This is a genomic window from Amycolatopsis sp. 505, from assembly GCF_031625235.1.
In the GTDB taxonomy this organism is placed as follows: domain Bacteria; phylum Actinomycetota; class Actinomycetes; order Mycobacteriales; family Pseudonocardiaceae; genus Amycolatopsis.
The window spans coordinates 109,963-222,740 of the sequence record NZ_JACKQP010000001.1 but is presented as its reverse complement, the minus strand read 5'-3'; the positions used below and the strand labels follow the sequence as shown (position 1 = coordinate 222,740).

General features: G+C 72.1%; 106 protein-coding genes, 1 tRNA gene and 2 pseudogenes (2 of these 109 only partly in view). 52 read left to right on the top strand and 57 right to left on the bottom strand.

Translation table 11 applies throughout. The features are described from left to right. On the bottom strand, window positions 1-712 hold the 5' portion of the coding sequence (locus H5965_RS01165; RefSeq protein ID WP_310967248.1) for a helix-turn-helix domain-containing protein. The gene continues 485 nt to the left of window position 1, outside the view; the window shows 712 of its 1,197 coding nt (coding positions 1-712); its start codon is at window positions 710-712; the stop codon falls past the left edge of the window. A 179-nt stretch (window positions 713-891) separates the two neighbouring features. Between H5965_RS01165 and H5965_RS01160 the strand changes: the two genes are divergently transcribed. The 4 genes from H5965_RS01160 (at window position 892) to H5965_RS01145 (ending at window position 6,241) form a co-directional block, all read left to right on the top strand. Then, window positions 892-2,094 (top strand): PucR family transcriptional regulator, encoded by a 1,203-nt coding sequence (locus tag H5965_RS01160; RefSeq protein ID WP_396136849.1) that lies wholly within the window; start codon window positions 892-894, stop codon window positions 2,092-2,094. A 441-nt stretch (window positions 2,095-2,535) separates the two neighbouring features. Next, window positions 2,536-3,447, top strand: coding sequence for an alpha/beta fold hydrolase (locus H5965_RS01155; protein ID WP_310967245.1), 912 nt, complete (start codon window positions 2,536-2,538; stop codon window positions 3,445-3,447). Window positions 3,448-3,663: 216 nt separating this feature from the next. Continuing rightward, entirely contained in the window at window positions 3,664-5,019 is a 1,356-nt protein-coding gene (locus tag H5965_RS01150) for a helix-turn-helix domain-containing protein (RefSeq protein WP_310967244.1), read from the top strand. A gap of 25 nt (window positions 5,020-5,044) precedes the next feature. After that, window positions 5,045-6,241 carry a helix-turn-helix domain-containing protein gene (locus tag H5965_RS01145; protein ID WP_310967242.1) on the top strand — a complete coding sequence of 399 codons (1,197 nt, stop codon included), beginning with the start codon at window positions 5,045-5,047 and terminating at the stop codon, window positions 6,239-6,241. A 158-nt stretch (window positions 6,242-6,399) separates the two neighbouring features. Here the strand turns inward: H5965_RS01145 and H5965_RS01140 are convergent, their stop codons facing one another. Genes H5965_RS01140 through H5965_RS01075 form a run of 14 tightly spaced genes read right to left on the bottom strand, consistent with a single transcriptional unit; the run spans window position 6,400 to window position 19,944 of the window. Then, window positions 6,400-7,527: a KR domain-containing protein gene (locus tag H5965_RS01140; protein ID WP_310967241.1), complete on the bottom strand. Its 1,128-nt coding sequence runs from the start codon at window positions 7,525-7,527 to the stop codon at window positions 6,400-6,402. Continuing rightward, window positions 7,521-8,693, bottom strand: a complete 1,173-nt coding sequence (locus H5965_RS01135) for an AMP-binding protein (protein ID WP_310967240.1) — start codon at window positions 8,691-8,693, stop codon at window positions 7,521-7,523. Before H5965_RS01135 ends, H5965_RS01140 begins: the two co-directional genes overlap by 7 nt. 17 nt (window positions 8,694-8,710) lie before the next feature. Continuing rightward, window positions 8,711-9,295 (bottom strand): hypothetical protein, encoded by a 585-nt coding sequence (locus H5965_RS01130; protein ID WP_310967239.1) that lies wholly within the window; start codon window positions 9,293-9,295, stop codon window positions 8,711-8,713. Next, window positions 9,292-9,789 (bottom strand): hypothetical protein, encoded by a 498-nt coding sequence (locus H5965_RS01125; protein ID WP_310967238.1) that lies wholly within the window; start codon window positions 9,787-9,789, stop codon window positions 9,292-9,294. Before H5965_RS01125 ends, H5965_RS01130 begins: the two co-directional genes overlap by 4 nt. Continuing rightward, the gene (locus tag H5965_RS01120; protein WP_310967237.1) at window positions 9,786-10,892 is read right to left on the bottom strand and encodes an MlaD family protein; all 1,107 of its coding nucleotides are present in this window, start codon (window positions 10,890-10,892) and stop codon (window positions 9,786-9,788) included. The genes H5965_RS01125 and H5965_RS01120 overlap by 4 nt, the downstream gene beginning before the upstream one ends. Further along, on the bottom strand, window positions 10,892-11,863 hold the full coding sequence (locus H5965_RS01115; protein ID WP_310967235.1) for an MCE family protein: 972 nt from the start codon (window positions 11,861-11,863) through the stop codon (window positions 10,892-10,894). Before H5965_RS01115 ends, H5965_RS01120 begins: the two co-directional genes overlap by 1 nt. Beyond that, window positions 11,860-12,858, bottom strand: a complete 999-nt coding sequence (locus tag H5965_RS01110; RefSeq protein WP_310967234.1) for an MCE family protein — start codon at window positions 12,856-12,858, stop codon at window positions 11,860-11,862. The genes H5965_RS01115 and H5965_RS01110 overlap by 4 nt, the downstream gene beginning before the upstream one ends. Continuing rightward, window positions 12,858-13,853, bottom strand: coding sequence for an MCE family protein (locus tag H5965_RS01105; RefSeq protein ID WP_310967232.1), 996 nt, complete (start codon window positions 13,851-13,853; stop codon window positions 12,858-12,860). Before H5965_RS01105 ends, H5965_RS01110 begins: the two co-directional genes overlap by 1 nt. After that, a complete protein-coding gene (locus H5965_RS01100) occupies window positions 13,850-14,866 on the bottom strand; it encodes an MCE family protein (RefSeq protein ID WP_310967231.1) in 1,017 nt (338 codons plus the stop codon). The genes H5965_RS01105 and H5965_RS01100 overlap by 4 nt, the downstream gene beginning before the upstream one ends. Further along, window positions 14,863-16,059, bottom strand: a complete 1,197-nt coding sequence (locus H5965_RS01095) for an MCE family protein (protein WP_310967230.1) — start codon at window positions 16,057-16,059, stop codon at window positions 14,863-14,865. Before H5965_RS01095 ends, H5965_RS01100 begins: the two co-directional genes overlap by 4 nt. Next, window positions 16,056-16,871 (bottom strand): ABC transporter permease, encoded by an 816-nt coding sequence (locus tag H5965_RS01090; protein WP_310967228.1) that lies wholly within the window; start codon window positions 16,869-16,871, stop codon window positions 16,056-16,058. Before H5965_RS01090 ends, H5965_RS01095 begins: the two co-directional genes overlap by 4 nt. Beyond that, a complete protein-coding gene (locus H5965_RS01085) occupies window positions 16,872-17,657 on the bottom strand; it encodes an ABC transporter permease (RefSeq protein ID WP_310967226.1) in 786 nt (261 codons plus the stop codon). After that, entirely contained in the window at window positions 17,654-18,376 is a 723-nt protein-coding gene (locus H5965_RS01080) for a hypothetical protein (protein ID WP_310967223.1), read from the bottom strand. Before H5965_RS01080 ends, H5965_RS01085 begins: the two co-directional genes overlap by 4 nt. Window positions 18,377-18,381: 5 nt before the next feature. Beyond that, on the bottom strand, window positions 18,382-19,944 hold the full coding sequence (locus H5965_RS01075; RefSeq protein ID WP_310967222.1) for a DUF6801 domain-containing protein: 1,563 nt from the start codon (window positions 19,942-19,944) through the stop codon (window positions 18,382-18,384). Window positions 19,945-20,195: 251 nt separating this feature from the next. Between H5965_RS01075 and H5965_RS01070 the strand changes: the two genes are divergently transcribed. Next, entirely contained in the window at window positions 20,196-21,125 is a 930-nt protein-coding gene (locus tag H5965_RS01070; RefSeq protein ID WP_310967220.1) for an ATP-binding cassette domain-containing protein, read from the top strand. Continuing rightward, on the top strand, window positions 21,122-21,955 hold the full coding sequence (locus H5965_RS01065) for an ABC transporter permease (protein ID WP_310967219.1): 834 nt from the start codon (window positions 21,122-21,124) through the stop codon (window positions 21,953-21,955). The genes H5965_RS01070 and H5965_RS01065 overlap by 4 nt, the downstream gene beginning before the upstream one ends. Here H5965_RS01065 and H5965_RS01060 read toward each other — a convergent pair. The 5 genes from H5965_RS01060 to H5965_RS01040 are packed head-to-tail and all read right to left on the bottom strand — an operon-like array spanning window position 21,952 to window position 33,656. Continuing rightward, window positions 21,952-23,058, bottom strand: a complete 1,107-nt coding sequence (locus H5965_RS01060) for a glycosyltransferase (protein WP_310967218.1) — start codon at window positions 23,056-23,058, stop codon at window positions 21,952-21,954. The genes H5965_RS01065 and H5965_RS01060 overlap by 4 nt on opposite strands. Beyond that, entirely contained in the window at window positions 23,055-23,831 is a 777-nt protein-coding gene (locus H5965_RS01055) for an alpha/beta hydrolase (protein ID WP_310967216.1), read from the bottom strand. The genes H5965_RS01060 and H5965_RS01055 overlap by 4 nt, the downstream gene beginning before the upstream one ends. Beyond that, window positions 23,819-24,103, bottom strand: a complete 285-nt coding sequence (locus H5965_RS01050) for a phosphopantetheine-binding protein (protein ID WP_310967214.1) — start codon at window positions 24,101-24,103, stop codon at window positions 23,819-23,821. The genes H5965_RS01055 and H5965_RS01050 overlap by 13 nt, the downstream gene beginning before the upstream one ends. Then, window positions 24,100-27,891 carry a beta-ketoacyl synthase N-terminal-like domain-containing protein gene (locus H5965_RS01045; protein WP_396136870.1) on the bottom strand — a complete coding sequence of 1,264 codons (3,792 nt, stop codon included), beginning with the start codon at window positions 27,889-27,891 and terminating at the stop codon, window positions 24,100-24,102. Before H5965_RS01045 ends, H5965_RS01050 begins: the two co-directional genes overlap by 4 nt. A gap of 20 nt (window positions 27,892-27,911) precedes the next feature. Further along, a complete protein-coding gene (locus H5965_RS01040) occupies window positions 27,912-33,656 on the bottom strand; it encodes an SDR family NAD(P)-dependent oxidoreductase (RefSeq protein WP_310967211.1) in 5,745 nt (1,914 codons plus the stop codon). Between the two features lie 205 nt (window positions 33,657-33,861). On the opposite strand from H5965_RS01040, the gene H5965_RS01035 reads away from it, so the two are divergent. Both H5965_RS01035 and H5965_RS01030 read left to right on the top strand, forming a co-directional pair. Continuing rightward, entirely contained in the window at window positions 33,862-34,647 is a 786-nt protein-coding gene (locus tag H5965_RS01035; protein WP_310967210.1) for an SDR family oxidoreductase, read from the top strand. A gap of 1 nt (window position 34,648) precedes the next feature. Beyond that, window positions 34,649-35,617 (top strand): aldo/keto reductase, encoded by a 969-nt coding sequence (locus H5965_RS01030; protein WP_310967209.1) that lies wholly within the window; start codon window positions 34,649-34,651, stop codon window positions 35,615-35,617. 4 nt (window positions 35,618-35,621) lie between these two features. On the opposite strand, the gene H5965_RS01025 is transcribed toward H5965_RS01030, so the two are convergent. From H5965_RS01025 to H5965_RS01015, 3 genes are all read right to left on the bottom strand, one after another. After that, entirely contained in the window at window positions 35,622-38,231 is a 2,610-nt protein-coding gene (locus tag H5965_RS01025; protein WP_310967207.1) for a CHAT domain-containing tetratricopeptide repeat protein, read from the bottom strand. A gap of 92 nt (window positions 38,232-38,323) precedes the next feature. Then, on the bottom strand, window positions 38,324-38,506 hold the full coding sequence (locus H5965_RS01020) for a hypothetical protein (RefSeq protein ID WP_310967206.1): 183 nt from the start codon (window positions 38,504-38,506) through the stop codon (window positions 38,324-38,326). A 311-nt stretch (window positions 38,507-38,817) separates the two neighbouring features. Further along, the gene (locus H5965_RS01015; protein WP_310967204.1) at window positions 38,818-39,957 is read right to left on the bottom strand and encodes a serine hydrolase domain-containing protein; all 1,140 of its coding nucleotides are present in this window, start codon (window positions 39,955-39,957) and stop codon (window positions 38,818-38,820) included. A 123-nt stretch (window positions 39,958-40,080) separates the two neighbouring features. Here H5965_RS01015 and H5965_RS01010 point away from each other — a divergent pair, with 123 nt between their 5' ends. The 3 genes from H5965_RS01010 to H5965_RS01000 all read left to right on the top strand — a co-directional run bounded on the left by H5965_RS01010 (window position 40,081) and on the right by H5965_RS01000 (window position 43,572). Next, entirely contained in the window at window positions 40,081-40,446 is a 366-nt protein-coding gene (locus H5965_RS01010; RefSeq protein ID WP_310967203.1) for a VOC family protein, read from the top strand. A 1,038-nt stretch (window positions 40,447-41,484) separates the two neighbouring features. Next, on the top strand, window positions 41,485-43,155 hold the full coding sequence (locus H5965_RS01005; protein WP_310967200.1) for a hypothetical protein: 1,671 nt from the start codon (window positions 41,485-41,487) through the stop codon (window positions 43,153-43,155). A gap of 15 nt (window positions 43,156-43,170) precedes the next feature. Next, the gene (locus tag H5965_RS01000; protein ID WP_310967197.1) at window positions 43,171-43,572 is read left to right on the top strand and encodes an NUDIX hydrolase; all 402 of its coding nucleotides are present in this window, start codon (window positions 43,171-43,173) and stop codon (window positions 43,570-43,572) included. A 167-nt stretch (window positions 43,573-43,739) separates the two neighbouring features. On the opposite strand, the gene H5965_RS00995 is transcribed toward H5965_RS01000, so the two are convergent. From H5965_RS00995 to H5965_RS00985, 3 genes are all read right to left on the bottom strand, one after another. Continuing rightward, on the bottom strand, window positions 43,740-44,477 hold the full coding sequence (locus tag H5965_RS00995) for a dihydrofolate reductase family protein (protein WP_310968459.1): 738 nt from the start codon (window positions 44,475-44,477) through the stop codon (window positions 43,740-43,742). Next, window positions 44,474-45,043 (bottom strand): dihydropteroate synthase, encoded by a 570-nt coding sequence (locus H5965_RS00990; RefSeq protein WP_310967196.1) that lies wholly within the window; start codon window positions 45,041-45,043, stop codon window positions 44,474-44,476. The genes H5965_RS00995 and H5965_RS00990 overlap by 4 nt, the downstream gene beginning before the upstream one ends. A gap of 111 nt (window positions 45,044-45,154) precedes the next feature. Continuing rightward, the gene (locus H5965_RS00985) at window positions 45,155-45,454 is read right to left on the bottom strand and encodes a hypothetical protein (protein ID WP_310967195.1); all 300 of its coding nucleotides are present in this window, start codon (window positions 45,452-45,454) and stop codon (window positions 45,155-45,157) included. Between the two features lie 211 nt (window positions 45,455-45,665). Between H5965_RS00985 and H5965_RS00980 the strand changes: the two genes are divergently transcribed. From H5965_RS00980 to H5965_RS00960, 5 genes are read left to right on the top strand one after another with little or no spacing between them, the layout of a single operon-like run. Further along, complete coding sequence (locus H5965_RS00980) at window positions 45,666-46,574, top strand: hypothetical protein (protein ID WP_310967193.1); 909 nt, start codon at window positions 45,666-45,668, stop codon at window positions 46,572-46,574. A 33-nt stretch (window positions 46,575-46,607) separates the two neighbouring features. Then, the gene (locus H5965_RS00975; RefSeq protein WP_310967191.1) at window positions 46,608-47,789 is read left to right on the top strand and encodes a histidinol-phosphate transaminase; all 1,182 of its coding nucleotides are present in this window, start codon (window positions 46,608-46,610) and stop codon (window positions 47,787-47,789) included. An 11-nt stretch (window positions 47,790-47,800) separates the two neighbouring features. Beyond that, window positions 47,801-48,727, top strand: coding sequence for a phosphotransferase (locus tag H5965_RS00970; protein WP_310967189.1), 927 nt, complete (start codon window positions 47,801-47,803; stop codon window positions 48,725-48,727). 30 nt (window positions 48,728-48,757) lie between these two features. After that, complete coding sequence (locus tag H5965_RS00965; RefSeq protein ID WP_310967188.1) at window positions 48,758-49,447, top strand: TetR/AcrR family transcriptional regulator; 690 nt, start codon at window positions 48,758-48,760, stop codon at window positions 49,445-49,447. 26 nt (window positions 49,448-49,473) lie between these two features. After that, window positions 49,474-50,322 carry an LLM class F420-dependent oxidoreductase gene (locus H5965_RS00960; protein WP_310967186.1) on the top strand — a complete coding sequence of 283 codons (849 nt, stop codon included), beginning with the start codon at window positions 49,474-49,476 and terminating at the stop codon, window positions 50,320-50,322. Here H5965_RS00960 and H5965_RS00955 read toward each other — a convergent pair whose 3' ends face one another. Both H5965_RS00955 and H5965_RS00950 read right to left on the bottom strand, forming a co-directional pair. After that, window positions 50,323-51,060 (bottom strand): nitroreductase/quinone reductase family protein, encoded by a 738-nt coding sequence (locus H5965_RS00955; RefSeq protein ID WP_310967185.1) that lies wholly within the window; start codon window positions 51,058-51,060, stop codon window positions 50,323-50,325. A gap of 63 nt (window positions 51,061-51,123) precedes the next feature. After that, window positions 51,124-51,951, bottom strand: coding sequence for a hypothetical protein (locus tag H5965_RS00950; protein WP_310967184.1), 828 nt, complete (start codon window positions 51,949-51,951; stop codon window positions 51,124-51,126). Window positions 51,952-52,012: 61 nt separating this feature from the next. Here H5965_RS00950 and H5965_RS00945 point away from each other — a divergent pair, with 61 nt between their 5' ends. From H5965_RS00945 to H5965_RS00935, 3 genes are all read left to right on the top strand, one after another. Then, complete coding sequence (locus tag H5965_RS00945; RefSeq protein ID WP_310967181.1) at window positions 52,013-53,536, top strand: AMP-binding protein; 1,524 nt, start codon at window positions 52,013-52,015, stop codon at window positions 53,534-53,536. Window position 53,537: 1 nt separating this feature from the next. Beyond that, entirely contained in the window at window positions 53,538-53,867 is a 330-nt protein-coding gene (locus H5965_RS00940; protein WP_310967179.1) for a hypothetical protein, read from the top strand. 92 nt (window positions 53,868-53,959) lie between these two features. Then, complete coding sequence (locus tag H5965_RS00935) at window positions 53,960-54,529, top strand: hypothetical protein (RefSeq protein ID WP_310967178.1); 570 nt, start codon at window positions 53,960-53,962, stop codon at window positions 54,527-54,529. Here H5965_RS00935 and H5965_RS00930 read toward each other — a convergent pair. From H5965_RS00930 to H5965_RS00895, 9 genes and pseudogenes are all read right to left on the bottom strand, one after another. Further along, window positions 54,526-55,632: an epoxide hydrolase gene (locus H5965_RS00930; RefSeq protein ID WP_310967177.1), complete on the bottom strand. Its 1,107-nt coding sequence runs from the start codon at window positions 55,630-55,632 to the stop codon at window positions 54,526-54,528. The genes H5965_RS00935 and H5965_RS00930 overlap by 4 nt on opposite strands. Next, on the bottom strand, window positions 55,629-56,174 hold the full coding sequence (locus H5965_RS00925; protein WP_310967175.1) for a dihydrofolate reductase family protein: 546 nt from the start codon (window positions 56,172-56,174) through the stop codon (window positions 55,629-55,631). Before H5965_RS00925 ends, H5965_RS00930 begins: the two co-directional genes overlap by 4 nt. Before the next feature lie 7 nt (window positions 56,175-56,181). After that, window positions 56,182-56,625: pseudogene (locus tag H5965_RS46090) on the bottom strand (molybdopterin dinucleotide binding domain-containing protein); the annotation flags it as partial. Between the two features lie 236 nt (window positions 56,626-56,861). Further along, a complete protein-coding gene (locus H5965_RS46085) occupies window positions 56,862-57,224 on the bottom strand; it encodes a molybdopterin-dependent oxidoreductase (RefSeq protein WP_396136869.1) in 363 nt (120 codons plus the stop codon). 352 nt (window positions 57,225-57,576) lie between these two features. Beyond that, a pseudogene (locus H5965_RS00915) lies at window positions 57,577-58,263 on the bottom strand (molybdopterin-dependent oxidoreductase); the annotation flags it as partial. Then, the gene (locus H5965_RS00910) at window positions 58,260-59,285 is read right to left on the bottom strand and encodes an LLM class flavin-dependent oxidoreductase (RefSeq protein WP_310967173.1); all 1,026 of its coding nucleotides are present in this window, start codon (window positions 59,283-59,285) and stop codon (window positions 58,260-58,262) included. The pseudogene H5965_RS00915 and the gene H5965_RS00910, both read right to left, overlap by 4 nt. Then, window positions 59,282-59,773 carry an SRPBCC family protein gene (locus H5965_RS00905; RefSeq protein ID WP_310967172.1) on the bottom strand — a complete coding sequence of 164 codons (492 nt, stop codon included), beginning with the start codon at window positions 59,771-59,773 and terminating at the stop codon, window positions 59,282-59,284. Before H5965_RS00905 ends, H5965_RS00910 begins: the two co-directional genes overlap by 4 nt. Before the next feature lie 61 nt (window positions 59,774-59,834). Further along, window positions 59,835-60,338 (bottom strand): helix-turn-helix domain-containing protein, encoded by a 504-nt coding sequence (locus H5965_RS00900; protein ID WP_310967171.1) that lies wholly within the window; start codon window positions 60,336-60,338, stop codon window positions 59,835-59,837. A 40-nt stretch (window positions 60,339-60,378) separates the two neighbouring features. Next, the gene (locus H5965_RS00895) at window positions 60,379-60,768 is read right to left on the bottom strand and encodes a cupin domain-containing protein (RefSeq protein ID WP_310967170.1); all 390 of its coding nucleotides are present in this window, start codon (window positions 60,766-60,768) and stop codon (window positions 60,379-60,381) included. Window positions 60,769-60,811: 43 nt separating this feature from the next. Between H5965_RS00895 and H5965_RS00890 the strand changes: the two genes are divergently transcribed. After that, a complete protein-coding gene (locus tag H5965_RS00890) occupies window positions 60,812-61,777 on the top strand; it encodes a helix-turn-helix domain-containing protein (RefSeq protein ID WP_310967169.1) in 966 nt (321 codons plus the stop codon). Here H5965_RS00890 and H5965_RS00885 read toward each other — a convergent pair. Then, on the bottom strand, window positions 61,734-62,351 hold the full coding sequence (locus H5965_RS00885; RefSeq protein WP_310967168.1) for a TetR/AcrR family transcriptional regulator: 618 nt from the start codon (window positions 62,349-62,351) through the stop codon (window positions 61,734-61,736). The genes H5965_RS00890 and H5965_RS00885 overlap by 44 nt on opposite strands. 90 nt (window positions 62,352-62,441) lie before the next feature. Between H5965_RS00885 and H5965_RS00880 the strand changes: the two genes are divergently transcribed. The 3 genes from H5965_RS00880 (at window position 62,442) to H5965_RS00870 (ending at window position 64,424) form a co-directional block, all read left to right on the top strand. Beyond that, window positions 62,442-62,876 (top strand): GNAT family N-acetyltransferase, encoded by a 435-nt coding sequence (locus tag H5965_RS00880; RefSeq protein ID WP_310967166.1) that lies wholly within the window; start codon window positions 62,442-62,444, stop codon window positions 62,874-62,876. Window positions 62,877-62,977: 101 nt separating this feature from the next. After that, complete coding sequence (locus tag H5965_RS00875; RefSeq protein ID WP_310967164.1) at window positions 62,978-63,865, top strand: hypothetical protein; 888 nt, start codon at window positions 62,978-62,980, stop codon at window positions 63,863-63,865. Between the two features lie 229 nt (window positions 63,866-64,094). Beyond that, the gene (locus H5965_RS00870) at window positions 64,095-64,424 is read left to right on the top strand and encodes a hypothetical protein (RefSeq protein WP_310967162.1); all 330 of its coding nucleotides are present in this window, start codon (window positions 64,095-64,097) and stop codon (window positions 64,422-64,424) included. On the opposite strand, the gene H5965_RS00865 is transcribed toward H5965_RS00870, so the two are convergent. Together H5965_RS00865 and H5965_RS00860 are read right to left on the bottom strand one after the other, a co-directional pair. Beyond that, window positions 64,413-65,249, bottom strand: coding sequence for an EamA family transporter (locus tag H5965_RS00865; protein ID WP_310967160.1), 837 nt, complete (start codon window positions 65,247-65,249; stop codon window positions 64,413-64,415). The genes H5965_RS00870 and H5965_RS00865 overlap by 12 nt on opposite strands. Next, the gene (locus H5965_RS00860) at window positions 65,249-65,767 is read right to left on the bottom strand and encodes a MarR family winged helix-turn-helix transcriptional regulator (RefSeq protein WP_310967158.1); all 519 of its coding nucleotides are present in this window, start codon (window positions 65,765-65,767) and stop codon (window positions 65,249-65,251) included. Before H5965_RS00860 ends, H5965_RS00865 begins: the two co-directional genes overlap by 1 nt. A gap of 75 nt (window positions 65,768-65,842) precedes the next feature. Here H5965_RS00860 and H5965_RS00855 point away from each other — a divergent pair, with 75 nt between their 5' ends. Together H5965_RS00855 and H5965_RS00850 are read left to right on the top strand one after the other, a co-directional pair. Next, complete coding sequence (locus H5965_RS00855) at window positions 65,843-67,237, top strand: DHA2 family efflux MFS transporter permease subunit (protein ID WP_310967156.1); 1,395 nt, start codon at window positions 65,843-65,845, stop codon at window positions 67,235-67,237. Window positions 67,238-67,318: 81 nt separating this feature from the next. Beyond that, entirely contained in the window at window positions 67,319-68,809 is a 1,491-nt protein-coding gene (locus tag H5965_RS00850) for an alpha/beta hydrolase (protein WP_310967155.1), read from the top strand. An 8-nt stretch (window positions 68,810-68,817) separates the two neighbouring features. On the opposite strand, the gene H5965_RS00845 is transcribed toward H5965_RS00850, so the two are convergent. Next, window positions 68,818-69,000 (bottom strand): hypothetical protein, encoded by a 183-nt coding sequence (locus H5965_RS00845; RefSeq protein ID WP_310967153.1) that lies wholly within the window; start codon window positions 68,998-69,000, stop codon window positions 68,818-68,820. A gap of 160 nt (window positions 69,001-69,160) precedes the next feature. Between H5965_RS00845 and H5965_RS00840 the strand changes: the two genes are divergently transcribed. Further along, complete coding sequence (locus tag H5965_RS00840) at window positions 69,161-69,598, top strand: GNAT family N-acetyltransferase (RefSeq protein ID WP_310967152.1); 438 nt, start codon at window positions 69,161-69,163, stop codon at window positions 69,596-69,598. 3 nt (window positions 69,599-69,601) lie between these two features. On the opposite strand, the gene H5965_RS00835 is transcribed toward H5965_RS00840, so the two are convergent. Further along, window positions 69,602-70,279 (bottom strand): hypothetical protein, encoded by a 678-nt coding sequence (locus tag H5965_RS00835; protein ID WP_310967150.1) that lies wholly within the window; start codon window positions 70,277-70,279, stop codon window positions 69,602-69,604. 88 nt (window positions 70,280-70,367) lie between these two features. Continuing rightward, complete coding sequence (locus H5965_RS00830) at window positions 70,368-71,063, bottom strand: SDR family oxidoreductase (protein WP_310967148.1); 696 nt, start codon at window positions 71,061-71,063, stop codon at window positions 70,368-70,370. A gap of 103 nt (window positions 71,064-71,166) precedes the next feature. Between H5965_RS00830 and H5965_RS00825 the strand changes: the two genes are divergently transcribed. The 3 genes from H5965_RS00825 to H5965_RS00815 all read left to right on the top strand — a co-directional run bounded on the left by H5965_RS00825 (window position 71,167) and on the right by H5965_RS00815 (window position 73,697). Further along, the gene (locus H5965_RS00825) at window positions 71,167-72,081 is read left to right on the top strand and encodes a LysR family transcriptional regulator (RefSeq protein ID WP_310967147.1); all 915 of its coding nucleotides are present in this window, start codon (window positions 71,167-71,169) and stop codon (window positions 72,079-72,081) included. 195 nt (window positions 72,082-72,276) lie between these two features. After that, window positions 72,277-73,434, top strand: a complete 1,158-nt coding sequence (locus H5965_RS00820; RefSeq protein ID WP_310967145.1) for a lytic murein transglycosylase — start codon at window positions 72,277-72,279, stop codon at window positions 73,432-73,434. Between the two features lie 5 nt (window positions 73,435-73,439). Next, a complete protein-coding gene (locus H5965_RS00815; protein ID WP_310967144.1) occupies window positions 73,440-73,697 on the top strand; it encodes a hypothetical protein in 258 nt (85 codons plus the stop codon). 151 nt (window positions 73,698-73,848) lie between these two features. Here H5965_RS00815 and H5965_RS00810 read toward each other — a convergent pair whose 3' ends face one another. After that, window positions 73,849-74,619: a TetR/AcrR family transcriptional regulator gene (locus H5965_RS00810; protein ID WP_310967143.1), complete on the bottom strand. Its 771-nt coding sequence runs from the start codon at window positions 74,617-74,619 to the stop codon at window positions 73,849-73,851. A 61-nt stretch (window positions 74,620-74,680) separates the two neighbouring features. Between H5965_RS00810 and H5965_RS00805 the strand changes: the two genes are divergently transcribed. From H5965_RS00805 to H5965_RS00780, 6 genes are all read left to right on the top strand, one after another. Then, on the top strand, window positions 74,681-75,094 hold the full coding sequence (locus H5965_RS00805; protein ID WP_310967141.1) for a DUF1992 domain-containing protein: 414 nt from the start codon (window positions 74,681-74,683) through the stop codon (window positions 75,092-75,094). 294 nt (window positions 75,095-75,388) lie between these two features. Next, window positions 75,389-76,510, top strand: a complete 1,122-nt coding sequence (locus H5965_RS00800) for a metallophosphoesterase (protein WP_310967140.1) — start codon at window positions 75,389-75,391, stop codon at window positions 76,508-76,510. A gap of 84 nt (window positions 76,511-76,594) precedes the next feature. Next, complete coding sequence (locus H5965_RS00795; RefSeq protein WP_310967138.1) at window positions 76,595-77,386, top strand: alpha/beta hydrolase; 792 nt, start codon at window positions 76,595-76,597, stop codon at window positions 77,384-77,386. Between the two features lie 45 nt (window positions 77,387-77,431). Continuing rightward, on the top strand, window positions 77,432-79,897 hold the full coding sequence (locus H5965_RS00790) for a hypothetical protein (RefSeq protein ID WP_310967137.1): 2,466 nt from the start codon (window positions 77,432-77,434) through the stop codon (window positions 79,895-79,897). Window positions 79,898-79,989: 92 nt separating this feature from the next. Continuing rightward, the gene (locus H5965_RS00785; RefSeq protein ID WP_310967136.1) at window positions 79,990-80,508 is read left to right on the top strand and encodes an O-acetyl-ADP-ribose deacetylase; all 519 of its coding nucleotides are present in this window, start codon (window positions 79,990-79,992) and stop codon (window positions 80,506-80,508) included. Window positions 80,509-80,536: 28 nt separating this feature from the next. Next, window positions 80,537-81,184, top strand: a complete 648-nt coding sequence (locus tag H5965_RS00780) for an HAD family hydrolase (RefSeq protein ID WP_310967134.1) — start codon at window positions 80,537-80,539, stop codon at window positions 81,182-81,184. Here H5965_RS00780 and H5965_RS00775 read toward each other — a convergent pair. Further along, window positions 81,174-81,641 (bottom strand): NUDIX domain-containing protein, encoded by a 468-nt coding sequence (locus H5965_RS00775; RefSeq protein ID WP_310967132.1) that lies wholly within the window; start codon window positions 81,639-81,641, stop codon window positions 81,174-81,176. The genes H5965_RS00780 and H5965_RS00775 overlap by 11 nt on opposite strands. 99 nt (window positions 81,642-81,740) lie before the next feature. Here H5965_RS00775 and H5965_RS00770 point away from each other — a divergent pair, with 99 nt between their 5' ends. Further along, the gene (locus tag H5965_RS00770) at window positions 81,741-82,172 is read left to right on the top strand and encodes a DoxX family protein (protein ID WP_310967131.1); all 432 of its coding nucleotides are present in this window, start codon (window positions 81,741-81,743) and stop codon (window positions 82,170-82,172) included. 19 nt (window positions 82,173-82,191) lie between these two features. Here the strand turns inward: H5965_RS00770 and H5965_RS00765 are convergent, their stop codons facing one another. The 5 genes from H5965_RS00765 to H5965_RS00745 all read right to left on the bottom strand — a co-directional run bounded on the left by H5965_RS00765 (window position 82,192) and on the right by H5965_RS00745 (window position 87,378). Further along, complete coding sequence (locus H5965_RS00765) at window positions 82,192-82,794, bottom strand: ATP/GTP-binding protein (RefSeq protein WP_004561734.1); 603 nt, start codon at window positions 82,792-82,794, stop codon at window positions 82,192-82,194. Then, the gene (locus tag H5965_RS00760; RefSeq protein ID WP_310967127.1) at window positions 82,775-83,146 is read right to left on the bottom strand and encodes a DUF742 domain-containing protein; all 372 of its coding nucleotides are present in this window, start codon (window positions 83,144-83,146) and stop codon (window positions 82,775-82,777) included. Before H5965_RS00760 ends, H5965_RS00765 begins: the two co-directional genes overlap by 20 nt. Further along, complete coding sequence (locus H5965_RS00755; RefSeq protein ID WP_043776694.1) at window positions 83,143-83,559, bottom strand: roadblock/LC7 domain-containing protein; 417 nt, start codon at window positions 83,557-83,559, stop codon at window positions 83,143-83,145. Before H5965_RS00755 ends, H5965_RS00760 begins: the two co-directional genes overlap by 4 nt. Beyond that, window positions 83,559-86,120 carry a nitrate- and nitrite sensing domain-containing protein gene (locus H5965_RS00750; RefSeq protein WP_310967125.1) on the bottom strand — a complete coding sequence of 854 codons (2,562 nt, stop codon included), beginning with the start codon at window positions 86,118-86,120 and terminating at the stop codon, window positions 83,559-83,561. The genes H5965_RS00755 and H5965_RS00750 overlap by 1 nt, the downstream gene beginning before the upstream one ends. Before the next feature lie 601 nt (window positions 86,121-86,721). Next, complete coding sequence (locus tag H5965_RS00745; protein WP_310967123.1) at window positions 86,722-87,378, bottom strand: transcriptional regulator; 657 nt, start codon at window positions 87,376-87,378, stop codon at window positions 86,722-86,724. A 196-nt stretch (window positions 87,379-87,574) separates the two neighbouring features. On the opposite strand from H5965_RS00745, the gene H5965_RS00740 reads away from it, so the two are divergent. Beyond that, entirely contained in the window at window positions 87,575-89,431 is a 1,857-nt protein-coding gene (locus H5965_RS00740) for an AMP-dependent synthetase/ligase (protein WP_310967121.1), read from the top strand. Between the two features lie 131 nt (window positions 89,432-89,562). Here H5965_RS00740 and H5965_RS00735 read toward each other — a convergent pair whose 3' ends face one another. Continuing rightward, entirely contained in the window at window positions 89,563-90,462 is a 900-nt protein-coding gene (locus H5965_RS00735; RefSeq protein WP_310967119.1) for an SDR family oxidoreductase, read from the bottom strand. Window positions 90,463-90,765: 303 nt separating this feature from the next. On the opposite strand from H5965_RS00735, the gene H5965_RS00730 reads away from it, so the two are divergent. Together H5965_RS00730 and H5965_RS00725 are read left to right on the top strand one after the other, a co-directional pair. Further along, complete coding sequence (locus tag H5965_RS00730; RefSeq protein ID WP_310967117.1) at window positions 90,766-92,013, top strand: MFS transporter; 1,248 nt, start codon at window positions 90,766-90,768, stop codon at window positions 92,011-92,013. A 285-nt stretch (window positions 92,014-92,298) separates the two neighbouring features. Then, window positions 92,299-93,714 carry a GGDEF domain-containing protein gene (locus H5965_RS00725; RefSeq protein WP_310967115.1) on the top strand — a complete coding sequence of 472 codons (1,416 nt, stop codon included), beginning with the start codon at window positions 92,299-92,301 and terminating at the stop codon, window positions 93,712-93,714. Here the strand turns inward: H5965_RS00725 and H5965_RS00720 are convergent. Further along, complete coding sequence (locus H5965_RS00720) at window positions 93,692-94,924, bottom strand: hypothetical protein (protein WP_310967114.1); 1,233 nt, start codon at window positions 94,922-94,924, stop codon at window positions 93,692-93,694. The genes H5965_RS00725 and H5965_RS00720 overlap by 23 nt on opposite strands. Window positions 94,925-95,088: 164 nt before the next feature. On the opposite strand from H5965_RS00720, the gene H5965_RS00715 reads away from it, so the two are divergent. The 3 genes from H5965_RS00715 (at window position 95,089) to H5965_RS00705 (ending at window position 99,732) form a co-directional block, all read left to right on the top strand. Beyond that, window positions 95,089-97,242 (top strand): phospholipase A2, encoded by a 2,154-nt coding sequence (locus H5965_RS00715; RefSeq protein ID WP_310967113.1) that lies wholly within the window; start codon window positions 95,089-95,091, stop codon window positions 97,240-97,242. 145 nt (window positions 97,243-97,387) lie between these two features. Then, the gene (locus H5965_RS00710; RefSeq protein WP_310967112.1) at window positions 97,388-99,082 is read left to right on the top strand and encodes an LCP family protein; all 1,695 of its coding nucleotides are present in this window, start codon (window positions 97,388-97,390) and stop codon (window positions 99,080-99,082) included. A 179-nt stretch (window positions 99,083-99,261) separates the two neighbouring features. After that, complete coding sequence (locus H5965_RS00705) at window positions 99,262-99,732, top strand: helix-turn-helix domain-containing protein (protein WP_310967111.1); 471 nt, start codon at window positions 99,262-99,264, stop codon at window positions 99,730-99,732. Window positions 99,733-99,782: 50 nt separating this feature from the next. Here the strand turns inward: H5965_RS00705 and H5965_RS00700 are convergent, their stop codons facing one another. Beyond that, window positions 99,783-101,240, bottom strand: a complete 1,458-nt coding sequence (locus H5965_RS00700; RefSeq protein ID WP_310967110.1) for an NAD(P)/FAD-dependent oxidoreductase — start codon at window positions 101,238-101,240, stop codon at window positions 99,783-99,785. A 113-nt stretch (window positions 101,241-101,353) separates the two neighbouring features. Between H5965_RS00700 and H5965_RS00695 the strand changes: the two genes are divergently transcribed. After that, window positions 101,354-101,911, top strand: a complete 558-nt coding sequence (locus H5965_RS00695) for a TetR/AcrR family transcriptional regulator (RefSeq protein WP_310968457.1) — start codon at window positions 101,354-101,356, stop codon at window positions 101,909-101,911. 204 nt (window positions 101,912-102,115) lie between these two features. Continuing rightward, window positions 102,116-102,535, top strand: coding sequence for a hypothetical protein (locus H5965_RS00690; protein ID WP_191316409.1), 420 nt, complete (start codon window positions 102,116-102,118; stop codon window positions 102,533-102,535). Window positions 102,536-102,537: 2 nt separating this feature from the next. On the opposite strand, the gene H5965_RS00685 is transcribed toward H5965_RS00690, so the two are convergent. After that, entirely contained in the window at window positions 102,538-102,759 is a 222-nt protein-coding gene (locus H5965_RS00685) for a DUF3618 domain-containing protein (protein ID WP_004559246.1), read from the bottom strand. Window positions 102,760-102,858: 99 nt separating this feature from the next. Between H5965_RS00685 and H5965_RS00680 the strand changes: the two genes are divergently transcribed. Continuing rightward, window positions 102,859-102,932, top strand: a tRNA-Leu gene (locus tag H5965_RS00680). 46 nt (window positions 102,933-102,978) lie between these two features. Here H5965_RS00680 and H5965_RS00675 read toward each other — a convergent pair. Then, the gene (locus H5965_RS00675) at window positions 102,979-103,896 is read right to left on the bottom strand and encodes a helix-turn-helix domain-containing protein (protein WP_310967109.1); all 918 of its coding nucleotides are present in this window, start codon (window positions 103,894-103,896) and stop codon (window positions 102,979-102,981) included. 70 nt (window positions 103,897-103,966) lie between these two features. Between H5965_RS00675 and H5965_RS00670 the strand changes: the two genes are divergently transcribed. Then, a complete protein-coding gene (locus H5965_RS00670) occupies window positions 103,967-104,911 on the top strand; it encodes a saccharopine dehydrogenase NADP-binding domain-containing protein (RefSeq protein ID WP_310967108.1) in 945 nt (314 codons plus the stop codon). Here the strand turns inward: H5965_RS00670 and H5965_RS00665 are convergent. Further along, a complete protein-coding gene (locus tag H5965_RS00665; RefSeq protein WP_310967107.1) occupies window positions 104,905-105,987 on the bottom strand; it encodes an aldo/keto reductase in 1,083 nt (360 codons plus the stop codon). The two genes, H5965_RS00670 and H5965_RS00665, sit on opposite strands and share 7 nt — an antisense overlap. 118 nt (window positions 105,988-106,105) lie before the next feature. Here H5965_RS00665 and H5965_RS00660 point away from each other — a divergent pair, with 118 nt between their 5' ends. The 6 genes from H5965_RS00660 to H5965_RS00635 all read left to right on the top strand — a co-directional run bounded on the left by H5965_RS00660 (window position 106,106) and on the right by H5965_RS00635 (window position 112,571). After that, window positions 106,106-106,981, top strand: a complete 876-nt coding sequence (locus H5965_RS00660) for an AraC family transcriptional regulator (RefSeq protein WP_310967106.1) — start codon at window positions 106,106-106,108, stop codon at window positions 106,979-106,981. A 50-nt stretch (window positions 106,982-107,031) separates the two neighbouring features. Continuing rightward, window positions 107,032-107,919 (top strand): hypothetical protein, encoded by an 888-nt coding sequence (locus tag H5965_RS00655; protein WP_310967105.1) that lies wholly within the window; start codon window positions 107,032-107,034, stop codon window positions 107,917-107,919. A gap of 129 nt (window positions 107,920-108,048) precedes the next feature. Beyond that, window positions 108,049-108,231 (top strand): hypothetical protein, encoded by a 183-nt coding sequence (locus H5965_RS00650; protein WP_310967104.1) that lies wholly within the window; start codon window positions 108,049-108,051, stop codon window positions 108,229-108,231. A 190-nt stretch (window positions 108,232-108,421) separates the two neighbouring features. Further along, complete coding sequence (locus tag H5965_RS00645; RefSeq protein ID WP_310967103.1) at window positions 108,422-108,967, top strand: hypothetical protein; 546 nt, start codon at window positions 108,422-108,424, stop codon at window positions 108,965-108,967. A gap of 15 nt (window positions 108,968-108,982) precedes the next feature. Then, on the top strand, window positions 108,983-109,456 hold the full coding sequence (bcp, locus tag H5965_RS00640; RefSeq protein WP_310967102.1) for a thioredoxin-dependent thiol peroxidase: 474 nt from the start codon (window positions 108,983-108,985) through the stop codon (window positions 109,454-109,456). Window positions 109,457-109,460: 4 nt separating this feature from the next. Further along, on the top strand, window positions 109,461-112,571 hold the full coding sequence (locus tag H5965_RS00635; RefSeq protein WP_310967101.1) for an NACHT domain-containing protein: 3,111 nt from the start codon (window positions 109,461-109,463) through the stop codon (window positions 112,569-112,571). Here the strand turns inward: H5965_RS00635 and rdgB are convergent. Continuing rightward, a protein-coding gene (gene rdgB, locus H5965_RS00630; protein ID WP_310967100.1) for an RdgB/HAM1 family non-canonical purine NTP pyrophosphatase crosses the window boundary here: on the bottom strand, window positions 112,568-112,778 show its 3' portion. It continues 392 nt past the right edge of the window; only the last 211 of its 603 coding nucleotides appear in the window; its start codon lies off the right edge, out of view; the stop codon is at window positions 112,568-112,570. The genes H5965_RS00635 and rdgB overlap by 4 nt on opposite strands.

The following is a 112,778-nucleotide window of genomic DNA, read 5'->3' as shown; positions in this document are numbered from 1 at the left end:
CCGGGGTCAGGGCCGCCGGCGGGTCGCCGGCCGGGTCCGCCGGGACGTGCTCCGGGAGCAGGCCGGGCGGGAACTCCGGGGCGCCCGGCAACGCTCGGAACGCCACCGCCGCCACCCGCTCGGGCACCGGCAGCCCGGACACCGCGATCAGACCGTCCACTTCGGCCGGCGTGCGGCCGCCGAGCAACGCGCGCAGCAGCCGGCGGTGCCGTTCGCCCGTGCCCGACACCGCCGCCTCGGCCGCGCTGTACCCCTCCGCGACGGCCGCCATCGACGTCTCGACGTCGGCGAACATCCCCTCGGCGGCGCCGTACAGGACGTCGCTGGACAGCCCCGCTTCCCGGGCGATGTCGGCGATCCACCTCCAGGTGACCCGGCTCGACACGCGCACGGCCGCCTGCACGGCTTCGCGGCTGAGGCCACTGTGGAACGCGTCGCGCCCGTGGCCGCGGAAGCCGGCCAGGCGGTCGGCTTGCCACAGCGCGGGCGTGCCGACGCGGCCGACGTCCCGCTCGATCCCGCGGCGCGCCAGCTCGATCGCGGTCGCGCGGCCGGGGCCGTCGGCGAATCTCCGGGAATATTCCGGAATCTCGGCGGCGATGGCGTCGACGCAGGCCCGGGCGATCTCCGGGATGCGCGGGCGCACCGCGTCACCGAGCTCGTGCGGCAGCCGGGACCACACGGAACTGTCCGAGGCAGCGGAACCGCGCATGGGGAATTCAGTCCTCCACTGGGAAATGGCTCCTCGGAAATACTGACACGGAGCGTAGAACGCGCACCCGTCCGTGTCAAAAGGATGTGTGAGCGTCACCCTTTCCGGGAGCCGGTCGTTGATTTTTCAGTGACACATGCGTCGGATACGCTCGGCGCACACTCGCACTCGAAGGGGGATTGGTGGTCGAGTACCGCAGCTTTCGCCTGCTGGCTTCGCTGCCGCGCGCGCTCGGGACGGGCCTGCGCCCGCACGTCGGGCACGCGGCGGCCTCGATGATCCAGGAGGTGCAGCGCACGGTGCCGGCCTACGGGCAGCCGCTCAAGGGGGTGTTCGGCAAGGTCCTGGTGAAGAGCGTCGAGTTCGCGGTGCAGCACTGCGTCGACTCGATGGGCGAGCCGGCGCTGGACCACGAGCACTGGATCGAGTTCTACCGCGGCCGCGGCCGGATCGAGTTCACCGAGGGCCGCAACCTCGACGCGCTGCAGGACAGCGCCACGATCGGGGCCCGGGTCGCCTGGCGCGCGATGCACCCGGGGGTGGTCGCGGCCGGCGTCGACCCGGCCGTCATCTCGGTCGCCGCGGAGGCCATCTTCGCCTACGTCGACGAGCTGTGCGCCACCGCGATCGAGGGGTACCAGCAGGCGCAGGCCGAGGCCGAGGGTGCGGTCCCGGTCCGGCGGAAACGGCTGCTGGAGCTGATCGCGGGCGCCCCGGAAGGCTCGGCGAGCAGCATCGCGGGCCTGGCGGGCGGAGCGGGCTGGCCCCTCCCGGAGACGGCGGCGATGGTGGCCCTCGAGCGCGGCCCCGACGCGGCGGACTTCCCGGCGGACCTGCTCGGCGACGGCGTCCTCGCCGACCTCGAAGGGCCCGAGCCGTACCTCCTGACCAGCGACCCGGATGCCGACCTGGCCCCCCTGGCGGTGAAGCTGGACGGCTGGCGCGCGGCGGTCTCCCCGACGGTCCCCCTCGCCGACGCCCCGGCAGCCCTGCGCACGGCCCGGCGGGCGCTGCTGCTGTCCAGCCCGGACGTCCCCGGCCCGATCATCTGGTGCCGCGACCACCTGGCGACGCTCTGGCTCCTGGCCGAGGACTTCCTGGCGGCCGAGCTGGCCCGGCAGAGCCTGGACCCGTTCGCGTCGCTGAGCGAGAAGCAGCGCGACAGGCTGAGCGAGACCCTGCTGGCCTGGCTGGAGACACGCGGGGGCGCGCCGGAGATCGCCCAGCGGCTGGGGGTGCACCCGCAGACGGTCCGCAACCGCTTGCGCCAGCTGGAGGAGCTGTTCGGCGACCGGCTGAAGGACGCCGACGACCGCTTGGGCATGCAGCTGGCGTTGCGGGCGCAGCGGCTGATGCGCGCCCACCGGCCTCCGGAAGCCTGACCACACTGCTCGCCGGGTGGAAATCCGCAGCTCAGGACGTCGGCGCCGGGGCGCACCGCTCACCGAGCCACGCCAGGCCGCCCGGGCCGTGCCCCTGCGCCTTGAGCAGGCGGTCCAACGTGCGCACCGGCATCGGCAGCACCCGCCGCCACGGGCGGCGTCCCGGCCAAGCGGGCCGTGGGCCATGAGGACCGAAAAGGAAACTCGCGCGGCAGGACATCAGCGCGTCCGGTGCGTCATTGCGACCATGCCTTCGAGGATTACCGGATACCGGCGGAATGTCGATACGCATTCCCGGTGACGTCGCGAAAACCCGCACCCGCCGCCGCTTTTTCGCAAACGTTCTTGTCATGGCCGTCCGTGATTCTCCGGTGGTGGCGTTCACCACATCCGCGGCAGCAGTCGGATGCCCTAATTTCGGGTCCGCGAGAAAGGCCGCCCATGACCGTCAAGACCCTCACCCTGCACGGCCGCCGCATCCGGCTGCACGAGCACCTGCCGCCCGCACATTCCGGTGACGAAGCGGTCGTGCTGCTGCACGGGATCGCCGGCAGCGCCGAGACCTGGGCGCCGGTGCTGGCCCGCTGCGATGGCCGCCGCGTGCTGGCGCTCGACCTGCCCGGCCACGGCGAATCCGAGGCACCCAGAGCCGACTACGGCCTCGGCGCGATGGCGAGCACCGTGCGGGACGTCCTGGCGGTGTCCGGCGTCAAGCACGCGACGATCGTCGGGCACTCGCTCGGCGGGGGCATCGCGCTGCAGTTCGCCTACCAATTCCCGGAGATGTGCGACCGCCTCGTCCTGGTGGGCAGCGCCGGCCTCGGGCCGGAGGTCAGCCCGGTGCTGCGGGCCGCCGCGCTGCCGGGCGCACCGGCCACAATGGCCATCGCCGTCAACCGCGTGACCCTCGCGATCGCCCGGGCCGCAGCGCGGCTCGGACGCCGGTTGGGCGGGTCGCTCAAGCCCGAAACCCGGGAACTGGCCCGGCATTTCGGCTCGCTGGCCGACCCCGCGCGGCGGCGGGCGTTCCTGTTCATCGCGCGCAGCCTGATCGACCTGCGCGGCCAGCGCGCGAGCGCCGTCGACAAGCTCTACCTCGCCGAAGCCATGCCGGTGCTGCTGGTCTGGGGCGCGCGCGACCCGCTCATCCCGGTGGCGCACGGCCGCCGGACGGCCGCACTGCTGCCGGACAGCAGCTTGACCGTTCTGGAAAACGTGAAACACTTTCCGCACGTGGCCGAGCCGGATCGCTTCTGCGCCCTGCTCAACGAGTTCCTCACCGAGACCGCGCCCGCCCGGCTCACGCTCGACGACGTCGTCACGCGACTGACAGCCGAGCGGCCACCCCTCTGAAAAGTTGTCACGCGCGCACCATCGGCACGCGCCGGAAGTGTCACCTCCTCTCGCGCCGTTCCACCCGTTCGGGTGTAGTCCGGACGGGTTACCGCAAAGTCAGCAGACAACCCGTTGACAGTGCCGTTCGCGCGAAATTATGTTGCCTGAGCCACAAAAACCGGATCGGCGTTCCCGCCGACGAGGCCGATTTTGTTGCCAGCAAGGATAAAATACATGACCGACGTGGACACCGGAGTCACCGTCCCCGCCCTGCGGGCCGGACGGCCGAACCCCGGCGAGCGCATTCCCGGACCGGCCTACCGGCAGCAGTCCGTGTCGGCCGACCGGCCCCGCCCCGCCTACCCGCCCGCCCCGCGCACCCCGGCGGATCCCCGGTCCGGCCGGGCTTCCGGCGCAATCGGGCTGTGGGCGTCGCTGCCCCGCGAGCTGGCGGTCCGCTTCAAGCCGCGGGTCGACCCGCTCGCCCGCGCCATCCTGCAGGAGGTGCAGCGGGCGGTGCCCGAGTACCGCCAGCCGCTGGAGGGCGCGTTCGGGCACATCATCACGCAGGGTGTCCGGCAGTCGATCATCCAGTGCCTCGACAGTGTCGGCACCCCCGGTGCCGTGCCGCTCGAGACGTGGACGACCGTGTTCCGCAACCTCGGCAAGATCGAGTTCAACGAGGGCCGCAGCCTCGACTGCCTGCAGACCGCCTACCGGGTCGGCGGGCGGGTCGCGTGGCGGCACATCAGCGAGTTCGGGCAGAGCGCCGGCGTCTCCGCGGACACGCTCTGCACGAGCGCCGAAGCCATTTTCGCCTACGTCGACGAGATCTCCGCGCTCTCGATCGAGGGCTACACCGCGGCGCAGACGCGCGCGGCCGGCACCCGCGCCCGGCGCCGGAGACGGCTGCTGGAACTGCTGCTCGCCGACCCGCCGTCCGCGCCGCAGACCATCACCGCGCAGGCCGCCACGGCGCAGTGGCCGCTGCCGGCCGAAGTCACCGTCGTCGCCCTCGAACCACGCGCCGACCAGCACAGCCTGGCCGCGCCGGACCTGCACTCCGACGTCCTCATGGACCTCGAGGGCAGTGAGCCGTGCCTGGTCACCGGCGCGCCGGAGAAGCACCTGAGGAACCTCGCCGAGCGGCTGCCGGGCTGGCGCGCGGTCATCGGCCCGACCGTGCGGCTCACCGACGCGCCGCGCTCGCTGCTCTGGGCGCGTCGCACGCTGAAGCTCGTCCAGCGCGGTGTGCTGCCGGACGCGCCGGTGACGCGCTGCACCGACCACCTGTCCACGCTCTGGCTGCTCGCCGACGAGTTCCTGGTCCGCGAGCTGTGCGCGCGCAGCCTGCAGCCGTTCCAAGACCTCACGCCGAAGCAGCGCGCGCGGCTCGGCGAGACGCTGCTGATCTGGCTGCAGTCCCGCGGCAGCGCCCCCGAAATCGCGAAGAAGCTGAAGGTGCACCCGCAGACCGTCCGGTACCGGATGCACCAGCTCATCGATCTGTTCGGCGACCGGCTCAACAACGCCGACGACCGGCTCGACATGGAGATCGCGCTGCGCGCGGAGGCACTCCTCGGTTCCTGACTCCTCTTCCACAATGGGGTGGGCGATGACGGGACCGCCCGTCGAAACGAACTTCGGACCGATGCTCGGCGGCGACGGCCGGCCGGGCCAGCTGTGGGCGATGCTCCCCCGCGAGCTGGCGGCGGTGTTCCGGCCGCGGCTGCTGGACGTCGCCGACGAGGTGCTGCGCGAAATCCAGCGGACCATCCCGGACTACGCGCGGCCCCTCGACGGGACGTTCGGCAAGGCGCTGCGGGCCGGCGTCCAGGCGGCGATCCTGCAGTTCATCGACCGGATCGCGGCGTCGGGACCGCTGCCGGAGGAGCGGCGCAAAGTGTTCGTCGGGCTCGGCGTGCACGAGCTCGCGCAGGGCCGCAACCTCGACGTCCTGCAGGCGGCGTACCGGGTCGGCGCGCGGGTGACGTGGCGGCGGATGGCCGAGGTGGGGACGCGGGCCGGCGTCCCGTCGGCGACGCTGTGCCTGCTGGCCGAGGCAATCTTCGCCTACATCGACGAGCTGTCCGCATTGTCGATCGAGGGGCACGCGGCGGCCCAGGCGCGGGCGGCGGGCGCGCTGGAACGGCGCCGGCGCCGGTTGCTGGACCTGCTGCTGGCGGACCCGCCGTCGCCGTCCCGGACGGTGCAGGAAGCGGCGACGGCGGCGGAGTGGCCGTTGCCGCACCGGCTCGTTGCGGTGGCCCTCGACGGCCCCGCCGACGTCACCGGGCTGGCCGCGTTGGAGGACTTCGAAGACGGCACCCCGCGGCTGCTGCTGCCGGCCCCGGCCGACCGGCGGGCGCTGGCCGCGGCCCTCGCCGGGCACCGGGCGGCGGTGGGGCCGCCGGTCCCGCCACGCCAGGCGGGCCGCTCGCTGGCGACGGCGCAGGAGGCGTTGCGGCTGGTGGCGGCGGAGGTCCTCCCGGACGAGCCGCTGACCTGGTGCGAAGACCACCTCGCGACGTTGTGGCTGCGCAAAGAGCCGTTCCTGGTGACGGAGGTATCCCGGCGTCGCCTGGCCCCGCTGACGGCGTTGACCCCGAAGCAGTACAACCGCCTGGCGGGGACGTTGCTCGCCTGGCTGGAGACGTGCGGCAACGTCCGCGAGGTCGCCGACCGCCTCGCGATCCACCCCCAGACGGTCCGCGCCCGCGCCCAGGAGCTGGAGACCCTGTTCGCCGAGAGCCTCCGCACCCCGGACGACCGCTTCGAGATGATCCTCGCCCTCCGCGCCACCCTGCCCTGAGCGTGTCGACCCTTCAATCACGCGTGTCGACCCTCCAATCACGCGTGATGACTCCTGCCGCACAAGAGCTGCCCGGGCGGAAAGGGTCATCACTCGTGATTGGAGGGTCATCACTCGTGATTGAAGGGTCATCACGTGTGATTGGGAGGTCGACACGGTCAGAGGGTGGTGAAGTAGGGGCGGGGGAGGTCGGGGAGGTGGGGGGTGCCGAGCTGGACGGTCGTGGCGGGGAGGCCGCGGGAGCGGCGCCAGGCGGCGAAGGCGTCCAGCCAGGCGTCGGCGGTGGCGCGGGAGGTCTCGCCCGGGGCGCCGAACAACGCCGCGGCCGAGGTGGCCAGGAGCCACCAGTCCGGTGGGGTGTCCGCCGTCGCCTCGTGGAGGCGGCGGGCGCCCAGGACGCCGCGCTGCCAGGCGGCCGACGGGTCGTCGGTGAGGACGCCCGCCGCGTGGATGATGCCCCGCAGGGGCAGGCCGTCCGCGGTGGCGGCCGCGACCAGCCGCTCCGCGACCCCCGGCTCGGCGATGTCACCGGGGACCACCACCGCTTCCGGCTCCCCACCATGACGTCCACAAAGGACGACCCGGGTGGCGCCCGTCCCGGCCAGCCACCGCGCGGCCGCGGGGCCGAGGCCGCCGGTGACCACGTACGCGCCGGGCCCGGTCGGCACGTCGGCCGCGAACGGGACGCGGGCCAGCCGTGCCGCGTACCGGACGTCGTGCCGCCAGCGGACTTCGTCGTCCGGCGCGTCCGAGCGCAGCTCGCGGACCAGGACGTCCACATCGGACCGCGCGTCGACGTCGACCAGGCTCGCCCGCAGCTGCGGCCGCTCGACCGCGAGCACCCGCACCAGCCCGCGCAGGAACGCCAGCCCCGGCTCCCCCGCCGCCTGCGTGACCAGGTGGAACCGGACGCCGAAGCCGAGCCGCGCGACCACCGACGACACCGAAAGCAGCAGCTCCTGCGCGGCCTCCGGGTCGTGGTAGGCGTACGGCGACCCGGCGAGGAAGACCACCCCGCGCACCGGCCGTTCGGCGAGGAAGCCGGGCAGCTCGCCGAGGTCGTCGCGCGGCAGCGACAGGGCGTCGTCGCCCGCCGCGGCCAGCGCCAGCGCGAGCGCGACGGCCCGGCCGAGCGCCGCCGGGTGCTCGTCGGTGAGCAGCAGCCACGCGCCCGGACCAGCAGGCGAAAAAGGCGGCAACGGCACCTCCGGCCAGGTCACCTCGAACGACGACGTGGCGAACGGGACGCCCGGCGACAGCGCCCGCTCGGCCGGCCCGGTCACCACAGGCCGTCCCCGATGGAGGACTGCAGCACGACGACTCTGCGCAGCGTGAGCCCGTGCCGCGTCGACACCGCGTGCCGCACCGCCCGCTCGACCTCGCCGCGCGGCGGGATGACGCCGTCGGCCAGCTCGAGCACCACCACGGCCTGGCCGCCGGAAACGGCGAACGCCGACGCCGCACGCGGCCGGATCGCCGGGTGCGCCTGCTCGGCCGTCGCTTCGAGGTCCTCCGGGCGGTGCCCGGCGACGAAGCTCCGGCCGGTGACGCACAGCTCGCCCGAGGCGTCCAGAAAGCCCTGGTCACCGGTCCGCAGCCACCACCGAGGCTCGTCGTCGCCGACGATCCGGGCGCAGAAGATCCGCGCGGACTCCTCGGGCCGCCGCCAGTAGCCCCGGGCGACGTTCGGCCCGCTGACCCAGATTTCGCCGACCGCCCCACGCCGTCCTTCGCGGTCGACGATCGCGACCTGCTGGCCGACCGGGCGTCCACAAGCGACCAGAGCGGTCGCTTCGGCGACGACGTAACACCCCGGCAGCGCCTCGGGAGCGGCCGCGTCGTTCACGACGGCCCGGCCGGTGACGATCGGGACCGCCACCCCGAGCACCAGCCCCAGCGGATCGCTCGGCGGCAGGCTCACCACGGCGGTCCGCCCCAGCACCTGAGCCGCCTGCCGGGCATTGGCCACGACGTTCGCGTGCGTGACCATCACCCCGCGCGGGTACTGCAGGTACGCGATGTCGTCGGGCACCGCCGGATACGAGGTGAAGCCGGGCGCGTCCGGAACGCCGTCCACGGCGAGCACCCGGTGCCCGCAGGTGTCCAAAGTGGCCAGCAACCGCCGGATCGCGGGCACGGTGGCCGCGGTCGCCAGCACGATCGACGGCTCGGCGTCGGCGAGGACGCTCGCCCGGCGGTCCGGCCCCGCGGGGATGGCGACCAGCCCGGCCCGCAGCGCGCCGAGGAACGCGACGACGTAGTCGGGTGACGGCTCGATGAGGATCGCCGCCCGCTGCCGCGGCTCGGTGACCCGGCGCAGGGCCGCGGCGACGGCGGTGCCGCGCCGGTCCAGCTCGGCCCAGGTCACGGTGACCGCCGGAGCGGTCCAGGTCATGGCCGGCGCGTCGGCCGCCGCCGCGGCGCGGCCGGCCAGCAGCTCGGAGAGGGTCATGGGGTCCTCGCGCATGTTCAGGCCGCGGACATCCCGGTGACGCGCCACTTCCCGGCGACGCGCTCGGCCGTGACGCTCAACTGGGCCGCGCCGGTGCTCCGCTGGCCGTCGCCGCGCGTGCCGGTCTGGTCGAGGAACACCACCAGCGCCGCGCGGTCGCCGTCGAGGAGCTTCACGCCGGACGCCACGGCGGTGGACGTCACCACCAGCTTCTGCTCGGCGGCCAGCTTCCGGACCTGCCCGAAGAGCTGTTCGTATTGCGCGAGCGCGGGCCCGGTCAGGACGTCCTTCGCCGCCTGCTCGCTCTTGGCCGGATTGTCGTAGCGGTAGGAGAAGACCGTGCCGAGCGCGGCACTGACCTGCTTCGCGGCTTCACCCGTGCCGGCCACATCGGACAGCGCGCTGTTGTGCGCGACCACAGCCTGCGTGCTCCGCGCTTCGAAGGTGAACCACACCGCGAGGCCCGCCATGAGCACGGCCACCACCGCGGGCACCACCCACACCCGCCGCCGCGGCCCGGTGGTCGGCTCCGGAGGCGCCGGTTCCGGCTCGTGGTGCCGTCCCGCGACCTTCACGACTCGCTTCTTCGTCGGAACCGTCATGGTGCCTCCCCCACGGGTACCTGGCCGAGGCCGGTGACGCGCCAGCCGCCCGGCCCGCGGGTCAGGTCGGCCTGGAACCGGTTGCGCTTGGTCACGGCGTCGCCGCCGTCGGGCGCCACGACCAGTTCGACCGAGGCGATCAGCTTCGCCGTCCCCGTCCCGGTGTCCACTTCGGTCACCGCCGCGTCGGTCACCTTCCCGGTGGTGACGGTCTTCGCCTGGGCGATCCGGTCGAGGCTCCCCTGCCGGTCGGCCGCCAGCTCGTCGTGCAAGGCGCCGCCGGAGAGGTCCAGCCAGTGCTGGTACCCGGGCGCGGCCTGCCGGTAGTCCAAAGTGGTCAGTCCGGCGACCGCCGCCCGGCCCGCCTGCAACGCCTCTTCCCGGACGACAGCACGCGCGACGCCGTCGTCGTGCGCCGCCTGCCACCAGGTGAACCCCGACCACCCGGCCGCGACGGTCGCCAAGACCGCGGTCAGCCAAGCAAGAATCCTCACGGCCGTCCTCCCGGTGCGTTCTGCGAACCGCGCACGTTCGTCGGGTCGCCCTTCGGCAGCGCACAGCGCGCGGCCGTGTTCAGCGGGCGGACCGACGTGTCGAGACCGTTGCGGTACGGCGTCGGGTACCCGGTGGTGCACGGCGGTGGGTCGAAGAAGGTCAGCGACAGTCCGATGTGGACCCCGTCCGGCCGCACGATCGTGCCGGCCGCGGCGACCGCCTGCGGCGCGGTGATCAGCAGCTGGCGGATCCCGTCCTGCCGCGCTTCCAGGACGTCCGCGGTGGTCAGCAGGTTCGCCAGCAGCACGCCGAGGTGCGGCCCGGAGTCGCGGATCAGCGCGCTGACCTCGTTCGCGGCCGCGGGCACCGCCGGGATCAGGGTCCGCAGGTCGCCGTCGGACGCCTTCAGCGTCGACGCCAGCAGTTTCGCGTTGACGCCGAAGTCGCGGATCGCGCCGGCCTGCTGCACCTGGGTGTCGAGCACGGTGTGCGCGTCGGTGACGAACCGGGTCAGCGGCGCGACGTGCGCGCTCGCCGCCTGCACGAACTCGATGCCGCGGCCGACCAGCTGGTCCAGCGCCGGGCCGGCGTCGGACGTCGCGTTGTACAGCTCGTCGACGACCGTCCGCAGCGCGGGCTTGGGCACCGAGTTCGCGAAGGAGTCCACTGTCGACAAGACGACGTCGACCGGCAGCGGGATCTTCGTGTCGGCCTGGGTGATCACCGAGCCGTCGTGCAGCTTCGGGCCGCTGTCCACCCGCGGCCGCAGGTCGACGTACTGCTCGCCGACGGCCGACCGGTCGGCGACGACGGCTTCGGTGTCGGCCGGAACGGGTGCGGTGCCGGAGTCGATCTCGAGGTCGGCTTCCATCCCGGCCGGGGTCAGCCGCAGCTCGCCGACGCGGCCGATCGGCACGCCCCGGTAGGTGACTTCGGCGTTGGTGAAGATGCCGCCGCCGGTCGGGAACTGGGCGGTCACGGTGTAGCCGCGGTCGAAGAACACCTTGTCGAGGCCCGCGTAGGTGGCCCCGACGTAGGCGACGCCGACGACGGCGATGACGACGAAGAGCGTCACCTGCACGCGCACGAACCGGGTCAGCATCAGTGACCTGCTTTCAGGAACCCGTTGAGGTAGTCGCCGCGGATGGTGTCCAGTGCGGCGTCCGGGAACGGGAAGGTGAAGATCATCTCCATCGCCTTCGGCAGTTTGTCGCCGGAGTCGGCCAGCCGCCGCAGCACCGGCTCCAGCGCCCGCAGGTCCGCGACGAGGTCGTCTTTGCTGCGGTTCACCGTGTCGACGGCGACCGAGGTCAGCCCGTCCAGGGACTTGAGCATCCCGACGAGTGCTTCCCGCTGCTGGTTGAGCACGCCGATGCCGGGTGTGAGGCCGTTCAGCGTGGTGGTGATCCGGTCGGTGTGCGCGTTCAGCGTCGCCGCGAGCTTGTTGACGCTCTCGATGGCCCTGGTGATCTCGGTGCGGTGCTCGTCGAGCCCCTTCACAAAAGTGTCCAGATCGGACAGCAGGGAGCGCGCCGCGGTCTCCTTGCCCCCGAGGGCGTCGTTCAGCTCGTGGCTGATGTTCTGGACCTGCGCGACGCCACCGCCGTTGAGCAGCAACGACAACGCGCCGAAGACCTCCTCGATCTCGGGCGTCAACGTCGACTGGTCGAGCGGGATGGTCGCGCCGTCGAGCAGCCGGCCCGACGGTGTCGCGTCGTCCGGCGGGGCGAGTTCGACGAACTTCTCGCCGAGGATGCTCGCCTGCCGCAGCCGGGCGACGGCGTTGCCGGGCAGGTCGACGTCGCCGTTGAGCAGCAGTTCGACGACCGCGCTGTGCCCGTCGGGTGCCAGCTCGACCTTGACGACCTGCCCGACCGGGACGTCGTTGACCTTGACCCCGGACTGCGGCACCAGGTCCAGCACGTTCGTGAAGCCCGCGGTCACGTGGATCGGGTGGTCGCCGAGCGCGGCGCCGCCCGGCAGCGGGATGTCGTAGACGCTCACGCCGCTGCCGCAGCCGGTGGTGACCAGCGCGAGCGTCACGACCGCGGCGAGTTTGACGAGGGATTTCATTTCGGCTCCGCGAATTCGAGGAGGTTGCCGCGGCCGTCGATGGTCCCGTTCGCCTGGTCGTAGGCGCCCAGGAGGTTCGTCAGGGCGTTCGGGGCCGCCTGCAGCGCTTCGGAGAGCGAATCCTTCTGGTTCACCAGCACCTCGGTGACGTCCGCCAGTTTGTCCACATCGGACTGGACGCGCCCCCGGTTGTCCTTGATGAACCCCTGCACGACGCTCAGCGCCTGGGTCAGCTCGGTCAGCGCGCCGGAGAACTGGTCACGCTGGTCGGCCAGCACCTTGCTCAGCGAGGCGATCTGCGCGATGGCCTGCTTGACCTGGCCGTCGTTGGCGGCGAGCATCGCGGTGAACTTGCTGATGTCGTCGACCGAACCGAAGAGGTCGTCCTTCGAGTCGCTCGCGGCGCGCGCGAACTCGCCGAGGTTCTTGATGGCCGTGCCGATGGTCTGCCCGGTGCCGTTCAGGTAGTCCGCCGACCGGGTCAGCACCTCGCTGACCGCGCCGTCCTTGTTGGCGCCCTGCGGCCCGAGCGCGGACATCAGCTGGTTGAGGCTGTGCAGCAGGTCGTCGACCTCGACCGGGGTCGCCGTGCGCTCCCGCGGGATCGACGCGCCGTCGGGCAGCTGCGGCCCGCCGCGGTAGACGGGCGTGAGCTGCACGTACCGGTCGGCGACCAGGCTCGGCGTGATGACGACGGCCCCGGCGTCCGCCGGCAGCTGGACCCCGGGCTTCAGCGTCATGGTCACCTTGACGTCGGTGCCGTTGGGCTCCACTTCGGACACCGAGCCGATCGCGACGCCGAGGACGCGGACGTCCGAGTTCGGGTAGATCCCGACGGCGGCGGTGAAGTACGCGGTCAGCGTCCGCTCGGCCGGTGCGGTCAGGACCGGCCAGGCGGCCGAGACGACGAGCGCGAGCACGACGCCGAGCGCGAGGGCCCGCAATCGCGTTCGCCGGCGCGCCTCGGCGCCCAAGTCGATGAGCTGGTGGGCCATCAGCGTCCCCCGTTCTTCGGTGGCTGGCAGCTGCCCGGCGTGCTGCCGGTGGGGATCAGCCCGCAGATGTAGGTGTCGATCCACCGGCCGTTGCCGACGGCGTTGCCGAGCAGCCGGTAGAACGGGCCGGCCAGGCGGAGGCTGTCCTCCAGCTTCCCCTGGTTCTGCTGCAGCACGGTCGCCACGCGGTCGAGCTGGTCGAGGGCCGGCCCGAGCGTCTTCTGGTTCTCCGCGACGAGTCCGCGCAGCTGGATCGAGAGGTTCTTGATGCCGGTGAACAACTTGGCGATGGCGTCCTTGCGGGCGTTGAGTTCGGTGAGCAGGGTGTTGCCGTCGCGGATCAGCGCCTGGATCTGGTCGGACCGCTGACCGAGCGTTTTCGAGACCTGGTTGGTGTTCTGGAACAGCTTGACCAGTTCCTCGTCCCGCGAAGCCAGCGTTTGCGACAGGGCCGCGATCCCGTTGAAGGCCGTTTTGACGTCGCTGGGAGCGGACGCGCCGAGCGTGTCCGACAGCACCCGGAACGCCTGCGCGAGCTGGTCGGTGTCGATGGCGCCGACCGTGCTCGCGAGGTCGTTGAAGACCGCGGTGACGTCGTAGGGCGAGCTGGTGCGTTCGGCCGGGATCGGCTGGTCGGGGTTCAGCTCGGCGTTGCCGACCGGGTCGAGCACCAGGTTCTTCTGGCCGAGCAACGTCTTGATCTTGATCGCCGCGGTGGTCCGGTTGCCCACCCAGGTGTCGCGGACCCGGAACAGCACCTCGACGTGGTCGCCGGCCAGCCGGACGTCGGTGACCTCGCCGACCTTCACCCCGGCGACGCGGACTTCGTCGTTCGGCTTGAGCCCGGCGGCCTCGTGGAACTCGGCTTTGTAGGTGGTGCCGCCGCCGATGAGCGGCAGGTCGTCGGAGAAGAAGGTGGCGCTGCCGATGAGGGCCATGACCAGCGCGGTCACCGCGCCGACGGCGATCGGGTTGCGGCTGCGGAACGGTTTCACCGGCACCTCGCAGCCGTGACGGGGATGCCCGGTGGCGGGCCGCCCGGTGCCGGTTTCGCGTCGGTCCGCACCGAACACAGGTAGAAGTTCGCCCACGAGCCGTAGGAGAAGAGCGTGCCGATCCGGTCGAGCTTCTTCGGGAGGTTGTCGATGAACTGCTGGAACACCGGGGTGTTGTCGGCCAGGTTCTTCGACAGGTCGCCGAGGGCGGTGATGCTGTCCTTGAGCGGACGGCGGCCCTGGTCGAGCAGCCCGGCCGTCGCGGTGGTCAGTTCGCCGAGGCCGCCGATGGCCTGCCCGATCGGCTTGGCGTCCGCGGCGAGGCCGGTGACCAGCTGGGCGGTGGTGTCGACGAGCGTGTCGAACTGGTCGCCCTGGGCGTTCAGTGTGTCGAGGACGGTGTTGAGGTTCCCGATCACCTGGCCGATCAGGGCGTCCTTCCCGGCCAGGGTGGAGGTCAGCGACGCCGTGTGCCGCAGCAGGCTGTCGATCGTGCTGCCCTCCCCCTGCAGGACCTGGATGATCTCGAACGACAGCTGGTTGACGTCGTTGGGCGACAGCGCCTGGAAGAGCGGCTTGAAGCCGTTGAACAGCGCGGTGAGGTCGAGCGCCGGCCTGGTCCGGTCCAGCGGGATCTGCGCGCCTTCGGCCAGCGTCGGCGAGGTGTCGGTGGCGCCGGGGTCGACCGCGAGGTACCGCTGGCCGACCAGGTTGCGGTAGCGGATGGTGACCGACGCCGACGCGGTGAGCCGGTGCGTGCGGCCGACCGAGAACTCGACGTCGGCGAGGCGGTGTTCGACGACCCGCACGGAGTCGACCTGGCCGATCCGGACGCCGGCCATTCGCACCTCGTCGCCGGGGTTGACCGAGGTCGCGTCGGTGAAGCGGGCGGTGTAGCCGATGGTCGCGCCCACGCTGGAGTTGGCGATGGTGATGGCGAGCACGGCCGTTGCGGCCGCGGTGACCAGGAAGAAGATCAGCCCTTTGACGGCCGGTCCGCTGACGCTCCTCATCGGACGGTCACCTCCGTTCCGCGCAGCGCCGGTCCGACGAGGACACTGCTCCAGTCCGGCACTTCACCGAGCGCCGGACGCAGCAGTTCCGCGACCAGCTGCCGTTCACCCGGCGAGTTCGCGGGACCGAGATCGCCGTCCGTCGGGCCTGCGGCCGCCGCGCCGCCGCCGTAGCACTTCGGCCCGCCGGTGGCGTCGAACCGTGGGGTGTCCCGGCCGGGGACATACTTCTCGCGGGGGTCTTGGACGGTGAGTGTCACGTGCAGGCCCGGTTCGTTCGTGCCCTTGCCGAGGGCCTTCTCCATCAGGGGTTTGAGCCGGTTGACCGCGTCGAACAGGCACGGGAACTCGGGCGAGTAACGCGAAAGCAGCTCCAGTGTCGGCCGGCTCGCTGCCGAGACACCGATGAGGTTGTCCTTGTTCTTGCGCAGGAAGTCGTTGAGGTGCCCGGTGGCACTGGTGACGCTCGCGTAGAGGTTGTCGAGGTCCGCGCGAGTGTCCACGATGGTCTTCGCGGTCGTCGACAGGTCGCTCAGCGCCTGCAGGATGTCCGGCGCGGCTTTCGTGTAGACGTCGGCGGCGTCGGCCAGTCCGGTGATGTCGGCCTTGAACTGCGGCATCAGCGGGTTCACCTGGCCCAGGAGGTCCTGCAGCTGCACGATGCTGTCGCCGAGGGGCTTCCCGCGGTTGTCGAGGGCCTGGGAGATCGCGCCGAGCGAGCTGTTCAGCTTCTGCGGCTGGACCGCGCGCAGCAGCGGGAGCAGGTCGCCGAGCACGCGTTCCAGCTCGATGGCGTTGCTGGACCGGTCCTGGGCGATCACGTCACCGGCCCGGAGCTTCCCTTGTGGACTGTCCGGCAGCACGAGGTTGACGTACCGCTCGCCGAACACCGTCTTCGGCAGCAGCCGCGCGGACACGTTCCCCGGCAGCAGCCCGATCTTCGCCGGATCGAGCGCGAGGTCGATCTCGGCGCCCGCACGGGTGCTGCGCACCGCCCGGACCTCGCCGAACGGGACGCCCTTGACCTTGACCTCGGCGGTCGGCGCGAGCTGGTTGCCGACCCGGTCCGCCCGCAGCGTCACCAGCTCGGCGTCGTCGAAGTCCTTGTCGTAGATCGCCACCGCGAGCCAGCCGAGCAGGACCAGCACGCCGAGGAAGGCGACCCCGGCGAGCTGCGTGCGGAACCGGCTCATCCGGACACCTTCACCGTGGTCGTCGCACCCCAGATGGCCAGCGACAGGAACAGGTCGAGCACACTGATCAGCACGATCGACGTCCGCACCGCCCGGCCGACCCCGACACCGACCCCGGCCGGCCCGCCGCTCGCGCGGTAGCCGTAGAAGCAGTGCGTCAGGATGACGCCGACGCTGAAGACGAGCACCTTGCCGAACGACCACAGCACGTCGCCGGGCGGCAGGAACAGCGTGAAGTAGTGGTCGTAGGTGCCGCCGGACTGTCCGAAGAAGACGACCGTGGTGAGCCGCGAGCCGAGGTAGGAGATCAGCAGGCCGATGACGTACAGCGGGATGATCGCGATGAACCCGGCGACGATCCGGGTGGTGACCAGGTACGGCATGCTCCGCACGGCCATCACCTCGAGGGCGTCGATCTCTTCGGAGATCCGCATCGCGCCGAGCTGCGCGGTGAACCCACTGCCTACGGTGGACGACAGCGCGAGCCCGGCGACCAGCGGCGCGATCTCGCGCGTGTTGAAGTACGCCGTCAGGAAGCCCGTCATCGCCGAGATGTTGATCTGGTTCAGCGCGCTGAAGCCCTGGAGGCCCACGGTGACGCCGGTGAACACGCACAGCCCGACCATCACGCCGATCGTGCCGCCGATCACCGCGAGCGCGCCGCTGCCGAACGTGACTTCGGCCAGCAGCCGCACGACCTCGCGGAAGTAGCGGGTGACGGCGAGCGGGACGGCGGCGAGCGCGCGGGCGTAGAACAGCAGCTGGTCGCCGAGGTCGAACAGCCGGTCGCCGGGTTTGCCGAGGATGGCCACTCAGGTTCCCTTCGCCGGGACGAGCTGCAGGTACAGCGCGGTGAGCACGGTGTTGACGAAGAACAGCAGCAGGAACGTGATGACGACGGACTGGTTGACGACGTCGCCGACGCCCTTGGGGCCGCCCTTCGGGTTCAGGCCGCGGTAGGCCGCGACGACGCCGGCGAGGTAGCCGAAGATGACGGCCTTGATCGAGCTGACGACGAGGTCGGGCAGCTGGGCGAGGGCGTTGAAGCTGGCCAGGTAGGCGCCGGGGGTGCCGCCCTGGACGATCACGTTGAAGAAGTAGCCGCCGAGCACGCCGACCACGCTGACCAGGCCGTTGAGCAGCACGGACACCCCGACGGCGGCCTGCACGCGCGGCACGACCAGCCGGTGGATCGGCGAGACGCCGAGCACTTCCATCGCGGCGATCTCCTCGCGGATGCTGCGGGCGCCGAGGTCGGCGCAGATGGCACTGCCGCCCGCGCCGGCGATGATCAGCGTCGTCACGATCGGGCTGGCCTGCTGCACCACGGCCAGGACGCTCGCCGCGCCGTTGAACTGCTGGGCGCCGATCTGGCTGGTCAGCGAGCCGAGCTGCAGCGAGATGACCGCGCCGAACGGGATCGACACGAGGATCGCCGGGGTGATGGACACGCTGGCGATGAACCAGAACTGCTGGACGAACTCCCGCACCTGGTACGGGCGGCGGAGCATGGCGAGCAGGACGTCGAGGCCCATCGCGCACATCCGGCCGAACTCGCGCAGGCCGTTCGCGGCCTTCTCCTGCACCTGGATCGTCATGGCTTGCACCCGGTGCTGAAGCAGCGGAGCTGGAGGTTGGAGACGAAGGTGTTGCCCGGCCCGGAAACCAGGCCGGTGAGCAGCCGGCTGACGTCCTCGTGCCCGACGCACCCGGCGAACTCCGGTGTGGTGAAGGTCGACGTCACCTTCACCGGCGGCGCGGGCAGCGAAATCGGCACCAGCGCCTTGATGGTGACCGCCGCGGGCTGGGCGGTGCGGCAGTCCGGGCCGACGTCGAGGGGTTTGCCGTCCACCCGCACGTCGGAGAGCTTGATGAACACCTTCGCGGTCACGTCCGTGTCGGCGCAGATGTTGGTCTGCGTGGCCTTGCAGTCCTTGTCCTTGCCCGTGTGGACGGTCGCCGTCCCGCTGGCGTCGCCGTCCGGGACGATCTCGACCCGGCCGGTGGTGGGCATGAACCGGAACGCGACGAAGTAGCCGTTCGCCGGCGGGATGGCGAGCCTGCCGGTGATCGGCACGGTGCTCGTGAGACCGCCCAGCGCGCCGTCGAAGGTGCCCGGCGGGAAGGCGATGTCGGAGCCGAGCTTGGCCACGTGGCTCGTGGTCGGCTGCTGCGCGTCCCCGAGGGTGAAGCCGAAGGGGATCTGCGTGGCTGCCTGCACCGCTGGGGCGTTCTCGCCCGGCGCGGCTTGCGCGGCGCCGAGCGAGAACGCGACCACTGCCAGCACGAGCGGCAGGGAGAAACGGATCAGCTTCATCGAGTTCACTTCTTGGTGAGGTTCACGTCCAGCTTGTTGCCGGGGCCGGAGGTGATACCGGTGATCAGGCCGGTGAGGAAGCCGCAGCCGGTGAACTGCGGGATGCCGTAGGTCGCGGTCAGCTTGCCGCCCTTGAGCGGGTCGAAGCCGGGCGCCGAAACGAGCGGCACGTCCGCGGGCTTGACCGTGTGGCACGACTTCGACGACAGGATCGGGAAGCCGAACACGCGGACCTTGGTGAGCTGGACGTCGACCTGGGCGTTCGCCTTGACCGCCCCGGCGGTGAGGGTGCCGGTGATCGCGCCGACCTGGTCGAGCTTCACCGTCGCGGACGCCGGGATGAAGCCGAGGACGCGGAAGTGGACGTCGGACTTCGGCAGTGCGAGCTGGGCGCCGAACTTGCCGGAAGCCGCGTCGAGCTTCGCGTCCAGGGTGCCCGGGCCGAGCGGCAGCGTGGCGTGCAGCTGCTTGAGGACCGACTTGCCCTGCAGGGCGTACTTGACCTCGATGCCGCCCGGCGGGTTCGTCGGCGTGGTGCTCGGGGTCGTCGGCTGGGTGGTCGGGGTGGTGGGCTCGGTCGTCGGCGTGGTCGGTTCCGTCGTCGGGGTCGTCGGCTCCGTGGTCGGGGTCGTCGGTTCCGTCGTCGGCGTCGTCGGCTCGGTGGTCGGCGTCGTCGGCTCGGTCGTCGGGGTCGTGGGCTCGGTCGTCGGAGTCGTCGGCTCGGTCGTGGGAGTCGTCGGCTCCGTGGTCGGTGTTGTGGGCTCCGTCGTCGGTGTTGTGGGCTCCGTCGTCGGGGTCGTCGGCTCCGTGGTCGGAGTGGTCGGTTCCGTCGTCGGCGTCGTCGGCTCGGTGGTCGGCGTCGTCGGTTCCGTCGTGGGAGTCGTGGGCTCCGTCGTCGGGGTGGTCGGCGTCGTGGGCGTGGTCGGGGTGGTCGGCGTCGTCGTGCCGCCCGCCGGCTTGATCTCGAACGTGCCCAGCTGCTGGTTCTGGCCCGGGACCGCGACGCAGTCCGAGGTGAACGTGCCGAGGTCGGTCGGCTGGCCGTCCGCGGTGCGCGGGGTCATCGTGGTGCTGAAGTTCCCGACCGTCACCGACGCGGTGCCCGGGCTGGGGAAGGTCACCGCCGGCGCCTTCCCGCTGCTCTTGACGTGGAACGCGCCTGAAGGCGGCACCGGCGTCGAGGCGATCGTCAACGGGAGGTTCAGGTTCAGCGTCTTGTCGACCGGGTACTTGAGCACGGCCGCGGCCTTCGCCGAGCCGTCCAGCGAAGTGGCGCCGACCAGGGCGAGGCCCTCGGTGGCGGTCTCCGGCACGGTGACGTCGACGTCGAAGGTGATCGGGGTCGACGACGCGCCCGCGACGGCGTTGTCGGGCAGGTTGGTGTCGATCTTCACCGACAGCACCTGGTCGCCGATCAGCGGGAACGGGCAGTTGTAGTTGAGCGTCAGGCTCACCGGCGCGGCCTGGCTCGGGCCCGCCCCGACGAGCGCGACGGTCGCCGCGACCGCCGCTGCGGTCGCGGCGGCCAGGCCGAAGGCGGGCTTTCTCGACTTCCACGAAAACTTCACGGGTCGTCACCTCGGGAAATGGGGGAATTTCGGCAAAGCTACCTCCGTGTTTCCGGGTGAACAAGCCGCTCCCGATTCTTTGTCACGCGCGAGGGATCGCCTGTGTCCGGAAGGGTCACGCAGGTCAGCCCTTGTCACGCCGGTGCGATCCGATTCCGCGAAAATTGTCACGTGCCCGGCGAATGGCGGCGGAGTTCTTGATCGCGACGGCCCGGTCCCGATACCTTTTGCGAGGCAGGAAAGGAGCGGCCATGCCCCAGCCGGTCATCGCCGTGACGGACCTCGCGAAGCAGTACGGCGAAGTCACCGCGCTCGCCGGGATCAGCCTCACCGTCGCCCGCGGCGCGGTGCTGGCGGTCCTCGGCCACAACGGCGCCGGGAAGACCACCTTGATCGACATCCTCAGCACCCGCGTCCGGCCGAGCGCCGGCACGGCCCGCGTCTGCGGCTACGACGTCGTGCAGCGCGGCCGCGCGGTCCGGCGGCGGATCGGGGTGACCGGGCAGTTCGCCGCGGTCGACGACACGCTGTCCGGCCGCGGGAACCTCGTGCTGATCGCCCGGCTGCTGGGCGCGAAACCGCGGCAGGCGCTCGCGCGTGCCACCGAACTGATCGCCGCCTTCGGCCTCGAAGACGCGGCCGACCGCCCGGCCGGGACGTACTCCGGCGGGATGCGGCGCCGGCTGGACCTGGCCGCGGGCCTGGTCGGCGCGCCGCAGGTGCTCTTCCTCGACGAGCCGACCACCGGGCTGGACCCGGTGAGCCGGGCCGGGCTGTGGTCGATCGTCGAGGGCCTCGCGGCGCGCGGCACCACGGTCGTGCTCACCACCCAGTACCTCGAGGAAGCGGACCGGCTGGCCGACCACGTCGTCGTCCTCGGCTTCGGGCACATCACGGTGTCGGGGACGCCGGCCCAGCTGAAGGCCCGGCTCGGCACCCGCACCGCGACCTGCACGTTCGGCACCGAGCTGGCGTTGCGGCGCGCGGCGGACGCGTTGGCGCGCCTCGGTCTCGCGGCCGGCCGCGCCGGGCTGGTGCTGACGGTGCCGCTGTCCGGCCCGGGCGACATCCCGGTGGTGGTCCGCGCCCTCGACGCGGCGGGCGCGCCCCTGCGCGACCTGACGGTGACCGAGCCGACGCTCGACGACGTCTACCTTTCGCTGCACCGGGCGGCATCGTGACGCAATCCCGCCACCACGCGGCCGTCGCCGCGCTGGCCGATCCGGCGGCGTGGCCGGAATCGGGCTTCTGGACGCAGGTCCGCGTCCTGACGGCCCGATCGCTGCGCACCGCGTTCGGCGACCGCCGGCTGGTCTTCTTCGGCCTGCTGCAGCCGATCGTGCTGCTGTTGCTGTTCAGCCAGGTGTTCAGCGGCGTCGGCGCCCTGCCGGGCGTCGCGGCGTACCAGGGTTACGTGAACTTCCTGGTGCCGGCCACGCTGGTCAACATCGCGATGACGACGGCGATGAGCTCGGGAGCGGGCCTCCTGGCGGAGATCTACGGCGGCTTCACCGGCCGCCTGCGCTGCCTGCCGATCTCGCTGTTCTCGGTCCTGGTGGCCCGAACGCTGGCGGACTCGGCACGGCTGGGCGTTCAGTTGGTGGTGACGGCCCTCGCGAGCGTGGCGTTCCTGGGCTTCCGCCCGGCGGGCGGCGTGGCCGGTCTGGGCTTGGCGTTGGCGCTGACGCTGGTGGTGGGCTGGTGCCTGAGCTGGGTGTTCGTGGCGATCACGACGTGGCTGCGCAAGGCGGAGACGCTGCAGGCGGCATCGTTCGTGGTGATGTTCCCGCTGATGTTCTCATCGAGCGCGTACATGCCACTGGACACGATGCCGGCGTGGGTCCGCGCGGTTTCGGCGGTGAACCCGTTGACGTACGCGATCGACGCAACGCGGGCGCTGGCTTTGGGCCGCCCGATCGGCTGGTCGGTGTTGACGGCCCTGGTGATCGCCGCGGTGGCCGCGGTGGCGGGCAGCTTCCTGGCCGCCCGCACCTTCCGCGCCCGCAGCTAACCCAACGACTCCAGGTGCGTCGCCGCCGCTTCCGCGCCGCCGGCTGCCTCGAACGACTCGCGGATTCGCGCCGCCCCTTCCGTGTACTCCGGGGCCGACTCGATCGCCTTCCCAATATCCGCCGCCTTTGCGCGATCGAACCGCAGCCGCACCCCCGCCGAAGCCGCGACCACCTGCTGGGCCAGCATCGACTGGTCGTCGCGGATCGGGGCGACCACCAACGGCACCCCGGCCGCCAGTGCTTCGCACACCGTGTTGTGGCCGCCGTGGCAGACCACCACCGATGCCCTCGCGAACACCGCCACCTGCGGGATCCGGCGGGCCAACGACACGCTCCCGCTGATCAGCGAGCCGGCGGGATCCACCACCAGCCCCTGCACCGACGGCATCCCGGCCAGCGCGTCCACGCTCTCCGCCAGGAACCGCGCCCCCGCCGAGGCGTTCGACGTCCCCAACGTCACCACGACCAGCGGACGTGAGTCCACGAAGGACCAGTCGTCCGACGGCGAAGGCAGCACCGGCCCGACGAACGCCACCGGCACCGCCAAGCGGGGATCTCCGGCCAAGGCGCGGGTCGTGAACGCCAGCACCAGGTGCGGCGAGAACCGCAGGTCGCCGAGCAGGACCCCGTGGCGAGCGCGCAGCCCGGCCTGGAGCTCGGACACCCAGGACGCGATCTTCGGCAACGACCCCAGCGGGTCGGCCAGTTCGGTGGACGTCGAGGCCGACGTCGCCCACGGCAGACCGCACCGCGCGGCCACCAGCGCCCCCGCCATCGCCTGCTGGTCCGCCACGACCACGTCCGGCGCGAACGACGAGACCGCCGAAGCCACGCCCGGCACCATCGCGTCCGCGAGCGGCACCAGGTACGACTCCCACAGGTACTTCAGCGCCGCGAACCCGCGCAACCCCGGCGGCCGCAGGGACAGTTCGAACGGCGCGGAATCCCCGGCCGGGAAAACCGTGCCGGAGACCAAAGTGGACAGAGCAGGCTCGGGGCCGCACCAAGCGACGGTATGGCCCCGCGAAGAGAGCACCTCAGCGACCCCGCGCAACGGCGCCACGTGCCCGGCCAGCGGCGGCACGACCAGCAGGAACCTCACGCCGCGTGCCGCCCGATCCAGCGAAGCACCAGCTCGCGCACCTCCCGGTGCTGCTCCACCAGCACCGAATGCCCCTGCCCCTCGAATACGTGCAGCTCGCCGTTCGGCAGCAACGACGTCAGGGCTTCGAGGTCGTCGGCCTGGTAGCCGTGACTGCCCAGGATGGACAGCACCGGGCAGCCGATCGCCGCCACCTGTTCCCACGTCAGCAACGGCCCGAGCGGGACCTCCTCGGCCATCTTCGTCGACGTGATCCGCTCGGCCGCCATCCGCGCCAGCCGCCGGTGGTGGGCGCTGAAGTTCGCCTCGATCCAGTCGAAGCTCTCCTCCACCTGCAGGAACCGGACGGTGTGCGCGAGGATCGCGCTCATCTTCTCCGCCCACACCTCGGTCGCCGGCTCCGATTCGATGCACACGATGCTGCGGACCCGGGACGGGCAAGCGACGGCGTAGCTGTAGGCCAGCGTGCCGCCGAAGCTGTTGCCCACCAGGTGCACCGGCCGGTCGACGCCGAGCTGCCGCAGCAGGTCGTCGAGGTCGGCGACGAAGTCCCCGAGCGTGTAGCCGCGCTCCGGCCGCTCGGTCTTGCCGTGCCCGCGCAGGTCGTAGCTGATCACGTCGATCCCGGCGGCCGCGACCGGCGGGGCCAGGGTCAGGTAGAAGCTCGCCAGGCTGTCGGTGCCCATGCCGTGCAGGAACACCACGGTTTCGGTGCCGCCGGCGGGCACGAGCTGCACGTTCGTGCGCAGCCCGTTGACGGTCATCGTGGGCACGTGCGCTCCCCCACGAACCGGGCGATGTCGCCGACGGTCAGGCCGATGACGTCGTCGAGGTCCTTCTCCGCCAGGTACTCGGCGAGGTTGACGGCCGGCCCGAAGTGCTCGGCGAGAATGCTCGCGAAGGTCACCAGGTCGATGCTCTCCAGCTGCAGGTCCTCGTGGAACGTCGTGTCGGGCGTGATCTCGACGCCGAGGACTTCGGCGTCGCCGACGAGCTCGGCGAGCAGCTCGGCGACGACGTCGAACGTGGTGGACGCGATGGTCATTTCGTGCTCCTGACGTGGGCGATGGCGGTGTCGCCGTCCAGCTCGACCGGGACGGCGAAGCGCGGCAGGTCCCGGTGCCGTCCGGACACCGTGCCGTCGTCGTGGACGCGGATTTCCGCCGGGTAGACGGGTTCGCCGAGCCGGGCGCGGACGGCGTCCTTGACGGCGATCCGCCGCAGCAGCCAGCCGCGTTGCTGCCGCGGCGGGACGGCGGCGAACTCGGCGCGTTCGGACGCGCTGAGGTAGATCCCGGCGTAGATGTCCCGCGCGGCGACCGTCGGCCAGCGGTCGGTGACGGCCACCGAGCCGTCGTCCCGCCGTTCGGCCAGCAGGTGCTCCGCCGGGAACGCGTAGACGCGGTGGGCGGCGCGGTCGCACGGGAACCGGACGTCCCGCCAGCCTTCGATGCTCGCCAAAACGTCACCGTCGCCGACCAGCTGGGCGTCCATCTCGAGGACGTCCGGCCGGGGCAGCCGGACCCGCACCAGGCACTCGAGCCGCGTTCCGGGCGCCGGTTCGGGGCCGTGCCAGGTCAGCCGGCCGATCGAGCGCGGGAAGGCCAGGAGGTCGCCGGCCCGGGTGGCCATCAGCCAGCAGCCGAGCAGCTGGCCGACGTTGTCGAGCAGCCCGCCGGGGGCGTCCGGGACGACCAGTTCGCCGCGGATGTGCTGCTCGCCGAGGCCTATCAGCCGGGCCAGGCCCTGGTACGCGGGGCCGTGGAACATCTCGCGCCGCGCGTAGATTTCGGCCGCGGACAGCGGCGGCGCGGTCTCCGGCCCGGGCACCCCGGCCCGTGACGGCGGTGGCGCGAAGGTCCCCAGTTCGACGGTCATCAGCGCGTACGGCCCGATTTCGACGGTCACATGATCGCCCTCGCGGCTCATCGACAGCGGCACCTGCTGTGCCGGGGCGGCGATGAGCCAGCGCGAGAACACCGCGTCCCGCACCGCGACCGCCGTCGTCCCCGGCCAGGTGCGCTCGACGGCCCGGCAGGCGAGGTCGACCAGGGTCGTCGCGGGGACCACCGGGCGGAAGTCCGACTCGTCGGGCCAGCCGTCGCGCTGCCGGAAGAACCGGTGGTCACGCAGGTACGGCATGGCCGTCAGGGACACGTCCACAGTGGACTCGACGCGGCGCCGGGCGGCCGCGACGACGTCCGCCGCGGCCTGGCGGGTTTCGGTGAGCAGCGCGGTGAACTCGGCGACGATCGGGTCCGGCACCCCGGCCGGCAGACCCGGCTCGTCCAGCAGGCCGCGCGCCGACTCCCCCAGCGAGAGCAGGGAGTTCCCGGTGGTGAGCCGGATCCGCCGCGGTTCCAGCGCCGCGAAGTCCGGGTCGCCGCCCTCGGTCCACAACGCGGTGGTGAGCCGCCGGAGCTGCGCGAGTCCGGGCCGCGTGCCGGACGCGGCCGCGACGACCAGGTGCCGCCGCTCGCCCAGCGTGTCGGCGACGAACGAGCCGAGCTGACCGGCGCCGACCGGCACGAACACCCGGAACCCGGCGTCGTGCAGCGCCTCGGTCAGCTCCCGGAACCGGACCGGGCGCAGCAGGTGGTCCAGGTAGAGCCGGCGGACTTCGGCCGGGTCCGCCGGGTACGGCCGCGCGGTCGTCGCCGACCAGACCGGCAGCGCCGGCGCGCGCAGGTCCAGGCCCGCGACGAGCTGGGCGAAGGGCGCGAGGTGCGGTTCCATCAGCGGGGTGTGGAACCCGGAGCGGAACGGCAGGGTCGTGGCCACGATCCCCGCGCCCCGGCACGTCGCCGCGAAGTCCGCGACGGCGTCCGGCGGCCCGCACACGATCGTCTGCCTCGCCGCGTTTTCGTGAGAGACGACCAGGTCGGCGGGCAGCAGCTCGGCCACGCGGGCCGCCGAGGCGCCCAGCACGAGGTAGTCCGCCTCCGGCAGCTCGAAGCCGTCCGGCCAGTAGCGCGCCACCGCGTCCGGCGCCGCGGTGTACATCCCGGCGGCCTGCATCGCCGTCCACTCCCCGACGCTGTGCCCGGCGAGTGCGTCCGGCCGGATCCGCAGCCGCCGCAGAACGTCGTCGAGCAGCAGCCCGGCCGCCGACACGCTCGCCGCGCGGTCGAGCACGCTCGCCGTCGACCACTGGGGACGGTCGAGTCCGAAGTGCTTCGCCACGTCGTCGAGCCGCGGTTCGCCGCCCGCTTCCAGTCCCGGGTGGACGAACGCGGTCTTCCCGCCCGGCAGCAGCGGATCGACGCTGCACCAGACGTCGCCGGCACCGTGCCACGACCGGCCCTCGGCCGCCACCTTGGCGATCACCCGCCGGGCCGTGGCCCGCTTGCGCTCGTCGGGGCCGACGATCCCGAGCCGGCACGGGCCGTCCCCCGGACCGGGCGTGTCGAGCTGGTCCAGGAGTTCCTCCGGCGTGCGGGCGGCCAGGCGCAGCACGCGTTCCGGTTCGTCGACCCGCACCCGCCGCTTCGGGGCCGGATCCCCGGCTTCGAGGACGACGTGGGCGTTCACGCCGCCGAAGCCGAACGCGTTGACCGCGGCCACCCGCGGCAGCGCGCCCCACGGCTCGGCCTCGGCCAGCACCCGGAAGCGGGTCTTGTCGAGCAGCGGGTTCGGGTCGGCGCAGTGCAGCGTCGGCGGCAGGACGCCGTGGTGCAGGGCGAGGGCCACCTTGACCAGCCCGGCGACCCCGGCGGTCGGCAGCGTGTGCCCGATCATCGACTTCACCGAGCCGATCACCGCGCGGGGCCCGGCCGCCGGGCCGAAGACATCGGCGACCGTGGTCAGCTCGGCGGCGTCCCCGGCGGGGGTCGCGGTGCCGTGCGCTTCCAGCAGGCCGATTTCCGCGGGATCGCGGCCCGCCCAGGCGCGGCGCAGGGCGAGGGTCTGGCCGGCGACGGACGGGCTGAGCAGGCTCGCGCCCCGCCCGTCGCTCGACGTGCCGCAGCCGCGGATCACGGCGTACACGCGGTCGCCGTCGCGGCGGGCGTCGGCCAGCCGCTTGAGCACGACGATCGCGGTGCCCTCGCCGATGAGCATGCCGTCCGCGTCGCGGGACAGCGGGCTGATCCGCTGGCTCGGCGACAGCGCGCCGAGCTGGGTGAACAGCGACCACAGCGTGTCGTCCTGCGTCTGGTGCGCGCCACCGGCGAGCACGACGTCGCAGCGGCCGCGGGCCAGCTCGCCGATCGCCTGGTCGACGGCGACCAGCGAAGACGCGCAGGCGGCGTCGACGGTGTACGCCGGGCCGCCGAGGTCCAGCCGGTTCGCCACCCGCGCGGCGGCGAGGTTCGGCACCAGCCCGGCCGCGGTCTCGGGCCGGAACTCGCCGAGCGGTTCCAGCAGCGCCGTCCGCAACCGCTCGAGGACGGCCGGACCGGCCGACGGCATCAGCTCGCCGACCGTGCGGGTGATCTGCCGGACGGTGCGGACGCGCTGGTCGAAGCCCTGTAGCCCGGGCGAGAGGTAGCCGCCGCGGCCGAGCACCACGCCGATCCGCTCGGGGTCGCCGAGCCGGCCGAGGCCACCGGCGTCCGCGACCGCGCCGACGGCGACGGCCAGCGCCGTCAGCTGGTCCGGCTCGGTGCCGTCGAGGGACGTCGGCGGGACACCGTGGGCGACCGGATCGAAGTCGAGGGTGTCCGCGGTGAAGCCGCCACGCCGGCCGTGGGTGCGGTCCGGCGCGGCGCCGTCGCGGCCGTGGAACTCCGGGTCCCGCCGGTGCGGCGGGACATCGGTGACGGCGTCGGTGCCGTCGACGAGGTTCCGCCAGTACTGGTCCACTGTGGACGCGCCGGGCAGGAACACGCCCATGCCGACGATCGCGACCGGGGTCACCACAGCGACGCCGTGTACAGCACCGCACGGTCCGTGCCGTAGGCGAGTTCGCGCAGCAGGGCCGCGGTGGCCTCGCCCGGGTCGAGCAGGGCGACGTCCCGGCGTTCGTACTCGCGGGCCAGCTCCGGCGAGACCATGCCGCCGTGGTCCTGCTCCGGCGCCCACGGTCCCCAGTGGACGGTCACCGCGCGTCCCGGCCAAGCCGTCCCGAGTGTTTCCAGCGCGTCGTTCGCGGCGGCGTAGTCGGTCTGGCCGCGGTTGCCGAGCACGGCGGCGATGCTGCCGAAGAAGGCGACGAACCCGGGTTCGGTCTCGAACGCTTCGAGCAGGGCGCGTGCACCGTCCACTTTGGTGTCGAAGACGGTCCGGAACGACGATTCGTCCTTATCCGCCATCAGCCTGTCGTCGATCACCCCGGCGGCGAAGACGACGCCGTCGACCCGGCCGCCCAGGTCCTTGACCAGCCGGTGGACCGCGTCCGCGTCACGGACGTCGAGCGCGTGGTAGGCCGGGTCGCCGCCGGCGGCGCGGATCTGGTCGAGCGTCCGCCCGATCTCGCGCTGGGCCAGCACGGTCCGCACCCGGCGTTCGATGCCGGCCACCGAGCCCCCGCGGCCGGCGAGCACCGCCCGCATCGCGGCCGGGTCGGCGGGCAGGTCGTCCGGTTCGCCGGGCCACGGCGTGCGCCCGGCCAGCTCGATCCGGGCCCCGGAGGCGGCGAAGGCGACCGCCGCGTGGGCGGTGATCCCCCGGGCCCCGCCGATCAGCAGCACGACGGAGTCCGGGCCCAGGCCCAGCGCGGCGAGTTCGCCGCTGACCGGGCCGGCGCCGGAGTAGGCGATCGACGGCAGGTCCGCCGGCCGCGGCTCGACGGTGAACCGGCCGGCGTTGTCGTGCCCGACGACCGCGGGACCGTCGCTGAGGGCCTCGTCCACCAGCGTTTTCGCCACGTCCTGCGTGACCTCGACGAGCCGCGTGACCCCCTCGCGTTCCAGCGCGGCCGACCGGACCAGGCCCCTCAGCCCGGGGACCGTGTCCGGCTCCGCCGCCACGAAAACGTCCCCGCGCAGCGCCTTGAGCCGGGTGAACACCTCGGTGAGGTCGCGGGCGAACAGCACGGTGAGGTCCGCGTCCCCGGTGACGACCTCCGCCCCGGCCGCGGCGAAAGCGGCCCGCACGGCGTCGTCCGGCGCGGCCACGGTCTTCCCGCGCAACCGCCCGGGATCCGGGTCGAGCGGCACCGGCACCCGCTCGAGCCGGTACCGGGTGGGCGCTTCCGTGGCCGGTGTGGGGTTCAGCCAGCTTTCCAGGTGTGCCGTCAGCGCGTCCGCCGTGCGGTCGCGGCTGAGCTGGTCGGTGCGGTCGTCGGCGGGCAGACCGAGGCGCGACAGCAGCGTGCCGGCGATCTCGGTCCGCTTGATCGAGTCGATCGAGAGGTCGGCTTCGAGGTCGAGGTCACCGGCGATCATCTCGGCCGGGTAGCCGGTGCGCTCGCTGATCACGCCGATCACCGTGCCGAGGACGTCGGCCGGGGCTTCGGGTTCCGGCTGCGGCTCTTCGATCCGCGGCTCCTCGAGCACCACCGGCACCGGTACCGGGGCGGGCGCTGGCCCGGGCGCGGGTGCGCTGCCGAGGTAGCCGAGCATGACCTCCCGCTGGGCGGCGACGAGCTCGCGGGTGGTGCGCAGGAAGTCCACGATCGCCTGGTCGCGGCCGGGCGCGGGCTGGGTCATGGCGGTACTCCGGATTCGTCGGGCCGGGGGCAGGGCGGGGACGGCGGAGCCGGGCGCGCGGACGGACCGCCCGTCCACGGCCCAGGCGGTCGGGGACGGTTCGGGGGGCTTCGGCCTGGCCAGCCGTTCGGTCCGGACGTCGACCCCGGCTTCGGCCAGTGCGGTGAGCGCGGCCAGGAAGCCGGTGAGGTCGGGCCCGCAGGCGACGACGGTGTGCGGCCGGTCGCCGAGGATGTCCTTGACCAGCCGCGTCAGGACCCGACCGGGCCCGGCTTCGACGAAGATGCGCGCCCCGGCCGCGTACATGGCCTCGATCTGGTCGAGGAACCGCACGGGGGCACCGATCTGCGCGGCCAGTTCACCGCGCACGTCGTCTTGGTACGGCTGGGCGGTCCGGTTGGCCCACACGGGCTTCCGCGGAGTCCCGATCGCCGCTTCGCTCAGTGCCCGGGCGAAAACCTCGCCCGCACCGGCGACCAGCGGACTGTGGAAGGCACAGGCGACGGGGATCCGCTGGGCGGAGACGCCGACCTCCTCGAGCCGCCGGATGGCCCGTTCGACCGCGGCGACGGGTCCGGAGAGGACGGCCTGCTCGGGCGCGTTGTGGTTGGCGACGACGACGTCCGGGCCGATCAGCGTGGCCGTGAGCGCGTCGCGGTTCGCCTTGACGGCGGCCATCGTCCCGGGCCGGGCGACCTGGGCGATGGCTTGCGCACGGGCCCGGCTGAGGCGCAGGAGGGTCGCGGTGTCGAAGGCCCCGGCGACGGAGAGGGCGACGAGTTCGCCGTAGCTGTGCCCGGCCAGGAAGTCGGGATGGACGTCGAGCTGGCCGAGAAGCTTCACGACGGCGGTTTCGACGAGCCCGAGCGCGGGCTGCGCGACCCGGGTGTCGGTGAGGGCGCTTTCTCGAGCGTCGGCGGCCTCGGCGGTGAAGGCTCGGGGCGGGAAGGCCGTCGCGGCGACGTCGGGCGCGAGGCGGAGGAGTTCGGCGAGCTCGGGGAAGTGGACGAAGAGCTCGGCGAGCATGCCGGTGCGCTGGCTGCCCTGGCCGGGGAAGAGAAAGGCGATCTTGCCGGGATCGCCGGCCGCGTCGCGCCGCCGCGCCACCGCGCGTTCCAACTCGGCCAACGCCTTCTCGGCCGCCGGTGCCCAGTCCCGCAACCCGTGCCGGCGATCCGGAGCCACCGGTGCCGCGCCCAGAACGGCGTGGAAGTTCGTCCCCCCGAAGCCGAACGCGCTCACCCCCGCCAGCCGGGCCGGGTGCGCCCACGGCCGGGCCGCCGTCGTGAACGTGAACGGGCTCGCCGCCGGGTCCCAGGCGTCGTTCGGCCTGGTCAGCTGCAACGTCGGCGGGACCACCTCGTGCCACAGCGCCAGCGCCGCCTTGATCAGCCCCGCCAAGCCCGCTGCGCACTTCGTGTGGCCGATCTGGCTCTTCACCGACCCCAGCACGCACGAACCCGCTTCCGCGCCCGCCTCCGCGAAGAACGCCGTCAGCGTGCGCAGCTCGGTGGCGTCGCCCACCACCGTTCCCGTGCCGTGGGCCTCGACCAGCCCCACGTCCACAGGGGACACTCCCGCGTCCCGGTACGCCCGCTCCAGCGCCCGGCGCTGCCCCTCCGGCCGCGGCGCCGTCAAGCCGAGCGCCTTGCCGTCGCTGGCCGCGCCGACGCCCTTGACCAGCGCGTAGATCCGGTCGCCGTCGCGCTCGGCGTCGGACCGGCGCTTGAGCACCAGGCACGCCACGCCCTCACCCAGCGCGATGCCGTCGGCCGCCGCGTCGAACGGGCGGCAGCGGCCCGTCGGGGACAGCGCGCCCGCCGACGTGAACATCAGGTAGTCGTGGATGCCGTTGTGCAGGTCGACCGCACCACAAAGGACGAGCGAGCTCGTGCCCGCGCGCAGTTCCTTCGCCGCGAGGTCGAGCGCGGCCAGCGACGAGCCGCACGCCGCGTCCACCGTGTAGTTCGCGCCGCCGAGGTCGAGGCGGTTCGCGATCCGGCCGGAGATGACGTTGGCGAGCGTGCCCGGGAACGTGTCCTCGGTCGGCTCGGGCAGCTGGGCGAGCAGCTCGGGTGGCACTTCGTCGAGGTAGCCGTCGAGCAGGGACCGCAGGGTGCCCGCGTTCGCCAGGTCGCCGCCGGCCTCCGCGCCGAACACCACGCTCGTGTGCTCGCGGTCGAAGTCCCGGTTCGCGTACCCGGCGTCGGCCAGCGCGCGGCGCGCGGTCTCCAGGGACACCAGCTGCGCCGGGTCGATGCCGCCCATCGCCGACGGCGGGATGCCGAACTCCAGGGGGTCGACGTCCAGCGGGGGCAGGAAGCCGCCCCACTTCGACGTCGACTGTCCGAAGTAGACGTCCGGGTCCCAGCGCTCGCGGGGGACCTCGGTGACGGCGTCGTCGCCGCGGAGGATGGCCGACCAGAACGCCGGCAGGTCGGGCGCGCCGGGGAACGTGCAGGCCATGCCGATGATCGCGAGGTCACCGGAGTCCGGCGCCGGTTCTTCCGGGCGGACGAACGCCTTCCCGGCGGTGACCTCGCGGTGCAGTTCGGGGATGGTCGTCCGGCGGTCGCGCAGGACGGCCACCTCGCCCGCCATGAACATCCCCTCGGCCAGCTGGGTGGCCGTGTCCAGGGCCTCGCCGTCGCGGCGGACGCCCTTGCTGGCGACGCGCAGCCGTCCGGTGTTCAGCTCCTCCAGTCGTTGCCACGCTTCGGGCGTGTCCCCCAGACCGGCCTTGACCTGCGCGAATTCCGCCGTGTACGGGCTGGGCAGGCAGCGCGTGCGGTGGCCCGGCGCGGTTTCCAGCGTGACGGTCGTGTCCGCGGCGAGCGCGCGGTCCTGGAACAGGCCGGTGATCGCGCCGTGCGCCACGGCTTCTTCGGTGAACAGGTAGGCGGTGCCCATCAGGACGCCGGCGGCGTCGAGCGGCTCGGCCATCGCGGCGACCATGGCGGCCGAACGGGCGTCGTGGATCCCGCCCGCGAAGAGCACCTCGACGTCCTTCGCGGTGCCGAGGACGGCCAGTTGCTCCTCCCACAGCTCGAAACTCGCCTTCGGGCCGACGTGCCCGCCGCACTCGGCGCCCTCGAAGACGAACCGGCGGATCCCGGCGTCGAGGTACTGGCGGAGCAGGACCGGCGAGGGCACGTGCAGGAACGTCGCGATCCCCTCGGCTTCCAGGGCTTTGGCCTGCCCCGGTTTCCCGCCCGCGACCAGCACGCACCGCGGCCGCGCCGCGCGGATCGCGGCGAGCTGGGCGACGCGCAGGTCGTCGGGGACGAAGCCGAGGATGCCCGCGCCCCACGGCCGGTCGCCGAGGCGCTCGGCGGTCCGGGCGAGCAGCTCGGTGGTGCGCGCGCCGTTCGCCGTGGCCACCGCGACGAACGGGAACCCGCCCGCGTCGGCGACCGCGGCCGCGAAGCCCGGCTGGTCGCTCACCCGCGTCATCGGGCCCTGCACGACCGGTAGCGCACTGCCCAGGGTCGCGCACAACCGTGTGCCGAGCCCGGCCGCGGGCACCTGCGCGCCGACGATCCGTCCGACGTCCACAGTGGATTCGACGACGACGCCCGTCGCGCCTCCGGCGAGCGCACCCACCGCCGTCCGCGGCCCGGCCGCGCGGCCCCACACCGGGACGTCGAAGGTGTTCAGGAGCTGTTGCAGCAGAACGAAGTCACTCAGGTCACCACCTCGGGCGACGAGTCCCAGCGCGCCGCCGCGAACGGCTTCGGCGGCCGTAACGACGTCCGCGACCTCGGCGAGCGCCCCGGCCCACGGCGCTTTCGTGCGGACGGCGAAGGCCGCTCCCGCGGGCACCGGGCCGTCCGTCCGCACCGCGTACGGCACCCGGACCCGGGCCGCGACCAGCCGCAGGTCCGCGGGATCGGCGCCGTCGAGGACGCCGAGGCCGCCGCCGCGCGCGACCGCGGCGACCACGTCGGGATCGCCGACCCCCAGGCACCGCAGCCGACGAGCGTGCGACGGCGGGACGAGCTCGGCCATCGGCGGACCTCCTGTGCACGGGGCGTTGCGATCTTCAGGAATAACGCACGAGGCACCGGAAACGCAATACTCGTGCTAACGTGCAAAACCGTGGAACAAGGCAGGATCCTGGCCCTGAGCAGCACTTTTATCACCCGCATCGCAACCCGGAAATACATTTCCCGCACGCACGTGACAATTCGAAGCTGAAATATCTGGAGCTCGCGTGGAACTGACTGGACGCGTGGTCGCGCTGACCGGCGCGGCACACGGAATCGGGGCCGCCATGGCCCGCCGCTTCGCCGCGGAAGGCGCGGCCGGGGTGGTCGTGTCCGACGTGGACGCCGCCGGCGCCGCCCGGGTGGCGGCCGAGATCACCGTCGCGGGCGGCCGGGCCGTCGGGGTGGCCGCCGACGCGACGTCCAAACAGGACCTGAAGGCGCTGGTCGCGACGGCCCGGGCGGAGTTCGGCCACCTCGACGTGTTCTGCGCCAACGCGGGCGCCGCGTTCGGCACCGGCGTGCACGCGGCCGACGAGCAGTGGCAGCGGTCGTGGGAGATCAACGTCATGCAGCACGTCCACGCCGCGCAGGTGGTGCTGCCCGCGATGCTGGCCCGCGGCGAAGGGTATCTGCTGATCACGGCGTCGGGCGCCGGTCTGCTCGGCATCCCGGGTGACGCGCCCTACTCGGTGACCAAGCACGCGGCCGTCGGCCTCGCCGAGTGGCTGGCGATCACCTACCGGCCGCGCGGGGTGCGGGTCAGCGCGCTGTGCCCGCTCGGCGTCCGGACGGCGCTGCTGGAGCCCGGCATCGCCGCCGGTCACCCGGCCGCGCTGGCCATCGCCGCGGCGGCCCCGCTGATCGACCCCGAAGACGTCGCCGAGGCGGTCGTGCGCGGCCTCGGCGAGGAGGAATTCCTGATCCTGCCGCACGAATCGGTACGGGAGTCCTTCGCGCGCAAGGCCGGCGCGGTCGACGCGTGGATCGACGAGATGGCCGTGGGAGGCTGACGTGGAGTACCGCAGGGTCGGCGCGAGCGGGCTCGCCGTCAGCGAGATCGCCTACGGCAACTGGCTGACGCACAGCGCGCCCGGCTGCGTCGCGGCGGCGCTGGACGCGGGCATCACGACGTTCCACACCGCGGCGGCCTGGGACGGCGGCGCCGCCGAAGCCGCATTCGGGGCGGCGTTCGCCGGGGTGCGCCGCGAAGACCTGGTGCTGTGCACCGGCGTGTTCTGGCCGGAAGGGCCGGGCCCCAACGACGCGGGGTTGAGCCGCAAGCACGTGATCGCGTCCCTGGAGGGCTCGCTGCGGCGGCTGCGCACCGACTACGTCGACGTCTACCAGCTGCTGCGCTTCGACTACCGCACGCCGGTCGCCGAGACGTTCCTCGCGCTGTCGGACCTGGTGCGGCAGGGGAAGATCCGCTACGTGGGCACGTCGGAATGGACGGCCGAGCAGCTGCTCCAGGCCCACGAAGCCGCTCAGCGGTACGACGTGCCGCTGATCGCCAACCAGCCGCACTACTCGATGCTGTGGCGGGTGCCCGAGGCCCAGGTGATGCCGGTGGGCGCACGGATCGGCGTCGGGCAGTTCGCTTCGGTGCCGCTCGCGCAGGGCGTGCTGACCGGCAAGTACCGGAACGGGCGGATCCCGCCGCCGGGCTCACGCGGGGCCGGGCCGTCGTACGCGCGGCCGTTGCTCCTGCCGGAGCTGCTGGAGCGGGTGGAGCTCCTGCGCGGCGTCGCGGACGACGCCGGCCTGACGATGGCCCAGCTCGCGCTGGCGTGGACGTTGCAGCACGAGACGGTCGCCGCGGCGGCCGCCGGCGCGAGCACGCCGGAGCAGGTCACGGAGAACGCCAAGGCCGCCGGCGTCCGGCTCGACCTCGACGTGCTGACCCGGATCGACCAGCTGCTCGGCAGCTTCGTCCAGACCGACCCGCGGCTGGTGTGGTCGCCGCCGGCCCAGCTGACCTGACGCGTTATCCGGCACCCAGGCAGACGAAGGGCCGCCGGAACGGGTCGACGGCGATGGCGTCGGCCAGCGCGAGCGCCGGGCTCTCCCGGACGGCCAGTGCGCGGTAGTAGTCGTCCATCGCGGCGGCCGAGGCGAGGTCGCCGACGCGGGACAGCGGCGCGATCACCGTCCGGGAGCCGCTGGCCAGCAGCGCGCTGGCGAAGCCGAGGGCCTCGTCACCGGGCCGGATCCGGTTCATCGCGAGCTCGCACGCGGCGAACACGACCTGCCGCGGCGGCTGCCGCAGCCCGGCCATCTCGTGGCCGAAGAGGGCACCGTCGGCGAGTTCGAGCCGGGAGAACAGCGCGTTCTCCGGCTCGTGGGCGCCGTGTGCGGCGAAGTGCGCGAGCTTGGCGCCGTCCATCGCGCGCAGCACGGACTTCACGGTGGCCTTGGCTCCGGTCATCGTCGTCGCGGTGCGGTAGTGCGTGGTGAGCTTCTCGAGTTCACCGCGGGCGCCGGCCAGCCCGGGCCCGCGCACGAGCACGATCTTGCGGGCCCGCGAGGACTTCGTCAGCTCGGCGGCGAGCCAGGCGGTCGCCGACGGCGCGACGACGGTCGGCCGCCCCCGCAGCCCGGGCAGCACCCCCCACGGCACGGCGTAGAGCGGCCCGGTCGGGACGACGACCAGTTCGCGGTCGCCGATGAGGTCGGCGAGGGGCTGGATGAGCTGCGTGTCGAGCTTGTCGGCCTGCTTGTGCGCCGACGTCATGACGACCTCGGCCAGCCGCTCGGGCAGGTTGTCGGGGGCCAGGGCGTCGAGGTCGACGTTGAGCACGCGCGCGGATTCGGCGGCGGATTCGGCGGACCCGAGCCGCACGAGCCGGCACTCGCCCCCGGCGATGACGACGGCGACGAGCTCGTCCCCGGAAGCGGCGAAGCTGACCATGGCCCGCTCGCCGAGCCGCGCGACGACCTCGGCCAGCCCGGCCACCGGCCGCGGCCGGCCCCACCGCCCGGTGTGCCAGCCGAGCCGCTGGGCTTCCCGCAACCGTTCGTTGTACTTCGCCCGCAGACCGGCGATGGGGTGCCCGTCGTGCTGGGCTTCCTGGATGGCCTGCCCGAGCCCCCGCACCTCGGCCACGCGCGCGGCGAGCTCCGGATCGGTCCCGGCGGAGAGCGGTTCGTAGCGGTAGGTCTGGGCGCGCGTCCGTTCGAGCCAGACGAACAGCCGCCGCGCATCGTTGCGCTCCAACACGAGCTTGACGGCGAGATCGGCGAGCTCCTGCCCGTGCAGAGCGGTCCCGGAGACGAGGTCCAGCCCGCCCATCCGATCCCGGACGGCATCGAGCTCGGTCAGCCCGGACCGGATCTCGGTGAGCGCCTTCGCCCGGTCCCCTTGGGCAACGGCGAGCTCGGCCCGGCACAGCCGCCGGAGCATCCGGTAGTCGATGGGGGTCAGCTGGCCCGGCCGAGGGACCTTCTGAAGGGTCTCGACGGCCCGCTTGAGGTTCCCCCGCCGGATGTCCAGCCGGACGGCGAGCATCCGCGCGGTGGCGGCCTGCTCGGTCAGGCGCGGAACCGGCAGCGTCTCGGCGGTCCGGATCGCCCGGTGGGGCAGCGCCGCCGGGATCTCCCCGGACCGCAGTGCTTCCCGGACGTCCGCCTGCAAGCCGATGATCTTCGCGTTCCCGACGCAGGTCTGGCAGCCCACCTTGAGCATCCGGCGCCGGGCCGACCCGGCCATCTGCCGGGCGAGGTCGAGCTCGTCCGCCATCAGCGCGGCCTCCGCGCGGTGCAGCTCGATGTAGGCCAGCTCGCGGGTGACGCTCGGCTGCGACTGCATCGTCGCCATCAGGTCGTCGAGGTGTTCGCCCGCCTCACCGGCCAAGCCGGCGGCCAGCAGCGCCTCGGCCTGTTCCAGCCGGAGCTGGGACGGCACGTCGAGATCGAGCGCCCGGTACGACCGCTCGCTGACCTCGTACAGCCGCAGCGCCTCCGGCACGTCACCGGTCCGCAGGGCCAGGGTGCCGAGGAACCGGCGCCCGTCCGCCGCGTCGGCGCGCAGCTCGAACTTCTCCGCGAGCTCGATCGCGCGGTTGAGGTCTTCGCGGGCCTGGGCGACGTTGCCCAGCTTCGTGTGGACCCACCCGGTGGCGGCCAGGGTCTGGACCAGGCCGACCATCCGGGGCTCGGGTTCGGGGGTGTGGTCGAGCCAGTAGCGCCGGTGCTCCATCGACGCGGCGAAGTACGCGAGGCTCTCCTCGTTCCGGCCGACGCTCATCAGCCGGGCCCCGTAGTTGTGCTCCAGCGCCGCACTCAGCTCGGCGCGCACGACGGGGTCGACCACCCCGTTGATCAGCAGGCGGACGTCGTTCAGCCCGGCCAGACCGGCCTTGAAGTCTCCGGTGATCTCCGACGTGAGTGCCACGAGCGTGCTGGAGAGCCGGATCCGCGTGATCATCCAGTCGGTGTGGTGCTCGGGTTCGACCGGATACATCGCGTCCAGCAGGCCCATCCCCTTGCGGAGGAGGCGGACACCTTCGTGGAAACGCCCGAGGCAGGAGACGTCCGAAGCGGTCTGCTGGAGTTTGCGGACCCTGTCGATGGTCTCGGACGGGTCCAGCTTTGTCACAGGCACTCTCCTATGACAGCACAGGCGAAAGCAGAACGGAGCCCGCCTACCGGTCAAAGATCGGCAGGCGGGCGGTCACAGCTTGGTGAAGCTCAGTTGACCTTCTGGTAGCACGGAGGTGCGCAGTTCGGCGTCACGACCGGCTCTTCCTTCAGGTGGTCGTGACCGATGTGCACCCAGCCGAACTGGTCGGGCTCGGGGTGCGGGACCACCGGGCCGGCCTTCTCGACCGGCTCCGGCGTTTCCTCCGGCTTGACATCCGTGGGCGTCGACATGGTCGATCTCCTCTCCCCTGGGGATCTTCATGGGGACGCTGCCGTGACGGTGAGTCCCCCTGTCGCGAGGCCCTCTCCTCGCGAACGGACCAATAGTTTCACATCGGAGCAATGATCGGGAGAGTTTTCGCTACGGAAAGTCAGTCCGAAGCGCGTGAGCAGCGTCGATGTCCCGTCCGGAACGTCCTAAAGGGTGAAGTCTGTAACGACGTCCACTACAGACGTGCATTCCGACCAGTGGGCGAGCGGTGTTGCTCCGGATGCGGACCGTGACGACCGGACGATCCGGCGGGACTGTCGCGTGTGGACGGCTAGGCCGTCGCTGCCGCGTGGACCGCGCGAACCAGGCGAGCGTTTTCCGGGGCCGCGCCACCCGGGAAGGCGAACCGGCGGCGGTTGTAGCCGTACGCGAGGCCGCTGCGGGGGTCGGCGAAGGCTTGGGAGCCGGCCGCGCCGCTGTGGCCGAAGGCGCCCTGGCCCAGCACCGGGTAGTCGTCCGAGACGATCGCGAAGCCGAGGCCGAACGCGTTGTGGTTGCGCGTCGCGAGGTCGTCCCCGATCGAATGGATCTGCGCGAACTCGGCCGCGGTCTCCGGCCGCAGGAGCGGCTCCGCGCCGCTGATGACCGCCGCGTACATGCCGGCCAGGCCACGGGCCGACGCAACGCCGCCCACCGAGGCCGGGCTCAGCTGCCGGACCAGCTTGAGGTTCGGCAGCTCCCAGAGTTCGGGCGCCTTCGGGTGGTTGCGGTTGAAGGCGATGCCCGTGATGCTGTCCGGCCCGGTCGCGTTCGCCTCCAGCTCGGCCAGCTGCTCCGGCGTCGGCAGCATCGGCTGCGTGGTCAGGAAGCGCGGCTCCAGGTCCTCGGGCAGCCCCAGGTAGAAGTCCAGGCCGAACGGCTTCCGGACGCGCTCTTCGAAGTGTTCTTGGATGCTGCGGCCGGTGACGCGCCGGACGACCTCGCCGGTCAGGGCGCCGATCACGAGAGCGTGGTAGCCGAACGCGGTGCCGGGCCGCCAGTACGGCCGCTGCGGGGCGAGCCGCTCGGCGATGATGCGGTCGTCGGCGATCTCCTCGGCGCTGAACCCCTCATCGGCGCCCACGACGCCGGCGCGGTGCGCGAGCAGGTCCCGCAGGGTGATCCCGTCCTTGCCGGCGGCGCCGAACTCCGGCCAGTAGTGGGCGACCCGCTGGTCGAGGTCGAGCACGCCGTCCTGCACGAGCAGCGCGACCACCAGGTGCGCGGCCCCCTTCGTGGAGGAGAAGACGCCGGTCAGCGAGTCACCGGTGATGGCGGGCCCGGTCCACAGGTCGACAACCCGTTCGCCGCCGACGTGCGCAACGAGCTGCGCGGCGTAGTCACCGCCTTGATCGGCCGCAACGGCGGCGAACTCCTCCCGGACGGACTCGAACCCATCGGCGACGGTCCCCTGGACGTGCTCGGACGACATGGCGGCTCCCTCGGTGATCTCGACGTCTGCGCCAGGAACCAACCCACGAGAAGCCGAGGTATTCCGGCCGCTCGGTGTTTCGGAACGCGGTAGAGACGCGGCCGCGCGGGTACCAGTCCGATCATGAAGCTGACTTCCACCGTGCTCGGCACGCCGGAACCCCGCGCGCTCGCCGAGTTCTACTCGAAGCTCCTCGGCTGGCCGATCCGCACGGACGAGCCGGAGTGGGTGACCCTCCGCCCGGACGACGGCAGCGCGGGCCTGTCGTTCCAGCTGGAGAACGAGCACATCCCGCCGGTGTGGCCGCCGGCCGAAGGTGCCCAGCAGATGCAACTGCACCTGGACATCGAGGTCGACGACCTCGAGCAGGCAACGGCGGCGGCGACCGCGGCGGGCGCGGTGGTCGCGGAGTTCCAGCCGCAGGAGGATGTCCGAGTGTGCTTCGACCCGGCCGGGCACCCGTTCTGCCTGTGGAAGCGCGAGGGGTGAGGCCGGACCGGGCGGGGTTCTCGGCCCACGACGGGTTCACGCTGTAGCGGTCGCCGACGTTGGCGGTTTCGGCGCGGGCGCTGGTCGAGGGCCTCGTTCTGGCGCGGTTCCTGACGTGTCACGCGATCCGGACGGACCTTCGCGGGTGGGCAGGCCGCAGCGCGCGGCGGCAGTCGATCTCGCGCGCAACGCAGCGGACGAGTGCTGCCGGCACGGACCCCGGGGGTGCCCAACGGCATCAGGCGGGTCATCAGCAGGTGGGCAGGCGTCATCGGCACGGCAAGACGCAATCCTCAGCGGGGCGAGGCGACCGCGGACGGCATGGACAGGCCGCACGGGTGGTCAGCGGGACGGGGTAGGCGCCGTCGGTACGGAAAGCACCGCGAGCGTGATCAGCGGAGCGGGCGCCGGTGACGCGGAATCACGGCGCGGGTCATCAGCGGGGAGAGCCGACGCTGGCGGCACGGAGGGACCGCGAGGGCGGGCACCGGCCGAGCCCGAAGCACCGCGTCTGTCCTCAGCGGGGTAGAGCGGCAAATGGCCGCATGGAAGCACCACGCGGGTCGCCAGAGAGCGGCCGGACGCTGGCGGTACGGGAGTGCGGCGTGGGCCGCAAAGACCGGGCGGACGCTGGCCGCACGGGAGCGCGGCACGTGCCGCCAGCGGGCGGATAGGCGCGGAGGGCATCCCGTGCCCAGCGCGGACCACCAACGCGCGGGCCGGGCGCTGAGGGCGCGGAGCCCGGCGCAGGCCTTCAGCGGGCGGGCCGGGTCGGCGGCGCTGGGCGCGGCGCGGGCTGCCGGTGGGTGGGTGGATGCTGGCGGTGCGGACGAGCGGCGCCGGCGGGGTGGGGCGCGGGCCGTCAGCGGGGCGGGCCGGGGTCGGCGGCGCTGGAGCGAGGCACGCGGGTCGGCGCTGGCGATTCTGGAGCGTGCTGCGTGGCGCCGGTGGGGGTGGGGTGACGCCCCGCGTTCGGTCGGTCACAGGATCCGCTATGTTCGGCGGAGGTCCTGTTTCCGGCGAACGGAGTTGAGTCCTGTGGGGGTGCACCGGATCTGGCACCACGGACTGGTCCCCACCGAGGGGAAACGCCCCCTGGACGCCTTGCGCAGCAGGCTGATCAGCCGCCAGCGGCAGCAGGACGACTACACGGTGATCGATCTCGGGTCGTCCGATGACGGTGGTTCGCGGCGGTGCGATCTCCAGTTCGCGTACGAGGGCGGCGAAGGCCGCTACTCCGTTCAGGTATTGCTTTCGCTCTGCTACCGCGCCGGCGAGGATCGGGTTACCTGGTTGCTGAGCGCGGCGTGCACGCGGCCTTGGCGGAGCTGCCATGACGCTCCCGCCTGGCGGATCGGGTTGGAGGAGCTGGGCGCCAGCGGCAGTGACGAAATCCCGATCGAGACGCCGGTGCTGGCGATGCGCGGGTGGTCGCGTAAGGAATGCGACCACCTCGCCGACCTGCTCGGTGAGGCGCTGGCGGCACCCTGGCGCTCTTCGGCCGTGCTGGTGCTCACCGAGCCGCCGACGGTTCCGGTGGAAGGGTGGCCCGGGCTGGTCAACGTCTTCGACGTCGACGATCGGTTCCGCCACACCCTCAACCGGCACCTGCCGCTCGGGTGCGCGCTGCCGCAGGGCGCTCGGCTCTACGTGCCGCCGTGCGACCAGCTGCCGGACTTCGTCTTCAGCGAGAGCCCGGTGTCCGGCGAGGCGCTGGAGGGTGCGATCACCCGGCTCATCCAGACCCGCGGCCGGACGCCCCTGCCCGAGGAGTGGGCGGACGTGCCGAGCGTGCGGGCTTGGTACGAGGCCGATCCGTTCGCCTCGCCGGACCGCGAGCCCGACGCCGAACTGGTCGAGAAGCTCGGCCGCGCCGAGCGGGAGCTGGCCGAGGCGCGGGGCGTGATCACGATCCTGCGGAAGAAAGCCAAGGCCCACGCCGAAGAACGGGACCGGCACGCCTGCGAGGTGAAGACGCTCCGCCGCCGCCTCGAGGACGCCTGCGCCACCGACGTCGCCTGCCTGCGCGACCAGCTCGCGCAGCTGCAGGCGGAGGTGGACGACTACGCGCGGGCGTTCGAGGAGACGGAGACCGAGCGCGACGAACTCAGACGCGTCAACGGCCTGCTGGCCGGCCGGCTCGCGCGCCACCACGACGCCGACGACGAGGTCGCCGCCGCCGAACGCCCGCCGGAGGACTTTCCCAGCTTCGCCGAGCTGATCGGCGCCGCGAGCGCTTCGCTCAAGCACCTCGCCATCACGGCCGAACCGGCGCCGGCGGCGATCCTCGACCACCACCCCAAAGCCGCCGCCTGGCGCCGTAAGGCGTGGGACGCCCTCCGCACCCTCGACGCCTACGCGGGCGCCCGGACGTCCCTGCTCGGCGCAGGCCAGGATCCGGGCCCCGAACTGTCGGACGTGCTCGCGTTCGCCCGCACCGGCCAGCCGGGTTCGCTGATCAGCGCGAACATCATCGCCCTGGCCGAGTCGGACACGGTGACGACGAACGAGCGGCTCCGCCAGGCCCGCACGTTCCGCGTCGATCCCCGGACGAACCCCGCCGGCCGCGACTACTTCGGCGCCCACATCGCCTTGGAGCGCTTCAAATCCCCGGCACCCCGCCTGCACTTCCTCGACGACACCGACGGCACGGGCATCGTCTACATCGGGTACCTCGGCGCCCACCTGCCGACGTCGAAGACCAACTGAGCGAGAATCGCGCGCATGACGGAGAGCGCGCACAAGCACCTGGCCTACTGCTGGATCGCCCGCGGCGACCGGGTGCTGTTCCTCCGCCGCGGGCCCGGCGTCTTCCTCGCGGGCCGGTGGGAATTGCCCGGCGGCACGGCAGAACCAGGCGAGCGCCTCGAAGACACAGCGACGCGCGAAGCGGCGGAGGAGACCGGGCTGACGGTCCGCGTCACCGGCGAGCTCGCGCGCGACGCGTGGCCGGATGTGGCGGGGCGGACCTTGCGCATCCACGCTTTCGTTTACACGGTGGAAGAAGAGGGCGCCCGCGAGGTCACGCTCAACCCCGAGGAGCACGACGACTTCGCGTGGCTGACGCGGGCGGAGGCGCGGGAACTGTTGCTGCCGGACCATTTCCGGCGACTGCTCGATCGGTAGGACATTTCGCTTGTGCAGCACCGGATCGCGGTGCTGCCGGGGTCTTCGGTTCGCGGTCATGTCTTCGACCTTATCCGAACACGTGTGCGAACGTCATCGCTGGAACGGGTGAACTCAGGAGCGGGCCTGAGCAGCAGTTTCCGTTGCACCCCAAGGTATCGACAAAACTACCGCGGTGCGAGGTACCGCAGCAGCACGCTGGCGCCGTCCGTGAGCACCGACGCCAGCTCCAGCTCCGCCGGGTCGACCGGCACCCCGACGGACGCCCGGCTCGCCGTCCCCGCCACCAGGAACGGCGCCACCGTCAACCGGAACTCGTCGACCAGCCCCGCCTCGATCAACGACCCGAACAACCGGGGCCCGCCTTCACAATCGATGCGGCCCAAGCCTTCCGCCACCAGGGTCGACACCACCCGCGAGGCCGAAACCTCCTGCTCCCCCACCACGAACACCCTGGCGCCGTGAGCCGTCCAGGCGTCGCGCAACGCGACCGGCGCCGCCGAGGAGGTGAAGACCAGCGTCGGCACCGCCGCCTTCGTGATCACCGGGGCGTCCGGCGGCAGGGAACGGCCCGTGGTCACCACCGCCACCGGGGCGATCGGGGCCAGGCCGAACCGGCGGCGGCGGTCCGCCGTGGCGGCGTCGGGGCGCATTCCCTCGAAGCCCTCCGCCATCGCCGTCCCCGCGCCCACCAGAACCACGTCAGCCAGGTCGTTGCCGAGGCGGTAGACCACCCGGTCCGCCGGGGTCGACAGCGCCCCGGACCGGCCCTCGACCGCGATCGCACCGTCCGTGCTCGACACGAAGTTCACCGCCAGCCAGCGAGGGTTCGCCGGGTAGCGGTACAGCTGCTCGAGATCGCCCTCGGCCAGGTCGCGCGGGGACGGCCAGATCTGGCGGATCACTCCCATCGGACCGCCTTCGCCGGCGGGCGGGTGCCCGCGATGCTCGCCGCCATCTCCGCCACGTGACGCACCTGGCGGACGTGCTTCGTGCGGATGATCGCCACCCCCGCCGAGGCCGCGAGGGCCGCCAGCGCCAGCCCCGCGGGTGTTCCGTCGCCGGGCACCGAAGCCAGCACGGGCACGTCCGCGGAAGGCAGCGGCGCGCGGAACTCCCCGATGTCCAGGACAACGGACAGACCGGGCACGGCGGGAACAGCAGGGGCGGCGTAACCGGCGTCGTACCGGGCCGCGACCTCGGCCAGGTCCGCGCGCGTCAGGATCAGGTCGGCGCCCGCTTCGCAGCAGGCCGCGGCGACCGACGGGTCCGCGGCGTGGACCCCGATGACGAGGCCGGGAAAACTCTGACGCGCCTGCTCGACGAGGGACGCGGAACCGGGGAAACCCACGAGATCGGCGCCGTCGGCAACAGCGGCGCGGGCCGCGGGGAGCGACTCGACCGCGGCCAGCACCAGCGCGCGGTCACTGCTCAACCGGCGGCCCCGGAAGACGAGGTCGGGGGTTTTCATCGCACTCTCCCTGGCTGGACGTCCTTCGCGATCATAAGCGACCAGCGGGTGAGTGTTCTTCGCCGTCAGGTGGCGGGGCTTCGTCGCCGGGCCACCCGACTTGACGGCTCCTCAGGAGGCGATGGCCTCGTTGATCGCCAGCAGCTCCTGAGCGGTGCGCGTGGCGGTGAACTCGATGACGTCGTACCGGGCGAGCCGCTGGACCACGAACGGGTCACTGGCCAGCACGGCGTCGAGCTTGCCGCGCAGCACCGAGCGGACCAGGATCACGTGGTCGGCCGAGCCGTTGCCCTTTCCGCAAACCAGGAAGAGTCCTTTCGTGAATTGTTTGCGCACCCAGTCCGAATGGTCCGGAAGCGCGTAGTCGACTTCTGTTTCGGGCGCTGTATAGGTCAGCAATGCGATGTACATGTTCGCAGGATAGAACGCCTTTGCCGACATCGCATCCGCCTGGCGAGTGGCGCCCGGCACGTCCGCCGTCAATATTCCGTCAAGAAGATTGGAATTCCTTTACCGACCCTTTTTCGACACACTCACCGATTTCCGTACGCACGTCGTCGTACGTCGGGGTGTCGCCGCCGGGCCGACGCGGCGACCGGGCGGCCAAGCGAGACTCGGCAGCATGAACCCACTGACCCGCATCCGGTACGACGGGCGCCGCGCCGAGCGGATCGCCTACGCCGTCGGCGCGGCGCTGTTCCTCGGCGGCGTCGCGCACGCTCTCGTCCTCATCGCCACCGGCGGCTCGTGGCTGGGCCCGCTGTCGATGCGCAAGGCCGTCACGTTCGGCCTCTCGTTCGGGCTGACGCTCGCCTCGGTCGCCTGGGCGACCTCGTTCCTCACCGTGCGCCCCGGGGTGCGCAACCTCCTGCTCGGCGCGTTCACCGCGGCGAGCGTCGCCGAGGTCGCCCTGGTCAGCATGCAGGCGTGGCGCGGGGTGCCGTCGCACTTCAACTTCGAGACCTCGTTCGACAGTACCGTTTCGATGACACTGGCCGCGGGTGGTGGCGTGCTCGTCCTCACGGTCATCGGCTTCACCGCCGCCGCGCTCGTGGAACCCGGCCCGGCCGCGCCGAGCCTGCGCCTGGCCGTCCGCGCCGGCCTGGTCGTGCTGCTGGTCGCGCTGGCCACCGGGGCGGTGATGATCGGCCGCGGGGTCGTCGCGGCCCGCGGCGGCGACCCGCAGCTGGCCTACACCACCGCCGGCTCGCTCAAGCCGCTGCACGCGGTCGCCATGCACGCGATCCTGGTGCTGCCCGCGCTGGCCTGGATCCTGCGCATCACGCCCCACCCGGAAGCCCACCGGCTGCGCGTCGTGAAGGTCGCCGTCGCCGCCGACGCCGTGCTCACCGCCGTGATCGGCGTCGAGTCCTTCACCGGCATCGACCCGCTGTCCGCGCCGTTGCCGCTCATGCTCCTGTCCGCGCTGGCCGCGGCGGTGCTGGCGGGCACCGGAATCCACGCGTTGTCCGGCATTGAACCGGCCGTCCGATTCGTACGTGTCCTCAACGGGAAGGCAAGGGGCCGGTAAAGCGGCGGACGGAGAACACGCGTGCGGCACGGTATGACCCCCCACGGCCTTTTCCAGCAGAACAAGGCCCACAGCCCGTCGTTCTTCTCCGTGGCCAGGGCGATGGGCCAGCACGCGGACGACCTCGCGGACTTCTGCATCCCCTGCAACCCGTACTTCCCGACCGACGAGATGTTCGGCGAGCTCGAACGCAACCTCCGCACGATCCTCAAGTTCTACCCGAGCGACGCCGGCGCGATCACCGCCCAGCTGGCGAGCGTCCTGCGGCTCAACCCGTCGACGATCTCACCGGCCAACGGCTCGACCGAGCTGATCACCTGGATCGACCAGCTGCTGGTCGATTCCAGCGTCGCCGTGCCGATCCCGACCTTCGGCCGCTGGACCGACCAGCCGATGGAGACCGGCAAGCGCGTCGACATGTTCCTGCTCAAGGAAGCGGACGGCTTCGAGCTGCGGGTGGACGAGTACATCGACTTCATCAAGCGCCGCGGCTCCCGGGTCGCGGTGCTGTGCAACCCGAACAACCCCGACGGCGGGTACCTGCCGCGCCGCGAGGTGATCCGGTTCATGGACGCCCTCGAAGACCTCGACCTGGTGGTGATCGACGAGTCCTTCATCGACTTCGTCGAGGTCGAGCGGAACCCGTCGGTGGCCGCCGAAGCCGTCGTCCGGCCGAACGTGATCGTGCTGAAGAGCCTCGGCAAGAACTTCGGGCTGCACGGCATCCGGTTCGGCTACCAGGTCTCGAACCCGGCGTTGACGCGCAAGCTGTCGGCCGCGCTGCCGAAGTGGAACCTGAACTCGCTCGCCGAGACCGTGATCTTCATGCTCGCCGAGCACCGCGCGGAGTACGAGGACAGCCTCAAGAAGCTCGCGCTCGACCGGTTCATGATGCATTCGCAGCTCGGGCAGTTCCCGGAGCTGACGGTGTTCCCGTCGCAGGCGAACTTCCTGCTCGTCAAGTTGCCCGCGTCGGTCGACGGCGCCGAGCTGTGCGACTACCTGCTCACCGAGCACCACCTGCTGGTGCGCCAGTGCGGCAACAAGATCGGCATGACCAGCCAGTTCATGCGCTTCGGGGTGCGGCCGGACACCGAGGTCGAACGGCTGGCCGAGGGACTGCGCGGCGTGGAGCGGCTCGGCGGCGGGCGGCACACGACGCCGACCATCGAGCTGGTCTCCCACTCGCGCGAGCCGGAACGGTCGATCAGCTGAGCACCTGGGCGATGGCCGACTTCCAGGCGAACACCCGGCCGTTCGCCGAGCTCGACCGCGCCGGCCGCACCCGGCGCCTGCGACGGCTCGCGGAAGCGGCGCTGACGGCCTACGCCGTGCCGGTGGCCCGCCTGACCCCGCTGGCCCACGGGCACAACACGACGTTCCGCGTCGACGGCGCCGACGGCCACCGGTACGTGCTGCGGGTGCAGCGGCCGGACGGCCCCGGCGTCTCCCAGGTCCGGGCCGAGATGGCCTGGCTGACCACGCTGCGCCGCGAAACCGGCCTCGTCGTCCCGCAGCCGGTGCCAACGCGCGCGCGGGACCTGGTCACCGTGGTCGCCGACCCGGCCGTGCCCGAACCACGCACCTGCGTGCTCAGCCACTGGGTCGAGGGCCGGTTCCTCGACGAGCGGCTCAGCGCGCCGCAGCTGTACGCCGTCGGCGAGTTCACCGCGCGGCTGCACCTGCACGGCACCCGGATGAACGGCCTCGACCGCCGCCGCGTCGACGACCTGACCGACTTCGGCCGCACTCAGGTGGACGGCTTCTCCGCGGCGGTCGTCGACCGGGCCGTCGCGGCGGCCGGCGGCGACGAGCGGATCCGCAAGGCGGTGGCCCGCGTCCGCGCGGTGCGGACCGAGCTGGGCTACGGCTCCGACGTCTTCGGCCTGGTGCACGGCGACCTGCACCAGGAGAACTACCTGCTGCACCGCGGCCGCGTGCACGTGATCGACTTCGACGACTGCGGGTACGGGCACTACGCTTACGACCTCGCCGTCGCCTGCGCCGCACTCGCGCACCTGCCCCACCGCGAAGAGCTGAAGGAGGCTCTCCTGGACGGCTACCGGTCGGTCCGCCCGGCCGCCGCCACGACGGACGGGGGCGTGCTGGCCGCCTTCGCCGGGCTCCGGCGGGTCCAGCTCCGCCTGCGCTGACCCGTTACAGACCGTCGTTACAATTGCTACATGGCCGGACGATCGAGCAACGCCACCAGTACCCGCGACCGCCTGCTCATGGCCGCCGGCCAGCTCCTGCACGAAGCCGGCGACGGGCCGGTGTCGACGCGGGCGATCTGCGAGCGCGCCGGCGTCCAGGCCCCCACGCTGTACCACCACTTCGGCAGCAAGCAGGGCCTGCTCGACGCGGTCGTCAACTACGGCTTCACCCAGTACGTCCAGGCACCGGAACCGGGCAGCGACCCGGTGGAGCGGATCCGCGCGGGCTGGGACAGGCACGTCGAGTACGGCTTGGAGCACCCGGCGTTCTACGTGCTGCTCTACGGCCAGATCGAGCCGGGCGTCCCGTGCAACCTCACCTCCAGCGCCGAAGCGATGCTGCTGGAGCTCTTCACGCCGTTGGCGCGCGACGGCCGCCTGCGCGTCGACGCGGCGGAGGCCGCGCGGCAGTTCGCGGCGGCGAACAGCGGCGTGACGCTCAGCTTGATCGCCCAGCCCGAGGAAAGCCGGGACCTGGCGATGTCCGCGCAGGTCAGGGAGTCCGTCCTGGCCGGGCTGCTCGCCGATCGGCCCGCCCAAAGCTCGTCCGTCAGCGCGCTGGCTGTCGCTTTGTCGACCGCGCTCCAGGACGACACGGACGCCCTGACCACCACCGAGCGCCAGATGCTGCGCGAGTGGCTCCACCGGCTGGCGCCCTGAGCGCTACATTTGCTACATTACTCGATATGACAAATGTATCGAGCAGGTTCGGCGTGTTCCTGGCCCCGCACCGCGACGACGTCGTCCGCAAGGAACAGGCGATCGCGGCGGACGCACTGGGGTACGGCGCGGTCTGGCTGGGCACCGGCCGCAACTCGGTCGGCGACCTCGCGCTCGTCGAGGACGTCCTGGCCGCCACCGAGCGGATCACCGTGGCGACGGCGATCGTCAACGTGTGGGTCGACGAGCCGGAGACGCTCGCCGAGTCCTACCACCGGCTCGCGGGCCGGTACGGAAAGCGCTTGCTGCTCGGCATCGGCGTCGGCCACCCCGAGTCGGTCACCGGGTACCGCAGCCCGTACGCCAAGATCGTCGACTACCTCGACCGGCTCGACGCGGCCGGCGTCCCGGCCGAGGCCCGGGTGCTCGCCGCGCTCGGCGACCGCGTGCTGAAGCTGGCCGCCGAGCGCACCGCGGGCGCACACCCCTACCTCGTGCCGGTCGCGCACACCCGGCACGCGCGGGCGATCCTGGGCGCGGGCAAGCTGCTGGCACCGGAGCACAAGGTGGTCCTGGACGAGGACAGCGTGGCGGCGCGCGCCATCGGACGGCCGTACGTCCAGACCCCCTACCTCGGCCTCAGCAACTACGTGAACAACCTGCTGCGCCACGGGTACACCGAGGCCGACGTCGCCGGCGGCGGCAGTGACCGCCTGATCGACGACCTCGTCCTGCACGGGACACCGGAGACCGTCGCCAAGGGGCTGCTGTCCCATGTGGACGCCGGCGCCGACCACGTGGCGGTGCAGGTGCTCGGCCCCTCCCCCGAGGTGGAGCTGGCGAACCAGCGCCGGCTGGCCGAGGTGCTGCTCTGATCAGCCGGGCGCGGGCAGCAGGACGTTCAGCGCGGTGACGAGCGTGCGCTCCTCGTAGGCGAAGTGACTGTCCAATGCGGACTGGAGCCGGTCGAACTCCGCGCGCAGCCGGGCCGGGTCGGTTTCCGTCTCGGCGAGCCGCTCGATCTCCTCCTGCAGCCGGCCCACGACGACGTGCTCTTCGTCGAGCTTCGCCAGCGTGGGCTTGAGGGCCGGGAACCGCTCGGCCAGCAGCGGGAAGATGTTCGTGGCCTCCCCGGTGTGGTGCCGGCCGAGGGCCGTGCAGAAGCCGGCGCACCGCGTGCGCAGCTGCCGCGGGATGCCGCAGTCCAGCTCGGCGCGCATTTCCTTCAGCTCACCGCGCAGCCAGTCGTGCATCTCGACGAGCCAGTCGCCCATGCGCCGCGCGGTGTCGAACCGGTGCAGCTCGACGACGGGCAGGATCCGGGTCGTTCGCGCCTGGTAGTCCGCGAACCCCGGCTCCCGCTCGAGCACCTCGGCGAACAGCCGGTCGCGGTCCGGCGGGAGCGCCGCCATCGCCTCGTACGACTCGGTGTCCGTTTCCACCAGCACCAGCGGGTTGCGCCGGATGTTGTGGTACCAGGCCGGGTGTTTCGGCGCACCCATCGCCGAGGCGACGACGACCAGCCGGCCGTCGATGTCCAAGGCGCCCAACGGAACGCGGTGCTTCCGGCCCGTCCGGGCGCCGGTCGTGGTGAGCATGATCGAACGGGGCACGATCGCACGTTACCGACCGGCCCGGCAGCCGGACATCCCTCAACCGCATAGATCGGGCCTGGCTCAGCGGGCGGCGTCAGCGGCTTTCCGGGCGGCGGTGGCGGCCTTGTCGGCTTCGTCGAAGGCCGCTTTCGCGGTCTCGAACTCCGCCGTCGCCCGCTCGGCGCGTTCCTCGGCTTCGGCCAAGCGCTCGCGCAGGTCGTCGACGCGGGCGGTGGCCTGCTCGGCCGCGCGTTCGGTGCGGACCAGGTCGCGCTCGGCGGTCGCGCGTTCCTTGTCCCGCTCGGCGGCTTCCTTGCGCAGGCGCTCGCGTTCCGACCGCGCCCGGGCCCGCTCCTCTTCTTCACGCCGGTGGTCGCGCTTCGGCTTGGCCGGTTCGGCCTTGTCCACCAGCTTCGCCGGGCGCTTCCCGGTGACGGGCGGGACGCTCGCGGCGAGGCTGAACCACTGGTCGGTGTCCTGGTGCGCGACCGACGTCAGCCGCCCGGCGAGCGCCAGCGCGGCGGTGTCCGGCTCGGCCGCGACGGCCTCCAAGGTCGACTCCACCTCGCGGGAGACGGTGTCGCTCATCGACGGCAGCTCGTGGAGGATCCGCCGCACCAGCTCGCCGCGGCGCCGGGTCAGCGCGCGCAGCTCGTCGCCGGCCAGGCGGGTGTGCGCATCCCTCAGTTCGGCACCGAGCTCGGCGAGTTCACGCAGCTGATCGGAATCGTCCCGGGCCAGGCCGTTGACGATCGCCGCGGCCGTGGTCGGCTTGCGCAGCTGCTGGATCCGCTTCGCGAGCTCGGCGTCTCCCTCGGCCTTCGCCGCCTTCGCCGCCGCGTTGCGCGCGCTGACGAACTCCGCGAGGTCGCCCCCGTAGAGCTCGCCGGCCACCGTGTCGAAGTCCATCGTGGTCCAGCGAACCACATCGGACTGGTGCGGGCACCCGGTGAGGAGTCATCATCGGGGGATGTTCTTCGATCTGGGTGTCCGGGACTTCCTCGACCGCGCGGAAACGGTGTACCCGGACCGCGTCGCCGTGGTCGACGAGCCGGACCAGCCGGCGCCGAGCTGGGGTTCGCTCACCTACCGCGAGGTGGCGCGCCGGGCCCGCGCGCAGGCCGCCAACCTCGACGCGCTGGGCGTGCCGGCCGGCGGGCGGGTCGCGATGGTGTCGCACAACGCCGCGCGGCTGCTCGTGTCGTTCTTCGGCGTGTCCGGCTGGGGCCGGATCCTGGTGCCGGTCAACTTCCGGCTGGCTCCCGCCGAGGTCAAGTACATAGTGGAGCACTCCGGGGCGGAGGTGCTGATCGTCGACCCGGAGCTCGAGCACCTGCTCGGCACGGTGACGGCGAAGCACGTGTTCGTCCTGGGCCGCGACGACGACGCCATCTGGGGCGGCGACGGAACGCCCCGGCCCTGGGACGGCGACGAGTCGGCCACCGCGACCCTCAACTACACGTCGGGGACGACCGCCCGGCCGAAGGGCGTGCAGCTCACCCACCGCAACATCTGGCTGAACGCCGCGGTGTTCGGCCTGCACACCACGTTGAGCGACAACGACGTCCTGCTGCACACGCTGCCGATGTTCCACTGCAACGGCTGGGGCATGCCGTACGCGGTGACCGGCCTCGGCGGGCGGCACATCGTGCTGCGGAAGGTCGACGGCACCGAAATCCTGAGGCGCATCGACGAACACGGCGTGACGATCCTGTGCGCGGCGCCCGCGGTGGTCACGGCGGCCCTGGACGGCGCCGCGGCCTGGGACGGCGAGATCCCCGGCCGCGACCGCGTCCGGATCGTGGTGGCCGGCGCGCCGCCTCCGACGCGCACGATCGAGCGCGTGCGGGCCGAGCTGGGCTGGGAGTTCATCCAGATCTACGGGCTCACCGAGACCGCGCCGCTGCTGACGGTCAACCGGATGCGCAGCGAGTGGGCGGACCTCGACCCGCACGAGCAGGCGCGGCGGCTGGGCCGCGCGGGCACGCCGGCGCTCGGCGTCCGGATCGCGGTGGACGGCGACGGCGAGGTGCTCGCCCAGTCGAACCACAACCTCGACGGCTACTGGGAGAACCCTTCGGAGACCGCACGGGTCACCGACGGCGGCTGGTTCCACACCGGCGACGGCGGAACGTTCTCCGAGGGTTACCTGACGATCGCGGACCGCAAGAAGGACGTGATCATCTCGGGCGGCGAGAACGTGTCGTCGATCGAGGTGGAGGACGCGCTCAACTCGCACCCGGCGATCCGCGAGGCCGCGGTGATCGGCATCCCGGACGAGAAGTGGGGCGAGCTGGTGACGGCGCTGGTCGTGGTGGAGGGTTCGGTCACGGCGGAGGAGCTGATCCGGCACTGCCGGGAGTACCTGGCCGGCTACAAGTGCCCGAAGCGGATCGAGTTCCTGGACGCGCTGCCCCGGACGGCGACCGGGAAGATCCAGAAGTTCAAGCTGCGGGAGCCGTTCTGGCAGGGGCAGTCGCGGCAGGTCAACTGAGGTGCGGTTCTTCTTCGACCCGGGCTCGGGCGCGGCGCTGTGGGACGACGCCGGACCGGCGGATCTCGACGAGCTGCCGATCAGCGCCTCGTTGCGGGCCTCGGTGGACAGCCTGGTCGAGCAGTACGACGAGTCGGTGAACTGGGACTACCCGCCGGACCCCGGACCGTGGCGGGAGGCGCGGTGCGCCCGCTTCAACGCCGACGTGCGTGCGGTCCTGGGCCGGTTGCGCGAGGAGCTGGGGCACGGGGTGGAGGACCGGTTCACCGAGCTGCACGAAGACCCGGAGCTGGATCGGTACCTGGCCGATCCGGGAGGGTTCAGGCGCTAGCGGACCAGCGCGCCGAGACGGAGATGTAGCGCCGAGCTCCTCCGCGGCGACCCAGCAAGCGAACCGGATCGCCACGACGAGAGGCAGCTTCCGTGCAGACGTTCCTCCAGCAGCTCCCGGCCCTGATCGGAGTTGTCATCGGCGCGCTGGCGTCATTCGCGGCCACCTCGGCCGCCGAACGCGGGCGCTGGCGGCGGGCCCAGTCGGTGCGCTGGGACGAACGGCGGCTCACCGCCTACGCCGACTACGCCTTCGCGCTCAAGCGAGTCATCGCTCTTTCGGTCCGGATCGCGGCACATCGCGGCATCCACCCCGACATCGACTCCCTGCCGCCCGAAGAAGGGCTGCCCGCCTTGGCCGCGGCCGAGGAGGAACGCACGGTCAAGTGGGAGACCGTGCTGCTGCTGGGAACCGGCAGCACCGTCTTGGCCGCACGGGCCTGGCACGAGAGCGCCTTCCGGTTGCAGCGGATCGCCACCGGCGCGGAAGCCGACCTGCCGTGGGCCGAAGCCATCGAGGCCGTGAGCAAGGCGCGGCGCCGGTTCTACGAGGCCGCGAAGGCGGACATCGGGATCGCCGTCGGGGACCTGCCGGAAAGCTACGAGTGGCAGATCGGCCGGCTGGTCGGTCCCGACCCGGCCCCGCCGGGACCGAACGCCTAGCGGACCAGCCGGAAGAACGTCCGCACCTCGTCGGCGAACAGCTCCGGCTGCTCGTAAGCCGCGAAGTGCCCACCCCGCTCCAGCTCGTTCCAGTGGCGGATGTCGGTGTACCGCTTCTCCGCCCACCGGCGCGACGGCCGAGGCATCTCCCCGGGGAAGATCGAACACCCCACCGGCACGTCCACCGTGTCGTCCGTCGCCTCGGAGAACCACTTCTGGACCTTGCGGATGCTCTCCCAGTACAGCCGGGCCGAGGACGCCGCCGTGCCCGTCAGCCAGTACAGCGTCACGTCGTCCAGGAGCTCGTCGCGGGTGAACGGGAAGCCGTCGGACCAGGCGTGGAACTTCTCCACCAGCCAGCCACACAGGCCGGCCGGGGAGTCGAGCAGGCTGTAGCCGATCGTCTGCGGACGGGTCGACTGCAGCACCGAATACCCGTCCTCCCAGCGTTGCGCGTTCTCCAGCGCGGCCAGCGCGGCCCGCTCGGACGCCGTCAGGTCGTCGAACGTCGCCGGGTCCGGGGCCGCGATCGGCGGGTTCAGGTGGATGCCCGCCAGGTGGGCCGCGTCCTGCTGGGCCAGTGACGTCGTGATCGACGTCCCCCAGTCGCCGCCCTGGGCGCCGTAGCGGGCGTAGCCCAAGCGGGCCATCAGGGCCGCCCACGCGGCCGCGATCCGCTCGATGCCCCAGCCCGGCGCCGACGGCTTGTCGCTGAAGCCGTAGCCCGGCAGCGACGGGATCACCAGGTCGAACTCCTCCGCAAGCGGCTCGATCACCTTGCCGAACTCCAGGAACGAGCCGGGCCAGCCGTGCGTGAGGAGCAGCGGGAGCGCGTCCGGCCGCGGCGAGCGCACGTGCAGGAAGTGGATGCCCAGGCCGTCGATTTCGGTGCGGTACTGCGGAAACCGGTTGAACCGGGCTTCGACGCGGCGCCAGTCGTACTCCGTCGCCCAGTATTCGCACAGCGGGCGCAGGTAGCCCAGCGGCGTGCCCTGGCTCCAGCCGGCCACGGGCTCGGCTTCGGGCCAGCGCGTCCGCCGCAGCCTGACCCGCAGGTCGTCGAGGTCGGCCTCGGGGATCTCGATCCGGAACGGCGTGGTCACGCCGGCACGTAGGTCAGCTGCACGACACCGTTGCCGAACGTCGCGGATTTCTTCAGCTCCAGCGGGAACGACGGCCCCTCCGCGGGGAACAACCGCATGCCGCGCCCGACGACGACCGGGTAGAGCAGCAGGTTCAGCTCGTCGACCAGGCCTTCCGACAGGAGCCACCGCACCGCCGTCGGGCTGCCGCTGGTCATGATGTCGCCGCCGGTTCCGGCCTTCAGCGTCCGGACCGCTTCGGCCGGGTCGCCGGTGAGCAGCGTCGAGTTGTTCCAGCCGACTTCGGACAAAGTCGACGAAAGCACGTATTTGCGCACGTTGTTCATGAACTCGGCACCTTCGTCGTCCTCGACGGTCCGGCCGGGCCACGCCTCGGCGAACCCTTCGTAGGTGACGCGTCCGAGCAACATCGCGTCCGCGGCGGCCATCCCGCTGCCGACCGCCTGGCCGATTTCGTCGCTCCAGTACCGCAACGACCACTTGTCGGGCGCTTCGACCACGCCGTCGAGGGAGATGAACAGGTTCGCGACGATCTTGCGCATGCGCCCACTATAAACCGGCGAAACGTCCGGACCGTCCACTAGCGACGCTTTCGCTGTCCGCCTCCGCACGGGCCCGCTCCTCTTCGGTCGCGGGTTCGAGGCGCGCCGGGACGTCCTTGTGGTGCGGCGTGCCCGCGATCGGGTCCCGGTCCAGCGCGTCCGTGAGGAGGTTGATCCGCGGCCCGCTGACCACCCGGCGGCCGTCGGCGGCCGGGTGGGCCATGCCGTAGCCGTGCGGGAGCGCGAGCTGGCCCGGCCGCAGCGCGGGATCGGCCTCGGCGCGGACGACCACCCGCCCCGCCGGCGTCACGACGGCCACCCAATCGCCGGGCGAAGCGCCGATCGACGCCAGTTCTTCGGGACGCGCGCGCAGAGCGCCGTCCGGATCGGTGCGGCGCCAGCGCGGATCACGCAGGATCTGGTTCGCGTTGTGCGCCCGCCGCTGCCCGTTGAGCAGCGAAAACGGGTACGCCGGGTCCGGCTGCTCGGCGGCCGGGTCCAGCGCGGCCAGCCAGTCCAGCAGGTCCGGCACGGCGAGCTGGACGCGCTCGCGCCGCATCAGGCTCCACACTTCGTCCTGCTCGTGCGCCGAAAACGGCGTCGGACCGGCCAGGACGCGTTCGAAGAGCTCTTCGCCGAGCTGCGGACCGGTGGCCGAGCTGCCCAGCGCGCGCTGCACCGGCACGGTCATCGTCTTCGCCGCGCGGTGGCAGCCGGCCGCGTGTAGATCTCGGCCTCGACGAGCGTGCCCGGCAGCGGGTCCAGCAGCGGCGGCCGCAGCTGGAAGTAGTTCGTCGGCCATTCGAAGGTGAAGAGCGTGAACTCCCACTTCTCGTGCTGGGACGCGGCGGGCAGCACGTAGTCGGCCAGCGCGGCCGTCTCGGTGTAGGCGACGTCGACCACCACGGACAGCTCCGCGGCCTCCAGAGCGCGTTCGACGTCCCTCGTCCCCGCGAAGGTGTTGGCGGGGTTCGAGGACTCGACCCACACCGCGCGGACGTGGTTCGGGTGGTCGGCGAGGACCTCCTCGGCGAGGGTGTTCGCCGGCAGCAGGCCACCGATGTACTCGAAGCCGGTGATCTCGGAGCGCTGCCCGGTCGTCGCGCCCCACAGCGGCTGCAGCCACGAGTGCAGGTTGTTCGTCCCGCGCCGGCCGAAGTGCCCGGTGAGCAGCTACCTGCTGGATGCCCAGCTCGACGCGCACGGTCATCGCCTTCGCCGCGAGGATCAGGTCGACGGCCCGTTCGACGTCCACACGGGACACTTCGGCGTGGGCGATCCAGGCGTCCACCGGTACTTTCGCCAGCACGGCGGCGACCTCGTCGAAGCCTTCGGTGTGCTCGGCGAGGAATCGCTGGTCCGCGCCACCCCGTTCGAGCAGCAGCGCGAGGAGCGCGCCCAGCAGGTAGGCGTCGGTGCCCGGCCGCAGCGGGAGGTGCAGGTCGGCCAGCTCCGCGGTCTCGGTGCGCCGCGGATCGATCACGATCATCCGGCGGTCCGGGTCGTTCTTGAGCGTGTTGAGCGCGTGCCGGGCGTTGCTGAACCCGTGCGCCTGCCAGGGGTTGCAGCCGAGCACGACCAGCAGGTCGCAGTGCTCGACGTCCTCGGCGGTGTGCACGATCGTCGAGCCGAACAGGTGCCCGTTGACCCAGAAGTCGCCGGTCTTCTCCTGCGACAGCGCGTTGAAGTGCCGCGTCGAGTTCATCCACTTCAGCAGCGACGTGCCGTAGGCGCCGCCGGAGTGGTTGCCCTGGCCACCGCCGCCGACGTAGGCGAACGAGCCGGGCCGCCCGGCCGCGGTGTCGGCGTCCCGGATCGTGTGCAGCTTCACGGCGATCTCGGCGAGCGCGGTGTCCCAGTCGATGGGCTCGTGCGTGCCGTCGGGACGCCGTCGCAGCGGTGACGTCAGGCGGTCTTCGTGGTCGCCGTACCAGGTCAGCCGCTGGGCCTTCTGGCAGAGGTACCCGGCCGAGCGCGGATGGGCCTTGTCGCCGCGGACGCGGGTGATCTTCCGGCCGTCGAGCTGGACCTCCAGCCCGCAGTTGAGGTAGCAGAGGCTGCACGCGGTGCGGTGCCAGTCGCCGGTCACATCAGCTCCAATGCACGGCCGAGCGTCGTGAGACGCGCTTCGAGCGTTTCGCCGGCCGGGTAGAGCCGGACGGTGTCGATGCCGGCGTCGCGCCAGACGCGCAACCGCTCGCGCACCATTTCTTCGGTGCCGATCAGCGTCGTGCCGAGCACCATTTCGTCGGTGACGAGCGCGGCGGCGCCGTCGCGGTCACCGGCCTGCCAGCGCTCGCGGACCTCGGCGGCGACGTCGGCCCAGCCCTGGCGGCTGTAGGCGTCGTTGTAGAAGTTCGTGCTGGCCGAGCCCATCCCGCCGAGGCTGAAGGCCAGCTCCTTCTTGCGGCTGCCGACCATCGCGCGCAGCTCGTCTTCGTTGTCCGCGAAGGCGACTTCGGCGCCTTGGCAGACGTCGATGTCCTTACGCTCCCTGCCCGCCTTCGCGAGTCCGGCGTCGAGGTGCGCGAAGTACGCGTCGGCGCCTTCGGGGACGAAGCTGGTGCCGAGCCAGCCGTCGGCGACCTCGCCGGTGAGCTCGAGGAGCTTCGGCGACAGCGTCGCGAGGTAGATCGGGATGTCCGGGTTCGGGGCAGTGGACAGCCGCATCGGGCGGGCCTCGCCGGGCCGCGGGATCTCGAACGCCGCGCCGGAGAACGAGATCTTCTCCCCCGCGAACGCCTGGCGGATGATCTCGACGGTTTCGCGCATCCGCGTCAGGGGCTTCGCGAACGGGACGCCGTGCAGGCCCTCGATGACCTGGGGCCCGGACGCGCCGAGCCCCAGCGCGAACCGCCCGCCGGAGAGGTCGGCGAGGGTGAGCGCGGCCTGCGCGATGGCGACCGGCGTGCGCGTGCCGAGCTGGATGATCCCGGAGCCGAGCCGGATCCGGTCGGTGCGGGCGGCGAGGTAGCCGAGCGCGGACGGCGCGTCCGAGCCCCAGGCTTCGGCCACCCAGCAGACGTCGAGGCCGAGTTTTTCCGCCTCCAGCACGAAGTCCAGCGTCGCGCGGGTGTCCTGGGAGAACTCGACGGTCGTCGCGGTTTTCATCGGTTTTCGGCCCGGGCCTTGATCGCGGCGAGGTTGCCCTTCATCGCCGTCTCGAACTCCCGCATCCGGACGAAGACGATCTTCTGTTCCTTCTCCGGCATCCGGTCGATGGCGAACGACAGCCCGGACCGGCCGGGACCCATCCGCATCCACTGGCTCAGGCGCGTGCCGCCGGCGTCCGGCTCGAGGGTGAACTTCCAGACGGCGCTGGGCTCCTCGGGGTCCTGCACGGCCCATGCGAACACGCGCCGCGCTTCGCATTCGACGACGTACGAGGTCGTCTCCCACTCGCCGAACGCGTCGTGCTTGCTGCGGCCGAGGAACTTCCGGCCGACCTCGCACCACTCGACGGACTGGAGCTCCGCGCTCATCTCGGGCATCAGCGAGATGTCCGAGACGATCGGCCAGACCTCCTCGGGCGCGGCGTCGATCCAGGTCGAAACCTCCGCCGTCGGCAGGTCGGCGTACCGCGCACCCGTCCACTCCATCGTGGTCGCTCCCTTTCCTCGGCTGACCACGATAGTTGCGTAGATAGACTGACTCTGTCAATCACTCCTGCCGGGCGAAGCGCTCCTCGACGTCGGGCCGCTGCGCCAGCCGGGGCGGGAAGCCGGGGCCGCGCCGCATCCGCGTGTCGTCGGGCGTCATCGGCTCCCGGCAGCCGGCGCAGACGATTTCGGCGTGCGTGTCGTGCCCGCAGGCGAGGTGGTGGACGGTGATCGGCGGGCCGGCTTCGGTGGCGAGCCACTTGTCGCCCCAGCGGGTCATCGCGAGGAGCACCGGGTAGAAGTCGCGGCCCTTCTCGGTGAGCACGTAGTCGTAGCGCACCGGCTCGGTCTGGTACGGCACCTTTTCCAGCAGGCCCTCGTCGACCAGCCGCTTGAGCCGGTCGGCGAGGGTGTTGCGCGCGATGCCGAGCGCCTGCTGGAACTCGTCGAAGCGGCGCACGCCGTAGAAGGCGTCTCGCAGCACGAGCGGCGTCCACCAGTCGCCGAGCAGATCCATGGTGCGCGCGATCGAGCACGGCCACTGCGCGAACGATGTCCGTTTCATGCGGCCGAGGGTACGCCGTTCCGGGAAGAGACTCAGCAGGTCAGACAAGATGCCCGGTGGTCACGTCCACGTGCTCGGGGACCTCGTCGTGCACGTCGCCGACCGAGAGCGTGCCCGCCGGCTCGACCAGCAGCACGCTCGCGCCCGCCTTCGACGACGGCTTGTGGAACGTGCCCTTCGGGACCACGAAGACCTGCCCGCGGCCGAGCGTGACCACGCGTTCGTCCGGGTCGCGCAGGCCGATCTCGATCTCGCCGTCCAGGACCAGGAAGAACTCGTCGGTGTCTTCGTGGACGTGCCAGACGTGCTCGCCGTCGAACCGGGCGAGGCGGATGTCGTAGTCGTTGACGCGGGTGACGATCCGCGGGCTCCAGGCGGCTTCGAAGCTCGCCAGGACTTCGTTGAGGTCGATCGGGTTCATGCCTCCCATGCTCGACCTGGTGTTTCCCGGGCGCGAGTGCTAGGAATCGCACATGCCGCAAGAATTCTCGCACCGGGTGGTCGCGATCGTCACCGAGGAGTCGAACCCGTTCGAGATGGGCGTGGCGACCGAGCTGTTCGGCCTCCGCCGTCCCGAACTCGACCGGCCCTGGTACGACTTCACGCTGTGCTCGGCGACGCCGGACGTGCGGATGAACCTCGGCATGTTCACGCTCTCCGGCGTCGCCGGCCTCGAGGCGGCCGACACGGCGGACACCTTGATCGTCCCGGCCCGCCCGAACACCGGCGTCCCGACGGACCCGGCGATCATCGCGGCGATCCGCCGGGCACACGACCGCGGAGCCCGCCTGGTGAGCTTCTGCACGGGAGCGTTGGCGCTCGCCGAAGCGGGCGTGCTGGACGGCCGCCGCGCGACGACCCACTGGCAGTGGGCCGCCTCGCTGGCCGCCCGGTTCCCGCGGGTCAGGTGGGAGCCGGACGTGCTGTTCATCGACGAAGGCACCGTCCTGACGGCGGCCGGCAGCGCCGCCTCGCTGGACCTGGGCCTGCACCTCATCCACCGCGACCACGGCGCCGAGGTGGTCAACGCGGTGAGCCGCCGCCTGGTGTTCACCGCCCACCGCGACGGCGGCCAGCGGCAGTTCATCGCCCGCCCGGTGCCCGAGGTCCCGGAGACGTCGCTGGCCCCGGTCCTGGCCTGGGCGTTGGAGCGCCTGGACACCCCGCTGACGGTGACGGACCTGGCCGCGCGGGCGGCGACCAGCCCCGCGACCCTGCACCGGAAGTTCCGCGCGGAACTGGGCACGACCCCCCTGGCGTGGCTGACGACGGAACGGGTGAGCTTGGCGTGCCGCTTGATCGAGCGGGGCGAGCTGAGATTGGACCGGGTGGCCTCGTCGAGCGGCTTCGGAACGGCGGCGAACCTCCGGGCGCAACTCCGACGCCACACGGGCCTCAGCCCGAGCGCTTATCGCCGCCGCTTCGGCCCGGCGGCGTGAAAACAGCGAGCGCCTCGGCCAGCGCGGCCTGCTGCAGCCGGGCCGGATAGGTCCGCGGATCCGCCGCGGCCAGGACGTTCATCCCCTCCACCAACGCCACCAGGCTCTTCGTGGCCAGCTCCAGCCGTTCGTCCGTCCACTCCGGACGGCACGCCGCCACCAACCGGCGGACTCGGGCCAGGAACGAACGGTTCGCCGCCCGGTGGCGCTCGGCCAGGTCCTCGTCGGCCAGCGCCGCCGCCAGGAAACCCACCCAGACGCGGGATTCCTCGTGGTGGCCGTGCGGGAGGTCCACCGCCTGGCCCAGCACCGCCGCGAGCGCGTCCGGCGCGGACGAGCACGCCGCCTCGGCCGCGTCCGCCCGGACCGCCGTGCGTTCGTACAGCAGGTCGCGTGCGTGCAGCAGCAACGCCTTCTTCGTCGGGAACGCGTGCATCACCAGGCCGGTCGTGCAGCCGGCGCGCTCGGCGACCGCGCGCAGCGTCAGGCCCGGCAGGCCGTCGTCGGCGAGGACCTGCCAGGTGGCGTTCGACAGCAGCTCGCGCTGGGCGTGCACGTCTCGCTGCCTGGGCATGGCCCGGAAGCGTAACAGATGCTACGGTAACGCCTGTTACGGAAACGGGAGGGCGGCCTGATGATCGACTGCACACTCACGATCACTCCGGTGACCTGGGACGATCCGGACGCCGTCCGGCTGCGTCAAGCCCAGCGGACCGAGCTCGACGCCCGCTACGGCACCGACGATCACGAGCCCGGCGCCGTCCCGACCGCCGAGACCGTCGCTGTCTTCCTGCTCGCCCGCGACGCCGAAGGCGCCGCCATCGGCTGCGGTGGACTGCGGCTGCTCGGCCCGGGATCGGGCGAGGTCAAGCGCATGTACGTCGAGCCGGCGGCCCGCGGCACCGGTGTCGCGACCGCCCTCCTGCGCGCCCTCGAAGACCACGCGCGGCGCCTCGGGATCACCCGGCTGTTGCTGGAAACCGGCACCGGGCAGCCGGACGCGATCCGGTTCTACCAGCGCGAAGGCTACGAGCCGATCGAGGCGTACGGCCCCTACCGCGGCGAACCGATCTCGCGCTGCTTCGCCCGGGACCTGTGATCGGTTTTCCGATGGCCGGCCCAGGCCGGGCTATTGGCGGCCGGGTGCGCACCGGGCCTACGGTCGACGTACCGCAGCTCTCCACGAACCGGGAGTTTCCCTTGCGCATCAAGCTGATCGGTGCCGCGCTGGCCGTCGCCCTGGCCGTGCCGGCCGCGCCCGCCCAGGCGGCACCGAGGATCATCCCGCTCGACCTCGCCGCCGGGCAGCAGCCCGAGAACATCGCCCTGGAACCCGACGGTTCCGCCGACCTCACCTTCGCCTACACCGGCGAAATCGGCCGGGTCACGCCCGGCGGGCGAATCGGCGTCATCGCCCGGATCCCCGTCCCCGCCGACGGCGACGTCCCGGTGGTGCACCGGAAACTGTTCCTCGGCGGAATCGCCCGCGCCCCGGGCGGCGACCTCTACGTCGCCGTTTCGACCGGCACGGCGGCGACCGGCCTCTACCGCGTCCGCCCCGGAAGCACCCCGACCAAGGTCGCCGCCCTGCCGCCGGCCGGTTTCCACAACGGCGTCGCCCGCGATCCCGCCGGCGGGGACGTCTTCGTCGCCGACTCGTTCGGCTCGGTCGTCCGTCGCGTCTCGCCGCGCACCGGGCGGGTCACCGACTGGGCCACCGGCGAACTGCTCGCCCCGGTCGCCGGCTTCGGCGCGAACGGCGTCAAGGTCCACGACGGCGCGCTCTGGGTGTCCAACCTGGACCGCGGCACGCTCGTCCGGTTCCCGCTCACCGGCGCACCCGGCCGGGTCGTCGCCTCGGGTCTCGGGCCGGTCGACGACTTCGCGTTCCACGGCGGTGACGTCGTCGCCGCCGTCAACCAGGAGAACCGGGTCGTCACGGTCGGCCACGGCGGGATCCGGATCATCCTGTCCACTTCGGACGGCCTGGCCAACCCGACTTCGGTGGCCGTCCGTGGTGACACGCTGTACGTGGCCGACAGCGCATACTTCGGCGGATCGCCCAATCTGCTGCGCACGCGGCTGTGATGAACGTGCATCCGCACGCCGAGTGTGCACGCGCTTTCCTCGATCTTCGGGAAACGGTTGCCGGTGACCAAATCCACCGGTAAGTTGGCGCGGACCCCGGTGTTCGGTCATCGGGGTTCGCGCTGCTCGGCGAAGCGGGGGAGGCTACCGCCGAGAGAGCGCTTTCCGGCGGTATGGGTCGCCGCCGGGCGCAGGAGGGAACAGTGCCTTGGTGTTGCGGGGAACGGTCATGGCCGAACACGTGACCGAGCCGTACGTGGTCGGCCTGGAGGCCATCGCGGGTGAGCTGCTGCGCGGCAAGTGGTGCGTCTACCTGCACGAATGGCTCGGCGACGACCTCGACCTGCCCACCTGGCAGGCGGAAGTGGCCGCCCACGCCGAGCACGCCGGGGTCGAGGTCTGTTTCATCGAAATCCCCCGCAAGGACATGACACTGGTGGCGAACGTGCGCGCGCTGCCCAGTTTCGAGCAGGTCACCGAGTCCGTGGCCGCGCTCGAGCACTACCGGGGGCTCGACGCGGGCAGCCGGAGCGTCGTCTCCCGCCGGTCAGCCCAGTGACACGAGCGCGATCGCCGCGCCCGCGCCGAGCAGCCCGGCGAGCTGGGCCCGGCTCAGCCGTTCCCGCAGGAAGACCAGCGCCAGCAGCACCGGCACCGCCGGGTAGAGCGCGGCGAGCACGGTCGCGACCGCCAGCAGCTGCCGCTGGGCCGCCAGCAGGTAGAGGACGATCGCCGCGCTGCCGCACACCCCGGCGAACGCGGCGGGCCAGCACAGCCGGGACGGCAGCCGCCACGGCGCCCGGGTCGCCGCGACCAGGCCGGCGATGGCGACCACCGACACCGCGCGGCTGAACACCACCGGCCAGGACCCGGCTTCGGCGGGGATCCGCGAGAGCGCGACGAACTGGAGGGCGAAGCCGAGCCCGGCGACGAAGGCGTCCGGGATCCCCGCCGCCGTCCGGCCGGCCCGCTCCCCGCGCGAGCGCGAGACCAGCCACAACGCCGGTACCGCGCAACAGACCCCGGCGAGCGCGAGGCCCGAAAGCCGCTGCCCCAGCAGGACCAGGCCGAACAGGACCGGCAGGACGACGGCGGCGACGTCGCTCGCGGGCACGACCAGGCTCATCGCCCCCTTGCCCATCGCGCGGTAGAGGAAAGCGACGCCGACCCCGGTGCCCGCGCCGGAAAGCGCGCCCCACCCGAGCGACGCCGCGGTGACGGTGCCCGAACCGGCGAACGCGGCGAAGGGCACGGTCACCACCGTGCCCGCGACCTGCGCGTACAGCGAGACGGTCATCCCCGGTGCACGGCGGGAGACCAGCCCGCTGACGAAGTGCGTGATCCCGAAGCACAGGGCCGAGACGAGGGCGAGGACGTTGCCCATCACGGCGTCCCGAGTTCGCGCTGCGCCTGGCCGACCGGGCAGAGCCGGTCCTGCGCGACGCAGCCGGGCCGGTCGCAGAGCCGGCACATCAGGTCGCCCGAGCGGACCTCGGCGTGTAGCCCCCGCAACAGCTGTTCCAGCAACGGCTCCAGAGCGTCCTGATCGGATACCGCGGCCAGGGCGCCGGTCAGCACGTCCTGCCGGGCCTCGAGCGCGCGGTGCGCCGCGGCCCGCCCCGCCCGGGTGAGCACTACGCCGACTGCGCGGCCGCTCTTCGCCTGCCGCCGCACGAGCCCGCGGGCCGCCAGCTGGTCGAGCATCCGGGCGCAGGCCGGCTGGCTGAGCCCGATCCGCCGGCCCAGCTCGGTTCCGCCGAGGCCGGGGAACTCCGCCAGCACGACCAGCGCGGCGGTCCCGCTCGGGCTGACCCCGGCGGCCGCCGCGGCGGCGCCCGTCATCCGGTCGGACAGGTTCAGCACCGCCGCGCCGAGCAGGTTCGCCAGCCGCGTCTCATGCATTACTCATGCATACCCGAGTGCCCGGCACGAAGCAAGGTTGACTTCAACCTTCCTCGAGCTTTTACCGTCGAAGCCATGACCGATCTCCGCACCGCACCGCCGCCGATCCCGCGCACCGTCTGGATCGCCTCCGGGGTGATGGCGCTCGGCGGCTTCCTGGGCAACATGGACGCGTCGATCGTCGCCGTCGGGCTCGAATCGATGCGGGACAGCCTCGGCGTCGCCCTCGTCGAAATCCAGTGGGTCGCGACGGCGTACCTGCTCGGCCTCTCCGCCGCGCTCCCGCTCACGCCGTGGCTCGGGCGCAAGTTCGGCGCCGGGCGGCTGTGGCTCGCCGCGCTGGCCGCGTTCCTGCTCACGTCGGTGGCCTGCGCGCTCGCCCCGGACGCGGTCACCCTGATCGGCTTCCGGGCCGTGCAGGGCATGGCCGCCGGCGTGATGGTCACCGCCGGGCAGACCGTGATCGGGCTGGCCGTCGGCCCGGAACGCCTCGGCCGCACCATGGGCACGCTGGCGCTCGTGGTCGGGCTCGCGCCGGTCGTCGGGCCGAGCGTCGGCGGCTTCCTGCTCGCGCACTTCTCCTGGCCGGTGCTGTTCTGGCTGAACCTGCCCATCGGGCTGCTCGCGTTCGGCCTGGCGCTGCGGTACGTCCCGCGCGGCGACCGGCAGCAGCCGCCGCCGATGGACTGGCCCGGCCTCGCGATGGTGTCGCTCGGCCTGCCCCTGCTGGTGTACGCGCTGACCGAGCTCGGCGCGCCCGGCTCGCTCAACATCGTCCTCGCCGCCATCGGGGCCGCGGCGATGGGCTTGTTCACCTGGTGGTCGCTGCGCACGCCCCACCCGGTCCTGCAACTGCGGCTCGCCGGGCGGCCAGTCATGGGGTCCGCGCTCGCGGCCGTGCTGCTCGGCGGCGCCGGGATGTTCAGCGCCGTCCTGCTGCTGCCGCTGTGGTTCCAGCTCCGGCTCGGCGCCGGGACCGCCGAGTCGGGCGTCCTGCTCGCGCCGATGGGGCTGGCCACGACGGTGTTCGTGTTCGTGGCCGGGCGGCTGACCGACCGCTACGGCGGCGGGACCGTCGCGCTCACCGGGTCGCTGGTGGTGCTGGTGAGCACGGTGCCGCTGCCGTGGTTCGGCCCGGACACGCCGATGTGGCTGGTCCAGGCCGTGCTCCTGGTCCGCAGCGCCGGGCTCGGGCTGTCGATCATGCCCGCGTCGACGGCGGCGTACGCGTCGGTCGGCGCCGCCGAGCTCGGCCACGCCACCGCGCTGGTGAACATCGTGCTGCGCGTGGGCGGCGCGCTCGGCGGCGCGCTGTGCGTGATCGTGCTGTCCCAGGGCCTGGCCGCCGGCCCGGCGACCGGGTTCGGCTGGGCGTTCGGCGTGCTGGGGGCGCTGTGCGCGCTGGGAACGCTGGCCGCGGCCTGGGTCCGGCGGGCCGAGCGGTCGTCCACAGTGGACGCGAAGGCGTGATTCACCTGGGAAGCTGGCGGGATCCCCGGATCGGTGATTTGCTGGAGTCGGTCATGCACTGTCGGTAGGGGAGGACTGACGATGGCGAGGGTGGGCAAGCGGCTGATGACGGCCGTGGCCGTGACGACGATCCTGGGAAGCGTGCTGCTGGCCCCACCGGTGTCGGCGGCGGAATCCGTCGACTGGCGGCCGTGCGCCGACGCGCCCGAGGTCGACTGCGGCACGGTGACCGTGCCGGTGGACTGGGCGCACCCGGACCGGGGCACGACGTCCGTCGCGCTCGCCCGCCGCAAGGCGACGGACCCGCAGGCCCGGATCGGCTCGGTCCTGATGGACCCGGGTGGTCCCGGTGGGTCGGGCACCGAGGAGGTCAAGAACGGCTGGTCGCTCTCGCCCGAGGTCACCCGGCGGTTCGACACCGTGGGGTTCGACCCGCGCGGCGTCGGCGCCAGCACGCGGATCTCGTGCGGGCTCGAGGAGCTGATCGCCGACCACCCGCGCATGCCGCGCAACCAGGCCGATTTCGAGCAGCTCGCGGAGTACAACCGCAAGCTCGGCGAGAGCTGCAACCGCATTTCCGGGCCGCTGGGGCAGTTCGGCGACACGAAGAGCGTCGCGCGGGACATGGACGCCATCCGCGTCGCGCTCGGCGAGCCGAAACTGACGTACTACGGCGTTTCCTACGGGACGCTGATGGGCCAGCAGTACGCGGAACTGTTCCCGGACAAGGTCCGCGCCCTCGTGCTGGACAGCAACATGGACCACTCGCAGTTCACCGCGGGCGAGTTCCTGCTGAGCGAAACCCGCTCGGTGCAAGCGGAATTCGGCGAGTTCGTGGCCTGGTGCGACCGGACGCCGAGCTGCGCGCTGCACGGCCGTGACGTCTCCAAGCTCACCCGCGAACTCCAGGACAAGGCCGCTCGCGGGGAACTGAAGGACCCGCGCAGCGAAGAGGTGCTCCAGCCGCTCGACCTCGCGTCGCTCTTCCAGGGCAACTTCTACGGCCCGAGCTGGGACAGGCTCGCCACCGTCCTCAAGTCGCTCGCGGACGGCACCCCGCCGGCGGCGTCGGCGAAGCTGAGCGACGACATCCCGATCAACTACGTCTTCCAGAGCGTGTTCTGCGACGACTGGCGCATGCCGGTGCACAACTTCGCGGAACTCGAAACCTACCGCCGGGTGTCGGCCGCGTTCGCCCCGGACGTCAAGGTCAACTCCCTGGGCTGGACGGCGGTCACCGGCTGCATCGGCTGGCCGAACCGGACGAGCAACCCGCAGCACCCGCTGCAGGTGCACGGCGCACCGCCGTTGCTGGTGCTGAGCAGCCGGCACGACCCGGCGACGCCGTACGCGTGGTCGCAGGCGGTGGCCCGCCAGACGGGCAACACCCTGCTCACCTACGACGGCTGGGGCCACGGCGCGTACTTCAAGAACAGCTCGTGCGTGACCAAGGCGACCGACGACTACCTGATCACCGGCAAGCTTCCGGCCCGGGGCACGCACTGCCCGGCGGTCGAGCCGGGGACGGCGACGGCGATGCTCGCCCGGCCACCGTCGACGATCGGCTTCTGAAACGGGGCCTACCGCGGCCGGCGCCGCCAGAGACCGGTCACGGCCGCCAGCGCGCGGGCTCCCGGCGACGGGACCCGCGCCGCGGCCTCCGGGCCGATCCGGCGGCGCATGCGGTAGGCGAGTTCCAGCACTTCCAGGTCCTCCGGGCGGCGGCGGCCGCGGACATCCGGGCGCAGCATCAGCTCGCTCACCGTCACGGGCCTGCCACTGGCACGGTGCGCCGTGCGCGCCATCAGGAACCTCCGCTGCTTTCGCCGACCGGGCTCCGCGATTCTATGAATTCGATTCGGGTTCGTCACCTTACTCGTGAGTTGTGTCCGATGCGTGTCCCCCGGGCATTAGCCTCGAACCATGATCACCATTGGGGGCTTGACCGAAACCGACCGCACGGCCTGGGAAAACCTGTTCGCCGGCTACAACACGTTCTACGGCCGGACGCTTGCTCCGGACCTCGTGGACCGGGCGTGGCGCGAGTTCGCGAGCGGGGAACGGATGCACGCCCTCGGCGCGCGGGCCGACGGGCGGCTCGTCGGCATCGTCCACTTCTTCACGCACGTCAGCACCACCTCCGCCGACGTCTGCTACCTGCAGGACCTCTTCACCGATCCGGACGTCCGCGGGCGCGGGGTCGGGCGCGCGCTCATCGAAGCCGTCGCCGAGTGGGCGCGGGCGCAGGGCTGCGTGCGTGTCTACTGGCACACCCAGACGTCGAACACCACCGCGCGGCGGCTCTACGACCAGGTCGCGCTCGACAAAGGCTTCATGCAGTACCAGATCCCGCTCGGCTGACCCTCACCGGCGGTGCCGGCCGCCGCCACCGCATCCGTGGTGGCCGCCGAACGGCAGGCCCGCCGGGCGGCGGCCCGCCGACATCGACGGCCAGTCCGGCCCCTTCGGGCGGCCGCGGGACCACAAGGGAATGTCCGGGATCTCGTGGCGGACCGGCGCCGCCTTCTCCGGCGGCTTCGGTTTCGCTTTCGCCGGTTCCTTCACCTTGTCGACGATCTTCACCGCCCGGACCAGCGTTCCGCGGTGCACCACCGGATTGACGGAATTCGATTCCGGATCGGCGATCACTGGAGTGATTTCGGCCGGCTCCGCGGGCGGCACTGCGGAATCCGGAGGCGTCGGGGCCGCGTGCTTGGCCGGCGGCACGATGACGTCCGCCGGCAACGGGACCAGCGCCACCGCCGGGGGTTCCAAGCCGGCCGGGGGCCAGGCCGCGGCCGTGTCACGGGTGGGAGGCATCGACACCGCCGCGCTGACCCCGCCGGTCAGCGCCAGCGCTCCCGCGACGACCGAGAACATCCGCAACCGCGTCAGCGAGCGCAGGACCTGCGGCTTCTCGCGGTGGCGCGCCCGCGGGAGCACGAGGGTGTCTTCGTCGCGGTAGCGGTCGCGCGGTGCGTCGGACCGGACCAGCAGCTCGGCGACGGTGACCTGCTCTCGGCGCGGAGCCCTACGTGCCATCAAACCCTCCACCTGGGCCGTCCGGACGGGCGGCAACACGTCCGGACGGCCGATCATAGGAACGCTTCAAGTCCGTGTAAAGGCTCGATCACCCGAGCCGACCGCCACCGTCCACATGCAGCACCGAGCCGGTGACGAACGGGTTCGCCAGCAACAGGAGCGTGGCCGCCGAAACGTCCGCGGGCCGGCCCACCCGGCCGGCCGGGATCGCTTCCGCGGTCCGGCGGAAGAACTCCGCCTTCGCCTCGCCGAGCCGGTCCCACGCTCCCGAATCGACGATGCCCGGGGAAATCGCGTTGACGCGGATCGGTGCCAGCTCGACGGCCAGCGCTTCGGCGAGGAACGCGACCGCGCCGTTCGTCGTCGCCATGACCGTCCGTTCCGGTGCCGGGCGCCACGCGGCGACGCCGGAGAACAGCACCATGGCACCGCCGTCCCGGAACCGGGGCGCGAAGTGCTTCGCCAGCATCAGCGGACCGGCCACTTTGGCGTCGAAGGCCCGCAGCACCGCGGCCCGCTCCAGCGTCGTGACCGGCCCGTTCGCCGGCGCCGCGGCGAGCGAAACCACGAAGTCCACTTCGCCCACTTCGTCGGCAAGCGCTTTCAACGACGATTCCTCACCGAGGTCCGCGAACGCGGTCCGAATCCCCCGCTCCGCCAGCGCGGCCGGATTCCGTCCGGCCCGGATCACTTCCGCGCCCGCAGCAACCGCGTCCGCGGCGATCTGCCGGGCGATACCCGCACCGCCACCCACGATGACCAGGCGCTTTCCCTCGAACGACATTTCCGTGCTCCTTTCGTCTCGCACACGGCGTTCAGCGCTCGGCGCCGCCGGAACAATCCCGTCGTGATCCGAAGGTTTTCGATGGCTGCGATAGAATTCACGAATGTCTACGCTGCGCGCACTCGAATGCCTGGTCGCGGTCCTCGACGCGGGCTCGATCACCGAGGCGGCCGCGCGGTTGCACCTTTCGCAGCCCGCGTTGTCGCACCAGATCGGTGCGCTGGAACGCGAACTGGGGACGCCGGTGCTGGAACGGCTGCCGCGCGGGGTCCGGCCGACCGCCGCGGGACGGGCCGTCCTCGCCGACGCGCGGGCGGCGCTGGCCGCCGCCGAACGGGTGGTCCGGACCGGACGCGCGGTGGCCGGCGGCGGCGAAGGCACGCTGCGGATCGCGTGCGCGGAGAGCATGACCGCCGGTCTGCTCGCCCCCGTGCTGCGGGCGTGGCACCGGCACCGGCCCGAAGTGTTGATCACACTGACCGAGACCACGAGCGCGGATGCGCTGGTCGAAGCCCTGGAGACGGGCGAAGCAGACGTCGCGGTCGGGCCCCGGCCGAGCCGCTGGACCGGGGCCACCGAGGTGGTGGGGCGCGAGGAGATCGTCGTGGCGCTGGCCGCGGACCACCCGCTCGGCACCCGCGCGAATGTCCCCATGGCCGCCCTCGCGGGCATTCCGATGGTGCACTACCACCGCGACAATGGCCTCGGCGGATGGCTCGACCAGGAGGCCGCCCGGCGCGGCACGGTACTGGAGGCGGTGATGCGGACCAAGCAGGCGGCGACGGCGGCCCAGCTCGCCGCGGCGGGACTCGGCGTGGCACTGGTCCCGACCACCGCGCTCACCCGGACCTTCCCGGGCGCGCTGCGGCGGCTCAAGCCCCCGCTGCACCGGGACGTCGTGACGTTCACGGCGACGCCGTCGGATTCGCTCGTCCGGCGGTTTTGCTCGGACGTGACGCACCGCGGGCTCACCGTGCCCGGTGTCCTGTCGGACAAACTGTCCGCGGCACCCGGTTAAGTCCTGGTGAATCTGACAGATTTCCTACGAAGGTTTTGTGCCATCCAGACGAACTTCTCGCTCACGGGCAGATTCGGCTGTGCCATTCGCCAAAGTTTGGTTCCATCGGATAGCTTGCTCCTACCGGTCAGTACCGGTGGGTGAGGCCGATCGGGTGAGGCGATCAGCGACAGATCGAGGGAAGCGGGGACGAGCATGCCCAAGCACCGGCCACGTCGCAGGAACGCGCGTTCGGTCCGCAGGACCGCCGCCGCGCTCGCGGGCGGGGCGCTCGTCGTGCTGCCCACGCTGACCACCGGCCTGCCGGCGCCGGTCGTCGTGGCCAACGCCGGGGACAGCCAGCCCGACCAGGCCGTCGCCGCGCCGCCGCAGCAGCCGAACATCGTCATGCCGCCGATCGCGGTCGACGGCAGCCTCCCCCAGCCGCCGCTGCCCGAGCCGCTGGTCGTGCCGGGCGGGCGAGCCGGCTCCGCGGGCATCTCCGGGTCGCTCGGCATCCCGGGCAGCATGCTCAAGGCCTACAAGAACGCCGCCGACATCCTGGCCAAGGAACAGCCGGACTGCCACCTGGACTGGGCGCTGATCGCCAGCATCGGCCGGATCGAGTCCAACCACGCCCGCGGCGGGTACGTCAACGCCGGCGGCGACACCCTGGAGCCGATCCTCGGCCCGGTGCTCAACGGCGCCGGCGCGTTCGCCGCGATCCGGGACACCGACGGCGGCAAGTACGACGGCGACACGGTGTGGGACCGCGCGGTCGGCCCGACGCAGTTCATCCCCTCGACGTGGCGCGGGTACGCCTCCGACGGCAACGGTGACGGCGTGTCTAACCCCAACAACATCTACGACGAGACGCTGGCCACCGCGCGCTACCTGTGCTCGGGCGGTCTCGACCTCTCGACGGACGCGGGGCAGCGCATCGCCGTGCGGCGCTACAACAACTCTTCGTCCTATGTGGACACAGTGATGGCGTGGGCCGCTGCCTACCGCGGCGGGGTGGCCCAGCTGCCCGACAGCCAGGTGCCGATCGGCACGCCCAACGCCCCGGACGCCGCCGCGGCCGGGTCCCCGGTCGGCGTCCCGGCCCCGCCGGCGCCGGTCGTCACGCCGCCGCCGGGCACGACGCTGCCCGGCACGTCGACGACCCCCACCACGCCGTCGTCGACCACCCCGGCCAGCACCACGCCGACCACCCCCGCGACGCCGACCACCGAACCGACGACTCCGTCGACGCCCACCCCACCGCCGTCGACGACCAGCACCACCCCGCCCCCTTCGTCGACGGCCGCCAACACCCCGGCGGACTCGACGGACGCCCCGACCGAAACCACCTCGACCAGCTCGGCCGGGTGAGCTCGGTGGAGCCGTTCCTGGTGCACATCCGCTGCGACACCGACGGCTACACCCACGCCGTCACCGAGGAGGAGTTCGCGGCGGGCCGGCACGACGGGCGGTTCCGGGCGGTGTGCGGGCACGTCGTGCTGGCGGCACCGATGATCGAGGAGCCGGGCCGGTTCGACCCGGTCTGCCGGGACCTCCTGCGCGCCGGGCCACCCCACCCGGCCGAAGTGCCCCGGCAGGAGCGACGCCGGCTGCGGTGGCGCAGCCGGCGCTAGGGGTGCCTGCCGAATCGGCGACACGGTGCTGCCGCGCCTGCTCGCCGAAGCCGACGCTCAGGGCTGGAGCGAACTACGCGACCCCTCCGGGTCGAGCCGCCTGACCACGCGATCGGCAGCTGGTGACGTCGGCCGGGCCCGGGCAGAACACCTAGTCCACCAGGGCCTGGATGCCGTCGAGCATCCGGTTCAGGCCGAACTCGTACGCCGTGTCGCCCTGGGCCTTCGCGCTCTGGTCGAAGCCGCCGCCGAGCCAGATGCGGTTCATCGCCGGGTGCGCGTCGACGACGAAGTAGTTCTCCCAGAACGACGACCGCTGGTGCCACCAGGCCTCGGTCGACTGGCCGGTGCTGCGCTCCAGCCGCGTGTTCTCCGCGCCGAGCGCCGCGTTGGCGTCGACGTACGTGCCGATCCCGTTGGCCGCCGCGACGGCCTGGCGCGGCGGCAGCCCCAGCTCGTCCATGATCGACAGCAGGTACTCCTGGCCCGCGAGCTGGCCGGGGCCCAGCGGCGGCCGGACGCGCGAGACCTCGCACAGCCACGGGTGGTCGCGGTAGGCCTGCCGGGTCCGCTCGGCGTAGAGCGCCACCTGCTCGCGCCAGTCCCCGCGGCGCGGCTCGCCCGGCCCGGGCAGCCGCCGCCCGACGAGGACGTCGTCGACCATCAGGTCGACCAGCTCGGCCTTGCCGGGCACGTAGGTGTAGAGCGTCATCGTGCCCGCGCCGAGCTCCTTGGCGACGCGGTGCATCGACGCGGCGGCGAGCCCGTCGGCGTCCGCGACCGCGATCGCGGCGGCGACGATCCGCTCGATCGTCAGCGTCGGCCGGCGGCCCCTGGTCGGTTCGGCGGCGCCGCCGCGGGCGCGCCAGAGCAGCGCGAGCGTCCGGTCGACGTCCTCGGCGCCAGTGCGTTCGACGGTCATGCGGTCCCCTCGCTTCTCGTCCGGACATTACCCTGGAAGCAGACGGAGGGGGTGCGAGGAGATGAGCGAGCGCAAACCGCCCAAGGTGTCCTTCCGCTGGTGGGTCGACCGGAAGATCGACGAAGCCCGCAAGCGCGGCGAGTTCGACGACCTGCCCGGCACCGGCAAGCCGCTGCCGAAGCCCACCGGCAACGACGCCGCGACCGACTGGGTCCTCCGCGAAGTCAGGAGGGGCGGGCACGACACGAAGGCGCTGCTGCCGCCGGCGCTCGCGCTCAAACGCGAAGTCCAGGACCTGCCGGAGCGGCTCGCCGGGGAGCGGGCCGAACGACAGGTCCGGGAGATCGTCGAGGACCTCAACACGCGGATCCGCCAGGCCTACCTCAACCACCACACCGGGCCGCCGCTCACGGTGGCGCTGGTGGACGTCGAAGAGGCGGTCGCGGACTGGCGCCGCTCACGAGCGGCGTCGTAGCCAAGGCCCGTTCCGCCACACTCCACGCGGTCGTGGTGAGAAGGTGGATCCCGGCGGTTCCCAACGCAGCCGTGCGACTGGTACCGGATGAACTTCGGCCCTGGGTCGCGGAGCCGGATCGACTCGGCGAGCCGGGCCCGGCGGCGCGAGGCCGTGGCGCGGCTGCGGACCGGCATGGACCACCGCGCGACCGGGCCGGTCAACGCGGGGAACGCCAGCTCCGGCCAACGTGGTCACCGCGCCGCTCCAGAGGAGCGAAAACGGTAACAGCCCGATGGGCTGTAATCTGGTTCGATGAGAGGGCAACTCGTCGTCGTGCCGCTTTTGGCGGTGCTCCTGCTGTTCACCGTCCCGTGGTGGACGCTGGTGCTCGCGCCGGACTGGGGCACCGCGGCCACGATCGCCGGGACGGCGCTGTTCGCGCTGGGCCTGGTGACCATGCCGGTCGCGATGTTCCGCGGCCACTCCCGGCACCAGAGCGACGCCGCCGCCCGCCTCGGCGACTCGCTGCTCGCCGTGATCTGGGTGCTGTTCAGCTGGTCGATCCTGAGCCTGGTGCTGCGGGTCGCGCTGCTCGGCGTCGACGACCCGGCGCGGTCGCGGATCGTCGCGGGCGCCACCGCGCTGATCGCCGCCGGGCTGCTCCTGCACGGCAACCGCGTCGCCATGCGCGTGCCGCCGGTGAAGGCGGTCGACGTTGTCATCCCGCGGCTCGGGCCGGGGCTCGACGGCCTGCGCGTCGCCGTGCTGACCGACACCCACTTCGGGCCGATCGACCGGACGAAGTGGTCGGAAGAGGTCGTGGCGGCGGTCAACGCGCTCGAGGCGGACGTCGTCTGCCACGCCGGCGACCTCGCCGACGGCGCGGTGGCCAAGCGCCGCAAGCAGGTCGACCCGCTCGGCGGCGTCCAGGCCGGGCTCGGGCGGTTCTACATCACCGGCAACCACGAGTACTTCGGCGAGGCCCAGGCGTGGCTCGACCACATGGAGGGGCTCGGCTGGGACACGCTGCACAACCGGTCGACGCTGCTCGAGCGGGGCGGCGACCGCATCCTGTTCGCCGGCATCGACGACCCGACCGGCACCGCGTCCGGGCTGCCCGGCCACGGCCCCGACCTGGCCGCGGCGCTGGACGGCCGGCCCGACGGCGTCCCGGTGGTGCTGCTGGCCCACCAGCCGAAGCAGGTCCGCCAAGCGCGCGAGGCCGGTGTCGACCTGCAGATCTCCGGGCACACGCACGGCGGGCAGATCTGGCCGTTCCACCTGCTGGTGCGGTTCGACCAGCCGACACTGTCCGGCCTGACCCGGCACGGCGAGACGCAGCTGTACAACAGCCGCGGCACGGGGTTCTGGGGGCCGCCCTTCCGCATCTTCGCGCCCAGCGAGATCACGCTCCTGACCTTGCGCTCCGCCTGACGGCCGCTCGAGGCCCGGGCGCGATCGCTACCGACAAATTTTTTTGTCTTGACAGATCGAAGCGTCGGGTTCAGGCTGTTTCGCATGACGACGACAACTTCTGCCGACGGCACCCGGATCGCCTACACCCGGGCCGGCACCGGCCCCGCGCTCGTCCTCGTGGACGGCGCGATGTGCTACCGCGGCTCGTCCCCCAACGACGCGCTGGCGAAGGAGCTGGCCGCGCACTTCACCGTGTACACCTACGACCGCCGCGGCCGCGGCGAGAGCGGCGACACCGGGCCGTACGCGGTCGAGCGCGAGGTCGAGGACCTCGCGGGGGTGGTCAAGGAGGCGGGTGGCGAGGCGTTCCTGTTCGCCATCTCGTCGGGCGTGGGCTTGGCGCTCGAAGCGGCCCCGCGGCTGGCGGTCCCGAAGCTGGCGCTGTACGAGCCCCCGTTCATCGTCGACGGCAGCCGCAGCCGCGTCCCGGAGGACTACGTGGCCCGCCTCGACCAGGCGCTGAAGGACGGCAAGCGCGGCAAGGCGGTGAAGATGTTCATGACCGAAGGCGTCGGCCTGGGCGGGCTGATGGTGGCGACGATGCGGATCATGCCGTTCTGGGCCAAGCTCAAGAAGGTGGCCCACACCATCCCGTACGACACGGCGCTGGTGGTCGAGCACCAGGCGGGCGAGCCCCTGCCGGCGGCCTGGCCGGAGGTGAAGATCCCGACGCTGGCCATCGACGGCGGCCGCAGCCCGGACTGGATGCGCCACGGCGTGGCGTCCCTGGCGAAGGTGCTGCCGTCGGCGGAGTACCGGACGCTGCCGGGCCAGACGCACATCGTGAAGGCGGCGGCGCTGGCGCCGGTGCTGAAGGAGTTCTTCCTCCGCTAGGCGCGTTGTACCCGTTTTGTACGGCCACGCCCGATCGTGGCCGTCATGAGACGCCTGCTGCCCACCGCCCTCGCCGCCACACTGGCCACCGGATTGCTCGCCGCGCCCGTCCCCGCGTGGGCGGCCGACCTGCGGATGGCCAACGGCGGGTTCGACCAGGGGCTGACCGGCTGGAGCGGATCGCACAGCCCAGGCGGCGTCACCGCCGTGACGTGGGACGGCCGCACCACGGCACGCGTGGACGACACTTCCCCGGACAACGCCTACGGCCGGGAGAGCCAGCCGGGGCTGCCCGCCACCGCCGGCGTCCGGTACACCGCGTACGCCCAGGTGTGGACCGAGAGCGGCGCGGCCGACCTGTACCTGCGGTTCCGCGACTCCTCCGGGCAACTGCTCGGCAGCGTGACCGGCGGTTCGGTCTCCGGCAAGAAGTGGAACACCGCCGACGCCTCGGGAACCGCGCCCGCCGGCACCGCCAGCGTCTCCGCGCTCATCTACTCGGGCGTCGGCAACGTCGGCACGGCGTACTGGGACGAGGTCGTGATCAGCAAGGACGACACGGACCTCGGCGTCCAGCTGGAAAGCAGCGTCCCGAACGCCACCACCTTCGCCGGCGGCAAGGCCTACGCGGTCTACACCGGAACCGCCGACAGCAACCCCCAGCTGGCGGTCATCGACGTCGCCACCGAGAAGGTCACCTCGAAGCTGACCTTCCCGGACACCGCCGACACCCCCACCGTCGGCGGCTGGGCCGCCACCACGGCCACCGACGGCAGCGTCTACCTGGGCACCTACCCGAACTCGAAGCTGTACCGCCACGTGCCGGGCACCAGCACGCTGACCGACCTCGGCCGCGCCGAAAGCGGGTACTCCTTCATCTGGGACCTCGAAGCCGGCGCGAACGGCAAGGTCTACGGCGGCACCTACAACAACGGCCGCTACTTCAAGTACGACAACGGGACGTTCACCACCATCGGCGCCACCCCGGTCGTTGCCGGTGCCGAGTACGTGCGCAGCGTCGCCCACGACCCGGCCGCCAACGCGACCTACCTCGGCACCGGGACGAACGCTGCGCTGGTGCGCTACGACAACGTCACCGGGCGGACCGACAGCCTGCTGCCCGCCCAGTACGCACACAATTCCATGGTGGGCGGGCTGACCTGGACCGGCGGCCGGCTGTTCGCCTGGCTCGACCGGACGCTGCTCGTGCTGCAGGTCGTCAAGAACGCCGACGGCTCGTACCGCTCGGTGGTGGACGCGACGATCACCGACACCGATCTGCACCACTCCCCGGCCGCGGACGGCAAGGTCTGGTTCGTCAAGGACGGGCTGCTGCAGTCCTACGACATCGCCACGAAGGCCGTGCAGGCGACGGCCGTCCGGCCCGACCTCGACGTCACCGGGTACAGCTGGGAGAACGGCACGCTCGCGGGCCTCGGCGCGGGCCCCGACGGCACCCGGATCTTCAAGTACAGCCCGGCGACCGGCGCGTCGAGCACCCGGCTCGTCACCGGCACCCCGGTGCTGCCCGCCGCGATCAACGCGCTCGGCACCGGCCCGGACGGCAAGATCTACACCGGCGGCTACCTCACCGGCGGCACCGGCGTGTACGACCCGCTGCACGGCGACGCCGACGACAACCACCCGGACACGAAGACCCGCACCGGCCTCAACCAGACGGACAGCCTGCTGGCCCACGACGGGAAGCTCTACATCGGCGTCTACCCCTCGGCCCGGCTGTACAGCTACGAACCCGGCGGGGCGTGGCCGCCGAAGCTGCAGTACACCGGAGGCGCCGCGGGCGACAAGGCCGCCGACTGTCGCGCGGGTGAGGGCCCGCCGCCGCAGGACCGCCCGTACGCGCTGGCCGGCGCGCCCGACGGGACCATCTACATGGGAACGGTCCCGAAGTACGGCAAGCGCAGCGGCGCGCTGAACATCTGGAAGGACGGCACACCGGGCCGGGCCATCTGCGTCGTCCCGGACCAGGCGGTGGTCTCACTGGCCTTCGCGGGCGGCAAGGTCTTCGGCGGCACGTCGACGCGGGGCGCGCTGGGCGTCAGCCCGGTGTTCGCGCCGGACGCCTCGGCCGAGGTGTTCGCCTACGACCCGGCGAACGGCGTCGTGACGCGGTTCCCGCTGCCGTCGACCCGGGCGGTCACCGCGCTGACGGAGGTGGACGGCCAGGTGTGGGGCCTGGCCGGCGGAACGCTGCTCACGTTCGACCCGGCATCGCCGTCGGCGCTGAGGACGCAGCGCCTGTTCCCGGACCCGGACTACGACGCGAAGCCGACGATGGCCTGGCGGGACGGCGTGCTGCTGACGGTGCCCAAGGACCCGGACCACGTGTACGGCACCCAGGGCGACCGGATCTTCAAGATCGACAAGGCCACCAAGGCGGTCACGGTCCTGCTGACCAAGACCGGCCTGGAGGACCTGACGGCGGACGCGTTCGGCGACCTGTACTACAAGATCGGTGAGCGCCTGTACCGGCTGACGGTGCACCCGTAGCCGGGGAGCGGCGGGCCGGGCACTTCGGTGGTGCCCGGCCCGGCGATGGAATCCAGCAGCGCCGGCCCATGGTGTCCGGCAGGATGCAGTCCATGCGCATCCGGATCCTCGACGCCGACATCACCACCCTCGAGGTCGACGTCGTCGTCAACGCCGCCAACTCCTCGCTGCTCGGCGGCGGCGGGGTCGACGGGGCCATCCACCGCAAGGGCGGCCCGGAGATCCTCGCCGAGTGCCGCAAGCTGCGGGCCGGGCACTACGGCAAGGGCCTGAAGACCGGGCAGGCCGTCGCCACCACCGCCGGGAACCTGCCCGCGCAGTGGGTCGTGCACACCGTCGGCCCGGTGTGGTCGGCCTCCGAAGACCGCTCCGAACTCCTCGCCGACTGCCACCGCAACGCGCTGCGGGTGGCGCGGGACCTCGGCGCCCGGACCGTCGCGTTCCCGGCGATCTCCACCGGCATCTACCGCTGGCCGCTGGAGTCGGCCGCGGGGATCGCGCTCACCACCGTCGCCGAAGCCGAGCCCGGCCCCATCGAGGAGGTCGTCTTCGCCCTGCGCGGCGAAGCGGCCGTCCAGGCCTTTCGGGCACGTCACAACTCCCTTGCCTGAACGATCACCCACCGGGCAGGGTGCAGACGTGCCCACCCGCGCCCTGGTCTTCGACTTCGACGGCACGCTCGCCGACACCGAATCCGCCGTCCTGCAGTCGTGGCAGGCCGTCTTCCGGGAGCACGGGACCGAGCTCCCGCTGGAGGCCTGGTACGCCGTCATCGGGACCCAGCGCACCACGCCCGCCATGTTCGCGCTGCTCGCCGAGCACGTCCCCGGCATCGATCCGGACGCGCTGCGACCCAGGACCCGGGCCCACGTCCTGAAGCTCCTCGAAGACCTGGGCCCGCGCGAGGGGGTCCGGGACTACCTCGAGGCCGCGCGGCAGCACGGCCTCAAGCTGGCCGTCGCCTCCAGCTCGTCCGGGGCGTGGGTGAACCCGCACCTCGAACGGCTCGGCCTCGACCACTACTTCGACGCCGTCCTCACCGGGGACCTCCACAAGGCCAAGCCCGACCCCGACCTCTACCTCGCCGCCCTCGACGCGCTCGGCGCGGACGCCGCCGACGCCATCGCGTTCGAGGACACTCCCCACGGCGTCACCTCCGCCAAGGCCGCCGGGTTGACCTGCGTGGCCGTGCCGAACGCCATCACCCGGAACCTCGACTTCGGGCAGGCGGACGTCCTGCTGCCGTCCTTCACCGCCAAGCCCCTCGAGGCACTGCTCAGCCGCTGACCAGCGCCAGCAGCCGGTCCAGGAACGGCAGCTGGCCCTTCAGCAGCTTTTCGCGAGCGTCCGGGAGCGAGAACCACTCGACCCGGTCCACCTCGGGGAACTCCTGCTGACGGCCCGAGCGCGGCGGCCACTCCATGGTGAACGTCCCGGGCACCACTGTCGCCGGGTCGAGGTCGGCCTCGACCGCCCACGCCGTGACGACCTTGCCGCCCGACTGCTTCACCTCGCCCAGCGGGACGTACTCACCGGACGGGGCGGGCAGCCCGAGCTCCTCCTCGAACTCGCGCCGGGCCGCCTTCTCCGGGGGCTCGTCCGGATCGAGCTCGCCCTTGGGCAGCGACCACGCGGCCGCGTCCTTCTTCGCCCAGAACGGCCCGCCCATGTGCCCGAGCAGCACCTCGACGTCCTCGCCGTGACCTCGGTAAAGCAGAAGCCCGGCACTCTGTTTGCCCGCCATGGAGAAAGTCTCCCAAGATTTTTCCGCGAGGGTGTCGAAACCCGCCGGGCCCGATCGACGCGTTGGCAGAAGGCACCGAAAACCCAGGGAGGAACCACCATGACCGCCACCATCGCCCGCGACAGCCAGACCGCCACCCCGGCCAAGACCAAGGTCACCGGGCTCGTGATCGGCGCGAGCCGGATCGTGATCTCGTTCCTGTTCGGCTTCCACGGCCTGCAGGGATTCGGCTTCTTCGGCGGGATCGACGGCCAGGGCGGCGGCGTCCCGTTCGGCTCGTTCCCCGGCTGGTGGGGCAGCGTGTTCGAGCTCGTGGGCGCGCTGCTGCTGCTCGTCGGGCTCGCCAGCCGGCCGGCCGCCATCCTGCTCTCCGGCGTGATGGCCTACGCCTACTTCACCGTGCACGCCCCGATGGGCCTGCTGCCGCTGCAGAACATGGGCGAGCCCGCCGCGGTCTACTCGTGGGTCTTCCTGCTGTTCGCCGCGATCGGCCCGGGCCGGTTCGCGCTCGACAACCTGCGCAAGCGCTGACCGGCCGAGCGCGGTCCGGCTAGTAGCCGCCCTGGGCGGCCGCGAGGTCGGACCGCGCCATCACGTGCTCCATCAGGCTGGTCAGCACCTGCTTCGTCGACTCCCGCTCGCGGGCGTCGCACAGCAGCAGCGGGACGTCCATGCCGACGTCGAGCGCCTGCCGGACCTCCTCCGTGCCGTAGCGGTACGCGCCGTCGAAGCAGTTCACGCCGACGACGAACGGCAGGTTGCGGCGCTCGAAGAAGTCCACCGCCGCGAAGCAGCTGTCGAGCCGGCGCGTGTCGGCCAGCACGACGGCGCCGAGCGCGCCTTCGGCCAGCTCGTCCCACATGAACCAGAACCGGTCCTGCCCCGGCGTACCGAACAGGTACAGGATCAGGTCCGGGTTGATCGTGATGCGGCCGAAGTCGAGCGCGACCGTCGTGGTGGTCTTCTGCTCGACGCCGGACAGGTCGTCGACACCCTCGGACGCGGTGGTGATGACCTCTTCGGTCCGCAGTGGCGGCACTTCGCTCACCGAACCGACCATCGTGGTCTTGCCGACCCCGAACCCGCCGGCGATGAGTACCTTGACCGCGGTCGCGGTCAGGTTCCGCCGGGGGTCAGAGTTTCCGGATGCCATCAAGAACCGCCTGCAATACGTGTCGGTTGGGAGTTTCCTGGACCGGTGCCGCGGTACGGAACAGCACCAGGTTCTGCTCGATGAGGTCGCTGAGCATCACCTTCACCACGGGCAGCGGCAGATCGACCCGGGCGGCCACCTCGGCCACCGAGACCGGCCGCTGGCACAGGGCGATGATGCGGGCGTACTCCGGTTCGAGCATGCCCGCCTCGTGCGCGGTGCGCAGCGCGACCACCAGCGTGATCAGGTCGAGCCCGAGGGTGTCCGACCGCGTGCGGCCACCCGTGACGGCGTAGGACCGGACCAGGGGGCCGGCCTCGTCGTCGAACCAGGCTTCGTGCCGTGGGCTCATGGCGCAGTGGGCTGCGCGCCGGCGGTCCGCGGGGCCGAGGTGAGGACCTGACCGACCCGCTTCACCATCAGGTTCATCTCGTACGCGACCAGCCCCATGTCCGCGTCTTCACGGGCCAGCAGGGCGAGGCAGGCGCCTCGCCCGGCCGCCGTCACGAACAGGAACGCGTGGTCCATCTCGACCATCGTCTGGCGGACGTTGCCGCCGCCGAAGTGCCGCCCGGTGCCGCGGGCCAGGCTCTGGAACGCCGAAGCCACCGCGGACAGGTGTTCGGCGTCCTCCTCGGAAAGGTTGCCCGACCTCCCGATGAGCAGGCCGTCCGAGGACAGCACCACCGCCCGGTCCGCCCCGGCGACCCGCTTGACGAGGTCGTCCAGCAGCCAGTCGAGCTCGTGGGCGCCTGAGTTGACCATTACTCGCGCTCTCCGTACCTGTCGTCGTTCTCGGGAAACTCTTCGTCACGGGCCCGCCGGGTGCCCTGCTGGAAGGCGGACAGCCTGCTGCGGGCGGCCTCCGGCGAGTCCAGCCGGACCTCTTCGCGTTCCTGTGCGGGCTTATCTTCCCGCAGCTGGGGCACGAGGTTCTGCTGGCGTCGCCGTTGCGGCAGCGGCGGCCGGCCGGGTGCCTCCGGACGGCGCGGTTGCTGCGGCCGGCTCTCCGGCGTCGCCGCGGCCCGCGGCTCCTGCGGCGGCCAGACCGGCTGCTGCGCGGCCGGGCGAGCCGGGCGCGAAGTCCGGTTCGGCGGGGCGGGCGGCCGGACGGCGGCCACGGGCTGGGCCTGGGTCGGCTGGCTGACCGGCTCCGACACGGACCCGACCGGGACCGGAGTCGGCACGGACGGCGGCCGCTCCGAGGACGGCTGCGCCGGCATCCGCTCCGGGGTCGGCGGCGGGACGGTGACCGGCGGGACGACCACGGGCGCCGGCGGCGGGGTCACCGCGGCCGGGGCCGTCACGGGCGGGGCCGGCGGCTCGGTGCGGTGCCGCGCCGGGCGGCGCTGCGGCCGCTTGAGCGGTGCGACCTCGTCGTTGGCCGTGGTCTCCGGCTCGACCGGGTTCGGGACGAGCTCCGGCTTCGGCGGGGTGATCGGCTGCTCCGGCTCGGACTCGGCGAGCGGGGCGAGCAGGTCGGTGCGCACCAGCACGATGGCCCGGGTGCCGCCGTAGGCCGACTCCCGCAGGTGCACCTGGATGCCGTGGCGGGCGGCCAGCCGCGCGACCACGAACAGGCCCAGGCGCGGCTCGTCCGACAGCGCCATGATCCCGAAGTCCGGCGGGTCGGCCAGCATCGAGTTGATCTCTTCGGTCTGGTCCGGCTCGAGCCCGAGCCCCTGGTCCTCGACCTCGATCACGACACCCTTGCCGACCACGTTGCCGCGGATCTCGACCCGCGACTGCGGCGGCGAGAACGAAGTCGCGTTGTCGATCAGCTCGGCGAGCAGGTGCACGAGGTCGCCGACGACCGGACCGCGGATGGCGATCTGCGGCAGCACCGCCGTCTTCACCCGCGCGAAGTCCTCGGTCTCGGCGGACGCGCCGCGGACCAGCTCGGCCAGGCCGACCGGGTTGCGCCACTGACGGCCCGGCTGCCCGCCGCCGAGGATGATCAGGTTTTCGGCGTTGCGGCGGGCGCGGGTGGAGAGGTGGTCGAGCTGGAACAGCGTGTCCAGCTGGTCCGGGTCCTCCTGCTTGCGCTCGGCCTGGTCGAGCACCTTGAGCTGGCGGTGCACGATGACCTGGCTGCGGTGGGCGATGTTGAGGAACACCGTCTTGGTGCCCTCCTTGGTCTTCGCCTCGTCGATGGCGGCCGCGATGGCGGTCTGCTGCGCCTTGTTGAACGCGTCGGCGACCTGGCCGATCTCGTCGGTGCCGTGGTCGAGGAAGTGCCCGCCCTCTTCGAGGTCGACGGGCTCGCCGGCCTGGACGCGGGCGACCAGTTCGGGCAGCCGGACCTCGGCCGCGTCGAGGGTGTCCTCGCGCAGCCGGTGCAGGCGGCCGATGAGCCGGTTCGACAGCCGGACGGCGACGAAGACCACGAAGACCGCGAACAGGACCGCGATCACACCGGCGATCAGCGATTCGGTGAACGTCGAGTCCGCGTCGTTGATCGCCGCCTGGCTCGCGTTCGAGCTCTGCAGGATGAAGATGCCCATCAGCGCGTCGCCGACCTGGCGGGCCGCGGCCCGCCACTGGTCCTGCGGCACCGGCAGCTTGGACAGGTCGCCGCGCAGGAACGCGGTCTCGACCTGGGTCACGGCCTGCCACGGCTGGCTGGCCAGCAGCTGGTCGTACTTCGCCTTGACGTCGGGGATCATCTTCGGCGCCGACGCGTCGAGCTGGGCGTGGTAGGCACCGACCTGGCCGACGTAGGCGCGGAAGTCGTCGTTCGACAGGCCGCCCGCGGCCAGCCCGGCGGCGGCGAGCGCGTCACTGCGCTGCATCGCGTCGGCGGCGGTGAACAGCGGGATGGCGGTCAGCCGGTCGTAGGCGTTCTGGGCACCGCGCGCGTTCTGCGCGAGCCCGGCCACGCCGTCGGTGAACTGGTCGAACAGCTTGTTGTAGTAGGCGAACGCCTGGCCGATCTGCATCTGGCCGCTGTCGACCGCCTGCCGGGTCTGCGGCAGCTGCTGGAACAGCCCGAAGAACGTGGCGATGTTCTTCTGCACGCTCGGCGGGGTGTTGTCGTAGTCGGCAAAGTTCTCGCGGAGGTTGTCGATTTCCTTCGCGGCGGTCGCGTCGGTCTTCGGGCGGACGGCCGCGAGCACGGCACGCTGGTTGCTCTGCCCGGCCAGCAGGCTCAGGGTCGCCTGGCGCTCCTGCTGCAGCGCGGCGAAGAAGGGGATCGCCGGGGCTTCCGAGTTCCGGATGCGGCTGGTGTAATCACGAGCGGTGACCGCGTCGTAGATGAGGTAGCCCGCGAGGGCCACGCCGACCAGCAACAGCGCCACACTGGGGATCAGCGCGATCGTGAGCACGCGCTTCCGAATCGAGGATCCCCGGTTGCGTCGAAGAGAAATCTGCTTCACCTGGGTCCGTTTTCCTTCCGGCAGTACATGGTTTTCGGGTCGCCCGAGGCGGTCAACACCCGGATTCCGACCAGCCGGATCAACATCACCGTGGTCTGCTTCGCCCGCGACGACGTTAGGCAGCCCTCCAGGGCGCGTCAAGTCCGTGGCGAGAACGTGATCTTGGAACGGTGACCCCTCCACACTCGCTGCCTGCGCTTGGAAAGTCCACCACCGTAAGTCGTGAGCTTCGTCGCAGGGCGACTTTCGTTCCATGCACGTATGTGAGCAACGGAAGCGCTCCCGGACCCTCCGCGCGTCCGGACCGGGGCCTCCTACGTACGACAGCGGCGAATCGTTCGGTGACAAACATCACGGACCCGCGCGGGCCCACCCGGACGCCCCGTTCGTCCGGTGTGGACGGCCCCGGGAAAGCGGAATGGGCAGCATTCGCGAGCACAGCCGCGGATTCCCCGGGCGGACGGGCGGAATTCCCGGCATTCCGCAATCACGGCCGATCGATCACGCCGCGCGGGCCCCGGTACCGGTTCCGCGGGCGCCGCCGGCCCGGTCAGCCCGGGAACTCGTCGGCCAGCGTGTTCCAGAAGAGCAGCTCGTAGCTCTGGAACAGCCGGGCGCAGCGGTGCGCTTCGCGTTCGTCGAGGCGGCGCGCGTCGAGACCGGCCTGGATAGCGGCGAGCGCTTGTTCTTCTATTTCCGGAACGTCCGCAGCAAAGAAGTCGAAGAACGCGCACTGCTCGTCGGTGAAGCCGTAGTGCTCGCGCATGCCGGCGGCGACGTCCCGGCAGTACCGGCCGAAGGCGGCGAAATTGGCGAAGATCCCCGCCGCGGTCGCCGACGACTCGCCGTTCAGCGCGAGCCAGGCGACGTAGGCCGGGTAGACCTGGCAGCCCGCGCGGGGCCGCTCCTTCCCGTGGTCCGGACCAGTCGCGGCGAGGAGCGCGTCCAGCATCCCGTTCGCCTGCTGCTCCCCCGGCGCGAGGCCACCGAAGAAGGTGCGCGCGTGCGGCTCGTCGGCCTGGGCGGCCAGTTCGTGGAAGCTCCGCCAGTCGCTGAGGGTGATCAGCTTCTCCTCGGCGGCGAGCGCGGCGAACACCGCGCGCGGCGCCCGGCCCGCGGTGATCAGCGGCACGAGCCGGTTGTCGCCGTCGCGCGGCGCGAGTTCGGCCTGGATCTTCCCGAGCAGTTCACGAGCCGACCGCGTCATCGCTTCCCCCTGGAGTCCGTGGTTCCCCCATTGAAGCGCGGTTCGCGCGGGAACGCCCGTGTACACAGTGGACGGTGGTGGAGACCTGACCGCTATGTCCGGTTCGACGGCGACGCTTGACGTGGCCGCGATTCTCTATCCACCTGCGCCGGGAGCCCCTACAGTGTGGCCATCCGGAGCTCCGAGGAGGCCAGCGTTGACCACCCCGTCCGTCGCCGAGCAGACCGAAGGCCAGACGATCCCGCGGCTGCTGCACCGCAACGCGGTCGAATACCCGGACCTGCCGGCGATCACCTCGCTCGACCTCGAAGGGCAGCCCACGCTGACCTGGCTGGAATTCCGCACCGCGATCGCCGAGGTCTCCCGCGGCCTGGCCGGGCTCGGGCTCGCCAAGGGCGACCGCATGCTGATCATGGCGCCCGGCTGCCCGGACCACATCATCGCCGACCTCGCCGCGACGCACCTGTCCGCGATCCCCTGCACCGCCTACGCCACCCTCAGCCCGGACCAGATCCGGTTCGTCGCGCGGCACAGCGCGGCGCCGGTCGTGGTGCTCGGCGGGGAGAACGAGCTGGTGCGCTGGCGGCCGGTGCTCGACGACCTCCCGGCGCTGCGGCACATCGTCGTGCTGGACGCGGCCGCGATCCCCGAGGGTGACGACCGCTTCCTCTCCTTCGCCGACCTCCGGGCCCGGGGCCGGGAAGCGCTTGCCGCCGACCCGGACGCCTTCGAGCGGTCGTGGCAGGAGATCAAGCCGGACGACCCGCTGTCGATGATCTACACGTCCGGCACCACCGGCGACCCCAAGGGGGTCGTGCTCTCGCACCGCAACGCGATCCACCAGGGGTACGCGGTCACCGAGCTGCACCACCCGCCGATGCACGCGACGAACATCGCGTACCTCCCGCTCGCGCACATCGCCGAGCGGGAGCTGTCGATCTACCTCCCGATCATCTGGGCGGGGCACGTGCACACCCTCGCCGACCCGAGCGGGGTCGTCGGCGCGCTCGGCAAGGTGCACCCGCAGAGCTTCTTCGGCGTCCCGCGCGTGTGGGAGAAGATGGTCGCCGGGCTCAAGAACATGCTCGGCGGCGTGCCGGAAGACCGGCGCACCGCGTTGCTGCAGGCGAACGAGCTGCTGCAGCAGGGCTACAAGCTGCGCAGCGCCGGCCGGCCGGTGCCCGCGGAGCTGGCCGAGAAGATCCGGCAGACCGACGAGGCCGCGCTGGCGCCGGTGCGCGCGTTGCTCGGGCTGGACAAGGTGCTCGTCGCCTCCAGCGGCGCGGCCGCCCTGCCGGTGGAGATCATCTACTTCCTGGCCGGTCTCGGCATCGAGATCTGCGAGGTCTGGGGCCTGTCCGAGACGACCGGCGCGGCGACGTCCAACTCCGGCTCGGACTTCCGCGCGGGCAGCGTCGGCAAACCGCTCGACGGCGTCGAGGTGAAGGTCGCCGAGGACGGCGAGCTGCTGGTGCGCGGGCCGATCGTGTTCCTCGGCTACCTCCAGGAGGACGGCACGATAGCCGACGCCACCGACGCCGACGGCTGGTACGCCACCGGCGACATCGGCACGATCGACGAAGACGGCTTCGTGACGATCACCGACCGCAAGAAGGAACTGATCATCACCTCGAGCGGCAAGAACATCGCGCCGACCCGGATCGAAGGCCTGCTCAAGGAGCACCCGCTGATCGGCCAGGCGGTCGCGATCGGCGACGACCGCCCGTACGTGACGGCCCTGATCGTCCTCGACGACGAGATCGCCCCGGGCTGGGCCGCGGCGAACGGCGTCGAGGCCTCGCCGGACGAGCTGGCGTCGCACCCCGCAGTGCGGGCCGAGCTGGAGCGCGCGGTCGAGTCGGCCAACAGCAGGCTCGCCCGGATCGAGCAGATCAAGCGCTACCACGTGCTGCCGAAGACGTGGACGCCCGAATCCGGCGAGCTGACCCCGACGCTCAAGCTCAAGCGCCGGGTCATCAACGACCGCTATTCGGCCGACATCGAGGCCCTCTACGCCGCGGTCCGCGACCCCGAGCCGGCCGCCGGTTCCTGACCCGAACCGTCCCGCTCCCGCCCGGCCCGCCGGCTCCGGGATGAGCTCCTCGCGCGTGGGCCCCGCAGCGTCGCGAATGACTCATTGGGGACCTCCGAGGTCCCGAATGAGTCATTCGCGGCATCGGCGCGTCAGGCCGTCCGGGGCGAGGTCGACTCCGTCCACTTGCGCAGCCGGGGCGGGACGCGCTTCTCCAGGCCGTAGTTCTCCAGGTGGGCGGAGAAGACCTCGTCGAACGCCTTCTGCACGGTCTCGGTGTCCCACACCGGGCGCTCGAGGATCGGCTGCTTGAGGAACGGCTGGCCCATGATGTGCAGCTGCGGCCCGTTGCACCGGATCATCTGGCCGGTGATCCCCTGCGAGCCCTCGCCGAGCAGGAACAGCACGACCGGCGCGATCCGCGACGGCGTGCGGTCCGGCGGGCAGGCGCGCAGGGAGCGTTCCGACTTCCACACCATCCGCGTGTGCGCGAGCGGGCAGACCGCGTTGACGCGGATCCCGACGTCCTCGAGGTCGAGCGCCCACGAGTAGGTCAAGGACGCGACCGCGCCCTTGCTCGCCGCGTACACGCCGAGCTTGCGCTGCCCGAGCGAAGCGCCCGAGGAGATGTTGACGATCGAGCCGCCGGTGCCCGCGTCGACCATCGCCTTGATCGCCGCCAGCCCGATGTTCACCACGCCGAGGACGTTGACCTGCACGAGCTCGCGGGCCGCCTCGGCGTCGTCCTCCCAGGGCAGGGCCTCGTAGTTCAGCCCCGCGTTGTTGACCAGCCCGTCGATCCCGCCGAACTCCTTGACGCAGAGGTCGACGATCTCCTGCGCCTCGCCCGCCTCGGCCACGCTGTGCCCGCTCGCGACGGCGCGGCCGCCGTGCGCGCGGATGGTCTCCGCCGTCCGCTCGGCCAGCTCGGCGTCGACGTCGTTGACCACCACCGCTCCGCCTTCGCGCGCGACGTGGATCGCGAACGCCTCGCCCAGGCCCCGGCCCGCACCGGTGACCACGACCGCCTTGCCCTGCATCAACCCGTCCATTGCTCTCCCCGATCTGCAGCGCCGGCGGCGCGCGGTCCGTCCACCCCGGCCGGCTCATGTCCAGTCTTGGCCCATTCGGTCCAACGCGGCATCGGCGCGACGACGAGCGGCCGCCGCCCTGCGCCGAGCGAGTCCGGTTCGATCAGTCCGGACGTACCCGCGGGCCGGTCACGAGGGGGTGACTGACCGGCGTTCGGGGGACGCCGGGGCGTAACCGGCGGCATACTGTGGGTGCTTTCCGGTGGTAGACCGGTGACTCCCCCGGATGGAGTCATCACCGGAGAGGCACAATGCGGACGGTCCATGTTCACTCGATCGGGGGACGGTGGTTACGAGGTGACGACACGCGCGACACCCCGGTTCCGGGCCGTCCTGGCCAACCGGGAGTTCCGCGCGCTGTGGTTCGCCGAGACGCAGTCGATGCTGGGCGACCAGCTGACCATCGTCGCGCTGGCCATCCTCACCTTCGACCGGACCGGGTCGCCGCTGCTGTCGGCCGTCGTCTACTCCCTGACCTTCCTGCCCGCGCTCGCCGGCGGGCTCGGGCTGTCCCAGCTCGCCGACCGGTTCCCCCGGCGCGCGGTGCTGGTCGCCGGCTCGTTCGCGCAGGCCGTGCTGATCGGGCTGATGGCGCTGCCCGGGATGCCGCTGGGCTGGGTGTTCGCGCTGTTCGTCCTCGCGCGGCTGGCGAACGCGCCGGGCAACGCGGCGCAGAACGCGCTCGGCCGCGAGGTCTTCGCCGACGACGACGTCTACCTGCAGAGCCAGGACCTGCGGGGGATCACGAACAACACCGCGATGCTGGCCGGCCTGGCCGCCGGCGGGCTGCTGGTGACGACGATCGGGACGTCGTGGGCACTGGCCATCGACGCGCTGACGTTCCTGGTGGCCGCGGTCGCCGTGCGGCTGCTGGTGCTGCGCCGGCCCGCGGCGGGCAACGGCGGCGCCCCGTGGTTCGGCGCCGTCCGGCAGGTTTTCGGCGACGAACGGCTGCGGGTGCTGCTCTACCTGTCCTGGCTCGTCGGCCTGGCGGTGATCCCGGAGGGTCTCGCGGCGCCGCTCGCCGCACAACTGGGCGCGGGCGATCAGGCGGTGGGCTGGCTGCTGGCCGCCGACCCGCTCGGTTTCGTCGCCGGCACGTTCCTGCTGTCGCGGTTCGTCACGACCGAACACCGCCGCAAGCTGCTGGGCGTGCTGGCCGCGCTGCCGCTGGCCGCGCTGGCGGCGTTCGCGCTGCGGCCGAACCTGACCTTCGCGCTCATCCTGCTCGCGCTGGCCGGCGCGACGGGCGCGTACGTCATCACGGTGTCGGCCACGTTCATCACCTGGGTGCCGAACGACATCCGGGGCAGTGCGGGCGGCCTGTACCGGACCGGGCTGCGGGTCGCGCAGGGCGTGGGTGTCGGCCTGGGCGGGCTGGCCGCGCAGGCGCTGGGTTCCGCGCACGCGACCATCGCGCTGGCGGGCGCGGTGGGTCTGCTGCTGGCCGTGCCGGTGGCGTTCGCCTGGCGCCGGGTGGGCGGGGCGGAGCCGCGGCACTGGCCGTCGTGATCGCCAGGTGCCACCTCCGGGGTACGGACAAGATCATGAATGGCATTCGCGGACGTCACGGGTGACAATTCGAGGGTGGTTCAGAAGTCGCGGTTGCTCATGGGGGCCACCTCCATGCGGGGAGAGTCTCGCAGAACCTTTTGCGCCGCGTTCCCGGCAGTTACTCCGGGGCCTTGGCCGGTCCGTTGCTGTGGGATGGTACCCGGCCACGGAATGCGTGAACACTCTGCCAGGTACCGATGAGATTACTCAAGGCCGGGACTAGGCTGGAAAGGAGGTGACCAATTGCATCCAGGACCGGACGGTGGCCCGGGCGCGCCGGGCGAACCGGGCGGCTCGGCCGCGGAGCGGGCGGAAAGCGCCGGAGAACCGGGCGTGACCACAGGTACGCCCGTGACCACGACCAGTGGCGTCCGGGTCCGGCACGCGTACTGGCCGGGCAACTGGGCGCTCTGGCGCCGCCGCCCGGTGCAGGTCGCGTTCATGCTGACGGCCGAAGCCGTCGCGGTCGCGATTCTCGCCGTCTCGTTCGCGCGCTCGCCGATTCCGTCCGGAAACGACTGGATCAATTTCGCGATTCTGGCCGCCGGCGCCACCGTCCACATTCAACTGACGCAGCGCCAAGAGGAGCGGCGGCGCGACCGGACCAAAACGGTGCTGATCGACCTCACCGCCGTGTGGACGTTTTCCGCCGCGATGATACTGCCGGTACCGCTCACCCTTTTCGTCATCGCCGTCATCCGGTTGCAGCACTGGTTCATCGCCCGGCGGCCGGCGCACAACTTCATTTTTTCGTCCATCACGCACGGCCTCGCCGGCGCGCTCGCGCACCTCACCTACACGGCGCTCGGGCCGCACTCGCTCGGCCGTCCGGGCTGGGGTGACTTCCTCCGCGAGTTCGGCACCATCGTCGTCACCGGGGCCATCTACGAAGCGATCCAGATCGCGTACGTGGGCGGGGTCCTGCTGCTCGGATCCCCCGCCGGGCGCACGGTTCGTAACGTACTGGGCAGCCCGGCCGACAACATGCTCGAAGCGATCACCATCGGCCTCGGCGCGGTGACCGCGATCCTGCTCGCGGCCGTCCCGCCGATGGTGGCGGTGATGGCCGTGGTCACCGTGGTCTTCAATCGCCTCGCGGAACTCGACCAGCTCCAGAACGACGTCCGGACCGACCCGAAAACGGGCATTCTCAACATGCGTGGCTGGTCGGAGGCGGCGGAACGCGCTCTCGAACGGACCGCTCGATCGGGTGATCAACTGGCGCTGCTGATGGTCGATCTGGACCACTTCAAGTGGATTAACGACACCTATGGACATCCGGCGGGCGACGACGTGCTGCGCACCGTTGCGCAAACGCTCGACGAAGTGACCAGACCGAGCGACTTGGTCGGCCGTTTCGGCGGCGAGGAATTCCTCATTCTGCTGCCGGACATCGACGAAGAGGCGACCTGGGACGCCGCCGAGCGCATCCGGATCGCGATCGCCAAGCTGCACATGGTGACGACGGACAAGCGCGGCGACCCGGCGACCATCGCCGACCGCACGACGTCGATCGGCGTCGCCCGCCACCCCCGCCACGGCGACACCCTGGAGCGTCTCCTCCAATCGGCCGACGCGGCGGTCTACCTGGCGAAGGAGAACGGCCGCGACCAGGTGTGCTTCGCCCCGGACGGGGTCACACCCCCAGCCGGACGGTGAGTTCGAGCTTGACGAGCACCTCGGCACAACTCCCGGCGGCGGCGGGTTCCAGCCGGAGCCGCTCGCCCCGGTAGCCGGCGGACTCGAGCCGCAGGACGGTGGCCCCGGGCGCGAGGCGGGGGTGGCACCAGTGCCGGACGATCCCGGTGCCGGCGTGGTCCTTGGCCAGCAGGAGGTACTCGTACCCGAGGTCGTCGACGACCCGGCCGAGGCCGTTCCACCAGAGGGCCCGCAGGGTGAGACCACCGCCGTCGCGCCGAAGTTCGGCCGGCGGATCGGCGTGGACGTCGACCTGGAAGCCCTGCTCGGTGACGCGGACCGAGCGGACGTGGAGGAAGGCGCTGTGGGCGGGCGGAGCGGAGCCCGCACCCGCGGCGGCGGGCGGCAGGCCGGACCGACAACCGGACCGGCCACCAGCCGCCGACTCCCCGCCCCCACCCGGGCCAAGCGGCGAACCCGACCGACCACCACCAGCCGCCGAGCCACCCCCACCCGGATCGAGCGGTGAACCCGACCGGCCACCACCGGCGGCTGGCGAGCCGCCCGGGTCGAGCGGCGGGCCAGCGGATTCACCGCCTGCACCGGCATCGGGCCCCGGCGGCGCACCGCCCACCCCGCCCGCACCGGCATCCGGCCCCGGCGGCGCACCGGCCACCCCACCCACCCCGCGCGGCCCAGCTCCCTCCTCGGCCGGCCCGGGCCGCAGCACCTCGCGCCCGCTCGTCCGCAGCTCGGCCTGCGGCAACAACTCCGCTACCGCCAGCTCCGCCGCCAGCCGGCCGTCCTCTTCCTCCGGCAGCTCGCGGACCCCGCGCAGCTCCGCCGCCAACATCCGGTACCCGACCGCCTCCGCCCAGGCCAGCGCCGCCGTCCGGAGGCCCGGCTCGGTGGCCAGCCGCTCGCGCAGCCGCCGCCCCGGGCGGACCCGGCCGAACCGCGCGGCCCGGACCAGCCGGGCGGACTCCGGGACGCCCGTGGCGAAGAACCCCGTCATCGCCCGATCCAGCGCCCGCAACTGGGCGGCCAGCACCACCCGTCCCACCGGCCCGGGGTGGACCCGGGACAGCTCCGCCGGCGCGCACGAACGCAGCGCCTCGGCGATCACCCGCAGCTCCGGCGTGCACGGCGTGCGCAACCGGGCGCCGGGGGCGAGGCGGCGCAGTGCGCGCACGGTGTTCTCCGCGGGCACGGCGAGCTCGGTCGAGCGCACTGCTGCCTCCTGGTCGCCGCGCCCCCTCTCCCCAGTCTCACCAGGACCTTCCCCCCGAGGAAGGGCGGAACGGGCAGCCGTCCGGGCAGCTTGCGGAAAACCGCAAGCCGATCCTGCGGTTATCCCCATGTCGGCCGCCGAGCGCGGCTGGCACCCTTGAACCCATGCCGGCCCTGACCGATCCGCCACGCACCCGCCGACCCTGGTCGACGTCGGGCTGGCTGCTGCTGGTCCTGCTGGTCGTCTTCGCCTTCGGGCTGATCGCCTCACGCCCGCCGTCGCCGCCGGACCAGGGGCCGCCGACCGGTGACGTGCTGGCCGCGCAGAACGCCATCGAGGCGCTGGTCCACCCCGGCCCGCACCCCGACGCGCTCGCCCGGCTGCCGAAGGACTTCACCGCGCTCAGCGGCGTCACCCCGGGCGCGATGCCGGCGCGCGACGGCACCGTCCGGGCAGTGCACGTCGACGGCGGCTGCTCGACCCCGTGGGGCGACGACAACACGAAGTGGGACTACGCCGTGCCGTGCAAGGCCCACGACCTCGGCTACGACCTGCTCCGGTACGCCGACCGCAAGGGCCACCCGCTCGGCCCGGAGGTCCGGGAGGCCCTGGACGACCGGCTGTCCTACGACATGCACCACGCCTGCGACCTCAACCCGATGAACTCGGCGCTCACCTGCCGGGCCGTCGCCTCCTTCTATTCGGCCGGGCTGGTCGTCAACTCGTGGCACCAGCGCTGGGGCCCGCCGGTCGGCGACCCGATCGGCCCGATGGTCGCCGGCGTGCTGGTGATCGGCTGCCTGCTGATCTTCCGGCTGCGCGGCTGGTTGCGCGCCCGGCGCGAGCCGCGGGCGCCCGTTCCGCTCGCCGACCCTGCGGAGGTCAGCCGGTGGGCGCTGCTCGGCGCCGGCGGGGTCGTCCTGCTCTTGCTCGGCGAATCGGTGACGGCGCTCGCGCACTGGGCCGGCGCCCCCGAACCGGCGCTCTGGCCGCTGACCTGGCTCGCCCAGCTCGCCCCGCTGATCTACTTCGCCGGCGGCCACGCCAACGCGGCCGGCTGGCGCGCCGAGCAGCAGGCGGGCGGCGGCTACCGGCACTACCTGGCCGAACGCGCGAGCCCGCTGCTGCGGCCGGCGTTGATCTTCGCCGTCGTCGCACTGCTGACGCCGCTCGCGCTCGAACTGCTCGGCAGCCCGGCGGGCACGACGGCGACGGTGATGCGGATCGCGCTGCACCCGCTCTGGCTGCTCGGCGTCTACCTGCTGACGATCGTCTGCGCGCCTCCGCTGCTCGCCCTGCACCGCCGGGCGCCGGTGAGCGCAGCCGTGGGTCTGCTCGTGCTGGTCGGCGCCGGTGAGCTGGCCGCGAGCTGGTCCGGTTCGCCGCTGCCGCGCTACGCGGCGACGTTCGCCATCGCCCTGCTCGCCCAGCAGCTCGCCTTCGCCCACGCCGACGGCGTCCGCCCGTCCCGGCGGCTCCTCGCGGCGGCCGTTACCACCGGGGTCGCGGGCCTCGCCGGGATGAGCGTCCTGCGGGGCGGGCCACCCGTCCTGCTCGGCAGCCCGGGCGCGCCCGCCGCGTTCTCCGCCCCGCCGTGGGGCGTGCTCCTCCTCGGCCTGGTCCAGCTCGGCGTGCTCGGGCTGCTGGCCCGTCCGCTCGGCAGGCTCGGTGACCGGCCGGGCGTCGCCCGCGCCTGCCGGTTCGTCCTGCGCGCGCCGATGAGCCTCTACCTGGCGTTCCTCGCCGCGATGCTGCTGCTGGTCGCCGTCGTCTACCTGCCCGGCCGGATCGCCGACGGGCTCAGCTGGCTGATCCGCCCGCGCACGCTGGTCGCGGTCGGGCTGCTGGCCGTGCCCGCGACCCTGGTCTTCTGGGGGTTCGAACGGCACGGCCACGGCGTCCGGCAGCCGCGCGCGGCCGACCACCCGGGCCGCCGGACGGCGGTGCTCACCCGGGCCGCGGCCGGGCTCGGGATCGGGTACGCCACGCTGGGCGTGTTCGGCTTCGCGCTGACCCGCTTCGGCGGGGTCGCCGCCGACGCCGACCTGCTCGGTCTGCGGCTCGACCCGATCCAGAGCCTGGTGCACCTGCTGCTCGGGGTGTTCCTGCTGCACACGATCCGGATCGGCGCCGGCGCGGCGACCGGCACGTGGCTGGTCACGGCGCTCGCCTGCGCCCCGTCGCTGCTGTTCGCCGCCGACGGCAGCACCCCGGGCTTCCTCGGCGTCACGCTCCACGCCGTCACGGCCGGGTTTGCGCTGCTGGCCGCCGCGGGAACCCTGCTCCCGGCTCGACCACCGGCGAATGCGACGTCCTGACCAGGCGAAACCGTCGAACATGCGGGAAACTGGGTGGTGCGTGACACATTCGCGGGGGGATGTGTAACGCTACGGCAACCCGGGGCAGGCACCATGCGTCCCATTCCCTAGCACCACCCGATCGATGGAGTGAGGAGTCGCCCGCGTGGATCACCCGCCTCGGAACGGGCAAGGCGGCCGCCGCCCCGCCCGGCCCTGGCAGGACGAGCCAGGCCGGGCCGACGCACGGCGCAGCACTCCGCCGCGCCGCCCCGCACCCCGTCGCGAGCCGGCGGACTCCCGCCGCGAGCCCGCGGACTCCCGCCGGGCGGCCGCGCCGCCGTCCCGGCGGCCCGAGCCCCGCCCGGCCCCGCGCGCCCGCCGCAACTCCTTCCGCGGCGCGAAGATCGCGCTGGCCGTCGTCTCGCTGCTGGTGATGGGCCTGACCGGGTACGCCTGGGCGGCCATGCAGGGCCTGGTCAACGGGCTGAACTACACGAACGTGCTCAGCGACGGCGGCGGTGGCGACAAGCCCGCCGACGGCGCCCGCGACATCCTGCTGGTCGGCCTGGACAGCCGCACCGACGCCCAGGGCAACCCGCTGCCGCGCGAGGTGCTCGACGAGCTGCGCGCCGGGGACGCCGACGGCGAGCTCAACACCGACTCGCTGATCTTCGTGCACATCCCGAACGACGGCAGCAAGGCCGTCGCGATCTCGCTGCCGCGCGACACCTACGTCGACATCCCCGGCGGCTACGGCAAGCACAAGATCAACTCGGCGTACGCGCGGGCGATGCTGTCGGCCCGCAAGGACCTGCAGAAGCAGGGCGTCACCGACCCGAAGGAGCTCGACGTCAAGGCCAACCAGGCCGGGGCGAAGGAGCTGATCGAGACCGTCGAGAAGCTCACCGGGTCGACCATCGACAACTACGCCGCGGTGAACCTCCTCGGCTTCAGCGAGATCACCAAGGCCATCGGCGGCGTCGACGTCTGCCTGAACAACACCGTCAAGGACCAGTACTCCGGCGCGAACTTCACCAAGGGCCAGCACACGATCTCCGGCGTCGAGGCCCTCGAGTTCGTCCGGCAGCGCCACGGCCTGCCGAACGGCGACCTCGACCGGGTCGTCCGCCAGCAGGTGTTCATGGCCGGCATGGCCCGCAAGGTGCTCTCGGCCGGCACGCTGACCAACCCGGCGAAGCTGTCGGACTTGATCGACGCCATCAAGAAGTCGGTCGTGCTCAACCAGAACTGGGACATCTTCGGGTTCGCCCAGCAGATGAAGGGCCTGACCGGCGGCCAGCTCGAGTTTCGCACGATCCCGGTGAAGAATATCGACTACAAGACCCCCGAAGACGGCTCGGCCATCCAGGTCGACCCCGCCGAGGTGAAGCAGTTCGTGCAGGGCCTGGCCGGGCCGCCGCCGGGCCAGGCGCCGCCCGCCCAGCAGGCCGACCCGGCCAACAAGGCGACCACGGTCGACGTCCGCAACGCCTCCGGCCGCACCGGGCTCGCCGCGAACGTGGCCAAAACGCTCGAAGGCAAGGGCTTCACCCCCGGCGAGACGGCCAACGCGACCGCGCGCAAGACCACCGTGATCTGGGTGCCGAAGGGCGGCAAGGACAAGGGCCAGGCCGTCGCGGACGCGCTGGGCGGCTCGCCGACGGTCCAGGAGGACAAGAGCGTGCCGGCCGGCCACGTGACGGTCTTCCTCGGCGCCGACTACCAGGGCTCGACCTCCGACACGAGTTCGGGCGCCGGCTCCGGTGCCGCGGGCGCAACGTCGCAGGCTGCGGCGCCGCCGCCGGCCGCGAGCGACGAGAAGCCGATCACCGCCGAGGGCGTTCCCTGCGTCAACTGACCCGCTCAGCGAGCCGGCGTTAACCCGTTCGGCCTAACTCGCGCAATCGGTATCAAAGACATGCCCGAAATCGCGTAAGGGGCGGGCCCCAGCGCACTTACATACACGTGAGGGTGCACCTGCACGGGAATTATCACGCCCGTGCGGTGCCGTGGGAGCGCACGGCAGGGGACATTGATGTGCTGATCGACGCTGAGGAGTACCAGCGGATCCTCGGAGACGAGCTCCGCAAGCTCCGGCGCAGCCGAGGGTGGACGCGCAAGGAGCTGAACCAGCACTTGCAGAGCGAGATCTCGCTGCAGACGCTGGCCACCTACGAGCTGGGCACCAGACAGTGCTCCGTCGTGCGCCTGGTCGAGCTGTGCGTCGCGATGGACGAACTCCCCCAGGACCTGCTGGCCAAGGTGCACCGCCGGGTGTTCCTCGACGAGCCCGGCCGGGTCCGCGTCGACCTGCGCAAGGTCGTCGCCGACGCCCCGGCCGACCTGCTGCCGCTGCGGCGCTGGGCCGAGGACCGGCTGCGGCAGGCCGGCGAGCAGGGCGGCGGCGAGGTCGCCCTCGACCTGCCCGCGCTCGAGCGCATGGCCGAGCTGTGCGGCCTGCCGACCGTCGACCTGGTCGCCCGCCTGCGCCGCTACACCTCCCGCTGATCCCCCGGCCGGGGCCCTCACCACCTCCCTCGGTGAGGGCCCCGGCCGGGTCAGCCGACCTGGAAGTCTTCGCGCCGCACCTTCCGCGTGTCCAGCCAGTACCGCCAGGTGAAGCCGGGCCAGATCGTCCGGTTCACGCCCTTCGCGTCGAGGTACCAGCTCTTGCAGCCGCCGCGGGTCCAGATGCCCTTTGCGAGCTTGCGCTGGATCTGCCGGTTGAACCGCTCCTGCACTTCCGGCTTCGGCTCGATGGGCTTCCCGCGGGCCAGCCGCAGCGCTTCGGCGACGTAGGAGATCTGGGCCTCGATCATGAACACGACGGAGTTGTGCCCGAGCCCGGTGTTGGGGCCGAGCAGGAAGAACAGGTTCGGGAACCCGGCGACGGTGATACCCAGGTGCGTCCGCATCCCCTCGGTCGCCCACTCCTTGCCGAGGTTGCGCCCGTCGCGGCCGACGATCTCCAGGTCGTCGAAGGCGTCGGTGACGTGGAAGCCGGTGCCGTAGATGATGACGTCGGCCGCGTGCTCGACCCCCGCGGCGTCGACGACGCTGCGCTCGCGGACCTCCCGCACGCCCTCGGTCACGACGTCGACGTTGTCGCGCGCCAGCGCCGGGTAGTAGTCGTTGGAGATGAGCACGCGCTTGCAGCCCATGGTGTAGTCGGGGGTGACCTTGCGCCGCAGCTGCGGGTCCTCGATCGCGCGGTGGATGTTGCGCTTGGCGATCCGCTGCCCGAGCTTCATCACCCACGACTGGCCGTTGAAGCCGACCGCCCGCGCTTCGAGCAGCCAGTAGAGCAGCGTGCGGTAGGCCCGCTGGGCCGGCGGGAAGGCCTTGAACAGCGCGCGCGTCCGGCCGGACATCTCGTGGTCGGCCTTCGGCATGATCCACGGCGGCGTCCGCTGGAACAGCGTCAGCTCCGCCACCTCGGGCGCGATCTTCGGGACGAACTGGACCGCGCTGGCGCCGGTGCCGATGACCGCGACCTTCTTGCCCTTCAGGTCGACGTCGTGCCGCCACCGCGCCGAGTGGTAGGCCGGGCCTTCGAACCGCTCGATCCCGGGCAGCTCCGGGATCATCGGCAGGTGGAGGGCGCCGACCCCGGCGACCAGCGCGGTCCCGGCGAACTCGTCGCCGCCCCTCGTGGCGACGTGCCACCGGCCTTCCTCGGCGTCCCAGCGGGCACCGGTCATCTCCTGCCCGAACCGGATGAACCGGCGCAGGTCGTGCTTGTCGGCCACCTCGCGCATGTACCGCCAGATCTCCGGCTGCGGCGAATAGGCCCGTGACCAGCCCGGGTTCTGCTCGAAGGAGAACGAGTACATGTGCGACGGGATGTCGCAGGCGCAGCCCGGGTAGCTGTTGTCCCGCCAGGTGCCGCCGACGTCGTGGGCCTTTTCGAGGATGACGAAGTCCTCGCGGCCCTCCTTGCGCAGCTGGATCGCCATGCCGAGACCGGAGAAGCCGGTCCCGACGATGACGACCCCGGTCTCCGTGCGGTTGCCCATGACGCCTCCGGGTTCCTGTTACTCGTCGTCCATCTTACTGGGAGTAGGTTACCAGCGGTAGAGTGTTACCCGTGACCACCGCCAAGCGCAAGCGCATGCCACGGGCCGACCGGATGCGGCAGATGATCGAGGTCGCCGAGCAGGTCTTTTCGGAGCGCGGCTACGCGGCGGCGTCGATGGACGAGATCGCCGAGCTGGTGGGCGTCTCGAAGCCGATGCTCTACGAGTACTTCAACTCGAAGGAAGGCCTCCTGCTGGCCTGCATCCGGGAGTCGCGCGCGGTGCTGCGCGAGGTCACCGAGCAGGCGACCGTCGGGGCGGCCGACGCCGAGGACGCGCTCCGCCGCGGCCTGCTGGCCTTCTTCGTCTTCATCCGCGAACGGCGGCAGGCGTGGTCGCTGCTGCGGCACGAAATGGCGCTGATCGGCACGCCGGCCGCCGACGAGGTCGAGGAGACCCGCCGCCAGCAGACCGACCTCATCGCCGCGCTGATGAGCGGCCACTTCGACAACGGGGACGACCTGAAGGCCGAAGCGGCCGCGGAATTCGTGGTCGGCGCGTGCGAACGGCTCGCGATCTGGTGCGAGCGGCACGAGGAAGTGACCCCCGAGCTGGCCACCGAGTACGCCATGGACGTGCTGTGGAGCGGCCTGCGAGACCGTGCACGTTAGCTTGCGCGTGCACTAGGCCATCCGGTGGTTACTCACAGCAATCGTGTCTTGTGACACAGAGTTGCTCTACTGTTCTGGTGACACGGTAGAAAGTGTGCTGGACCTTCACGGCCGGAGGAGGGGCACGGGAGCCGCGTCACGAAAGCGCGGTGAGCGCGTCACGGTTGTGTAAGGATGCTGGTGAGGGAGAGGGGTGTGAGGCAGATGGTGGAAACGATCACGGCGACATACGTCCAGGAAGACGCCGACTGGGCCATCACGGTCAGCGGCCGCGGCAAGGAGCTGACCGCCCGTGAGCCCGGCATCATCGCCGCGCGCGACCGGGCCGACCAGCTGGTCGAGGAGCTCGCCGGCGACGCCAAGACGACGGTGGTCCACCTGCTCAACGGCAGTGCGCTGGACTTCACCAGCGCGTACATGACGGCGCGCCTGACGCTCCCGAAGCTCCCGCCGCTCGAGGTGCCGCCGCCCGGCAGCGTGCCGAAGCAGCAGACTCCGGCGTCGGCGGACAAGAAGCCCCAGCTGCCGCCGAGCAAGCAACTCCCGAAGGCGGTCGAGGACCGCAAGGCCCCGGCCGAGCCGGCGCCCGCCGCGGAGAGCAAGGCGCCGGCGAAGCAGGCCTAGCGCTACTTGAGGAGCTTGCGCACCAGCAGGACAAGCACGAGGACGCCCGCACCGATCAGCGGGAACTTGACCTTGGGGTTGTCCAGCTTGGCGCGCACGCCGTCCTTGGCCGCGTCGGCGAGCTTCTTCGGGTCGGCCTTGACGGTGAGCTGGTCGAGCGTCGCCGCCAGGGCGGTCCTAGCCTGCTCGATCTCACGCTCGATCGTCTCGGGATCGCGGGCCACGTGTCCTCCTCGCCGCATGGGACTTCCAGGCCCCAACTTAGTCGACCGCCCCGCCGCGTCCGCACGGGCCACGCCGCACGCTAGGCTGCGGAGTACCGGGGGCCCGTAGCCCAATTGGCAGAGGCACACGGTTTAGGTCCGTGCCAGTGAGAGTTCGAGTCTCTCCGGGCCCACTCGGGGTTGGGCGAGGTCTGCTCGCGGAGAGCGCTCGCCGATCCCTCAGCTCCGGAACGTCCGCCGGTAGGTGTCCGGCGGCACCCCGACCGTCCGGTTGAAGTGCCGCCGCAACGTCGTCGCCGTGCCCATGCCGACGGCCTCCGCGACCGCGTCGATGCTCGCGTCCGTCTTCTCCAGCAGCTCCTGGGCCCGGCGGATGCGCTGGTTCAGCAGCCACTGCAACGGCGTCGTGCCCGTGGCCGACCGGAAGTGGCGGCCCAGGTGGCGGCTGCTCATGTTCGCTTCGCGGGCCAGGTCCTCGACCGTCAGCGGCCGGTCGAGGCGGGCGGTGATCCACGGGAGCAGTTCGGCCAGCGGGTGGTCGTCGCGGCTCGGAACCGGCGTCGTCACGAACTGGGCCTGGCCGCCCGCCCGGTGCGGTGGCACCACCAGGCGGCGGGCGATCGCATTGGCCGCCGCCGGGCCGTGGTCGGCGCGGACCAGGTGGAGGCACAGGTCCATCGCCGCCGCCTTGCCCGCCGACGTGAGGACCTGGCCGTTGTCCACGTAAAGCACGTCCGGGTCCACCGTCACCTCTGGGTAGCGGGCGGCCAGGACGTCCGTGTGGGCCCAGTGCGTGGTCGCGCGCAAGCCGTCCAGCAGGCCGGCGGCCGCCAGCACGAAGGCGCCCGTGCACAGCGACGCCACCCGGGCGCCGCGGGCGTGGGCCGCGCGCACGGCGTCGACCAGGTCCGCCGGCGGGGCCGCGTCGACGTCGGCCCAGCCCGGCACGAGCACCGTGTCCGCGCGCGCCAGCCGGTCGAGGCCGTGGTCCGGCTCCAGCAGGAAGCGGCCCACCCTCACCGGGGCCGAGCCGCAGACCGCGAAGCCGTACCGGGGGTCTTCGCCGAACACCTCGGTGGCGATCGTCAGTTCGAACGACAGCATCCCGTCGGTGGCGGCGAGGGCGACCACGTGCATGTCCGAAAGTGTACGCATCATGTCGTTCCGGACACTGGTGACGATGTCCGGGGCTCGCGAGGATCACCTCATGACTTCGGTACTGGTTTACGGCGCTTATGGGCACACCGGCCGCTTCGTGGTGGCGGAGCTGGAAAAGCGCGGTTTCGACGCCGTCCGTTCCGGACGGAACGCGGCGAAGCTGCCGGGCGGGCGGCCGGCGCCGGCCGACGACCCGGCCGCCCTCGACCGCGCGCTCGACGGCGTCGACGCGGTGATCAACTGCGCGGGCCCGTTCGCCGGCACGGCCGTCCCGCTCGCCGAGGCGGCCATCCGCGCCGGCGTCCCGTACGTCGACGTCGCCGCCGAGATCGAGGCGAACCTCGACACCCTCGCGCTGACCGCCGACACCGCGGTCGTCCCCGCGATGGCGTTCTTCGGCGGCCTGGCCGACCTGCTCGCCACGGCGGCGATGGGCGACTGGACGGCGGCCGCCGAGATCCACGTCGCCTACGGGCTCAGCGGCTGGCGCCCGACGGCCGGCACCCTCGAAGCGGGCCGGGTGTCCCGGGAACGCCGTGGCGGCAAGCGCATCCGGTACGCGGGCGGCCGGCTGGACTACCGCGAAGACGCCCTGCCGACGCGCGAGTGGGCGTTCCCCGAACCGCTCGGCCCCCGGCCGGTCTTCGGCGAGTTCTCGATGGCCGACATCGTGACGATCCCGCGGCACCTGGAGGTCCGCGACGTCATCAGCTACATGACGGTCGACGCGGCCCAGGGCCTGGCGGCGGCCGGCGAGCGCGACGCGGCCGAGACGTTCGTGGTGGACGTCGTGGTGCGCGCCGGCGACGAGGAACGCCGGATCGTGGCGCGCGGCGAGGACATCTACGCGGTGAGCGCGCCGCTGGCGGTGGAAGCGGTCGACCGGATCCTGACCGGGCGGACGAAGGCCAAGGGCGTCGCCACGGCCGGCGAGATGTTCGACGCGGCCGACTTCCTGCGGGCGCTGGCGCCGCACATCACGGTGGGTCAGTAGCGGACCCCGCTCTGCAGCAACGGCGGGTACACAGTGGACGGTTCACCGTCGACCGTCGTGCCCGCGTACTGCAGCATCGCCCGCTGGGCGCCGTGCATCGGGGCCGGATAGTCCAGCTCCGGTGCGGAAACCTCGTCCAAAGCAGCCAGCTGCGCCGGGGTCAGCGTGACGTCCAGCCCGGCCAGGTTGCCGGTCAGGTGCTCCAGCCGCCGCGCGCCGATGATCGGGACCACCGTTCCGCGCCGCGCCCGCAGCCACGCGAGCGACACCGCCGCGGACGTCGACCCGAGCTCCTCGGCGATCGCCGCGACCGCGTCGATGACCGCGAACTCCGCTTCGGACGGACCGCCGACGAAGGCCGCGCGGGCGGAATCCGGCGTCGCGGCGCCGCGGCGGTACTTGCCGGACAGGAAACCGTTCTTCAGCGGGCTCCACGGCACCAGCGCCAGGCCCTGGTCCAGCGCGAACGGCGCCAGTTCGCCCTCGACCGTCCGCGCCAGCAGCGAATACTCGACCTGCAGCGCGATCAACGGCGTCCAGCCGCGCAGCAACGCCGTGGTCTGCGCCTGCGCGGTGACCCACGCCGGGGTGTTCGAGAAGCCGACGTACCGGATCTTGCCCGCGCGCACCAGGTCGTCGAGGGTCCGCATGGTCTCCTCGATCGGCGTGGCGCGGTCCCAGTTGTGCAGCCAGTACAGGTCCAGGTAGTCGGTCTGCAGCCGCCGGAGCGTCTCGTCGAGCTGGGCGATGATCGACGCGCGGCCGGCGCCGCCGCCGTTGGGGTCGCCGGGGAACATGTTGCCGAAGAACTTCGACGCGAGCACCACCCGCGCCCGGCGGCCCGGCTGGGCGGCGAAGAAGTCGCCGAGGATCTTCTCGGAATGGCCGTTGGTGTAGAAGTTCGCCGTGTCGACGAAGTTGCCGCCGAGGTCGAGGTAGGTCGCGAGGATCTTCTCGGACTCTTCGACGTCGCAGCCGGCGCCGCCGGGGTCTTCCCCGAAGGTCATCGCGCCGAGGGCGAACGGGCTGACGCGGAGGCCGGAGCGGCCGAGGGTGACGTAGTGATCGAGTGACACGAAACTCTCCTTCAGTCGTCGGATCGACCACTCAAGGAAACCGCGTATGTCCTGCTCAATGGTAGACCGATCGCAGCGACCTCTTGCACAATCCTCTCGACGCAGGTTTCCTGGACGGGTGCTCGAAGAACTCCGCGACCTCGTCGCCCGGCACGCCCACGCCGACCTGCGCACGCCGGTGCCGGGCCTGCTGCTGTCCAAAGTGGAATCGAGCGAGCCGCACCACTCGCTCGCCGAGCCGCTGCTGGTCGTCATGGCCCAGGGTGGCAAGCGCCTGCTGCTCGGCGAGCAGGTGCACGAGTACCGCGCCGGGCAGTACCTGCTAGTCGGCACCGACCTGCCGGTGACCGGCCACTTCGTCGGCGCCACCCCGCGGACGCCCGCGCTGGGCCTGGGTCTCGCCCTGCGGCCCGCGGCGATCGCCCCGCTCCTGCCCGAGGCACCGCCCCGCACCCCGCCGTCGTCCCCGATCGCCATCGACGACGCCGGTCCGGAACTGCTCGACGCGGCGCTGCGCCTGCTCCGGCTGCTCGACCACCCGTCGGACGTGCCCGTGCTCGCGCCCCTGATCGAGCGGGAGATCCTGTGGCGGCTGCTGACCGGCCCGCCCGGCGGCCTGGTCCGCCGGATCGGCCTGGCCGGCAGCGGCGCCGCGCACGTCGGGCGGGCGATCCGCTGGATCAGGGAGAACTACGCCGAGCCGATGCGGATCGAGGAGCTCGCGCGGCTGAGCGGCTTGAGCGCGTCGGCGTTCCACCGCCAGTTCCGCGCCACCACGGCGCTGAGCCCGCTGCAGTTCCAGAAGCGCATCCGCCTGCAGGAAGCCCGGTCGCTGCTGCTGGCCGACGCGGGCGACGTCGCCGGGGTCGGGCACCTCGTCGGCTACGACAGCCCGTCGCAGTTCAACCGCGAGTACCGCCGCCTGTTCGGCGCCCCGCCCGGGCAGGACGCGGCGCGGCTGCGCTCGGCCCCGGCCGGACCGCAGCTGCCGTGACGTCCGATCCGTTCAAGACGGCCAGCCGCGCCGGGTGCGACGCTGGCGGCATGTCCGTGAACCTTCCCGCGGCGGCGTCCTTCATGGCGACGCACGCCCGCCTCCTCGACCGCCGCCGTTTCGAACTGCTCGACGGCGCCACCGACGCCGACGCGGTGCTGGCCGCCGTCGACGGCTACCGCAACCCGGACGGCGGTTACGGCTGGGGCCTCGAACCGGACCTGCGAGCGCCGGAAAGCCAGCCCGGCGGCGCCCTCCACGCCTTCGAGGTCTTCGAGGAAGTCGCCCCGCGGACCACACCGCACGCGGAGCGGCTCTGCGACTGGCTGGCGACGGCGTCCCGTCCGGACGGTGGCCTGCCGTTCGCGCTGCCCGTGGCGGACCCGGCCGGCTGCGCGCCCTTCTGGGCCCAGGCCGATCCGGCCGTGACCACCCTGCAGAGCACCGCGTTCACCGCCGGCGTGGCCCTGCGCGTCGCCCGGCACGACCGGGCCGTGCGGGAACACCCGTGGCTGGCCGCGGCGACGCAGTACTGCTTCCGCGCCATCCGCGAACTTTCCGGGCCACCGCACGCGATCGCGTTGTCCTTCGCGGTGCAGTTCGTCGACGCCGCGCACGAACTCCACGAGGAGGCCCCGGCGCTCCTGGAGCACCTCGCCGCGTTCGTCCCGGCCGACGGACTGGCCCCGGTGGACGGTGGTTCGGAGGGCGAAACCCTCCGCGCCCTGGATTTCGCGCCGCTGCCGGACCGCCCGGCGCGCGCGTTGTTCGCCGCCGACGTCGTCGACGCGGAACTGCGGCGGCTCGCGGAGGCGCAACAGGACGACGGCGGCTGGCGGGTGGATTTCGCGAGCTTCTCGCCCGCCGCGTCGCTCGAATGGCGGGGGTACGCGACCGTCCGTGCCGTGACGATCCTGCGCCGTCACGGCCTGGCTTGAGCTTCTACACGAGTGGTGCCGACGTTCACCCGGCCGTGGGATGTCGGGAGTGGACGGCCGCCCGCGCCTTCCGGTGTGCGTGACCGAACGCGTACTGTGACGGGGTCAACCGGTCCCCGGAGGTGAAGCATGGCGTCGCGCAACCCGTTGCGCTGGGTCGCCCGCTGGGCGGACTGGTTCGAGGAGCGCGGCGTGTACGTGCCCGGCGAGGAGAGCCGCGCCGTTGATCCGGTCCGCGATTTCGGCTGGCTGATGACGGCGTGGGTGGCCGGCGTCGCGATCTTCATCCTGCTGTTCGCGCTCGCGGTTTAAGTGGCATGTGGCCAGAGATTGTCACCAGCCGTGCCGTTCCGGTCACGGATTGGCCACGGGGTGGCACCAGGTGCGCGACAACCCCCGGTCGCGCCTCGTAACCACGCGCGATCACGGCCAGAGTGGAGCGGGTTCCCCCGGCAATCCCCCGTTGCCGACGGCACCCGACCCGCCGACTGGAGTACCCGCAATGGCGCTCGCGCGCACCCGCAAGATCATGTTCACCGCAGGACTGCTCGGCCTGGCGGTGGCGTGCGGGGTCCCTTCGGCGCACGAGGGCACCGCGGCGCTCGGCGCGGCTGGCTCCCCCGCGGGCGCCGGCGCCTCGGCCGCGCCGGCCGGCAACGATCTCAAGTTCGGCGCCGACCACCGGTTCGCCAGCGGCCTCAGGATCTCGGTCGGCTCTCCCCAGTCGTTCCGCCCCAGCCCGTCGGCGTACCCGCAGAGCCCGCGCGGCGCCGCTTTCGACGTCCAGCTGACCAACGACGGCTCGACGACGTACAAGCTGTCGGGGCTCAACGTGACGGCCACCGCGGGCGGCACCGCGGTCAAGCAGGTCGTGGACACCACCCAGGGGTTCACCGGGATCACCGACGCGGGCAAGGACGTGCTGCCGGGCCGTTCGGTGCACATCACGCTGGCGTTCGCGGTCTCGCGCGAGCCGACGCAGCTGCGCCTGCAGATCCGCCCGAGCGCAACCGAAGCCGCCGCGGTCACCTACTGCGGGCCGGCTTGACGTTAGGCTCGGGGCATGACCGAGCGCCTTTCCCCCGGTGACGAAGCCCCGGACTTCACCCTGCCCGACAGCGAGGGCAAGGAAGTGTCCCTGAGCGACTTCCGCGGCCGGTCCGTGGTGGTGTACTTCTACCCGGCGGCGAGCACGCCGGGCTGCACCAAGCAGGCTTGCGACTTCCGCGACAACCTCGCCGACCTGAACGACGCGGGTTACCAGGTGGTCGGCATCTCGCCGGACACGCAGGCGAAGCTCGCCAAGTTCGTCTCGAACGAGGGCCTGACGTTCCCGCTGCTGGGCGACCCCGAGAAGACGGTCATCGAAGCCTGGGGCGCGTACGGCGAGAAGAAGAACTACGGGAAGACCTATCTGGGCGTGATCCGGTCGACGTTCGTCGTGGACGCCGACGGCAAGATCGCCCACGCCTTCTACAACGTCCGCGCGACCGGCCACGTGGCCAAGCTGATCCGGGACCTCGGCCTGGCTTCCTGACGCCGTGACGAGCCTGGAGGGGCCCGCGCTGAAACTGGGCGGCCAGATCGCCTCGGCCGCGGCGAAGTCGTGGCTGCAGCGGCGGAAGGCCGGCGTCGCGCGGTCGGCCGATCTGGTCGACCTGGCGGCGGGCGAGCTGAAGGGGCCGCTGGAGCGGGCGAAGCTGGAGAACCTCGTCCAGCACATCGGAATGCAGGTGGCCGAACAGCTGGAGCCGGTCCTCGCGGATCGTTTTTCGACGCTGCCACCGCACGAGATCGAAGCGGCTTTCGTCGCCGTGGCGGATGCACTGGGCAAGGCCGATCTGTCCGACGAGGCGTTGCTGGCGGCGGACGCGGATCCGGAGCAGCTGGCCAGGAAGATCCGCGGCAACCTCCCGCGCGAGCGGCTTCTGGCGCCCCAGGCGGCCGCGCTGTACGAACTGGCGCTGGACCAGGCGTGCAGGCACCTTGTGCAGGTGGTCCGCCACCTGCCGTCGTTCCAGCCACGAGCGCTCGCCGACGTCCTCGGCAGGCTGAGCCGCCAGAGCGACCAGCTGGAAGAGCTGCTGGCCCGGGTGCCGAAAACCAGCCTCGCGGCACCCGACGGCACCGACCGCGACGCCGAGTTCGAAGCGGCGTACCGCCGGCAGCTCGCCCGCGACCTCGACCGGCTCGAACTGCTCGGCCTGACGATGGACGACCAGCCGGCTTTGCCGTTGACGGTCGCTTACCTGAGCCTGAGCGTCTCCCCCGAGGGCGAACCCCGCCGGGCCGAGCGGCGCATGGACGAGCTGTGGTTCGAGAAGCGGCAGAACCGCACGGGCAGCGCGAACGTGCGCGTGGAGACGGCGCTGAGCGGTGTCACGCACGTGCTGGTCCGCGGCGAAGCCGGATCGGGCAAGACGACGCTGCTGGACTGGCTGGCGGTGACGGCGGCGCGCGCCGGCTTCACCGGCAAGCTCGAGGGCTGGAACGGCCGAGTCCCGTTCCCGATCCGGCTGCGGAGTTTCGCCGCCGAGCCGTTGCCGCGGCCTGAGGAATTCCTCGCGCACATCGCGCCGATGCTGGCCCCGCCGGACGGCTGGGCCCGTCGCGTGCTGGACAGCGGCCGCGCGATGGTCCTGGTCGACGGCGTCGACGAGGTGGGCACCGGCCATCGCCGCGAGGTGAAATCGTGGCTGCGCAAGCTGTCTTCGGCGTTCCCGGACACGGTGATCGTGGTGACGTCCCGCACGGCGGCGGCCGACCACCGCTGGCTGGCTCACGAGGGTTTCGGCTGCGTCCTGCTGGAGCCGATGGGCGCGGAGGACATCGAGGCACTGGTGGCCCGCTGGCACAACGCGGCCGCGGCGGGCGGGACGGTCCGCCCGGACACGGACCTGGCAGCGGTCCAGCGACGGCTGCTCAACCAGCTCGATTCCCGGCCGCACCTGCGTACTCTGGCCGCGAGCCCCCTGTTGTGCGCGATGTTGTGCGCGTTGAACCTGGCGCACCGGTCGGAGCTGCCGCGGGACCGGATGGACCTGTACCGCAAGGCGTTGTCGATGCTGTTGCACCTGCGCGACGCCGAGCGCCGCATCGACGTGATCCTGACGGAAGCACAGAAGCAGATCCTGCTGGGAGACCTGGCATGGCGGCTGTCGCTGGCGTCGAAGGTGGAGCTGCCCAAGGAGCGAGTCCTCTCGCACGTCTCGCGCCGGCTGCCCTCGTTGCCGCACGTCGATCACACACCGGCCGAGGTTCTGGACCACCTTTTGGAGCGCAGTGGGGTGTTGCGCGAGCCGGTGCGAGACCGCGTGGATTTCGTGCACCGGACGTTCCAGGAGTGCCTGGCGGCCAACGAGGCCACGGAACAGGACCACCTGGAGACGTTGATCGACCGGGCCCACCTGGACACGTGGTGGGAGACGTTCGTGATGGCGTGCGGCCACGCGAAGCACCACCAGGCCGGGACTTTGCTGAGCGGGATCCTGGACCGGGCGGACGCGGAACCCCGCCACGCCAGGCACCTGCGCCTGCTCGCGGCAGCGTGCCTGGAGACGGTGAGCAACGCTTCCCCGGAAGTCCTGGCCCGGATCGAAGCGGTGATCCAGGACAAGCTGGTGCCACCGCGAAGTCTGCGGGAGACGCGGTCGCTGGCGTCGATCGGGCATCGCGTCTTGCGCTACCTGCCGGAGAGTCTGGATGGTCTTTCGGACGCGGTAGCGGCTGCGTCGGTTCGAGCGGCAGCGCTGACCGCGGGAGAGGATGCGCTGAAGGTCCTGCGCAACTACGCCCAGGACCCACGCAAGGCAGTGCAGGAACAACTGGCCGAGACCTGGCAGTACTTCGATCCCGAACGCTATGCCGCGGAGGTGCTGGCCGACTCACCTTTGGCCGACGGCGCGATCACGGTCCGGGCCGCACGCTTACTTCCGCTGGTGCGGCATCTGAAGGCCTTGACCGAACTGACCGTGTTCCTGCCACGGACGGAGCCGCTCGCCGATCTGAACGCACTCGACGGCCTGCCTCGGCTCAGCCGGCTCGAATGCGATCTCCAGGGCGATGCGACCGTCGATCTGGCTCCCCTGAGCAGTCACCCGGAACTCGCGACCTTTTCTCTGTATTCGGCTTTCCAGTACACCGGTGAACACCACCTGAAGAGCCTCAAGGAACTGGTGAGTTTGGCGCTTTTCCGGAGCGTGCCGGTCGGCACCCTCGAAGTGTTCGGCGAACTGTCCGGCCTGAAGAGGATCACCCTCAACAACCTGCGGCAGGTCGAGACCCTCGATCCCCTGGCAGCACTGGACGATCTGCGGTTCGTCAGTCTGGGGCAGCTTCCGCAGGAGGCACTCGCCGCCTCGGCACCGGTTCCCGGCCCCGAGCAGGTCTACCTCTTCCACGACCAGGATGTCGAGCTCACCGGCGAAACCATCATCCGGTGCTTTCCCCACGTGCGGGATCTGCACCTCTACGGTCTGGAGGTCACCGGCCTGCGCGAGCTCGCTCTTCCCCAGCTTCGTAACCTCTCGTTCGCTTCGCTGAACAGGCCGGTCGATGTCAGTCCGCTGGCGGAGCTGGCCTTGACCATCAAGGTCGACGACACCGAACTCATCGGCGCCGAAGAACTCGGCCCCGGCGTCGAACTCCTCTAAGCCAGCTCGCGCAGCGCCGGCACCAGTGCCCGCAAGGCCAGCCCCCGGTGCGAAACCGCGTCCTTCTCGGCCGGCTCCATCTCCGCCGACGTCCGCGACTCCCCATCAGGCCGGAAGATCGGGTCGTACCCGAACCCGTTCACCCCACGCCGCGAGCGCACGAGCGTCCCCCGCCACTCGCCGCGGACGACCGTCTCCTCGCCCGAC

Excerpts from the sequence above, each read along its gene's own strand:
- H5965_RS01155 (WP_310967245.1), top strand. The coding sequence starts at position 2,536 with ATGACCGTCAAGACCCTCACCCTGCACGGCCGCCGCATCCGGCTGCAC.
- H5965_RS01150 (WP_310967244.1), top strand. The coding sequence starts at position 3,664 with ATGACCGACGTGGACACCGGAGTCACCGTCCCCGCCCTGCGGGCCGGA.
- H5965_RS01145 (WP_310967242.1), top strand. The coding sequence starts at position 5,045 with ATGACGGGACCGCCCGTCGAAACGAACTTCGGACCGATGCTCGGCGGC.
- H5965_RS01135 (WP_310967240.1), bottom strand. The coding sequence starts at position 8,693 with ATGACCCTCTCCGAGCTGCTGGCCGGCCGCGCCGCGGCGGCGGCCGAC.
- H5965_RS01130 (WP_310967239.1), bottom strand. The coding sequence starts at position 9,295 with ATGACGGTTCCGACGAAGAAGCGAGTCGTGAAGGTCGCGGGACGGCAC.
- H5965_RS01120 (WP_310967237.1), bottom strand. The coding sequence starts at position 10,892 with ATGCTGACCCGGTTCGTGCGCGTGCAGGTGACGCTCTTCGTCGTCATC.
- H5965_RS01115 (WP_310967235.1), bottom strand. The coding sequence starts at position 11,863 with ATGAAATCCCTCGTCAAACTCGCCGCGGTCGTGACGCTCGCGCTGGTC.
- H5965_RS01110 (WP_310967234.1), bottom strand. The coding sequence starts at position 12,858 with ATGGCCCACCAGCTCATCGACTTGGGCGCCGAGGCGCGCCGGCGAACG.
- H5965_RS01100 (WP_310967231.1), bottom strand. The coding sequence starts at position 14,866 with ATGAGGAGCGTCAGCGGACCGGCCGTCAAAGGGCTGATCTTCTTCCTG.
- H5965_RS01095 (WP_310967230.1), bottom strand. The coding sequence starts at position 16,059 with ATGAGCCGGTTCCGCACGCAGCTCGCCGGGGTCGCCTTCCTCGGCGTG.
- H5965_RS01085 (WP_310967226.1), bottom strand. The coding sequence starts at position 17,657 with ATGACGATCCAGGTGCAGGAGAAGGCCGCGAACGGCCTGCGCGAGTTC.
- H5965_RS01080 (WP_310967223.1), bottom strand. The coding sequence starts at position 18,376 with ATGAAGCTGATCCGTTTCTCCCTGCCGCTCGTGCTGGCAGTGGTCGCG.
- H5965_RS01070 (WP_310967220.1), top strand. The coding sequence starts at position 20,196 with ATGCCCCAGCCGGTCATCGCCGTGACGGACCTCGCGAAGCAGTACGGC.
- H5965_RS01050 (WP_310967214.1), bottom strand. The coding sequence starts at position 24,103 with ATGACCATCGCGTCCACCACGTTCGACGTCGTCGCCGAGCTGCTCGCC.
- H5965_RS01045 (WP_396136870.1), bottom strand. The coding sequence starts at position 27,891 with ATGGGCGTGTTCCTGCCCGGCGCGTCCACAGTGGACCAGTACTGGCGG.
- H5965_RS01040 (WP_310967211.1), bottom strand. The coding sequence starts at position 33,656 with ATGGCCGAGCTCGTCCCGCCGTCGCACGCTCGTCGGCTGCGGTGCCTG.
- H5965_RS01020 (WP_310967206.1), bottom strand. The coding sequence starts at position 38,506 with ATGTCGACGCCCACGGATGTCAAGCCGGAGGAAACGCCGGAGCCGGTC.
- H5965_RS01015 (WP_310967204.1), bottom strand. The coding sequence starts at position 39,957 with ATGTCGTCCGAGCACGTCCAGGGGACCGTCGCCGATGGGTTCGAGTCC.
- H5965_RS01010 (WP_310967203.1), top strand. The coding sequence starts at position 40,081 with ATGAAGCTGACTTCCACCGTGCTCGGCACGCCGGAACCCCGCGCGCTC.
- H5965_RS01000 (WP_310967197.1), top strand. The coding sequence starts at position 43,171 with ATGACGGAGAGCGCGCACAAGCACCTGGCCTACTGCTGGATCGCCCGC.
- H5965_RS00990 (WP_310967196.1), bottom strand. The coding sequence starts at position 45,043 with ATGAAAACCCCCGACCTCGTCTTCCGGGGCCGCCGGTTGAGCAGTGAC.
- H5965_RS00985 (WP_310967195.1), bottom strand. The coding sequence starts at position 45,454 with ATGTACATCGCATTGCTGACCTATACAGCGCCCGAAACAGAAGTCGAC.
- H5965_RS00980 (WP_310967193.1), top strand. The coding sequence starts at position 45,666 with ATGAACCCACTGACCCGCATCCGGTACGACGGGCGCCGCGCCGAGCGG.
- H5965_RS00975 (WP_310967191.1), top strand. The coding sequence starts at position 46,608 with ATGACCCCCCACGGCCTTTTCCAGCAGAACAAGGCCCACAGCCCGTCG.
- H5965_RS00970 (WP_310967189.1), top strand. The coding sequence starts at position 47,801 with ATGGCCGACTTCCAGGCGAACACCCGGCCGTTCGCCGAGCTCGACCGC.
- H5965_RS00965 (WP_310967188.1), top strand. The coding sequence starts at position 48,758 with ATGGCCGGACGATCGAGCAACGCCACCAGTACCCGCGACCGCCTGCTC.
- H5965_RS00960 (WP_310967186.1), top strand. The coding sequence starts at position 49,474 with ATGACAAATGTATCGAGCAGGTTCGGCGTGTTCCTGGCCCCGCACCGC.
- H5965_RS00950 (WP_310967184.1), bottom strand. The coding sequence starts at position 51,951 with ATGGACTTCGACACGGTGGCCGGCGAGCTCTACGGGGGCGACCTCGCG.
- H5965_RS00945 (WP_310967181.1), top strand. The coding sequence starts at position 52,013 with ATGTTCTTCGATCTGGGTGTCCGGGACTTCCTCGACCGCGCGGAAACG.
- H5965_RS00925 (WP_310967175.1), bottom strand. The coding sequence starts at position 56,174 with ATGCGCAAGATCGTCGCGAACCTGTTCATCTCCCTCGACGGCGTGGTC.
- H5965_RS00910 (WP_310967173.1), bottom strand. The coding sequence starts at position 59,285 with ATGAAAACCGCGACGACCGTCGAGTTCTCCCAGGACACCCGCGCGACG.
- H5965_RS00905 (WP_310967172.1), bottom strand. The coding sequence starts at position 59,773 with ATGGAGTGGACGGGTGCGCGGTACGCCGACCTGCCGACGGCGGAGGTT.
- H5965_RS00900 (WP_310967171.1), bottom strand. The coding sequence starts at position 60,338 with ATGAAACGGACATCGTTCGCGCAGTGGCCGTGCTCGATCGCGCGCACC.
- H5965_RS00895 (WP_310967170.1), bottom strand. The coding sequence starts at position 60,768 with ATGGGAGGCATGAACCCGATCGACCTCAACGAAGTCCTGGCGAGCTTC.
- H5965_RS00890 (WP_310967169.1), top strand. The coding sequence starts at position 60,812 with ATGCCGCAAGAATTCTCGCACCGGGTGGTCGCGATCGTCACCGAGGAG.
- H5965_RS00885 (WP_310967168.1), bottom strand. The coding sequence starts at position 62,351 with ATGCCCAGGCAGCGAGACGTGCACGCCCAGCGCGAGCTGCTGTCGAAC.
- H5965_RS00870 (WP_310967162.1), top strand. The coding sequence starts at position 64,095 with ATGGCCGAACACGTGACCGAGCCGTACGTGGTCGGCCTGGAGGCCATC.
- H5965_RS00865 (WP_310967160.1), bottom strand. The coding sequence starts at position 65,249 with ATGGGCAACGTCCTCGCCCTCGTCTCGGCCCTGTGCTTCGGGATCACG.
- H5965_RS00860 (WP_310967158.1), bottom strand. The coding sequence starts at position 65,767 with ATGCATGAGACGCGGCTGGCGAACCTGCTCGGCGCGGCGGTGCTGAAC.
- H5965_RS00855 (WP_310967156.1), top strand. The coding sequence starts at position 65,843 with ATGACCGATCTCCGCACCGCACCGCCGCCGATCCCGCGCACCGTCTGG.
- H5965_RS00850 (WP_310967155.1), top strand. The coding sequence starts at position 67,319 with ATGGCGAGGGTGGGCAAGCGGCTGATGACGGCCGTGGCCGTGACGACG.
- H5965_RS00840 (WP_310967152.1), top strand. The coding sequence starts at position 69,161 with ATGATCACCATTGGGGGCTTGACCGAAACCGACCGCACGGCCTGGGAA.
- H5965_RS00835 (WP_310967150.1), bottom strand. The coding sequence starts at position 70,279 with ATGGCACGTAGGGCTCCGCGCCGAGAGCAGGTCACCGTCGCCGAGCTG.
- H5965_RS00830 (WP_310967148.1), bottom strand. The coding sequence starts at position 71,063 with ATGTCGTTCGAGGGAAAGCGCCTGGTCATCGTGGGTGGCGGTGCGGGT.
- H5965_RS00825 (WP_310967147.1), top strand. The coding sequence starts at position 71,167 with ATGTCTACGCTGCGCGCACTCGAATGCCTGGTCGCGGTCCTCGACGCG.
- H5965_RS00820 (WP_310967145.1), top strand. The coding sequence starts at position 72,277 with ATGCCCAAGCACCGGCCACGTCGCAGGAACGCGCGTTCGGTCCGCAGG.
- H5965_RS00810 (WP_310967143.1), bottom strand. The coding sequence starts at position 74,619 with ATGACCGTCGAACGCACTGGCGCCGAGGACGTCGACCGGACGCTCGCG.
- H5965_RS00805 (WP_310967141.1), top strand. The coding sequence starts at position 74,681 with ATGAGCGAGCGCAAACCGCCCAAGGTGTCCTTCCGCTGGTGGGTCGAC.
- H5965_RS00800 (WP_310967140.1), top strand. The coding sequence starts at position 75,389 with ATGAGAGGGCAACTCGTCGTCGTGCCGCTTTTGGCGGTGCTCCTGCTG.
- H5965_RS00795 (WP_310967138.1), top strand. The coding sequence starts at position 76,595 with ATGACGACGACAACTTCTGCCGACGGCACCCGGATCGCCTACACCCGG.
- H5965_RS00790 (WP_310967137.1), top strand. The coding sequence starts at position 77,432 with ATGAGACGCCTGCTGCCCACCGCCCTCGCCGCCACACTGGCCACCGGA.
- H5965_RS00785 (WP_310967136.1), top strand. The coding sequence starts at position 79,990 with ATGCGCATCCGGATCCTCGACGCCGACATCACCACCCTCGAGGTCGAC.
- H5965_RS00775 (WP_310967132.1), bottom strand. The coding sequence starts at position 81,641 with ATGGCGGGCAAACAGAGTGCCGGGCTTCTGCTTTACCGAGGTCACGGC.
- H5965_RS00770 (WP_310967131.1), top strand. The coding sequence starts at position 81,741 with ATGACCGCCACCATCGCCCGCGACAGCCAGACCGCCACCCCGGCCAAG.
- H5965_RS00765 (WP_004561734.1), bottom strand. The coding sequence starts at position 82,794 with ATGGCATCCGGAAACTCTGACCCCCGGCGGAACCTGACCGCGACCGCG.
- H5965_RS00760 (WP_310967127.1), bottom strand. The coding sequence starts at position 83,146 with ATGAGCCCACGGCACGAAGCCTGGTTCGACGACGAGGCCGGCCCCCTG.
- H5965_RS00755 (WP_043776694.1), bottom strand. The coding sequence starts at position 83,559 with ATGGTCAACTCAGGCGCCCACGAGCTCGACTGGCTGCTGGACGACCTC.
- H5965_RS00745 (WP_310967123.1), bottom strand. The coding sequence starts at position 87,378 with ATGACGCGGTCGGCTCGTGAACTGCTCGGGAAGATCCAGGCCGAACTC.
- H5965_RS00735 (WP_310967119.1), bottom strand. The coding sequence starts at position 90,462 with ATGGACGGGTTGATGCAGGGCAAGGCGGTCGTGGTCACCGGTGCGGGC.
- H5965_RS00730 (WP_310967117.1), top strand. The coding sequence starts at position 90,766 with ATGTTCACTCGATCGGGGGACGGTGGTTACGAGGTGACGACACGCGCG.
- H5965_RS00715 (WP_310967113.1), top strand. The coding sequence starts at position 95,089 with ATGCCGGCCCTGACCGATCCGCCACGCACCCGCCGACCCTGGTCGACG.
- H5965_RS00700 (WP_310967110.1), bottom strand. The coding sequence starts at position 101,240 with ATGGGCAACCGCACGGAGACCGGGGTCGTCATCGTCGGGACCGGCTTC.
- H5965_RS00695 (WP_310968457.1), top strand. The coding sequence starts at position 101,354 with ATGCGGCAGATGATCGAGGTCGCCGAGCAGGTCTTTTCGGAGCGCGGC.
- H5965_RS00690 (WP_191316409.1), top strand. The coding sequence starts at position 102,116 with ATGGTGGAAACGATCACGGCGACATACGTCCAGGAAGACGCCGACTGG.
- H5965_RS00675 (WP_310967109.1), bottom strand. The coding sequence starts at position 103,896 with ATGCACGTGGTCGCCCTCGCCGCCACCGACGGGATGCTGTCGTTCGAA.
- H5965_RS00670 (WP_310967108.1), top strand. The coding sequence starts at position 103,967 with ATGACTTCGGTACTGGTTTACGGCGCTTATGGGCACACCGGCCGCTTC.
- H5965_RS00655 (WP_310967105.1), top strand. The coding sequence starts at position 107,032 with ATGTCCGTGAACCTTCCCGCGGCGGCGTCCTTCATGGCGACGCACGCC.
- H5965_RS00650 (WP_310967104.1), top strand. The coding sequence starts at position 108,049 with ATGGCGTCGCGCAACCCGTTGCGCTGGGTCGCCCGCTGGGCGGACTGG.
- H5965_RS00645 (WP_310967103.1), top strand. The coding sequence starts at position 108,422 with ATGGCGCTCGCGCGCACCCGCAAGATCATGTTCACCGCAGGACTGCTC.
- bcp (WP_310967102.1), top strand. The coding sequence starts at position 108,983 with ATGACCGAGCGCCTTTCCCCCGGTGACGAAGCCCCGGACTTCACCCTG.